Consider the following 113,196-nt stretch of genomic DNA (forward strand, 5'->3'; position numbering starts at 1 on the left):
GCAGGGCTTCGGCCGCCGCGGCACGCTGCAGCCGGTGGACCTGGCGCTGCATCGCGGCGAGGTCGTCGGCGTCGGCGGGCTGCTCGGCTCGGGCCGCACGGAGCTGGCGCGGCTGCTGTTCGGCCTGGACCGCTGCGACAGTGGCGAGTTGCAGGTCGAGGGCCGCAAGGTCAAGTTCGACAAACCCGCCCAGGCGATCCGCCAGGGCCTGGCGATGTGCCCCGAAGAGCGCAAGCACGACGGCATCGTGGCCGAGCTGTCGGTGCGCGAGAACATCGCGCTGGCGCTGCAGGCCCGGCTGGGCATCTGGAACTACCTGTCCCGCGCGAAGCAGAAGGAGATGGCCGACCACTTCGTCAAGGCGCTGGGCATCAAGACGGCGGACATCGACACACCGATCGCGCTGCTGTCGGGCGGCAACCAGCAGAAGGTCGTGCTGGCCCGCTGGCTGGCCACCGAGCCCAAGCTGCTGATCCTCGACGAGCCGACGCGCGGCATCGACGTCGCTGCCAAGCAGGAAATCATGAACGAGATCCTGGCGCTGGCCCGCGGCGGCCTGGCCGTGCTGTTCATCTCCTCGGAAATGGACGAGGTCGTGCGCGTGTCCGATCGCATCGTCGTGCTGCGCGACCGCGCCAAGGTCGGCGAACTGCCGGGCAACAGCTCGGAGCAGGCGGTCTATCACCTCATTGCCTCGGGGCAGAACTGAATGCAGTCCTTGTTCAAACACCGGCTCTTCTGGCCCTTCCTCACCCTCGTGCTGCTGCTGGCGGTGGACGCCACCTTCAACCCCGGCTTCTGGAGCCTGCAGTGGCGCGACGGCCACCTGTACGGCAGCGTCATCGACATCCTCAACCGCGCCGCGCCGCTGGCCCTGGTGGCCCTGGGCATGACCCTGGTGATCGCCACGCGCGGCATCGACATCTCGGTGGGCGCCACGATCGCGATCGCCGCGGCCGTGGCCGCGCTGATGATCGGCGGCGACCTGGTCATCAAGGACGGCGTCGCGCAGCGCGTGGCGCACAACCCGATGTGGCTGGCCATCCTCGCCTCGCTCGGCGCCGCGACCCTGTGCGGCCTGTGGAACGGCCTGCTGGTCGCCCGCGTCGGCATGCAGCCGATCATCGCGACCCTGATCCTGATGGTGGCCGGCCGCGGCATCGCGCAGCTGATGACCGACGGCCAGATCATCACCGTCTACTACGAGCCCTTCTTCTTCATCGGCAACGGCTTCCTGCTGGGCCTGCCCTTCGCCGTCTACATCGCCGCCATCGTGTGGCTGGTGCTGCATCTTTTGATGACGCGCACGGCGCTGGGCCTTTTCATCCAGAGCATCGGCATCAACCCCGCCGCCTCGCGGATGGCCGGCCTGCCGGAGCGCCTGATCACCGTCTGCGTCTATGCCTTCTGCGGCCTGGCCGCGGGCGTGGCGGGACTGGTGATCAGCTCCAACGTCAAGAGCGCAGACGCCAACAACGCCGGCCTCTTGATGGAGCTGGACGCGATCCTCGCCGTCACCCTGGGCGGCACGCTCCTGACCGGCGGCCGCTTCAGCCTCGCTGGCAGCGTGCTGGGCGCGCTGATCATCCAGACGCTGACCTCCACCATCTATTCGATCGGCGTGCCGCCGGAGATCAATATGGTCGTCAAGGCCGCGGTGGTCTTCGTCGTGATGCTGCTGCAGTCGGCCGAGTTCCGCGCGGCGGTGCGCGGCTGGATCGTGCGCCCGTCCGCAGGAGGTGCGCGATGAAAGCCAACAAGCTGCGCCTCGATTCGCGCTTCCTGCCGCTGGTCGGCACGATCGCCGTCTTCCTGCTGACCTTCGGCTACGGCTCCTTTGCCTACCGCGGCTTTTTCTCCGCGCAGGTATTCCTGAACCTGCTGATCGACAACGGCTTCCTGCTGATCCTCGGCGTCGGCATGAGCTTCGTGATCCTGTCCGGCGGCATCGACCTGTCGGTCGGCTCGGTGATCGCGCTGACGACGATGATCTCCGCCGCGCTGATCGAGCATCGGCACTGGAGCGTCTGGCAGACCATCCCGCTGGTGCTGCTCGTCGGCACCGTGTTCGGCGCCTTCATGGGCTGGCTGATCCAGCGCTTCCGGCTGCAGCCCTTCATCGTCACCCTGGCCGGCATGTTCCTGGCGCGCGGCCTGTGCTACCTGATCAGCATCGACTCGATCGCGATCACCGACCCGGCCTACGTGGCGATCTCTGAGGCGCGCTACGCCCTCTGGGACGGCGCGCAGGTCAGCGTGGGCGCGATGCTTGCGGTGGCGATGCTCGTCATCGGCATCTGGCTGGCCCACGCCACCGAGTTCGGCCGCACCGTCTACGCCATCGGCGGCAGCGAGGCCTCGGCCATGCTGATGGGCCTGCCGGTCAAGCGCACCATGGTGCTGGTCTACACGCTCAGCGGCTTCTGCTCGGCGCTGGCCGGCGTGGTGTTCACCTTCTACATGCTGTCCGGCTACGGCCTGCATGCGGTGGGCTCGGAGCTGGACGCGATCGCCGCGGTGGTGATCGGCGGCACCTTGCTGTCGGGCGGCGTCGGCTATGTGTTCGGCACCTTGTTCGGCGTGCTGATCCTGGGCTCGGTGCAGACCTTGATCGCTTTCGATGGCTCCCTGAGTTCCTGGTGGACGCGCATCGTCATCGGCGCGTTGTTGTTCGTGTTCTGCCTGCTGCAACGGGCGTTTGAGCAGCGCAAATGAAAATTACAAAACTCACCACCTGGCGCGTTCCCCCGCGCTGGATGTTCCTGAAGATCGAGACCGACGAGGGCATCGTCGGCTGGGGCGAGCCGGTGATCGAGGGCCGGGCGCGCACGGTCGAGGCGGCTGTGCATGAACTGTCCGGTTACTTGATCGGCCAGGACCCGCGCAACATCAACGACCTCTGGCAGATGATGTACCGCGCCGGCTTCTACCGCGGCGGCCCGATCCTGATGAGCGCCATCGCCGGCATCGACCAGGCGCTGTGGGACATCAAGGGCAAGGCGCTCGGCGTGCCGGTCTACGAGCTGCTCGGCGGTCTCGTGCGCGAGAAGATGAAGACCTACTCCTGGGTCGGCGGCGACCGGCCCGCCGACGTGATCGCCGACATCCGCCGCCTGCGCGAGGCCGGCTTCGACACCTTCAAGCTGAACGGCACCGAGGAGTTGGGCCTGCTGGACTCGGCGGCCAAGGTGGACGACGCCGTCGGCCGCATCGCCGAGATCCGCGCGGCCTTCGGCAACGAGATCGAGTTCGGCATCGATTTCCACGGCCGCGTCTCCGCGCCGATGGCCCGCGTGCTGTTGCGCGCGCTGGAGCCCTATCGCCCGCTGTTCGTCGAGGAGCCGGTGCTGCCCGAGCAGGCCGAGCACTACCCGCTGCTGGCGGCGCAGACGGCGATTCCGCTGGCGGCCGGCGAGCGCATGTACTCGCGCTACGACTTCAAACGGGTGTTCGCGGCCGGCGGCATCGCCATCATCCAGCCGGACCTCTCGCACGCCGGCGGCATCAGCGAGTGCTTCCGCATCGCCGCCATGGCCGAGGCTCACGACGTGGCCCTGGCGCCCCATTGCCCGCTGGGCCCGGTGGCGCTGGCCGCCTGCCTGCAGGTGGACTTTGTCTCGCACAACGCCGTGCTGCAGGAGCAGAGCATGGGCATCCACTACAACAAGGATGCCGAGCTGCTGGACTACGTGAAGAACCGCGACGATTTCCGCATCGAGGACGGCTTCATCCGCCCGCTGCCCAAGCCGGGCCTCGGCGTCGAGGTGGACGAGGAGCGGGTGATCGCGGCCAGCGCCGCCCACGCGCAGGACTGGCGCAATCCGGTGTGGCGCCATGCGGACGGGAGCGTCGCCGAATGGTGATGCAGGACGTGACGCAGGATGAAGGGCGCGACGCCGCCCTGATCGGCCTCGACTGGGGCAGCACCGGCCTGCGCGCCTGGCTGATCGGCGCCGGCGGCAGTGTGCTGAGCGCGCGCCAGGCGCCGCTGGGCGCCTCGGTGCTGTCCGGCGATGCGGCCTATGCGCAGGCGCTGGAGCAGCTCACCGGCGACTGGCAGCGCGCCCGGCCCGAGCTGCCGCTGCTGGCCTGCGGCATGGTCGGCAGCCAGCATGGCTGGCGCGAGGTGCCTTACCTTAACTGCCCGGCCGATGCCGCGATGCTGGCCGCGCAGATGTCCTCACAGATGCCGGCCGGCGCCGGCGGCCTGCGCATCGTGCCCGGCCTGCTGGACGAGCCGCACGACGGAACCCCTGATGTGATGCGCGGCGAAGAAACGCAGATCCTCGGCGCCGTCGCACTGCATCCGGACCTGGCCGACGCCACCTTGATCCTGCCCGGCACCCATTCCAAGTGGGCGCGGCTGCGCCAGGGTCATGTGCTGGGCTTCGCCACGCAGATGACCGGCGAGCTGTTCGCGCTGCTGCGCGAGCATTCGGTGCTGGGCCGGCTGATGGTCGACACGGGTGGCGAGCCGGACTGGAACGCTTTCGACGAGGGCGTGGCCGCCGCGCGGGAGCAGGGCACGGCGGAAGGCCTGCTGCACCAGCTCTTCGGCGTGCGTGCGCTGGGCCTGCGGCAGCGCCTGCCGAACACCGGCGCAGCCGACTACCTGTCCGGCCTGCTGATCGGCCACGAGCTGGTCGTCGGCGTCGCCACCCTGCTGCCGGTGCAGCCGCTGGCGCTGGTCGGCGATGCCGCGCTGTGCCACCGTTATGTCGAGGCGTTGAAACAGTTCGGCGTGCATGATGTGAAGACACTGGAGAACACCGCGCCGGCCGGCCTGTGGCGGCTGGCGCGCGAACTGGCACTCGCATGAATTTCGACACCGCATTCAAGCAACTGCCGCTGGTCGCGATCCTGCGCGGCATCCGGCCCGACGAAGTCGAGGCAGTGGCGCTGGCGCTCTACGCCGAAGGCTTCCGCATCATCGAGGTGCCGCTGAACTCGCCCGACGCGATGCAGTCGATCGCCACCCTGGCGCGCTGCCTGCCGGCGGATGCGGTCTTCGGCGCCGGCACCGTGCTGTCGGTCGAGGCGGTGCACCAAGTGCGCAAGGCCGGTGGCCGGCTGATCGTGATGCCGCATGCGGACGTCGAGGTGATCCGCGCCGCCAAGGCCGAGGACCTGGTCTGCGTGCCGGGCGTGGCCACCGTCACCGAGGCCTTTGCCGCCCTGGCCGTCGGTGCCGATGCGCTGAAGCTGTTCCCGGCCGAGCTGATCACGCCGCCGGTGCTGAAGGCGATGCGCGCGGTGCTGCCGTCTGCGCTGCGCCTGCTGCCGGTCGGTGGCATCACGCCCTATTCGCTGGGCGCCTACCGCGCCGCCGGTGCCGCCGGCTTCGGCCTGGGCGGCGCGCTGTATCAACCCGGCCTCGACGCCGCCGAGGTCGCCGAACGGGCGCGCAGCTTCGTCTCCGCCTGGAGAGCCTTGTCATCATGAACACGCAAGACCTGAGCCTCGCGCTGCAGATGGATTCGACCCTCGGCGAGGGCATCGGTTGGTTCGACGGCCGCTGGTGGTGGACCGACATCCAGCGCAAACGCCTGCACGTGTGGGATGGCGTCGCCGCCGCGCCGCTGACGGCACACCTGCCCGATCGCCTCGGCTCCTTCGTTCACACCCGCTCGGGCCGCATGGTGCTGGGCCTGGCCAAGTCGATCGTGCTGGCGACGCAGCCCGACGCCGAAGGCCGCATCGAGATCCTGCAGACGCTGGCCGAGTTCGAGCCCGAGCTGGACGGCAATCGCAGCAACGACGGCCGCACCGATCGCGCCGGCAACTACGTCTTCGGCACCATCCACGACGTCGAGGACAAGCGCGCGATCGCGAGCCTCTACCAATACTCGAGTCGCCACGGCCTGCGCCGCCTGAACCTGCCGCACGTGGCCATCGCCAACAGCATCTGCTTCAGCCCCGATGGCCGGACCATGTACTTCGCCGACACGCTGGACTGCCGGATCCGCCAGGCGGACTACGACGCCGAGCGCGCGGAACTCTCCAACATCCGCACCTTCGTCGAGGTGACGACCCCGCACGGCTGGCCCGACGGCGCGGTGATCGACCGCCAGGGCTGCCTGTGGAACGCCCAGTGGGGCGCCGGCGCGGTGGTGCAGTACAGCCCCGAGGGTCAGGTCATGCGCACGCTGCACTTGGCCGGGCCCCACTCCAGCTGCCCGGCCTTCGGCGGCGCGAACGGCGACCAGCTGATGGTGACGACCGCGCGCCAGGAACTGAGCGAAGCCGACCTGGCCGCATGGCCCTTGTCGGGCAGCCTGTTCACGCTGCAGATGGACGAGCCTTTGAGCCTGCCGGACGTGCTGTTCGACGACGGCCCGCTCTAGTCCCGTCAGGATCTGGTCAAGATCTCTTGACCCGGCGTTCGTAGCATGAAGCTCACCTTGAACTTCCTGCTACGAACGACATGAAAACTCTGCTCAGCGCTTCCATCGCGGCCACGCTTCTCGTCGGCGCCTTCCATGCGGGCGCGGCTTCGCGCAACGACACCGTCGACTTCTCGTCCGGCACCGGCGGCTGGGTGGGCCTGCCGCAGGTCGATGGCCAGGGCTCTTCGATCGAGGCCAATGGCGGCGTCGGCGGGAGCGCCGGCTTCCGCACGCTGAACGTCGAGACCTGGGGGCTGAACTGGACCAACTCCACCAACCCGGCCTTCATCGGCGATTTCACGCAGGACCACAGCGTCACGTTCTCGCTGGACATCAAGGTGAACAACATCTTCAGCATCGAGGACGGCATCGAGGTGCCGCGCCATCTGATGGTCGAGCTGCGCGACTACGAGCACTATGCCGAGAACGGCATCTGGACCAGCGTCTGGTTCGACCTCGGCAGCATCAGCCAGGCGGATGGATGGCAGCATCTTTCCGCAACGATCGCGGACACCAACTCGTCCGCGCTGCCTGCCGGCTGGAGCTACTACGACGGCACGGACGCGACGACGCTGCCGCAGGGCGTGAGCTTCTCGTCGCTGCTGAAGGGCGTGGACGAGATCGCCTTCTCGACGATCGTGAACGGCAACTTCTACGACTACCGCTACTTCGACGTCACGGTGGACAACATCGGCGTCACCACCGCCGTGCCCGAGCCTGCGACCTACGCCACGCTGGCCGCGGGGCTGCTGGTCGTCGGGCTGATGCGGGCACGTCGTCGCAAGAACGGCTGAGCCTCACTCGCCGAACACCTCCCGCATCAGGCTCGCGCCGACGGGGTGTTCGCGGATCCAGTGCGCATGCGCCGGGTCCCGCAACACCATGGCGAGCATGCCGCAGCGCTGCTCGAAGGCGGCCTGCAGCAGCGCGGCCGCGCGGTCCTTCTCGCCCAGGGCGGCCAGCGGCGATGCGTAGAGGGTGGCCTCGCCGACGCTGGTGGATGAGCAGATCAGCGCGGCGTCGATGACGTCCATCGCCTCCGCGCGGTGGCCCACCTGGGCCAGCACGGACGCGAGGATCGTCCAGGCGAATGTCGGGGCCTCCACGCCTTGGGTCAGCCGCCAGGCCGGGCCGACCAGCGATTCGCTCGGCGCCACCAGGGCCTGCATGGCCAGGTGGAAAGCCGTGGCCACCAGCTCGCCGGGATGCTCCGTGGCTGTCGCCTGCGCCTCGCGAAGGGCGGCCTCGGGCCGGCCGGCCTGGATCAAGGCGCGGGCCAAGGTCATGCCGATCCTTGCGCTGTGAGGCGACAACAGCTTGGCGGCCTGGAGCTGCCGGGCCGCCAGGTCGGCGCGGTCCATGTAGAGCAGATGCCGCGCGTAGGCGAGCAGCGTGTCGGGATGGGCGGGCTCCTCGCCGATGGCTCGCTCGAAGGCGAGGCCGGCTTCTTCGAAGCGCCACGCGAAGTCCAGCAAGGATGCGCGCGCGGCGAACCTGCCGCTGATCTGCACATCGTCCGGAATCGAGTCCAGGGCATTCATGGCTTCGTCGATCGCAGGCATCGTCGGCAGCAGTCCCCAGCCGATGCCCACGGCCATGCCCTCGGCGAGGCCGACGCGGGCGGCCCAGAAATCCGGCACTTCGTCGATCAGCTGCCTCAGCCTGGCGATCGCCATGCGGACCGCGGAGGGTGTGGCCTGCAGCAGCAGGTTGCGGCAGAACGAGTAGGTCTGCACCGCCTGTGCTGAATAGAGTTCGGCCCAGTTCGATGGTGCCGGCGCTGGCCGGGCAGGGCGCTCCGAAGCGTCGGGCACCAGCCGGTAGCCCACGCCGTACACGGCCTCGATCCGATGCCCGGCGGCGAGCAACTGCGTGCGCAGGCGGCTGATGCAGCGTGCCAGGCCCTCGTCGGACATTTCCGCACCGCGCCAGGCTACGTTTGCGAATTCTTCCTTCGGAACGACCGCGGGCTGCCGGCGGAACAGCAGGGCCAGTGCGGCGCGCTCCCTCGGCGAAGCGGCCAGCGGGACGCCGTCGAGAAAGGGGAAACCCGCTTCGTCGATGACCAGTCGAGCCGGCTCGGGTTCCGCGCGCTTGAGGAGGGGGGCACGCAGGTCGGATGTCATGGGAGGCGAAAGCCTATCGGGTGCCGCCCCCGACGTGTGACCAGCTTCTGCCATTGGCAGAAGCTGGCCTCGGGCTCAAACGTCGCTCAGCGCAGGTGATGCACCGGCGCCTGCCCGTACACCGGCGTCTCCAGCCCCTCGTAGCGCGCCTTCAGCTGCAGCGACAGGAATTGCGAGTAGTGCCGGCTCTGGTGCAGGTTGCCCCCGTGAATCCACAGCTGGGGCTGCTGCGTGGGCTTCCACATATTGCGCAGCTCGCCTTCCCAGGGGCCGGGGTCCTTGGTGGTGCCGCTGCCCAGGCCCCAGACCTTGCCGACGCGGGCCGCGACTTCCGGTGAAACCAGGTCGGCCAGGAACTGGTTCATCGAGCCGAAGCCGGTGGCGTAGACGATCAGGTCGGCCGGCAGCTCGGTGCCGTCGGTCAAGGTGACGCTCCTCGGGTTGATGCGCTCGATCGTCGTGCGGCTCTTCAGCTTGATCTGGCCGTTGGCGACCAGCTCGCTGGCGCCCACATCGATGTAGTAGCCCGAGCCGCGGCGCAGGTACTTCATGAACAGGCCCGAGCCGTCGTCGCCGAAGTCGAGCATGAAGCCCGCCTTCTCCAGCCGGCCGTACAAGTCCGCGTCCCGCACCTTCATCGCCTCGTACACGGGGATGTGGAAGCTGTGCATGATCTGGTAAGGGACGCTGGCGAAGATCAGGTCGGCCTTGTGGTGGTCGATGCCGTTCTGCACGGCCTGCTCGCTGTAGAGCCCGCCCAGCGCCAGTTCCATCAGCGAGTCGGACGGCGCGATGTGCGTGCTGCTGCGCTGGACCATGGTCACGTCCACGCCCTGTTCGACCATCGCCGCGCAGATGTCGTGTGCGCTGTTGTTGCTGCCCAGCACGACGACCTTCTTGCCGGCATAGCTCTCGGGCCCCGGATGGCGGCTGCTGTGGTGCTGCTCGCCCTCGAAGCTCTCGGCGCCGGGCAGCTTGGGCACGTTGGCGTAGCCGGACACGCCCAGCGCGAACACGAGCTGCTTGGGCCGCAGGGTCACATCTTGCCCGGCGCGATTGACCAGCACCTCCCATTCGCCGGTGGCCTCGTTGAACGTCGCTTTCTTCGCGACTGTGCTGCCCCAGTAGTTCAGCTCCATCACCTTGGCGTACATCTCCAGCCAGTCGCCCACCTTGTCCTTCGGCGCGAACACGGGCCAGTCGTCGGGGAAGGGCATGTAGGGCAGATGGTCGTACCAGACCGGGTCGTGCAGGCACAGACTCTTGTAGCGCTTGCGCCAGCTGTCGCCGGGCTTCTCGTTCTTCTCGACGACGATCGTCGGCACGCCCAGGCGCCGCAGCCGCGCCGCCAGGATGATGCCGCCCTGGCCGCCGCCGACGATCAGCACATAGGGCTGCTCCTCGTAGCCGAGCCGCTGCTGTTCGTCCTCGCGGCGTTCCAGCCAGCTCTTGCGGCCGGGGTGCACGCCGTGCTCGGCGCCCTTGATCCGCTGCGTGCCCTTCTTTTCCTCGAAGCCCTTCAGCTCGACCATTGTCGTCAGCAAGGTCCAGGCCTTGCCGTCTTTCAGGCGCAGGTGGCCGCGGCCGCGGGCGACCTTCGTCTCGAAGATGAACCAGGCATCGGTGATGCCATCGGCCTCGCTGTCCTCGCCTTCGAGCTGGAAGTTCGACGGCGCGGTGTCGGCCAGCCGCGCCTGCAGCATCTCGCGCATCGCGGCCTTGCCTTCCTGCGTGCGGATGTTCCAGGTGAAGCTGACGAGGTCGCGCCAGTAGCTGTCTTCGCTGAACAGGGCCAGCGTGGCGTCGATGTCGCCGGCTTGCAGGGCCGCGCCGAAATCGGCGAGCCAGCGGCGCGCGGCGGCGCTCGCGGTGGAATCGGTCATCTTGCTTGTCTCCAGGTTATGGCGATCTCGAACAGGGATCGCTCCACCAGGACAACTCAAGACTCGTGCCTGCGCCACCGGGCGGCGCCGGCACGGAAGATCAAGGACTTGCAGCGGCCTTGCGGTGTCTCGCCGCGGCAGCTGTCACATCGGGGCGTGTGACAGGTGTCACTGCTGATGTCACTGCTGATTTGGCGCCACCAGTCCGGCCCGCTTCATCCGCCGGTACACGGTCATCCGCGCGACGCCGAGCCGGCGGGCGGCGAGGCTGACGCTCCAGTGCGCGGCCTTCAGCTCCTGCAGCAGCGCATCGTCCGCGGGATCGGCCGGGTGCTCGGTGGCGGCGCGCGGCGGGCCGGCCAGCTCGGGCAGATCCATCGGCCCGATGGCCCCGCCTTCCGCCATCGCGGCGGCGCAGTCGAGCACGTTGCGCAGCTCGCGCAGGTTGCCGGGCCAGGCGTGGGCGAGCAGCCGCGCGCGGGCTTCCGGCAGCAGGGTGCAGCCCGCGGGTAGCAGCCGGTCGATCAGCGCCGCCAGGTCGCTGCGTTCGCGCAGCGGCGGCAGGGCGAAGTGCGCGCCGTTGATGCGGTAGTAGAGGTCGTCGCGGAAGCGGCCGGCGCGTACCAGGGCCTCCAGCGGCGCATGGGTGGCGGCGATCACGCGCAGGTTGACCGGCAGCGGCCGCGTCGCGCCGACCGGCAGTACCTCGCGCTCGGACAGCACGCGCAGCAGCCGCGCCTGCAGCGCCAGCGGCATGTCGCCGATCTCGTCGAGGAACAGCGTGCCGCCGTCGGCCTCCGTGATCAGCCCGCGCTTGCCGCGCGTGGCCGCGCCGCTGAACGAGCCGGGCAGGTGGCCGAACAGCTCGCTTTCGATCAGGTGCTCCGGGATCGCCGCGCAGTTCACCGCGACGAAGGGCTGCGCGCGGCGCTCGCTGCTGGCGTGCACGGCCTTGGCGAAATACTCCTTGCCTGAGCCGGTCTCGCCGGTCACCAAGAGGCTCACCGGCGAGTTGACCAGGCGCGCGGCCCGCTCGATCTGGCGATCGAGCGCCGCGTCGCCCGCCGACAGCGCTGCCAGCGGCGCAGGCACCGGCGCGCGCTGTTGCGAGCCGTTGTGCTGCGGCATCGGCCGGGGCGGCGCCGCGGACAGGAACAGCAGCTCTCTGCCGCCGCGGCGGCGCACCGCTTGTGGTGCCGCATGGGCCGCGGCCACCAGGCGGCCGATCTGGTCGAAGCGGGCCTCCAGCAGTTCGTCGAAACGCTGGCCCAGCAACGGGCCGCTTCCCGCGCGGGGCAGCGCCTGCTGCGCGCGGCGGTTGTGGCCGATCACGCGGCCTTGGCCGTCCAGGGCCACCAGGAACTCGGGGCTGACATCGAGGAACTGCGGCGCGCCGGAGAGCCGCAGCACCCAGTCGTGCCGGTGCCGCTGCAGGAAGGCGGCGTTCTCGATGTGCTGCGCATACATCGTCACCAGTTGCAATGCCAGCGCCTGGCTCTCCTTGGGCGCGGGCGAGCTCAGCGCGCTGATGTCCAGCACCGCGCACAGCTCGCCGCGGGAATCGTGGATCGGGCTGGTGGTGCAGGTCAGCGGGATGTGGGTGGCGTCGAAGTGGTCGTCGAGGTGGACCGACAGCGCCTCGCCGGTGCTGATGCAGGTGCCCACGCCGCAGGTGCCGGCGTGGCGCTCGCTCCAGTCCGCGCCGAGGTAGAGGCCCGCCTTGCGCAGCAGCGGGTCCATCCGCAGGTCGCCGATGAAGTCGACGGTGATGCCGCGCGCATCGGTCAGCAGCACCACGTAGCCGAGGCCGGCGACCTGCTTGTACAGCGTCTCCAGCCCGTGCCGCGCGATGTGCAGGAAGGACTCCATCGAGTCCTGATGCTCGCGCAGCTGGCTGCGCGGCAGGATCACCGCCTCCTGCATCCGCGTCGGGTCGAGCTGGTGCTGGTGCACGCAGCGGTGCCAGGAGTCGCGGATCACCTGCTCATGCCGGCGCGCCGCCGCGGCCTGCACGCCCAGGTCGGCGACCTGCATCACGGTGGCGATGTGCTCGCGTTGGGCAGCTTGCATCGGCGGACTCCTGCTCGGCAGCGGCGCGCTGCGCCGGAACCGGGACGATGGACGCCGGCCGGGAGGCTGTCAGCAGGGTTTTCCCGAGACCAGCGGCAGTGCCGGCCACCGCGGCCGCCACCAGCATCGCCGCCATGTGCAGCGCCACGGCCGCCAGCACCATCGGCCAGGATCCGCCGGCAACGATCTCGCGCGCCGGCGTGCCGGCCAGGCACAGCGGCAGCAATGCCGGCACCAGCATCATCCCGACGCCATGGAAGGTAGAAACCACGAAGGACCACAGCGCCAGCGCGCCACGGTGCCGGGCCAGCAGCGCCACGACGAACAGCGCGGCGGCGAGGGCCAGCAGCCATTCGCGCTGCACGCCCATCACCATCGCCGCAGCCACCGCCGGCAGCGCGGCGGCGTGCCCGGCGGCGATGTGCGTGAGTCCGCGCAAGACCTGGCCCCGCACAAGCACCGGCCAGCCGCAGGCCGGGTTGAGCCCGTGCAAGGCGCCCAGGCCGGCCAGTGCCAGCCATGGCCACACGCCTGCCATCGCGGTATGCCGTTCAGCGGCCGCAGCACGAGCCGGCCGCGGGCTGCGCCGGGGCGGCCTCGTCGTAACGGTCGTGATGCCGCACCCATTCCATGCCGTACCCCAGCCGGTCTTCGTCGCGGCCCTGGGGCACGAGATCCAGCAGCTGGTAGGTGCCCATCATCACCTCGACCCCGCGGCCGTAGCACGAGTACGTGTGGAAGACCTCGCCGCTGGCCTCGTCCCTGTAGAACACGCTGATGCCGGGCGCCTCCTCGTGCGGGAAGGGCTGCATCCGGTAGTTGTAGGCGACCTCGCCGGTGCTCATCTGCGCGCCGCTGAAGCTGACGCCGAAGTCCGCGTTGAAGTCGCTGCCGTGCGAGGAGGCCCAGTTGAAGCGCCAGCCCATGCGTTGGCGGAAGCGCTCGATCTCGGCCAGCGGTGCGCGCGAGATCGCGGTGAAGGCGACGTCGCGCTGGGCCAGGTGAACGAGCATGGGGTCCGTGTGGTCGGCCATGAAGGAGCAGCTCTTGCAGCCTTGCTCCCAGCCCGGCGCGAACATGAAGTGCTGGACGAGCAACTGGCGCTTGCCCTGGAACAGCTCGGCCAGCGTGCGCGGGCCCTGCGGCGTGTCGAACCGATAGTGCTTGGGCATGCGCAGCCAGGGCAGGGCGCGGCGCTCGCGGGCGACCTCGTCGTGCAGGCGGGTCAGTTCCTTCTCGCGTGCCAGCAGCTGCAGGCGTTGGGCGAGCCATTGCTCTTGGTTGGCGATGCGTGCATTCATGGTGAAAGGCTCCATCAGGTTGAACGAGGACGAGCGCGGCCACGCCGCGTGCGTGCGGACGGGAAATGGATGAGGAGAAAAGTTGGCGGGCGGCGCTCAGGCCGCGGCCTTGGGCCGCCGCACCGCGCGGACCTTGCCGCTGGTGCCGCCGCCGGCGTAGAACAGGTCGGCGCCGTCGGACTCGAGGCCGCTGACGCCGGTGTCGGCCGGCATCTGCAACTGCTCGATCAGCGCGCCGCTGGCCGGGTCGATGCGGCAGATCTCGCTCGCGTCGGCCTCCCAGGTGCCGTGCCAGAGCTGGCCGTCCACCCAGGTGACGCCGGTGACGAAGCGCTTGGTCTCGATCGTGCGGATCAGCGCGCCGCTGTCGGGGTCGATCTGGTGGATCTTGCGTGCGCGGTACTCGCCGACCCAGAGGCTGCCCTCGGCCCAGGCGAGGCCCGAGTCGCCGCCCTTGCCGGGCGCGGGAATGGAGGCCAGCACGGTGCCGCTTGCCGGGTCGATCTTGTCGATGCGGGACTCGGCGATCTGCCACAGGTGCTTGCCATCGAAGGCGGTGCCGGCATGGCTGGCGCAATCGAGGCTGCGCGTGGCCTCGCCGCTGGCGGGATCGAAGGCCACGAGCCGCGGGCCGGTGGCGACCCAGACGCGCTCGCCGTCATGGGTGACGCCGTTGACCTTGTCCACGCCGGGCAGGGCGTACTCGCGAACGATCTCGGCGGGGCGGGTGGCGGGCTGGGTGTTCATCGACGGGGCTCCTGGCGTTGGCATGGAAGCGACTCTAGTCAGACGGCAGCGCAGCGGGGAGTAACAAGATCGTCGTGAATCCGATCAGCGGCGCGCTGAGCCAGCGGTGCGCCCGCGCGCGGCCGATCGCGCGCACGCGACCCTCCGCCTGCAGCTCGGCCAGCGCGCGCTGCACGGTGCGCTGGCTGTCGCCCAGGGCCAGCGCCAGCGCCGAGGTGGACCAGGCGGCGCCGTCCGCCAGCAGCGCCTGCAGCGCGGCCTGCTCGCCATCGATCGGCGGCTCCAGCAGCACGGCTTCCTGCGCCGGGGCCAACGGCTTCAGCGCGAAGCCGCGGGCTGTCGCCTCGATCGTCGCCATGCAGCGGATCAGCGCGCGCAGCCGGCCGATTTCCACGCGCAAGCGCGCGCGATGGGTCTCGTCGGGATGGCGGGTGCGGAACACCTCGGCGATCAGCGCCTCGCGCTCGGCACCGTCGGGGCCCGCTTCAGCCAGCGCGCGGGCCAGCGCGAACAGCAGGGGCCGGCGCGCCAGCGACACCCACTGCGAGCCGTTGCCGATGCCGCGCCGGCAGGCGTCGACGACCAGCGCGCCGGACGAGAGCAGGGCCTCGATCTCGACCAGCCGCAGCGCCTGCCCTCCGCTTCGGGCCGCGGGTCGCTCCAGCATGGCGCGGGCCTCCTCGACCTCGGCCTGCAAGGCGGGCACGCCGGAGCGCAGCGCGGCGGCGTGGGCGCGGGCCAGCGCCGTGAGTGCCCGGCCGGTGTCCAGCGAGCGCAGGGCCAGCTCGGCCTCCGCCAGCGCGCCGACGGCAGCTAGCGCGGGCGGCGCAGCAGCCAGGTCCAGAGAAGCCAGCAGGGCCGCCGCCTCGGCCAGCCGGCCGATCAGCAAGAGCCGCCGCAGCTCGACGAGGCGCGCATGCAGCGCGTTCGCATGGTCGCCGTGCGAGCGCAGTGTTTGCACGGCTGCGGCGAGCGTGCGCGGTGCTGCACCGAGCTCGCGGGTCGCCAGCGCGATCTCGGCCTCGGCGACGATACAGCGCGCGCGAGCCAGCGATTCGTGGCTGTTGCCAAATCCGCGGGCCGCGCGGCGCAACAGCTCGCGTGCGCGGCCGTGCTCGCCCAGCTGCGCCATCGCAATGCCGCGCAGGGCCAGCGCGGGCGGATCCTCACGCAGCGCGACGCGCTTCAGCGCGCCTAGCGGATCGCCGGCAGCGAGGGCAAGGGCGGCGGCGCCGATCAGCGAGTCCATGGGCCGCGAGCATAGGGCCTGTCAACAGCGTATCGGGTGCAGGCGCGCCCTGTGCCCCGCTTGCGACGCCCCGTCGCAGCTGGCTCGCCGCACGGAGGCCGCGAACTTATGCTGCGTCCATCGCATCAACTCTTCACGAGGAAAGAAGACCATGTCCCACGCCGACGAACTCAACAAGCTGGCCGACCTGCACGCCCGCGGCGCGCTGTCCGACGACGAGTACGCCCGTGCGAAAGAGCGGGTGCTGAACGGCCCTTCGACGGCCGGCACTTACAGCGGAAGCAGCAGTGGCGACGGCATGGACGCGGTGAACTCGCTGCGCCGCAGCCGCGACGATCGCTGGATCGGCGGCGTCTGCGGCGGTATCGGTCGCACGACCGGCATGGCGTCCTGGATCTGGCGCCTGCTGTTCACGCTGCTGGTGCTGTGCGCGGGCTCCGGCGTGCTGCTCTACGTCCTGCTCTGGATCTTCGTGCCCGAAGAGTGAAGCGGGCTCAGGAGGGCTGCGCGGCGCTGGCAGTGAGGGTGGTGGTGGCCAGCGCGCCGCCTTCCTCCGGCAGCACGTATACGACGCCACGCTGGCTGCCCAGCGTCGGCGCGATCACGGTGTCGTAGAAGGCGGGCTCGACAACGATGCAGCCCAGTGAGATGCGGCGGTCGTCGGGGTTGGCCGAGACCAGGCGTTCCGGGCGGCGCTGCGAAGCGGGCGCCGGGCGCAAGCGGTGGATGGCCACGGCAGCGCCGTAGTCCACCCAGACGATGGCCTCGCCATGGATGTTGTGGCCGGGCTCGGAATCGAAGCGGCCGGCCGGCGTGGTGCGCTCGGCCAGCGGGATGCCGGTGCTGACCTTCTGAGCCACGCCCGGCGCGGAACCGTCGCCCTTGGCCAGGCCTAGCAGCGAAGCGGCCGAGCCGACCAGGCGACCGGCGCCGTTGAAAACGTAGATGTGAGCGTTCTTCTTGTCGACGACGGCGAAGGGACGCCCCTTCGTATCGCCGGTCGTGAACGCCCATTCCGCCGTTCGGCGTGCGTCCATCGACGAAGGCTGGCCGACGAAGTCGACCTTCAGCATCGTTGCCGCCGGAGGGGCCGCGTATGCCGTGGCCGTCAGGCCAAGCAAGCCCCACACGAGCGCTCCCGCGCCCACAAGTCGCCGTCCCCAAAACATCAGTCCGCCGCTCCAACAACAAACAACCCACGGCCCGGCTCGACACGGCAGACCGACTACTGGGGAATGCTATTGGTGTGGGAATGTAATAGATGAGCGAAAAAACGCACTTAGCCACGGCTTAATCGGCCGTGGCAAGTGTGAGGGATTTGGCGCTTGGATAACGTGTTACGTCATCTGACTGGGGCCGGTCAGGGCGGGGAAGACCTGATCCAGCTTCTTGACCTCCGGAAGAACGTAGACGATGCCGCCCTGGCGGCGGAAGTTGGGCCACAGCACCTGCTCGAAGAACTCGGGCGGCATGTTGATGCAGCCGTAGCTGATGCGGCGGATCTTGGCGTCGGTGGACTTCAGTCGCTCGGCGCGGTGCTCGGCCGGGTTCGTCAGGCGCACGCGGTGCATCGAGACGGCGGCTTCGTAGTCGACCCAGACGACGTCTTCAGGAACCGCGTTGCGGCCCGGCTCGGCGCGGAAACGGCCGGCCGGCGTCGTGCGCTCCCAGGGCTTCACCTGGGCGATGGGCCGCTTGCCGATGCCCGGCACCGTGTCGTCGCCGGCGGCGTAGCCGAGCAGCACGTTGCTGGCGCCGATCAGGTGGCCGCTCGGCGCGAACACGTAGACCTTGGCATTGCGCTTGTCGAGGATGACGAAGTTCAGGGCGCCGTTGTCGCCGTTCGAGACGACCCATTCGGCCAGGCGCTGCGCGTCGGCGGAGGGCGTCTCGCCCGAGAAATCGAGCTTGCGGACCATCGCGGGAGCCGCGTTGCTGCTGGCCAGTCGCGTCGCGTGATGCGTCGCAGCCGGCGGGGTATGAAGCGCTGCCGCCACCGGGCGGTGCGGGTGCAGCAGCTGCTGGATCACGGACGGCTGTCCGGTCCGCAGCGGCAGCACCAGCACCGCGACGGTGGAGGCGACGAGCATGCCTTGCAGGAAGGCATGCGCGCGGTCAGCGTTGCGCTGGTACCAGCCATTGACATGGCCGTACAGGCGCTCATGCAGTTGGGGCAGGATGGGAACGCTCATTTCTGTCTATTGCTCGTGGCGTTGTCCAAGTCGGTCGATCTGCCTTCTCAACGCAGGATCGGTGACGCTTAGTTGCGGTCCGCTTGCGGAGCGCGCTCGGTCATCACGCCGGTGTCGGTCGAGGCCGGGGCAGTCGACGTGCCTGCTGCCGTGTTGTCGGTCGACAGGCTGCTGTTGTCGGTGGCGGTGCTGCTGGCGGCGGACTGGTCAGCCGGCGCGGCAGGAGCTGCGGCCGGATCGGGGGTCGGTTGCTGTTGCTGATCCATCGTCGACGGCTGCGTCGTGTCGGTGGCGGCCTGGTTGGCGGTGTCGGGCGTGCGCCAGTCGTTCGTGGCGGTCGATCCGTCGCTCACGGCCTGCTGGGCATCCTTCTGCTGTTCCTGGGCGGGGGCGTTCGGATCGAGCGACTGCGTGCTGGTGTCATTGGTCTGCGCATAGGCGAAGCCGAGTGCGCTCACCAGGGCGATCGCGGCGGCGGCGGTGGAAATGTGCTTCTTCATCTCTGTGCTCCTTGACGTTGCTTCCCCGGTTGCGGGGCCGCGAGGTTGAAACCGGAAAAGAGGTCACCGGTTGGGAATAACTCTAAAACTCGACGGGATCCAAAGAGGTCGGTGCGCGTCGCAGCGCGCCGTAGGACAAGGGCTGCTACCAAAGGTAACGACGCTGAGACCTCGGCTATGCTGCCGCGCATGCAAGGCACGACGCCGCCCACGCTTGCGATAGAAGAAAACCAATCCGCGACCGGCGTGGCCTGCGTGCGGCCGCTGGGTGAATGGACGGTGCTGCCGCTGGGCGGCCTGTTCGAGATCCTGGCCGCCCGCGCCGCCGAGCTGGCGCACAGCGAGCGGCACTGCTGGGATCTGCGCGGTCTGGAGCGGCTGGACAGCGCCGGCGCGCTGCTGCTGTGGCAGGCCTGGGGCCGCCGCCGGCCGGCGCAGCTGCAGTGGCTGCCGGAGCATGAGTTCCTGTTCGAGCAACTGAGCACGCCGACCCCTGCGGGGCCGGCGCCCGGCGCGTCCCAGATGTTCGGCGGGCGCAGCGCCGCGGCTGCGCGCCGCGGGCCGCTGCGCGAAGGCCTGTCGATCGTGACGGACCACCTGCTCGGCGCGACGCAGTTGCTGGGCCAGCTGATGCTGGACCTGCGCACGATCGGCCGTCGTCCGGGCCTGATCGCCTGGCGTGACATCTCCGCCCAGATCTACCGCGCCGGCGCCCAGGCGCTGGGCATCACGGCGCTGGTGGGCTTCCTGGTGGGCATCACGCTGTCCTACTTGACCTCGCGCCAGCTGCAGGCCTTCGGCGCGGACATCTTCGTCATCAACATCCTCGGCCTGTCGGTCTGGCGGGAGCTGGGGCCGCTGCTGGCGGCGATCCTGGTGGCCGGCCGCAGCGGCTCGGCGATGACGGCGCAGTTCGGTGCGATGCGGGTCACGCAGGAGCTTGACGCGCTGTCGGTGATGGGCATCTCGCACACGATCCGGCTGGTGCTGCCCAAGCTGGTGGCGCTGGCGGTCTCGATGCCGCTGATCGTCGTCTGGACCAGCAGCATGATCCTGCTGGGCGGCGCGGTGGCGGCGCGGGCGACCTTGGGCCTGGCCTACGTGCAGTTCCTGCAGGGGCTGCCAGCGGTGGTGCCGGTGGAGAACCTGTGGCTGGGCCTGTCCAAGTCGGTCGTGTTCGGCCTGCTGATCGCCTTCGTGGCCAGCCACTTCGGCCTGCGGATCAAACCCAATAGCGAGAGCCTGGGCTCCGGCGTGACGCAGGCGGTGGTCAGCTCGATCACGCTGGTGATCGTCGTCGATGCGATCTTCGCGGTGGTGTTCTCGGGCGTGGGGCTGGGATGAACGAGGGTTTGCCGATCATCGACGTGCAGCGTGTGACGACGGTGCTCGGCCGCGTCGTCATTCACCGCCAGCTGAGCCTGCAGGTGAAGGCGGGCGAGGTGATGGCCATCATCGGCGGCTCCGGCAGCGGCAAGACCACCTTGCTGCGCCTGATGCTGGGGCTGGAGCGACCGGTGGCGGGCCGGGTGAAGGTGTTCGGCCACGAGCTGGCCGACGGCGAGCCCGAGGTGCTGGCCCGCGTGCGCAACCGCTGGGGCGTGCTGTTCCAGCAGGGTGCGCTGTTCTCGTCGCTGAACGTGTTCGAGAACGTCGCGCTGCCGTTGCGCGAGCTGAAGAACGTGCCGGCCGCAATGATCGGCGAGCTGGTGATGCACAAGCTGGAGCAGGTGGGCCTGCAGGCGGCCGATGCGCGCAAGCGGCCCGCGGAGTTGTCCGGCGGCATGATCAAGCGGGTGGCGCTGGCGCGCGCGCTGATCCTGGACCCGCCGCTGCTGTTCCTGGACGAGCCGACCGCCGGCCTGGACCCCGCCAGCAGCAAGCAGTTCGTGCGCCTGATCGAAGGTCTGCGCGACGAGATGAAGCTCACCGTCGTGATGGTGACGCACGACGTGGACACCCTGTTCGCGCTGGCCGACCGCGTCGCCGCGCTGGCCGACCGGCGCCTGGTGGCGGTGGGGCCGGTGGCCGAGGTGGCGGTCGTCGAGCATCCGTTCATCCGCGATTTCTTCCTCGGCCACCAGGCACGCTGGGACGAGGAAAGCCTGCGCCTGTTCCGCCAGAGCCTGCGGGACTGTGCCTAGAAAGAGGGAAGTCAAATGGAAAGCCGTTCACATGCACTCGTCACCGGCGCCTTCGTGCTGCTGCTGGGGCTGGCCCTGCTCGTTGTCGTGGCCTGGTTCCGCAACGACGATGGCGATACGGTCGGCTACACGGTGGTCTCGCAGACCGGCGTCTCGGGCCTCAACGTCAAGGCGGCGGTGAAGCTGCGCGGCGTGCCGGTGGGCAAGGTGTCGTCGATCGTGTTCGACCCCAAGCAGCCGCGGCAGATCCTCGTGGGCATCGATGTGGACAAGAACGCGCCGGTCACCGCCCTGATGAGCGCGCGGCTGGGCTACCAGGGCATCACCGGCTTGGCCTTCGTCGACCTGGTGGACGAGACGCCGCCGAACGTGGCTGGATCGCCGCGCGACCCGGAGGCGCGGATCGAGCTGAAGCCCTCGCTGATCGACCAGCTCGCCAACGGCGGGCCGCGCCTCCTGGCCGGCGTGAACGACGTGACGCAGCGGATGTCGCGCCTGCTGGGCGACGACAACCAGCAGGCGCTGTCGCAGACCTTGCGCCAGATGGGCGAGGCCTCGGGCCAGGTGGCGCAACTGGTGCAGGAATTGCGCCCGGCGGCGCAGGCGCTGCAGCCGCTGGCGCTGCAGGCGGGGCGCGAGATGCAGCGGGCCGATGCGCTGCTGCAGGGCGCGCAGCAGACCCTGCAGAAGTTCGATGGCCTGGCTTCCGAATCGACCCTGCTGGCCCAGGACCTGCGCAGCCGCGCCGCCACCCTGGATCGCCTGACGGCCGCCGCCGAGCAGTTGCAGACGACGACGCAGCGGCTGGAGCTGGCCCTGGTCGGCGCGGACCGGCCACGCCCGCTGCCGCTGGTAGACCGGCTGGGCAACGCGGCGCAGGCGATGCAGGGCGCGGCGGCCAACGTCGGTGCGTTGGCCGAACAGCCGCAGAGCCTGCTGCTGGGGCGGCAGCCGGGGCCGCCGGGGCCCGGCGAGGCCGGGTTCGACGCACGCAGCGACATCACCAAGGGCCGCTGAAATGAAGCCATATCTCTCCTTCTGCCTTGCCCTCGTTCTCGTTGCCTGCGCCAGCTCCCAGCCGGCGCCGGTGGTCTTCGACCTCGGCATCGCGCCGGCCGCCGCGCCGGCCCGGCCGGTCAACGTCCAGCTGCTGGACGTGGCCGCGCCGCCGTGGCTGGCGGGGCCAGGTCTTGCCTACCGGCTCGACTACAGCGAGCCGCTGCGCCGCCAGGTTTACCGCGACAGCCGCTGGGCGGCACCCCCGGCCGAACTGCTGGCGGAGCGGCTGCGCCAGCGCGCGGCCGCCTCGGGTGGTGTGGGCAAGCCGGTGCTGCTGCGGCTGGAGCTGGAGGAGTTCGGCCAAGTGTTCGACGCGCCCGGCAAGAGCCGCGTGCTGCTGCGCCTGCGCGCCTGGCGCGAAGGGCAGCCGGCGCCGCGGGTCTTCGCCGCCGATCTGCCGGCGGCCAGCGCGGACGCAGCCGGCGCGGCACAGGCGCTCGCCCGCGCGGCCGACTCCGTCGTCGATCAGCTGCTGGCCTGGGCCGCCACGCCGCCCTGAACCTGAGCCGGCGCGATCACGCCCTGCCGGTGCAGGAAGGCGCGTGTGAGGCTGGACTCGGGCTTCAGACGCTGGCTGATGTAGAGCTCCTTGCGGCGCTCGTCGATCTGGCGACCCAGCTCGGTGGCCTTCAGCTGCAGCGGGTCGAGCCCGCGCGCCTCGGCCTGCGAGACGGACTGCCAGAGCTTGTGCATGGCCTGCGTGGCGAGCGCGGCGCGGGCGTCGTTGACGAGGCGCAGCCGCGCCTGCACCAGCTGCTCGCAGTGCGCCAGCCAGTTGCGCAGCGCCTCGGCATTGCCGCCGGTCACCTGGGCCGCAGGCTCGCCGGCGGCCAGCAGCATCGCCTCGATGCGCCAGCGCTCGCCGGCCGCGTAGGCGGCGTTCAGCTTCATCATCTGCTGCTCGCGTGCGGCGCGCAGCCGCTCATCCGGGCCGGCGCGATCCGGGTGGATGCGCATCGCGGCGCGCCGGTACAGCATCTTCAAGGTCGGCGGCGCCCACTGCGCGATGTCGGCACCGATGGGTACCGGTGGCAGCGGCGCGGGCGGCGGCAGGCCTTCGAAGCGCGCCTGATGGCCGGCGCTCGGCTCGCGGGCCTGCGGCAAGGTCGAGCGCGGCGCTTCGTGGGGCGTCTGCGCGAGCAGCAGGCCGCGCTCGCGCAGCAGCGCGATCAGGTCCTGCGTGGTGCGGTGCAACTGCGCATCCAGCGAGCCGAGTTCCTTGTAGAGCGGGCCGAGGCGGCTCAGGTAGCGCTCGGCAAAGGCCTGGACGTGGCGGCGCCGCTCGTTGAACTCGTGCTCCTGCCCGTCGAGGTAGCGGCGCAGATCGGCGAGCGCCGCATGGCGGCGTTCGAGATCGCGACGGGTGATCGGCGGGGCTTGCATGGGCGCCTATTCTGCGCCGGTCGCGGCGAAGGCAAAGCACCGAACTGAAGGGGAAAGCTCAGTGAATGGGATAGCCGTCCGCCCGGCGTTCCAGCTCGTGCAGGAACTGGCGCGCAAGGTCGGACTCGGGCTGCAGGCGCTGGCCGATGTAGACCTGCTGGCGGCGCTCGGCGATCTGCGAGCGCAGGCGGCTGGCCATCACGTCCAGCGGATCCAGGCCGCGCGCTTCGGCGCGGACGATGGCATGACCCAGCTCGCGCATCGGGTGCAGGTTCAGCAGCGCCAGGTGGGCCTGGACGACCCTGAGCCGGCCCTGCGCGGCGAACTCGCTGCGGATCAGCCAGTGGCGGATCGCGTCGGCATTGCCGCCGCGAACCTTGACAGGGTCTTCGCCGGCGGCCAGCAGCAGGCGCTCCAGCTCGGCGCGGTCGCCATGGGCGTAGGCCTGGTTGGCAGCCATCATCTGCTGCTCGCGTTCGCGGCGCGAGCGCTCGTCGGCGGCGAGGTCGGGGTGCAGGCGCTTGGCAGCGCGGCGGTACAGCGTCTTCAGCGGCGGCGGGCCCAGCTCGATCACGCCGCCGGGCGGCTCCGACGGCTGCGGCGCACCGGCCGGCAGCCGCGGCAGCGGGGCGATGTCGGTGGCCTTGGGCGCGCGCGGGATGCGGGCATCGATGCCACTGCGGCGCAGGCCTTCGGCCAGTTCGGAGGTGGTGCGGTGCAGCTGCGACTGCAGCGCGTCCAACTCCATGTAGAGCGGGGCGAGCTGGCCGACGTAGCGGTCGATGAAGCGCTGGATCTCTTCGCGCAGCGCCGTGAACTCGGCTTCCTGGGCGAGCAGATGGCGCTGCAGCGCGGCGAGGGCGTTGCGACGCTGCTCGAAGTCGTGCCGGGTGATCGCATTGTTCGCGCCGCTGCCGTCCATGGGCCTATTGTGGGGCCGGCGCAAGACGTCCAGAAGTAGGAACAGCCCGCAAGCGGGCTGTCTTTTGTGAGCTCGTGTGTGAGCTGGGGTGTCAGCTCAAATGAACAGTTATTGCGATGCGGCGCTGGCGGCGACATCGGCCGGGGCCGCGACGGGGTCGCTGGCCACCGGCATGGCTTCCGAAGCGGCCGGCGCCACGACCGGGACCGGCTCGGCCGGCTTCATGCTGGCCGCTGGCGCCGACAGCAGCGGCACGATTAGCAGCGCGACGATGTTGATGATCTTGATCAGCGGGTTGACGGCCGGGCCGGCGGTGTCCTTGTACGGGTCTCCCACGGTGTCGCCGGTGACCGCGGCCTTGTGGGCTTCGGAGCCCTTGCCGCCGTGGTGGTCGTCCTCGATGTACTTCTTGGCGTTGTCCCAGGCGCCGCCGCCGGTGCACATCGAGATGGCGACGAACAGGCCGGTCACGATCGTGCCCATCAGCAGGCCGCCGAGGGCCGCCGGGCCGAGGATCAGGCCGACCAGGATCGGCACGATCACTGGCAGCAGCGAGGGAATGATCATTTCCTTGATCGCGGCGGTGGTCAGCATGTCGACCGCGGTGCCGTACTCGGGCTTGGCCGTGCCTTCCATGATGCCCTTGATGGTGGCGAACTGGCGCCGCACCTCGACGACCACCGAGCCGGCGGCGCGGCCCACGGCCTCCATCGCCATCGCGCCGAACAGGTAGGGAATCAGGCCGCCGATGAAGAGGCCGATGATGACCTTCGGGTCGCTGAGGTTGAAGTCGATGTGCAGGCCGCGCGACTCGAGCGAGTGCGTGTAGTCGGCGAACAGCACCAGGGCCGCGAGGCCGGCGGAGCCGATCGCGTAGCCCTTGGTGACGGCCTTGGTCGTGTTGCCCACGGCGTCCAGCGGGTCGGTGACGGCGCGCACGCTGTCGGGCAGCTCGGACATCTCGGCGATGCCGCCGGCGTTGTCGGTGATCGGGCCGTAGGCGTCCAGCGCGACGACGATGCCGGCCATGCTCAGCATCGAGGTGGCGGCCACGGCGATGCCGAACAGGCCGCCCAGCGCGTAGGAACTCCAGATCGCCAGACACACGCAGAGCACCGGCCAGGCAGTGGACTTCATCGAGACGCCGAGGCCCGCGATGATGTTGGTGCCGTGGCCGGTTGTGGAGGCCTGGGCAATGTGCTGCACCGGCTTGTACTGCGTGCCGGTGTAGTACTCGGTGATCCAGACCAGCAGCGCCGTCAGTACCAGGCCGATCGCGCAGTCGCCGAACAGCGCCATCGCCGAGACGGTGCCGCCCGTGTTCAGCACGGCGCCCTCGGGGAACATCTTCATCGTGACGAAGTAGAACGCGATCAGCGAGAGCACGCCGGCGACGGCCAGGCCCTTGTAGAGCGCCGGCATCACGTTGGTCATGCCGGGCGTGGCCTTGACGAAGCTGCAGCCGATGATCGAGCAGAGGATGGACACGCCGCCCAGCACCAGCGGGTAGACGACCGCGTTGACCGTGGCGCCGCCGATCATCAGCGCGGCCAGCGCCATCGTGGCGATCAGCGTCACGGCGTAGGTCTCGAACAGGTCGGCCGCCATGCCGGCACAGTCGCCGACGTTGTCGCCCACGTTGTCGGCGATCACGGCGGGGTTGCGCGGATCATCCTCGGGGATGCCGGCCTCGACCTTGCCGACCAGGTCGGCGCCGACGTCGGCGCCCTTGGTGAAGATGCCGCCGCCCAGCCGCGCGAAGATCGAGATCAGCGAGGAGCCGAAGGCGAAGCCCAGCAGCGGCTTCAGCGAGGCGCTGTCCACATGCTGCCCGCCGCCGGAGAGCTGCCAGAAGAAGATGCCCACGCCCAGCAGGCCCAGGCCGACGACCAGCATGCCGGTGATGGCGCCGCCCTTGAAGGCGACGGCCAGCGCCGGGGCCATGCCTTGCGTGGCGGCCTGCGCGGTGCGGACGTTGGCCTTGACGGACACGTTCATGCCGATGAAGCCACAGGCGCCGGAGAGCACGGCGCCGATGACGAAGCCGACGGCGGTGGTGAGATCCAGCGCGACGGCGATGGCGATCGCGAGCACGACGCCGACGATGCCGATCGTCTTGTACTGCCGGGCCAGATAGGCGGCCGCGCCCTGCTGGATGGCGGAGGCGATCTCCTGCATGCGGGCATTGCCCGCGTTCTGGCTCAGGATCCAGCTTCGCTGGATGAAGCCATACGCGACCGCGGCTAAGCCGCAAGCCAGCGCGAAGTACAGCGCTACGTCCGTCGACAACATGTACGAGTCTCCTGTTGTATCTGCCGTTTGTAAGAGCCCAGGGCCTTCAACCAACATCCACAAGCCCGCAGGCGCCGGGTGATGCTACGGGAAGGCGCCATTCCCCGGTGTTGCGGGCGGTGGGTGTTTACCCGGCCGGTAGAATCCCGGCTTATTTCGCCCCTACTCGAAGCAATCCATGAGCCTGCATCACGTCACGCCCGGCGCCAAGGCGCCCGAAGCCTTCAACGTCGTCATCGAGATCCCGATGAACGCGGATCCGATCAAGTACGAGGTGGACAAGGAAAGCGGCGCGCTGTTCGTCGACCGCTTCATGACCACGGCGATGCACTACCCGTGCAACTACGGCTATGTGCCGCAGACGCTGTCGGACGACGGTGACCCGGTGGACGTGCTGGTGATCACGCCGTTCCCGCTGTCGCCGGGCGTCGTCGTGACCTGCCGCGCGATCGGCATGCTGAAGATGACGGACGAAGCCGGCGGCGACGCCAAGCTGCTGGCCGTGCCGACCACCAAGATCCTGCCGATCTACGACCACTGGCAGAAGCCCGAAGACATCAACCAGATGCGCCTGAAGGCGATCCAGCATTTCTTCGAGCACTACAAGGACCTGGAAGCGGGCAAGTGGGTGAAGGTCGAGGGCTGGGTCGGCCCCGACGAAGCGAAGGCCGAGATCGTCTCAGGCATCGCCGCCTACAAGGCCGCCCAGGCGAGCAAGTAAGCGCTTCTTATCCCGCCTTGAACGGCTGGTGCTCCGCCAGCTCGTTCACGTAGGCGCGCATGCCCTGACCCTCGCGAGCGAGGAAATCGGCCACCGCGTCGCGGAAATCCGGGTGCGCGAGCCAGTGGCTCGAATGCGTGCTCACCGGCAGCAGGCCGCGGGCCATCTTGTGCTCGCCCTGCGCGCCGCCTTCGAAGCGCCGGAAGCCCTGTTCGATGCACCAGGTCAGCGGCTGGTAGTAGCAGGCGTCAAAGTGCAGGCAGGGCACGTGCTCCACGGCGCCCCAGTAGCGGCCATAGGCCTCGCCGCGCTCCATGTCCACCACGATCAGTGAGGCGGCGATGCGCTCGTCGCCCCGCTTGGCGACGAACAGCAGCCAGTTGTCGGGCATCGTCGCGGCGACGCGGCGGAAGAAATCGCGCGTCAGGTAGGGCGTGCTGTGGTGGGCGCGGTAGGTCAGCGTGTAGCAGCGATAGAAGAAGTCCCAGTCGGTTTCGGTGATCTGGCCGCCTTGGCGAGCCTCGAACACGACGCCGGCGTCGCGGACCTTGCGCTGCTCCTGCTGGATCTTCTTGCGCTTCTCGCGCTGCATCGAGGCGAGGAAAGCCTCGAACGAGGACGGCTCGCCCGTGCCCTGCCAATGGAACTGCACGCCGCTGCGGGCCATCCAGCCTTGTCGTGCGGCGGCGGCCTGGTCGGCCTCGTCGCCGAACAACAGGTGGGCGGAGGACAGGTTCTGCTGCTCGGCCAGCGCCTGCAACCCCTGTGCGAGCAGCGCGCGTGAGGCGTCGTCCTTGGCCAGCAGGCGGCTGCCGGGCACCGGCGTGAAGGGCACGGCGACAAGCAGCTTCGGGTAGTAGTCGAGGCCGTGGCGCCGGTAGGCGTCGGCCCAGGCCCAGTCGAACACGTACTCCCCGTAGCTGTGGGTCTTCAGGTAGGCGGGGCAGGCTGCGAGCAGTTGCTGTTGCCGCTCGCCGTCCCACACGCTCAAGAAGAGCGGCTGCCAGCCGGTGTCGGCGACGGCGGACTCGGAGTCGTGTAGGGCCGCGAGGTACTCGTGCCGCATGAAGGGCGTGGGGTGGGCCGAGTTCGCCAGCAGGGCGTTCCACGCTTCGGGCGCCAGGGCGGCGGGGCTGTCGTCAATGCGGAGGATGGGCATGGGTCTTCATTTTGATGGCAGGATGACATCCATGCATTTCGACAACCTTTACACCCACGACTTCGCGCGAATCGCCGTGGGCATGCCGCTGTGCCGGGTCGCCGATCCGGCTTTCAATGGCGAGCAGACGCAGGCCTTGTTCGCCGAGGCCGCGGCGGCCGGGGCGGCGCTGGTGGCCTTCCCGGAACTGGGCCTGTCGGCCTACACCTGCGACGACCTGTTCCATCAGCGCGCGCTGCAGGAGGGCTGCGAGGCAGCGCTGGCCGGATTGCTGAAGGCATCGCAGACGCTGCCGACGATGGCCATTGTCGGCATACCGCTGCTGGTCGAGCATCGGCTGTTCAACTGCGCCGTGGTGCTGCAGCGCGGCCGCATCCTCGGCGTCGTGCCCAAGACCTACCTGCCGAACTACGGCGAGTTCTACGAGGCGCGGCAATTCGGCTCGGGCGAAGAGGCGCTCGGGGTCAGCTCGGTTTCGCTGTTAGGCCAGCAGGTGCCCTTCGGCAGCCGGCAGATCTTCGCGGCGGACGACCTGCCGCTGCTGCGCGTCCATGTGGAGATCTGCGAGGACGTCTGGACGCCGATTCCGCCTTCGTCCTTCGCCGCGCTGGCGGGGGCGACGGTGCTGGTGAACCTGTCGGCGTCCAACGTCGTCGTCGGCAAGGCCGGGTATCGGCGGCAACTGGTGTCGCAGCAGTCGGCGCGTTGTCTGGCGGCCTATGTCTACTCCTCGGCGGGGCCGGGCGAATCGACGACGGACCTGGCCTGGGACGGCCAGGCCCTGGTCTGCGAGAACGGCGAGCTGCTGGCCGAGTCCGCACGCTTCCAGCGCCGCTCGCAGCTGATCACCGCGGATGTGGATCTGGAGCGGCTGGCCCACGAGCGCACGCGGCAGACGAGCTTCGGGCAGTCGGTGCGTCTGCATGCGGCGGCGGTGAAGGAGTTCCGCCAGGTCGGCTTCGAATTGAAGCTGGACCGCAGTGGGCCGCTGGCGCTGCAACGTCGCGTCGAGCGTTTTCCGTACGTGCCGACCGACCGCAGCCGCCGTGACGAACGCTGCGAGGAGGTCTACAACATCCAGGTGCAAGGGCTGGTGCAGCGGCTGGCTTCGAGCGGTATCCAGAAGCTGGTGGTGGGCATCTCCGGCGGGCTCGATTCGACGCACGCGCTGCTGGTGGCTGCCCGGGCGATGGACCAGCTCGGCCTGCCGCGCGCCAACATCCTCGGCTTCACGATGCCCGGCTACGCGACCAGCACGCGCACGCGCGACCAGGCACTGCGGCTGATGCGGGCGGTGGGCTGCACGGCTGCCGAGATCGACATCCGCCCGAGCTGCGAGCAGATGCTGCGCGACCTGGGCCATCCCTTCGTCGACGGCAAGCCGCAGTACGACATCACCTTCGAGAACGTGCAGGCCGGCGAGCGCACGAGCCACCTGTTCCGCCTCGCCAACTTCCATCACGGGCTGGTGCTGGGCACCGGCGACCTCAGCGAGCTGGCGCTGGGCTGGTGCACCTACGGGGTCGGCGACCACATGTCGCACTACAACGTGAATGCCAGCGTGCCCAAGACGCTGATCCAGTACCTCGTGCGCTGGGTGGCCGAGACGCAGCAGCTCGGCGGCGTCGATTCGCAGGTGCTGATCGACGTGCTGGAGACCGAGATCAGCCCTGAGCTTGTGCCGGGCTCGATGCAGAGCACCGAGGCCAGCATCGGGCCCTATGCCCTGCAGGATTTCAACCTGTTCTACACGCTGCGCCACGGCTACGCGCCGCGCAAGATCGCCTTTCTGCAGCGCCACGCTTGGGAAGGGGAGCAGGCATTGACCGAGATCAAGCGCGTTCTGCGCGTCTTCGTGCAACGCTTCTTCAAGGGCAGCCAGTTCAAGCGCTCCTGCGTGCCGAATGCACCCAAGGTGGGCAGCGGCGGCTCGCTGTCGCCACGCGGCGACTGGCGTGCGCCGAGCGACTCGGAAAACGCGGTCTGGCTGGCCGATCTTGATCGCATCCCGGACTGAGTCCGCGGAAAAGATTCGTGCTTAAATCGCCGCCAACCCCATCTCTACGGAGCAGCACCCCATGAAGCAGATCACCGCCATCATCAAGCCCTTCAAGCTGGACGAAGTCCGCGAATCGCTGGCCGAGGTGGGCGCCTCGGGCCTGACGGTCACCGAGGTCAAAGGCTTCGGCCGCCAGAAGGGCCACACCGAGCTGTACCGCGGCGCGGAGTACGTGGTGGACTTCCTGCCGAAGGTGAAGGTGGAGGTGGTGGTGCGCGACGATGAGGTCGACCGCTGCATCGACGCCATCCTGAAGGCCGCCAAGACCGGCAAGATCGGCGACGGCAAGATCTTCGTCACCTCGGTCGACCATGTGGTGCGCATCCGCACCGGTGAGACGGACGAAGCGGCGGTTTGAGCCCGTCGTCGCGTTAACGGAAAAGGCCGCTCACGCGGCCTTTTTCAATGGTCAGAGCCAGAAGCGGTGCACGACCGCAGCAATCCAGATACCCCCCGCCAGCAGCAACGCGAGCATGACGGCGGCGCTGCCCAGGTCCTTGGCGTGCTTGGACAGGTCATGCAGGTCGAAGGAGATGCGATCGATGGCGGCCTCGATCGCGGAGTTCAGCAGTTCGACGATCAGCACGACGAGCAGCGAGCCGATCAGCAGCGCGGTCTCGACCCAGCTTTGCCCGACCCAGAAGGCCAGCGGCGTGCCGATGATCGCGAGCCAGGTTTCCTGGCGGAAGGCGCTTTCGCCACGGTAGGCGGCGCGCAGGCCGGCGGCCGAGAAGCCGGCGGCGGCGCGGATGCGGGCCAGGCCGGTGCGGCTCTTGTGCGGGTTGTTCGTCGTTGTCGTCATCATGCGGGCTTGCCTGCCGTCTTGGGGGCGGGCACGTAAGTGACCAGCATTGTCCTGCACAGCAGGTCATGCAGGAATTGATGGCCGGGCAGGACGAGCGCCAGCATGGCGTAACCGAGCAGGCTCAGGACGCCGACGCACGCGATCGCGCCGAAGCCCAGGCCGTGCTTGAGCATCTGCGAGGCGGCGGTGAGCGGCAGCAGCCACCACGCGTAGCTCAGCACATGGCGGGCGAGCGCCTGCGGCACGCCCAGCTTGGCGCCGTCTGCGCGAACGAGGCGGATGTGCCAGGTCTTCATGGCCAAGGTCTGACCGCTGCGGGTCCAGAAATAGACGAAGTACGCGGCAAAGGCGCAGGCCAGCGCGGCGATCAGCCCGGCTCGGTGTTCCATCGCGTTGCGCTGCTGGACCAGAGGCGAGTAGACGAGGCCGGTGATCACGGCAACGCCGAACAGCAGGATGCCTTCATAGAGGAAGGCGGCCAGGCGTCGGGCCAGGCCGGGCACGGGGACGGTCATTTGCGCGGAAGGGAAAAAGCGACGAAGCCGGGAGTCTAGCCAGAGCGGCTAGCGCTCGCCGCGCCGGCGGGGCAGCAGCGTCTTCGGATCGACCAACTCAGGGTCGGCGAAGACCTTGGTCTGGCCTGCCATCTGGTGGCGGGGCCGGATGCCGGTCTCGGTGATCAGCACGGTGCTGGCGCCGGGCTTGGCCTGCAGCACGGATGGCGCCACCGGCTTGACCGGCAGCGCCTTGGTCACCGGCGGAACCAGATTGGATTTGGCCAGCGACTCCGGGCCCGCGCTGCCCGACTTCGGCGCGCGCTGCTTGCGTCTGGCCTTCTCGGCCAATTCCTCGCGCTGCTCGGGTGTCAGCGCCTGGTAGGCCTCCCACTTGGCGCGGCGCTCGTCGGCGCGGATCTGCTGCGCGACTTGGTAACCGAGCCGGGCCTGCTGGCGCTCGGCCGGGCTCAGTCGCGCCCAGGCACGCATGCGCTCGTGCATCCGGTTCTGTTCCTCGGGCGGCAGGGTCGGGAAGCGCTGGGCGATCTCCAGCCACTTGCTGCGGCGCGCGGGATCAAGGCCGTCCCAGTCGCGCTCCAGCGGCGCCAGCGCCCACTTCTGGTAGAGGGCGAGGTTCTTCCAGGCGGGCGGGTCGGAAGCGATGGAGGGCAGCGGCGTTGGCAGCAGGCCGGTGGCCGGCTGAGGTGCGGCTGCGGGAGGAGCGGACGCTGGCGCCGGCGGCGCAACCGGCGCGGATTCAACGACCGCCGAGGCGGCCGTGTCAGCCTGCGCGCGCGCAGCCAGCGGCACGGCGGTCAGCCCGAGAAACAGCAGGGCGGCAGCGTAGAGGGTGGTTTTGATCGACAAGCAGGAAAGGTCGGGACGGGACCGGGTCATGCGGCTCCCGTCATTCTTGCTCATCGCTGAGGTATTCGGAGAAGCCCGGATCGCTGTAGGCGGCCGGCGGCAGGTTGTCGGACAGCAACGCGGTATCGATCTCGGCGGCGGCGGCCACCTGCTGGTGCCACTGGCCGTACTGGATCGTCAGCAGGCCGCCCACCAGCAGCAGCAGCGGCATCAGCGAGGCGAACTTGAACCAGCGCGAGGATCCGCCGGTGCCGCCCAGCGCCAGGGCCATGCCCGAGCGCATCACCTGCGGCTTGGCCGTGGCGGTCGCGGCCTGAACCTTGCGAGCAGCCTGGGCCTTCAACAGCGCTTGTTCGCGGGCGAAGCGCAGGCGTTCACTCACATCGCCGGACAGCGACTGGCTGTGCTCCGTCAAGCCGGCAGACACACGCAGGCCGAACCGGGTCACCCGGGCGTCCAGTTCCGAACCGAAATGCGTCTTGTGCTGCTGCTTGTTCATAGCGTGATTCCCTTGGCCTTCAGCGACTTCGCCAGTGCGTGAACGGCGCGGGAGCAGTGTGTCTTCACACTGCCCTCCGAGCAACCCATCACCGATGCGGTCTCTGCGACATCCAACTCCTCCCAGTAACGCAGGAGGAAGGCTTCCCGTTGACGGGCCGGCAACTGTTCCACTTCGCTCTCGATCATTTGCAAGATCTGCGCCCGGGAAACCTCGTCCGCGGCGCTCAGCGCGCCCAGGGCGCCGTCCTGCGATTCGAGCATTTCCAGCAGATCGAAGTCGCCGTCCGGATCGCTCGATTCGAAGTCCGACATGTTCTGCATGACGGCATTGCGCGTCTTCCTGCGCCGAAACCAGTCCATCGTCGTGTTGGACAGGATGCGCTGGAACAGCAGCGGGAGCTCTGCGGCGGGGCGGTCGAAGTAGTTCTCGGCCAGCTTGATCATCGAGTCCTGCACGATGTCGAGCGCACCATCCTCGTCCCGCACGAGGTAGGCGGTCCGCTTGAAGGCGCGTTTGTCGACGCTGCGCAGAAAGTCGTTGAGTTCTTTATCGGAGGCCAAGGAACAGGCGGGGCAGCGCCCGCGACGGCAAAAGAGCGTTAATTATCGCATCGCGAAGGCTCCACCGGAATTTGGGGTCAGCCTCCGCGAACGGTACGTGCATAATGTCAGTTCGCACAAAGAGTTCCTGATCTGAAGTTTGCTGCCCGACCGGGGCGGCAGGTCTCGATTGCACGGCTCCGCATCCGCCTCACGAGGGCGCGAAAAGGAGCACCGACGGTTTTTCGTTAGAGAAAATCACTGAGGTTCTGATAAATGGACATGACCACCGCGGACGCCAAGCGCGCCTTGGCCGCTCACCCGCAAAATTCCTCCCCCAATTCCGCGTCTTCGCAGGCTTCCGAGCTGAACGGCTCCGAAATCCTCGTCCGCTGCCTCCAGGCCGAAGGTGTCCAGTACCTTTGGGGCTATCCCGGCGGCGCTGTGTTGTACATCTACGACGCGCTTTACAAACAAGACTCGATCCAGCACGTGCTGGTGCGCCACGAGCAGGCGGCGGTCCATGCGGCCGACGGCTATGCCCGCGCCACCGGTGACGTCGGCGTGGCCCTGGTCACCTCCGGCCCGGGTGTGACCAATGCGATCACCGGCATCGCGACGGCCTACATGGACTCGATCCCGATGGTGATCGTGACCGGCCAGGTTCCGACGCCCGCGATCGGCCTGGATGCCTTCCAAGAATGCGACACCGTCGGCATCACCCGCCCGATCGTCAAGCACAACTTCCTCGTCAAGGACGTGCGCGATCTCGCGATGACGATGAAGAAGGCCTTCCACATTGCCCGCACCGGCCGCCCCGGCCCGGTCGTCGTCGACATCCCGAAGGACATCTCGATGACGAAGCTGCCGGGCACCTTCGAGTATCCGAAGCAGGTCGAGATGCGCAGCTACAACCCGGTGCGCAAGGGCCATTCGGGCCAGATCCGCAAGGCCGTGGCGCTGTTGCTCGCGGCCAAGCGTCCGTACATCTACACCGGCGGCGGTGTGATCCTGGGCGAGGCCTCGGCCGAACTGCGTGAGCTGACGAAGCTGCTCGGCTATCCGGTCACCAACACGCTGATGGGCCTGGGCGCCAGCGCGAGCAGCGACCCGCAGTTCCTCGGCATGCTGGGTATGCACGGCACCTACGAAGCCAATATGACGATGCAGCACTGCGACGTGCTGCTGGCCGTCGGTGCCCGCTTCGACGACCGCGTGATCGGCAACCCGAAGCACTTCGGCTCGGTCGAACGCAAGATCATCCATGTGGACATCGACCCCTCGTCGATCTCCAAGCGGGTGCGCGTGGACATCCCGATCGTCGGCGACGTCAAGGACGTGCTGCAGGAGCTGATCCACCAGATCAAGGAAGCGCAGGCTCGCCCCGACGCGATCGCGCTGAACGCCTGGTGGAGCCAGATCAACGAATGGCGCCGCCGCGAGTGCCTGGCCTTCAAGCCGTCCACCGAGGTCATCAAGCCGCAGATGGTGGTCGACACGCTGTGGCGCCTGACCAAGGACCGCGACACCTACATCACCTCGGACGTCGGCCAGCACCAGATGTGGGCCGCGCAGTACTACCGCTTCGAGGAACCGCGTCGCTGGATCAATTCCGGCGGCCTGGGCACGATGGGCGTGGGCCTGCCGTACGCGATGGGCATCAAGCTCGCCAAGCCGGACTCGGATGTGTTTTGCATCACCGGCGAGGGCTCGATCCAGATGTGCATCCAGGAAATGTCCACCTGCCTGCAGTACCGCACGCCGGTGAAGATCGTCTCGCTGAACAACCGCTACCTGGGCATGGTGCGGCAGTGGCAGGAGTTGGACTACGGCAAGCGCTACTCGCACAGCTATATGGAAGCGCTGCCGGACTTCGTCAAGCTGGCCGAGGCCTACGGCCACGTCGGCCTGCTGGTCGAGAAGCCCGGCGACGTCGAGGGCGCGCTGAAGGAAGCGATCCGCTTGAAGGACCGCACCGTGTTCCTCGACATCCGCACCGATCCTACCGAGAACGTCTGGCCGATGGTCCAGGCCGGCAAGGGCATTTCCGAGATGCTGCTGAGGTCCGAAGACCTTTGAGGTCATGAAGCCGGCCTGGGGCCGTTGCGTTACCGCGCACGACCGACAGGCCGGTGGATGGCAGAGAAGCTTCGGAACCGGTATCTCATTCCTGCAATCGAAGAGCGTGGCCAAGGGCCGTCGGTTACCGCCGCCGGGCTGAAGAGCGCGAAGGACGAGAAGAACCCATGAAACACATCATTGCTTTGCTCATCGAGAACGAGCCGGGGGCGCTGTCACGCGTCGTCGCGCTGTTTTCGGCCCGCGGCTACAACATCGAGAGCCTGACGGTGGCGCCCACCGAAGACGCCTCGCTGTCGCGGATGACGATCGTCACCACCGGCTCCGATGAAGTGATCGAGCAGATCACCAAGCACCTGAACCGCCTGATCGAAGTGGTCAAGGTCGTCGACCTGACCGAAGGCAACTACACCGAGCGCGAACTGATGCTGATCAAGGTGCGCGCCGTCGGCAAGGAGCGCGAAGAGATGAAGCGCACCGCCGACATCTTCCGCGGCCGCATCATCGACGTGACCGAGAAGACCTACACGATCGAGCTGACCGGCGATGCCGGCAAGCTCGACGCCTTCATCGACGCGATCGATCGCGCCTCGATTCTTGAAACGGTGCGCACCGGCACCAGCGGCATCGGCCGCGGCGAGCGCATCTTGCGCGTCTAACTCTGATCTTCCACTGACACCGAATTTTCCCTGGAGCACGACATGAACGTTTATTACGACAAGGACGCCGACCTCTCCCTGATCAAGGGCAAGAACGTCACCATCATCGGCTACGGCTCACAAGGCCACGCCCACGCGCAGAACCTGAACGACAGCGGCGTCAAGGTCACCGTCGGTCTGCGTCGTGGCGGCGCTTCCTGGGCCAAGGCCGAGAACGCCGGCCTGAAGGTCGCCGAGATCGCCGACGCGGTGAAGGCCGCCGATGTCGTCATGATCCTGCTGCCCGACGAGCAGATCGCTGGTGTCTACAAGGCCGAAGTCGAGCCCAACATCAAGCAAGGCGCCTCGCTCGCCTTCGCCCACGGCTTCAACGTGCACTATGGCCAGGTCGTGCCGCGCGCGGACCTTGACGTCTGGATGGTTGCCCCGAAGGCCCCGGGCCACACGGTGCGCGGCACCTACACCCAAGGTGGCGGCGTGCCCCACCTGATCGCCGTCTACGCCGACAAGACCGGCAAGGCCCGTGACCTGGCGCTGAGCTACGCCGTGGCCAACGGCGGTGGCAAGGCCGGCATCATCGAGACTAACTTCCGCGAAGAGACCGAGACCGACCTGTTCGGCGAGCAGGCCGTGCTGTGCGGCGGCGCCGTCGAACTGATCAAGGCGGGCTTCGAGACGCTGACCGAAGCCGGCTACGCGCCCGAAATGGCCTACTTCGAGTGCCTGCACGAGCTGAAGCTGATCGTCGACCTGATCTATGAAGGCGGCATCGCCAACATGAACTACTCGATCTCGAACAACGCCGAGTACGGCGAGTACGTGACCGGCCCGCGCATCGTCACCGATGCCACCAAGGACGCGATGCGCCAGTGCTTGAAGGACATCCAGACCGGCGAGTACGCGAAGAGCTTCATCCTCGAAAACAAGGCCGGCGCCCCGACCTTGCTGAGCCGCCGCCGCCTGACGGCCGAGCACGACATCGAAGTGGTCGGCGAGAAGCTGCGCGCGATGATGCCCTGGATCAAGAAGAACCGCCTGGTCGACCAGTCGAAGAACTAAAGAGTCAGTACCTCTAGCGGGAGGCCGGCTTGCCGAAGGGCAGGCCGGCCTTCTTTTATGATCCGCCCATGACCGATCCCAACACCATCGACGAGCCGCAACGCCCCCGCCGCAAGGGCATATACGCGCTGCCCAACGCGATCACTTTGGCCGCGCTGTTCTCCGGCTTCTACGCGATCGTGATGGCGATGAACGGCCGCTTCGACACCGCGTGCATCGCGATCTTCGCGGCCGCCGTGCTCGACAGCCTTGATGGCCGCGTGGCCCGCATGACGAATACGCAGAGCGCCTTCGGCGAGCAGATGGATTCGCTGTCGGACATGGTCAGCTTCGGCGCTGCCCCGTCGCTGATCGTCTACATCTGGGGCCTGAAGGACCTGGGCAAGGCGGGCTGGATCCCGGCCTTCGTCTACATCGCCGGCGCCGCACTGCGCCTGGCCCGTTTCAACGTCAACATCGGCGTTGTCGACAAGCGCTTCTTCCAGGGGCTGCCTAGCCCCGCCGCCGCAGCCATCGTGATCAGCCTGATCTGGATGGCCGACGACAACGGCTACCGCAATGTCTCGCAGATCGACTGGCTCGCCTGGACGGCCTTCGGCGTGACCTTGTTCGCCGGCCTGTCGATGGTGACGAACGCGCCGTTTTACAGCTTCAAGGTCTTTGGCGGCCGTCGCACCGTGCCCTTCATCGTGCTGGTGGCCATCATGCTGGGCATCGCGCTGATCGCGCTGGACCCGCCGCGCGTGCTGTTCGCGCTGTTCGCGGTCTATGGCCTGTCGGGCTATGCGGTCTATGCCTGGCGCAAGTACAAGGGCGTGCCGGTCAGCGTGATTTCCACATCCACCGACGAGCCCGACGAAAAAGACCTCCATCACTGAAATCGTCTGCTATATTTCGACGCTATGTTGACGACTGTCTCTCTGACCGCGCTGCTACTACTAGGCGACCTTCGGGTTCGCTGATCGATCGCGCACGCACGTCACACCAGACCAAGTCCTCCGATCTCAACGGCCCGTATGCAACCTGCAGCGGGCCGTTTGCTTTTGTCCGCCGCCGGTTGCCCAGATTCACCCCGAACCCCTGGAGCATTCCGATGTTGAAGCAACCGAACACCAAGTACCGCGCCTTCGCACCGATCGGCCTGAAGGATCGCAGCTGGCCTGACGCGCAGATCACCCAGGCTCCGACCTGGCTGAGCACCGACCTGCGTGACGGCAACCAGGCGCTGATCGAGCCGATGGACTCGGAGCGCAAGCTGCGGATGTTCAAGATGCTGCTGAAGATCGGCTTCAAGGAGATCGAGGTCGGTTTCCCCTCGGCCTCGCAGACCGATTTCGATTTCGTCCGGTTGTTGATCGAGCAGGACCTGATCCCTGACGATGTGACGATCCAGGTGCTGACGCAGGCGCGCCAGCCGCTGATCGAGCGCACCTTCGAATCGCTGAAGGGCGCCAAGAAGGCCATCGTCCACCTCTACAACGCCTGCGCGCCGGTGATGCGCAAGGTGGTGCTGGGCATGAACGAGGACCAGATCGTCGACCTGGCCGTCACCCATACCGAGATGATCCGCCGCCTGGCCGCGCAGATGCCCGAGACCGACATCGGCTTCGAGTATTCGCCTGAGATGTTCTCCGGCACCGAACTGGCCTTCAGCAAGCGCGTCGTCGATGCGGTCGTTGAGGCCTGGGGCGCGACGCCGGATCGCAAGATCATCATCAACCTGCCCGCGACGGTCGAGCATTCGACGCCCAATATCTTCGCGGACATGATCGAGTGGATGCACCGCAACGTCGCCAAGCGCGACAGCATCGTGCTGTCTATCCACCCGCACAACGACCGCGGCACCGGCACCGCTGCCGCCGAGTTCGCGCTGATGGCCGGCGGTGACCGCATCGAGGGCTGCCTGTTCGGCAGCGGCGAGCGCACCGGCAATGTGGACGTGGTCAACATCGCGCTGAACCTCTACACCCAGGGCGTCGACCCGCAGCTCGACTTCTCCGACATCGACGAGGTCCGCCGTTGCGCCGAGCACTGCACGCAGCTGCCGGTCCATCCGCGCCATCCTTATGCCGGCGACCTGGTCTACACCTCCTTCTCCGGCTCGCACCAGGACGCGATCAAGAAGGCCTTCGCCGCCCGCAAGGACGGCGATATCTGGAACATGCCCTACCTGCCGGTCGACCCGAAGGACCTGGGCCGCAGCTACGACGCGGTGATCCGCGTCAACAGCCAGTCGGGCAAGGGCGGCATCTCCTATCTTCTCGAGGCCGAGTACGGCGTCGAGCTGCCGCGTCGCCTGCAGATCGAGTTCAGCCAGGTTGTGCAGGCCGTGATGGACGACAGCGGCAAGGAGCAGAGTGCCGCGGACATCTGGGGCATCTTCGAGCGCGAGTACGGCCTGAACGTGGAGCAGGGCATGCACCCGACCAGCAGCGAAGTCAGCGAAGGCGTGACGCGCCTGAGCGTGCTGGCCGACCTGCATGAGCGGAGCCTCAAGGTGGAAGGCGAGGGCACCGGGCCGATCGATGCCTTCATCAACGGGCTGAATGCACAGCTGGATTCGACCGTTCGCGTGCTCGACTATCACGAGCACTCGATCGGCAGCGGCGCCGATGCCAAGGCGGCGGCCTATCTGGAACTGCGCGTCGGCGACGGGCTGACGATCTTCGGCGTCGGGATCGATGCCAACATCGTCTCCGCCTCGCTGAAGGCGATCACCTCCGGCTTGCGCCGCGCTTCGCAACGCGGTCAACTCCGATTCGCCAAAGTAGCCACCGTCTAAGGAAGCGATATGCCCGAGCAGTTGATCATCTTCGACACCACGCTGCGCGACGGCGAGCAATCGCCCGGCGCCTCGATGACCAAGGACGAGAAGCTGCGCATCGCGCGGCAGCTCGAGCGGCTGAAGGTCGATGTGATCGAGGCCGGCTTCCCGGCGTCGAGCTCGGGTGACTTCGAGGCGGTCAAGGCGATCGCCGCGGCGATCAAGGACAGCATCGTCTGTGGCCTGGCCCGTGCCAATGACCGCGACATCGCCCGTGCCGCCGAGGCCCTGAAGGGCGCGGCCCGCTCGCGCATCCATACCTTCATCGCCACCAGCGAACTCCACATGGAGAAGAAGCTGCGGATGACGCGCGACCAGGTGCTGGAGCAGGCCATCCAGGCGGTGCGCTACGCCCGCACGCTGACCGACGACATCGAGTTCTCGCCCGAGGACGGCTACCGCTCCGACCCGGAGTTCCTGGCTCGCGTCGTCGAGGCGGTGATCAAGGAAGGCGCGCGGACGATCAACATCCCCGACACCGTCGGCTACGCGATCCCCGAGCTTTACGGCAACTTCATCAAAACGCTGCGCGAGCGCGTGCCCAACTCCGACCAGGCGGTCTGGAGCGTGCACTGCCACAACGACCTCGGCATGGCGGTGGCGAACTCGCTGGCCGGCGTCAAGATCGGCGGCGCGCGCCAGATCGAATGCACGATCAACGGCCTCGGCGAGCGCGCGGGCAACTGCTCGCTGGAAGAGGTGGTGATGGCGGTGAAGACGCGCCGCGACTACTTCGGGCTGGATGTGGGCGTCGACCCGAGCCAGATCGTGCCGGCATCGCGGATGGTGGCACAGACGACCGGCTTCGTCGTGCAGCCGAACAAGGCGGTCGTCGGTGCCAATGCCTTCGCGCATGCGTCCGGCATCCACCAGGACGGCGTGCTGAAGGCGCGCGACACCTACGAGATCATGCGGGCCGAGGATGTGGGCTGGGCCGCCAACAAGATCGTGCTGGGCAAGCTCAGCGGACGCAATGCGTTCAAGCAGCGCCTGCAGGAGCTCGGCGTCTCGCTGGAGTCCGAAGCCGAGGTCAATGCCGCCTTCGTCCGCTTCAAAGATCTGGCCGACCGCAAGAACGAGATCTTCGACGAGGACATCATCGCGCTGGTGATGGACGAGTCGGTCAGCGCCGAGCAGGAGCACTTCCGCTTCCTCGCGTTGTCGCAGCGATCCGAAACCGGCGAGCGGCCGCATGCCAGCATCGTCTTCGCCGCCGGCGGCACCGAGCACCGGGCCGAGAGCGATGGCAACGGCCCGGTGGACGCGACCTTGCGGGCGATCGAGGCCACGGTCCAAAGTGGCGCCGAAATGCTCCTCTACTCGGTCAATGCGATCACCAGCGGCAGCACAGAATCGCAGGGCGAGGTGACGGTTCGCCTGCAGCACGCCGGCCGGGTCGTGAACGGCGTGGGTGCTGATCCGGACATCGTCGTGGCCTCGGCCAAGGCCTATCTGAGCGCCCTGAACAAGCTGCAGAGCAAGGTCGAGCGGGTCGCCGCTCAAGGGTGAACCCTTCAGGGCCGCCCCGCATAGCGGCCCTTTCTCACGCTCCGTACAGTTAAGGCGTTAGGAAATGGCCCCACGCAGGCCGGATTCGATGCAAAGTCGAGCTTTATAAGGTTCGGCTAAGTTTTTGATCTTGCCGGGTTTTTTGCTGTCGCCTAAACTGCGGCCCACTTGTCCGGGAGCGGGATTGAAAACGTCTGCCTTTACCTCATTGCTATCGAGCGCCGCGCTCGGCCTGGCGCTGGCCGTGACCGGCCTGGCGGCCCATGTCGACGCCTCGGCCGCAACCACCACCGCTCAGAAGAGCAAGCGCACGGTGGCCACCAGCGTGCGCAAGACCAAACCGGTGTCGCGCGTGCGCAAGGCTGTCGTCGTCGTTCCGGCGGTGGCGACCTTCGGACAGCTCTCCGGCCTGCACGCGGTCGATGATCCGCTGGACCTGAAGTCCGGCGTCGCGCTGGTGATGGACCAGGACACGAACGAAGTGCTGCTGTCCAAGAATCCCGAAGCAGTCCTGCCGATCGCCTCGATCACCAAGCTGATGACCGGCCTGGTCGTCCTGGAGGCCCACCAGCCGATGGACGAGAAGATCGAGATCACCGATGACGACAAGGACACGCTGAAGCACACCTACTCGCGGCTGCGGCCCGGCACCGTGCTGACCCGCGAAGAACTGCTCCACCTGGCCTTGATGGCCTCCGAGAACAGCGCGGCCCATGCGCTCGCCCGCAACTATCCGGGCGGCCTGGAGGCGGCAATCGCCGCGATGAACCAGAAGGCGCAGTCGCTGGGCATGACCGACACCCGCTACATCGAGCCCACGGGCCTGTCGAGCAGTAACCAGTCCAGCGCCAAGGACCTGGCCGCCCTGGTGAAGGTCGCCCACGAGCAGCCGATGCTGCGCGAATTCACGACCAGCAAGGAAGCCAGCTTCATGATCGGCCGCCGCGAGATGGCCTTCCACAGCACCAACGGCCTGGTCCGCAGCAGCGACTGGGACATCGGCCTGCAGAAGACCGGCTTCATCAACGAGGCCGGCAAGTGCCTGGTGATGCAGGCACAGATGTACGGCCGCAAGCTGATCATGGTGTTCCTGGACGCCACCGGCAAGACGGCGCGGATCGCCGACGCAGAGCGTGTGCGCAAGTGGCTGGCCAATGCGTCGCCGATGGCGGCGGTGCATCAGCCCAAGCTGAACTGATCGCAGCGGCCTTCGGGCCCCGGAAGAAGAAAACGCAGCCTCGGCTGCGTTTTTTGTTGATGGCTCGCGGCCTATTGCCCGCGGTAGCCCAGGGCCGAGGAGATCTGCGCCGCGGTCTCCTTCAGGCGCCCGACCCAGCCTTCCTCCAGCCGATCCGCCGGTGCCGAGATCGAAAGCCCGGCGATCAGCTTGGCCTGATCGTCGTAGATGCCGGCGGCCATGCAGCGCACGCCGAGCTCCAGCTCCTCGTCGTCGCGCGAGAGTCCGCGCTGGCGGATCAGTGCCAGCTCGCGTTCCAGCGCGCTGACGTCGGTCAGGCTGTTCTTCGTGTGGCCGGCGAGGCCGGTGCGGGCGGCATAACTGCGAACCCGCATGGACTCATCGCTGGCGAGGAACAGCTTGCCGACCGAGGTCAGGTGCAGCGGCGCCCGCCCGCCCACAGCGCGCACGACCTGCATGCCCGAGCGCTCGCTGTAGGTCCGCTCGATGTAGACGATCTCGTCGCCCTGGCGCACCGACAAGTTGACGGGCTGGTGGGTGAACTTGTGCAGCTCGCGCATCGGGCCCAGCGCAGCGTCGCGCACGTCCAGCCGCGCCTTGACCAGGTTGCCCAGTTCCAGCAGCCGCATGCCCAGGCGATAACTGCCTGCCTCGGGCCGATCGACGAAGCGGCCCATCGCCAGGTCATTGAGAATGCGGTGGGCCGTGGAGGGGTGCAGGCCGGTTGTTTCGCTGATCGCCTTCAGCGACACCGGATCCTGATGGCTGGCCAGCACATCCAGCAGCGCGAACGTGCGTTCGAGCACCTGGATGGCGGGCTTGCGATGGTCCTCTTTGCTCATGACTTCATTGTGCTGGAGAATGTCTTGTTTTGCATGGCGAAATTGAAACTCAAGGCGTGGCGATGGCAAAAGCGCCTTGCCGCGGTCGCGCACCACATCGTGCAATGTGGGCTGCTGATGGGCGCGCTGAGCGGGCTGTCCGCGCTGGCTCAGCCAGCGGCTGAGCCCAGCCCCGCCGCCAGCATCGCCAGCGCGCCGACCGGTGCCGGGCCCGCGGCCAGCGCCGCTGCACCGCAGCCACCCGCGATCCGCGTGGGCCGCATTCGTGGCCGCATCACCGCGGAGGACCTGGGCGTCGTCATCAACACGGCCGATCCGTACTCGGTCGCCGTCGGCGAGTACTACGTGCGGCGTCGTGGCATCGCGCCCGAGAACGTCGTGCGGCTGAGCCTGCCCGTGCGGGCACGCCTGACGGCCGCCGAGTTCGAGGCCTTCAACGATGCGCTGCATGCGCAGATGCCGGCCGGCGTGCAGGGCCTGGCGCTGGCCTGGCGCGAGCCCTATGCGGTGGAGTGCAACTCGATCACCTCGGCGATCGCGCTGGGCTTCCAGCCGCGGCTGTGCGAGCAGACCTGCGCGCCCTCGCGCACCTCGCTGTATTTCAACTACCCGGGCGCACGGCCCTACACGGAGCTGGGCCTGTGGCCCTCGATGCTGCTGGCGGCGCGCAACGTGGCCGCGGCCGAGGCGCTGATCGAACGCGGCATCGCCTCGGATGGCAGCCAACCCTCCGAGGCCGGCGCGAACGCCTGGTTCGTCAGCACGCCCGATGGCGCGCGCAGCGTGCGTGCGGCGCTGTTCCCTCCCGCCGGTCGGCTGGGGCAACTGAATCTGGATGTGAAGCGAGCGTCGAGCCAGGACCTGCCACCGCTCAAGCGCACACTGGTCTACGAGACCGGGCTGACGCGCGTCGATGGCCTGACCGCCGTGGACTGGTTGCCCGGCGCGCTGGCCGACCACCTGACCTCCTTCGGCGGCCTGCTCGACGCGCCGGTGACCGGTGGCCAGATGAGCGCGGTCGACTGGCTCGAAGCCGGTGCCACCGCCAGCTACGGCACCGTCACCGAACCTTGCAACCATCTGCAGAAGTTCCCGCACCCGCAGGTGCTGCTGCTCTATTACGCACAGGGCTCGACGGCGCTGGAAGCCTACTGGCGCAGCGTCGCCTGGCCCGGACAGGGCGTGTTCATCGGCGAACCGCTCGCCGCGCCGTTCGCGGCAAGGAAACAGAATGATTGAAGTCCTCGACAACGTTTTCTGGCACGCCCTCAGCGGTGCCCAACAGCACTGCGCGAGCGGCACCGCCGAGGCTCGGCGTTATGCGCCGGGCTTCTCGCCCATCGTCGCGTTCCCGCGCGCCGAAGATCCCGATTTCGACGCGCTGCAGCCCTTCTGCGCGCCGGGCGAGCGCTTCTACGTGGCCGACTGGTCCGGCCCGGCACCGGCGGGCTGGGCGATCGAGCTGGAGGCGAAGATGGTCTGCATGGCCTGGGCCGGCGAAACGCCCGCCGACGATGCCGCGCCCGACGCCCTGCCGCTCGATGCAAGCCACGCGCCGCAGGCGCTCGCGCTGGCCGAACTGACCCGCCCCGGCCCCTTCGGCCTGCGCACGATCGAGCTCGGCGACTACTTCGGCTTGTTCGAAGGCGAGCGCCTCGTCGCGATGGCCGGCGAACGCTCCTGCGCCGGCCGCTTCCGCGAGATCAGCGGCGTCTGCACGCATCCGGACTTCCAGGGCCGTGGCATGGCCAAGCGCCTGATGCAGAAGCTGATCCGCCGCCAGTGCCTGCGCGGAGAGACGCCGTTCCTGCACGTCATGAGTGCCAACGCCGGCGCGCTGGCGCTGTACCGGCGGATGGGCTTCGCCGACTACCGCGAAAAGGTCGTGCGCGTGGTCTCACGTGTGTCGGCCTGAGGGCGGCTGTATCAGCTCTGACAAGAACTCGATGCATCGCTGACAAGCTCGCTGCCTAGAGTCGCCTCCATTCACCAATGGAGGTCGATTCCCATGAAGCGCGGCAGGCAGATCCACAAGACCGGGCCTCTGGCCATCCTGCTCGCCGTGCTGGGCGGCTGCGGCGGCGGAGGCAGCTCGACGAGCAGCGACAGCGGCTCGACCACCACGACGGTCGCGGCGCCGACGATCGGCAGCCAGCCCGCGTCGCTGACGGTCACGGCCGGCGCCTCGGCCACCTTCAGCGTGGTGGCCACCGGCTCCGGCACGCTGAGCTACCAGTGGTTCAAGGGCTCGACGGCGATCTCCGGCGCCACGGCGGCCTCGTACACGATCGCCAGCACCGCGGCCGGCGACGCCGGCAGCTACGACGTCGTGGTCACCGGCAGCGGCGTCTCGACCACCAGCGCCACCGCCACGCTGACGGTTAACGCCGCCAGCGGAACGACGACGACCGCGAGCTGCGACACCACCCACATCACGACGCTGATGAGCGCCGTCTCGGCTTTCGAGTCGGCGCTGGGCAGCAGCCTCACGGCCTCGATGGCGTACGACGCTGCCAGCAACAGCAGCGCGCAGCTGAACGTCTACAAGACCCGCTGGTCCAACCTGCCGCCCGGCGCGCTGGCCTTCACCCGGCCGGGCATCGCGCTGTCGCAGGTCACGACGAGCGCGCAGGTGGCCGCCTTCAACACGCTGGCGCAGGCCGCGCTGAGCAGCAGCGGCTATGCCGACATGCAGGGCGTGCTCGCCGCGGACGATTACCTTGGCTACACGCTCAATGCCAACGGCTACGGCGCCGGCCTCGCGCGGGTCGCGGTGATCGGCACGCCGTCGAGCACGGGCAGCTGGGCGCTGATGTTCGGCGGCCACCACCTCGCGTTCAACCTCAGCTTCAACGGCGGCTGCACCTATCCGACGCCCCACCACATCGGCGTGGAGCCGCGCACCGCCTTCACCGCCAACAGCCAGACCGGCTACAACTTCTATGGCGCCGGCAGCTACCAGGTGCTCAGCAGCAAGGCGGCTGGGATGCTGGCCGTGTTCAACGGGCTGTCCAGCAGCGAGAAGAGCAGCGCCTTCCTGACCAGCCAGACCTTCGGCGACATCCTGCTCGGGCCCGTCGAGGCCAACACGGGCAGCTATGCCAATGTGTCGACCAAGCTGGCCGCGGTGGCCGCCAGCAGCAAGCGTGGCCTGCTCGTCACGAGCCTGTCCACGGCCGAGCAGGCGCTGGTTACCGCGGCGATCCAGCAATGGGTGGGCGACTACGACAATGACACCGCCGCCCGCCTGCTCGCCGACTACCAGGCGGACTACGCCAGCACCTACGTCGCCTGGGCCAACAGCTCGGGCAGCTACAGCAGCGACGGGCCGGATGCGAGCACCAACGGCAGCTACATGCGCATCGACGGCCCGCGTGTCTGGATCGAGATCGCGGTGCAGAACGGCGTCATCGTGCAGAGCCAGACCCACTACCACATGGTCTATCGCGACAAGACGCTGGACTACTTCAACGAGCTGGCGAACTGATATGGGCGGCCTGGCCTGGCGGATGGCCGCCCTGGTGATGGCGCTGCTGCTCCTGCCGTTCGACCTGGTCCATGCGCACGACGTGCCGCCGAGCCTCGTGATGCTGGACATCGGCCGCGATGCGGTTGATGCGGAACTGCAGCTCCCGCTGCCGGACCTCGGCGCGGCCCTGCAGCTGCCGCTGGCCGCGCAGCCCGATCAGGTGCTGGCCCGCTATTCGGCGCCGATCGAGCAGCGGGTGCGCGAGGCCTTCGCGCTGCGCAGCTTCGATGACCGTGCCTACCGGATGGAGCTCGGCCCGCTGGCGCTGCGCCGCACCGACAACCCGAACTGGACGGCCAACCGATGGGTCGTCGTGCACGCGCGGCTGACGGCACCGGCCGGCGCGTCGACCTTGGCCTTCACCGTGGAGGACCGGATCATTTCCGAGCGGGTCGTCTCGCACAACGCGCTGGTCAGCGTCCGCCACGACATTCGCAACGGCGTGCTCGGCGACGCGCCGGTGCAGGTCGGCATGCTGGGCTTTGGCATCCCGGCGCTGCGCATCGACGGATCGGCGGGCGGCTGGATGCAGGGCCTGGTGCACCTACTGCGCCTGGGCATGCGGCACATCGCCGAAGGGCCCGACCACCTGCTGTTCCTGCTGGCGCTGCTGCTGCCGGCGCCGCTGCTGGCACGCGCGGGCCGCTGGTGCGGCGTGCGTCCGGTGCGCGAGGCGCTGCGCGGTGTCGTGCTCGTCGTCAGCGGTTTCACGATCGGCCACTCGGCCAGCCTGGCGCTGGCGACGCTGGGCTGGGTCGAGGCGCCCACGGCGGCCGTCGAACTGCTGATCGCGGTCTCCATCGTGGTGTCCTGCGTCCATGCCTGGCGGCCGGTGTTCGCCGGGCGCGAGCTGTGGGTGGCCGCGGGCTTCGGCCTGGTCCATGGCCTGGCTTTCGCGGAGACGCTGGCGGGACTGGACTTCGATGCGACGACCTTGGGCCTGTCGCTGCTGGGCTTCAACGTGGGCATCGAGCTGATGCAGCTGATCGTGGTGGCGACCCTGCTGCCCACGTTCCTGTGGCTGGCGCGCAGCCGGTGGTCGGCCGTCACGCGACTGGCTGGTGCGGGCTTCGCCGCCGCCTGCGCCTGCGGCTGGGTCATCGAACGCGGGCTGCATCGTCCCAATCCGCTGCAGGCCTTGGCCGACGGGCTCTCGCCGCCGCCGGCATGGCTGGCCGCATTGCTGGTGATGGCCGGCGCTGCCGCGGCCCTCGCCCTGTGGTGCGGCGGCGCTCAGGCCACGGCCGCGAGGCCGGACAGCACGGCGCCTTCCAGCGTCGCGGGGTAGGGGCCTTCGACGTAGTCGCCCGCCACGGCGATGCGGGAGTCGATGCGGGCCGGCGGGCGTTGCAGGCCCGGTGTGCAGGCGAAGGTGGCGCGCTTCTCTGCCAGCACGCGGCGTACGCGGGCGTCGGCGATGCAGAGCTGCGAGCGTGCCTGGGCCAGCACCGCGTCGCCGGTGGCATCCAGCCCGCGCTCGACCCAGGGCGCGGCGGCGCTGATCGAGAAGGCCAGCAGGCCGGGCTGGTGGCCGAACACGAACTGCGCCGGGCCCTCGGTGAGCATCGTCATCGGCGCTGGCAGGCGTGCGCCTGGTGCGTCGACGTAGACGGTGCAGATCGGCTCGAAGCGCAGGCGGCGAGCCGTTTGCGACCAGCCTGCGTCCAGCGGCTCGACCAGCCGTGCCGCCTCGACGCTGCTGGTGGCGACGACGACACGGTCGAAGGCCGCGAGTTCATCCAGCGAAGCGAGGCGGCGGCCGGTCTCGACGCGGGCGCCGTGCTCGCGCAGCCAGATCTCGGCCGGCCGTGCCAGCAGCTCGGCCAGCGGCACGCGTGGCAGCAGCAGGTCCGCGCCGCCGGGGCCGGCGAACAGGGCGTCCTTCAGCACGCGCAGGAACACCGTGGCGCTGGCCTCGGCCATCGGCGTGTTCAGCGCGGCGACGCACAGCGGCTCGACCAGCTGGGTCAGCAGCACGGCGGGCAGGCCCTGGCACAGCACTGCGACGCTGAGCGCGGGGTCACAGCGGAAGCCGGCCGCCATCCAGCGCCCGGCCCGGGCCAGCAGCGCCAGCCGGGTGCCGAGCGGCCAGCCGCGATGCGCCAGCACGCCGCGGACGAAGGCCGGCACTGCCGGCCCCGCCGGCAGCTGCAGGCCGTCGCCACGTGGCCCGCGCAATTGCAACGGCAGCCGCAGCAGCGCCTGCGCAGGATCGACGCCGACGAGGCGCATCAGCGCGAGCGATTTCCGGTAGGCCCCGATCAGGATGTGCTGGCCGCAGTCGAGGCCGTCGTCGAGGCTGCGCGCCCGGCCGCCCAGGCGCGGCGCCATCTCGATCAGCGCGACCTCGTGGCCCGCCTGCACCGCACGGACGGCGGCCGCGATGCCGGCCCATCCGCCACCGATGACGGCAAGCTTCAACGGCCCCGCCAGTTGGTCGTCATCGCGATCCAGAGCTTGCGGATCGGCGTCAGCGAGATGCGCTGCTGCAGCACCTGGAAGTTCTCGGCCTCGATCTCGCGCAGCAGCGCGCGGTAGATGTTGGCCATCATCAGGCCCGGCTTCTGCGCGCGGCGGTCCTCCTCGGGCAGCAGCGCGAAGGCTTCGTCGTACAGCGCGTGGGCGCGTGCGGCCTGGAACTTCATCAGGGCGGTGAAGCGTTCGCTGTAGCCCCAGGGCGCCTCGCGCTTGAGGATCTCGTGAGCCTTGACGTCGAACTGCTGCAGCTCCGACACCGGCAGGTAGATGCGGCCGCGCCGCGCGTCGTCGCCGACGTCGCGGATGATGTTGGTGAGCTGCATCGCCAGGCCCAGCTTGTGGGCGTAGGCGATCGTGCCGGCCGGCTGTGTGCGGCCGAAGATGCCCGAGGCCACTTCGCCGACGACGCCGGCCACGAGGAAGCAGTAGCGCTGCAGGCCGGGGTAGTCGAGGTAGCGGGTCTGCTCCAGGTCCATCTGGCAGCCGTCGATGACCGCGTTCAGGTGCTCCAGCCGGATGTCGAAAGCCTGAGCATGGGGCATCAGCGCGCGCATGGCCGGGTGCGTCGGCTGCCCCGCGAAGGCGGCGGCCGCTTCCTTGCGCCACCAGGCCAGCTTGGTGGCGGCGACGCCGGCGTCGTGCGTTTCGTCGACGACGTCGTCGACCTCGCGGCAGAACGCGTAGAACGCGGTGATCGCCGCGCGGCGCGGCGGGGGCAGGAACAGGAAGGCGTAGTAGAAGCTGGAGCCGCTCTTCGCCGCCTTGTCCTGCACGTATTCTTCTGGGGTCATGGAGTCTTCATCGTGAGGACGCGCCAGAACAGCGGCGGCGCGTCGAGGGCGGTGAGGGCAGGGCGCCGCGAGAGGCTGGCGTACTGCATCAGCCGGATTTTCTCAAGAATGCGCAGGCCGCCTTGTACCACCCCGCGCAGCTCCCAGCCGGCGCGGCCGGGGATCTGGCGGACCAGCGGCGCGCCCTCGTGCATCAGGCGCTCGGCCCAGGCGCAGAGCTCGGCCACCAGCGCGCGGGCGGGAGCGCCGTCGCGGCAGGCGAGCAGGTCGTCCGGGGTCAGGTCGTGCCTGGCGAGGTCTTCCTGCGGCGCGTAGACGCGGCCGTTCGGGCCGTCGCGGGTGAAGTCCTGCCAGAAGTTGATCAGCTGCAGGCTGGTGCAGATCATGTCGGAGCGGCGCAGCGCCAGCGGGTCGTCGATGCCGTACAGGTGCAGCAGCAGCCGGCCGACGGGATTGGCCGAGCGGCGGCAGTAGTCGAGCAGCTCGGCACGGTCGGCGTAGCGGGTCTTGCGCAGGTCCTGCTCGAAGGCGTCGAGCAGGTCTTCCAGCAGCGGCAGTGGCAGGCGGTGGCGGGCCAGCACGGCCGCGAGCGGCTCGAACACGCGGGTCGCCCAGCGCGGGGACGGTGTTTTGCCGGCGGCGATGGCGCGCAGGTCCGCGCGATAGGCCGCCAGGTCGGCCAGGCGTTGCTCGGTCGTGGCGTCGCCCTCGTCGGCTAGGTCGTCGGCCGTGCGGGCGAAGTGGTAGATCGCGGCCACGGCCGGCCGCAGCCGCGGCGGGCACAGCCAGGAGGCGACCGGGAAGTTCTCGTAGTGTTCTATGCTCACGGGCGGGATTGTGTGTGTTTTGTGCTGCGCTGCCTGTTGCAGTGCACAGAAGCTCGCTGACAATCACCGGGGCCGATAGAAAGAATTATTCGAGGTGGACATGCCCCAGACCCCCATCAAAGCCGGGCTCGCATTGACGGCACTGCTCGTGCTCGCCGCCTGCGGCAAGCAGGCCGCCGCGCCGGAGCCGGTGCGGGCGGTGCGCACGATGCTGCTGGCCACGGATTCCGCCGGCATGACGCTGGAGTACCCGGGTGACGTGCGGGCGCGCATCGAGTCGCGGCTGTCCTTCCGCGTGGGCGGCAAGATGCTGGCGCGCAAGGTCAATCTCGGCGACGCGGTGAAGTCCGGCCAGTTGCTGGCGCAGCTCGATCCGCAGGACCTGCTGCTGGCGCAGGAGGGCGCGAAGGCCGGCCTTGCCGCCGCGCGAACGAACCGCGACCAGCTCGGCGCCGACTACAAGCGTTTCATCGAATTGCGCGAGCAGGGCTTCATCAGCGCCGCCGAGCTGGACCGGCGCGACGCCGCGTTCAAGGCGGCCCAGGCCCAGCTCGACCAGGCGCGCGCCCAGTCCGACGCGCAGCACAACCAGGCCGGCTATGCGCAGCTCCAGGCCGATGCGCCGGGCGTCGTGACCGGCGTGTTCGCCGAGCCGGGCATGGTGGTCGGGCCCGGCACGCCGGTGTTCAGCGTCGCCGTCGATGGACCGCGCGATGTGGTCTTCTCGGTGCCAGAGGACCAACTCGCCCGCGTGCGCGAGGCGGCTGCGCTGCCCGGCGCGCTGAAGGTGCGGCTGTGGGGCGAGAACCAGGCCAGCCGCGACATCAAGCTGCGCGAGATCTCGGCGGCCACCGATCCGGTGACGCGCACCTTCCTGTTGAAGGCCGACGCCGGCGCCGGCTTCGACGGCAAGCTGGGCCAGACGGCCATCATCAGCCTCACCTTGCCGCGCACGCAGCAGATCATGAAAGTGCCGCTGACGGCGGTGCTCCAGGCCGAGGGCCAGACCTCCGTGTGGGTGCTGGATCCGAAGACGATGAAAGTGGCACCGCAGGCGGTGCAAGTGGGCGGCGCGGAGGGCAACCAGGTCGTCATCGCCAGCGGCCTGCGGCCCGGGCAGGAGATCGTTACCGCCGGCGTGCATGTGCTGACGCCGGGGCAGACGGTGGTGCGCTACCAGGATCCGGGCGCCGCCAATACGCCGGCGACCCCGGTAGCACCGGCGGCCTCGCGCTGATGAGCGGCCGCGCATGAGCAAGCATCCTTCCGCGACGCCGTCGGCCGGCAGTCGTTTCAATGTGTCCCGCTGGGCGCTGGAGCATCCGGCGCTGACGCGCTACCTGATGGTCGTGCTGATGCTGATGGGCTTCGCGGCCTACTTCCAGCTCGGCCAGGATGAGGATCCGCCGTTCACCTTCCGCCTGATGGTGATCCAGGCCGCCTGGCCCGGCGCCACTGCACAGCAGATGGCCGAGCAGGTCACCGACAAGATCGAGCGCACGCTGCAGGAGGTGCCCTACGCGGACAAGATCCGCTCGTTCACCAAGCCGGGCGTCTCGGTGACGATGTTCCAGCTGGCCGACAACTCGCCGGGCAAGGACGTGCCAGAGACCTGGTATCAAGTGCGCAAGCGCATCGGCGACATGCGCTACACGCTGCCGCAGGGCGTGCAGGGCCCGTCGTTCAACGACGATTTCGGCGACGTCTACGGTTCCATCTACGCGCTTTCGGCCGACGGCTTCAGCAAGGAAGAACTGCGCCAGTGGTCCGAGCGGGTGCGCTCGCAGCTGCTGCGCGTGCCCAACGTGGCCAAGGTGACGCTGTTCGGTGTGCAGGCCGAGAAGATCTTCGTCGAGGTCTCTCAGAAGCGGCTCGCGCAACTGGGGCTGGACTTCAACCAGGTGATCAACCAGCTTGGCGCGCAGAACGCGGTGGAGGGCGCCGGCGTGCTGAATGCCGACAGCGGCAACCTGCAGATCCGGGTTGAGGGTCAGTTCAACTCGGTGGACGAGTTGAAGGTCTTCCCGATCCGCGCGATCAATCCGAAAACCGGCGAGGCAAGCTCGCTGCGGCTCGGCGACATTGCCGACGTCCGGCGCGAGTACATGGACCCGCCGGACGTGATGGTGCGCCACCAGGGCAAGGACGTGATCGCGCTGAGCGTGTCGATGAGCAAGGGCGGCGACATCATCGCGATGGGCAAGGCCCTGCAGGCCACGGCCAAGCAGATCCGCGGCACCTTGCCGGCCGGCATCGAGTTGTCGCAGATCCAGGACCAGCCACAGGCGGTGACGCGCTCGGTCAACGAATTCGTCCACGTGCTGATCGAAGCGGTGGTGATCGTGCTGGCCGTCAGCTTCGTCTCGCTGGGCTTGCACACGCGGCCGCTGCGGGTGGACATCTGGCCCGGCATGGTGGTGGCGATCACGATCCCGCTGGTGCTGGCGATCACCTTCGTGACGATGTTCTATTGGGGCGTGGGCCTGCACAAAATCTCGCTGGGCTCGCTGATCATCGCGCTGGGCCTGCTGGTGGACGACGCGATCATTGCGGTCGAGATGATGGTGCGCAAGCTCGAAGAGGGCTACGACAAGATGACCGCGGCCACCTTCGCCTACGACGTGACAGCTATGCCGATGCTGACCGGGACGCTGATCACCGCGGTGGGCTTCCTTCCGATCGGCCTGGCGAAGTCGACGACCGGCGAATACACCTTCGCGATCTTCGCGGTGACCTCGGCGGCGCTGATCATCTCCTGGCTGGTGTCGATCTACTTCGTGCCCTACCTGGGCGCGCTGCTGCTGAAGAGCCACCCGCTGCCGGAGGGCGAGGCGGCGCACGAGCTGTTTGACACGCCGTTCTACACGCGCTTCCGCAAGATCGTGCTGTGGTGCGTCGTCAACAAATGGATCACGATCCTGGCGACGATCGCCGTTTTCGCCTTGGGCCTGGTCGGCATGGGCAAGGTGCAGCAGCAATTCTTCCCGGATTCGAGCCGGCCGGAGGTGCTCGTCGAGTTGTGGCTGCCCGAGGGCTCGACGATCCAGCAGAGTCGCGAGGTCTCGCTGCGTTTCGAGAAGCGGATGATGGCCGATAAGGGCGTGGCGACCGTCAGCACCTGGATCGGCAGCGGCGTGCCGCGCTTCTACCTGCCGCTGAACCAGGTGCTGCCGCAGGACAACGTCAGCCAGGCCATCGTGCTACCCAAGGACCTGCCGGAGCGCGAGGCGCTGCGCAAGCGCCTGCCAGCGCTGATGGCGGCCGAATTCCCCGAGGTGCGGGCGCGCATCAGCCTGCTGCCGAACGGGCCCCCGGTGGCGTATCCGGTGCAGTTTCGCGTCGTCGGCGAGACGGTGACCGAAGTGCGAAAGTGGGCCGACCAGGCCAAAGAGATCCTGCGCCAGAACCCGAACATGCGCGGCGTGAACGACAACTGGAATGAGGCCGTTAAGGCGCTGCGGTTGGAGGTGGACCAGGACAAGGCGCGCGCGCTGGGCGTTTCCAGTCAAAGCCTGGCGCAGGGTGCGCGCACGATGTTCTCGGGCACGACGATCGGTCAGTACCGCGAGGCGGACCGCCTGATCGACATCGTGCTGCGGCAGCCGGCCAACGAGCGGGACGTGATCACCGACATCGGCAATGCGATGGTGCCGACGGCCACCGGCCGCGCCGTGCCGCTGACACAGATCGCCAAGATCGGCTACGGCTGGGAGCCGGGCGTACTGTGGCGCGAGAGCCGTGCCTACGCCGTGACCGTGCAGGGCGATGTGGCCGAGGGCCTGCAAGGCCCGACCGTGACCGCCGAGCTGTGGCCCGCGCTGCAGAAACTGCAGGCGAAGATGCCGCCGGGTTACCGCATCGAGATTGCCGGTGCGGTGGAAGAAAGCGCCAAGGGCCAGGGTTCGATCTTCGCCGGCGTGCCGGTGATGCTGTTCATCACCTTCACCCTGCTGATGCTGCAGCTGCAGAGCTTCGGCCGCGCCATGCTGGTCTTCCTGACCGGGCCGCTGGGTGTGGCCGGTGTGGCCGGCGCGCTGCTGATCTTCAACCAGCCCTTCGGCTTCGTGGCCCTGCTGGGCGTCGTCGCCCTGATGGGAATGATCATGCGCAACTCGGTGATCCTGATCGACCAGATCGAACAGGATCGTGAGCGCGGCGTGCCGGCCTGGCAGGCGATCGTCGACTCGGCCGTGCGGCGCTTCCGGCCGATCGTGCTGACGGCGGCCGCAGCCGTGCTGGCGATGGTGCCGCTCTCGCGCAGCGGCTTCTGGGGGCCGATGGCGGTGGCGATCATGGGTGGCCTGATCGTCGCCACCTTGCTGACCCTGCTGGTGCTGCCGGCCATGTACGCGGCCTGGTTCCGCGTGAAGCGGCCGCCGGAAGGCTGAGAGACACCCGATTCGGGGTTTACCCGCCGGCCGATTTCGAGCCCTTCCAGCGGCTACAATCGCCGGTTCTCCGAATTGCCGCAGGTTTGAGGCGAGCCAGCCTGGATCCCGATCCAGGCTGGCGCAAGACAGACCTGAACTCCCTCGCGCGGGTGGCGAAATTGGTAGACGCACCAGGTTTAGGTCCTGACGCCTTCACCGGCGTGCCGGTTCGAGTCCGGCCCCGCGCACCAGATCCTCGTTAGCACATCTTTTGTACAGAGTCGAACATGGCTGTCACCGTCGAAACCCTCGAAAAGCTCGAACGCCGCATCACGCTGTCCCTGGCGGCCGCTGACATCAACAACGAAGTCGAGAGCCGCCTGAAGAAGCTAGCTCGCACGGTCAAGGCCGACGGCTTCCGCCCCGGCAAGGTGCCGATGAGCGTCGTGGCCCAGCGCTACGGCTACTCGGTCCAGTACGAAGTGATGAACGACAAGCTGGGCCAGGCCTTCGCCAGCGCCGCCAACGAGGCGCAGCTGCGCGTCGCCGGCGCCCCGAAGATCGCCCAGAAGGATCAATCGCCCGAAGGCCAGATGGACTTCGACGCGACCTTCGAGATCTACCCGGAAGTCAAGATCAACGACCTGGCCAACGCCGATGTCGAGCGCATCGCCAGCGAAGTGACCGAAGAGGCGATCGACAAGACCGTCGAGATCCTGCGCAAGCAGCGCCGCACCTTCGCCCAGCGTGCCGCCGCTGACGGCGCCGCCGTCGGCGACCGCGTCACGATCGACTTCGAAGGCAAGATCGACGGCGAGCCCTTCCAGGGCGGCAAGGCCGAGGCCTTCCAGTTCCTGATCGGCGAAGGTCAGATGCTGGAACAGTTCGACCAGGCCGTGCGCGGCATGAAGGTCGGCGAGAGCAAGACCTTCCCGCTGGCCTTCCCGGCCGACTATCACGGCCAGGACGTGGCCGGCAAGGAAGCCGACTTCCTGGTGACGCTGAAGAAGATCGAGGCGCAGAACCTGCCCGAAGTCAACGAAGCCTTCGCCAAGGGTCTGGGCATCGCCGACGGCACCGTCGAAGCGCTGCGCGCCGACATCAAGAAGAACCTCGAGCGCGAGGTGAAGTTCCGCGTGCTGGCCCGCAACAAGGCCGCCGTGATGGACGCGCTGGTCGCCAGCGCCGAGCTGGAAGTGCCGAACGCGCTGATCGCCCAGGAAACCGAGCGCATGGTCGCCAACGCTCGCGAAGACCTGAAGAAGCGCGGCGTGAAGGATGCCGACAAGGCGCCGATCCCCGAAGAGATCTTCAAGCCGCAAGCCGAGCGCCGTGTGCGCCTGGGCTTGGTCGTGGCCGAGCTGGTCCGCTCGAACAACCTGCAGGCCAAGCCCGAGCAGCTGCGGGCTCACATCGAAGAGCTGTCGCAGAGCTACGAGAAGCCGGCCGAAGTCGTGCGCTGGTACCTGAGCGACCGCGAGCGCATGGCCGAAGTGGAAGCCGTCGTCATCGAAAACAACGTGACCGACTTCGTGCTGGCCAAGGCCAAGGTTGCCGACAAGGCGCTGCCGTTCGACGAGCTGATGGCTGCCTCGAACTGATCTCCCGTTCTACCGCCTGAGGAAGGCGCCGTGCCCTCGTGGCCGGCGCCTTCTTGCTTTTCCTGGGGTCTTGTCTTGTAGCGACATAATCCGTCCCCATAACGGATTGAGGCCTCGTCTTCACAAGGATAGAAATACATCATGAGCGCGCTGGACATCAACAATCTGGGCATGGTGCCCATGGTCATCGAGCAGTCGGGACGCGGCGAGCGGGCGTACGACATCTACAGCCGCCTGCTGCGCGAGCGGATCGTCTTCCTGGTGGGCCCCGTCAACGACGCGGTGGCGAACCTGGTCGTGGCACAGCTGCTGTTCCTGGAGAGCGAGAACCCCGACAAGGAAATCAGCCTCTACATCAACTCGCCGGGCGGCAGCGTCTCGGCCGGCATGTCGATCTACGACACGATGCAGTTCATCAAGCCGGACGTGTCGACGATGTGCCTGGGACTGGCTGCCAGCATGGGTGCCTTCCTGCTGTCCGCCGGCACCAAGGGCAAGCGCTACTCGCTGCCGAACTCCAAGATCATGATCCACCAGCCGCTGGGTGGCGCGCAGGGTCAGGCGACCGACATCGAGATCCACGCCCGCGAGATCCTGAAAACCCGCGAAGCGCTGAATCGCATCCTGGCCGAGCGCACCGGACAGAGCCTGGAAAAGATCCAGGCCGACACCGAGCGGGACTACTTCATGTCCGCCGCTGAAGCTCAGGGTTATGGGCTGGTCGACCAGGTGCTGGAAAAGCGACCTTAAGGTCGCTTTCGCCGAAGGCAAAAGCGCCCGTAACGCGTTTTTGCCGAAGGCAGAAGCGACCTCTGGAGGTCGCTTTCCGAAAACCTCGGAAATCGAGCAACCGAAGCCGATTTCCGGGTAACTAATCGCGGAACGGGGCCTTTTTTACGAAAAGGCCCCGTCCCTCGTTTGAACTATCATCAGTGCAGGCACCCCAGCCTGTACGTTTGACTGAAGCACAGATCCATGGCCGAGAAAAAAGGCACCTCCAGCGAAAAAGTTTTGTACTGCTCCTTCTGCGGCAAGAGCCAGCATGAGGTGAAGAAGCTGATCGCCGGTCCGTCGGTGTTCATCTGCGACGAATGCATCGAGCTGTGCAACGACATCATTCGCGATGAAGTACCGGCCGAGACGCCCGCCGCCCGCGCGAGCAAGTCCGATCTGCCCGTGCCCAGCGAGATCAAGGCGAGCCTCGACCAGTACGTGATCGGCCAGGACGTCGCCAAGCGCGTGCTGTCCGTAGCGGTCTACAACCACTACAAGCGCCTGCGCCACATGGCCGGGAACAAGGAGTCGGTGGAGCTCAGCAAGAGCAACATCCTGCTGATCGGCCCGACCGGCTCCGGCAAGACGCTGCTGGCGCAGACGCTGGCCCGCCTGCTGAACGTGCCCTTCGTGATCGCCGATGCGACGACGCTGACCGAAGCCGGTTACGTCGGCGAGGACGTCGAGAACATCATCCAGAAGCTGCTGCAGAACTGCAATTACGACGTCGAGCGTGCGCAGCGCGGCATCGTCTACATCGACGAGATCGACAAGATCTCGCGCAAGGCCGACAACCCCTCGATCACCCGCGATGTGTCGGGCGAGGGCGTGCAGCAGGCGCTGCTGAAGCTGGTCGAAGGCACGATGGCTTCGGTGCCCCCGCAGGGCGGTCGCAAGCACCCGAACCAGGACTTCCTGCAGATCGACACGACCAACATCCTGTTCATCTGCGGCGGCGCGTTCGACGGCCTCGAGAAGGTGATCCAGAACCGTTCGGAGAAGTCCGGCATCGGCTTCGGCGCCAGCGTCAAGAGCAAGTCCGAGAAGCGTGTCTCCGAGCTGTTCCGCGAGTGCGAACCTGAAGACATTATCAAGTTCGGCCTGATCCCCGAACTGGTCGGCCGCCTTCCGGTCGTGGCGACCTTGGGCGAGCTCTCTGAGGACGCGCTGGTGCAGATCCTCACCGAACCGAAGAACGCCTTGGTCAAGCAGTACCAGCAGCTGTTCTCGATGGACGGCGTCGAACTGGAGATCCGGCCTTCCGCGCTGAACGCCATCGCGAAGAAGGCGCTGGCGCGCAAGACCGGCGCTCGCGGTCTGCGTTCGATCATGGAGCAATCGCTGATCGACACGATGTTCGAACTGCCGGCGCTGGATGGCGTGGCCAAGGTCGTGCTGGACGAGCACAACATCGAAGAGGGCGCGAAGCCCCTGCTGGTGTATCGCGAACAGGCGAAGGCGAGCGCCTGAAGTTGTAGTAACCGGGGCTGACTCAATCGGCCGAATCGAATCGTTCGGCATCTTGTATTTACCCGCTCAGACCGCAGATGCGCCTGAGAAAGAGAGGTTCCAATGTCCGGTCATCCCGTTTTGCAAGCTGTGCCCATCACACTGCCGCTGCTGCCGCTGCGCGACGTGGTGGTGTTCCCGCACATGGTGATCCCGCTGTTCGTGGGACGCCCCAAGTCCATCAAGGCGCTGGAAGCCGCGATGGAAAATGGCCGCCAGATCATGCTCGTCGCGCAGAAGGCTGCCGGCAAGGATGAGCCGCGGCCCGACGACATGTTCGAAGTGGGCTGCGTCTCCAGCATCCTGCAGATGCTGAAACTGCCCGACGGCACCGTGAAGGTGCTGGTCGAAGGCCTGCAGCGCGCCTCGACGATCGCGATCACCGAGAGCGAAGAGCACTTCAGCGCCGAGGTGCTGCCGATCCCGCCCGAGGCCGATACCAAGCCCGAAGTCGAGGCACTGCGCCGTGCGGTCACGCAGCAGTTTGATCAGTACGTCAAGCTGAACAAGAAGATCCCGCCCGAGATCCTCACGTCCATCGGTGGCATCGACGACGCCGGCCGCCTGGCCGACACGATCGCCGCGCATCTGCCGCTGAAGCTCGATGCCAAGCAGTCCGTGCTGGATCTGTCCGAGGTGGCCAAGCGCCTCGAGAAGCTGCTCGACCTGCTCGAGCACGAGGTCGACATCCTGCAGGTGGAGAAGCGCATCCGCGGCCGCGTCAAGCGCCAGATGGAGAAGAGCCAGCGCGAGTACTACCTGAACGAACAGGTCAAGGCCATCCAGAAGGAACTGGGCGACGGCGAAGAGGGCGCGGACCTCGAAGAGTTGGACAAGAAGATCGCGGCCGCGCGCATGCCCAAGGAAGCGCGCAAGAAGGCCGAGGCCGAGCTTAAGAAGCTCAAGCTGATGTCGCCGATGTCGGCCGAAGCGACGGTCGTGCGCAACTACATCGACACGCTGGTCAACCTGCCCTGGAGCAAGAAGACCAAGATCAAGCACGACCTGGCGAATGCCGAGAACGTGCTGAACGAAGACCACTACGGCCTCGAGAAGGTCAAGGACCGCATCCTCGAATATCTCGCGGTGCAGCAACGCGTGGACAAGGTCAAGGCGCCGATCCTGTGCCTGGTCGGCCCTCCGGGCGTCGGTAAGACCTCGCTCGGCCAGTCGGTGGCGCGCGCCACCGGCCGCAAGTTCGTCCGCATGGCGCTGGGCGGCGTGCGTGACGAAGCCGAGATCCGTGGCCATCGGCGTACCTACATCGGCTCGATGCCGGGCAAGGTGCTGCAATCGCTGTCCAAGATTGGCACGCGCAATCCGCTGTTCCTGCTCGACGAGATCGACAAGCTGGGCATGGACTTCCGCGGCGACCCGTCGTCGGCGCTGCTTGAAGTGCTGGACCCGGAGCAGAACCACACCTTCGGCGACCACTACGTCGAGGTCGACTTCGACCTGTCCGACGTGATGTTCGTGGCCACCTCGAACTCGCTGAACATCCCGCCGGCCCTGCTGGACCGGATGGAAGTTATCCGCCTGTCGGGCTACACCGAGGACGAGAAGGTCAACATCGCCCAGCGTTATCTGCTGCCCAAGCAGCGGAAGAATAATGGCGTCAAGGACGAGGAGATGGAAGTCACCGAGTCCGCGATCCGCGGGATCATCCGCTACTACACGCGGGAAGCCGGGGTCCGTTCGCTCGAGCGCGAGATCTCCAAGATCTGCCGCAAGGTGGTGAAGAATCTGGCGCTGAAGGTGGTGGACGGCACGGCGGTCGTGACCGAGGAAAACCTCAACGACTTCCTCGGCGTGCGCAAGTACGACTTCGGCCGTGCCGAGAAGAAGAACCAGGTCGGCCAGGTTGTCGGTCTGGCGTGGACCGAGGTCGGCGGCGATCTGCTGACGATCGAAGCCACCTCGATGCCGGGCAAGGGCAACATCATCCGCACCGGTTCGCTGGGCGACGTGATGAAGGAATCCGTGGAAGCGGCACGCACGGTGGTGCGCTCGCGCGCCCGCCGCCTGGGCATCAAGGACGAACTGTTCGAGAAGCGCGACGTGCACGTCCACGTGCCCGATGGCGCGACGCCTAAGGACGGCCCGAGCGCTGGCGCGGCAATGACGACGGCCTTCGTGTCGGCGCTGACCGGTATTCCGGTGCGTGCCGACGTTGCGATGACCGGCGAGATCACGCTGCGCGGCGAGGTGACGGCGATCGGCGGCTTGAAGGAAAAGCTGCTGGCCGCGCACCGTGGTGGCATCAAGACCGTGATGATTCCGGAAGAGAACGTCAAGGATCTTCAGGACATCCCGGAGAACGTCAAGAACCAGCTCGAGATCGTTCCGGTGCGCTGGATCGACCGGGTGCTGGAAGTGGCGCTCGAAACCTTCCCGGCTCCGCTGCCGGACGAGGAACCCGTCGTGGCCGCCAAGGCCGAAGAGGTCGCCGCGGCACCTGCTGCGACGCACTGAGCGGTGAGAGGGTCAGGCAGGAAATCGACGAATTTCTTGTCTGACCTCTAAAAACCGGTATAGAATCTCAGCTTCAGCGCAAACGGCACTAAGCGAAACGTGAAAGCGTCAAGCGAAGCGAGCAGTGTGTTGAAACCCAAGCGGGTGTAGCTCAGTTGGTAGAGCGCGACCTTGCCAAGGTCGAGGTCACGAGTTCGAGCCTCGTTACCCGCTCCAGGCATATTTGATGGGAAGCCCCGGCTTCCCATTTGTTTCAGAGTTCCACCAAAGCTCTGGAATTAAAAGTTGATTTCAAAGGCGCGATAGCAAATCGGTTATGCCCCGGATTGCAAATCCGGTTAGGCCGGTTCGACTCCGGCTCGCGCCTCCAAGAATCACTGCGGGTGTAGCTCAGTTGGTAGAGCGCGACCTTGCCAAGGTCGAGGTCACGAGTTCGAGCCTCGTTACCCGCTCCAAAGATCCCGGCTCGCGCCGGTGTTCTCGGTCACCAAACCGTGAACAGAAATGCGGGTGTAGCTCAGTTGGTAGAGCGCGACCTTGCCAAGGTCGAGGTCACGAGTTCGAGCCTCGTTACCCGCTCCAGTTGTTCAAAAAGGGAAGCCCAATGGCTTCCCTTTTTTATTGCTCTGCCACGCTGATAATGCGGCCCGTGCCCGGGTGGTGAAATAGGTAGACACAGCAGACTTAAAATCTGCCGACCGCGAGGTCGTACCGGTTCGATTCCGGTCCTGGGCACCACGACCTCCGCATCTCCCCCGACTCTCCCTTCAGCGCCTTCGTTCTCTAGCGAGGCATCGGCAACGCCGTCACGCTCACTGAGTAGCGTACTTCAGCAGTCCCCAGTTCATGGGCCTGTGCTACGGGCTTTGCCCGGCGGTCATGCTCTGATGTGAAATGAGTTGCGCACCTCAAATCATGTGCCTACACTGCGGCGCATGGTGGATTCCTCCGAGGACAGGCGCCGCGCCCAGCTGATCGACGTTGCCGCCGCTGCGGGCGTCAGCCTCGCGACGGTGGATCGCGTGCTGCATGGCCGCGCCGGTGTGCGCTCGCGCACGGCGGAGCAGGTCCACGCGGCGGTGCGTCAGCTCGGCTACAGCGCCGATCCCGCTGCATCGCGGCTCGCCCGTGGGCGGCCGCATTCGGTGGCCGTCGTGCTGCCTTCCGGAAGCAATAGCTTCATCGCGATGCTGGTCGAGCAGATCGCGCAATCGGAGCCCTGGTTGCATGAGTTGCGGCTGAATGCCGCAGTCGATCGCGTGGACGTGTTCTCCCCGCAGGTGCTGGCCGAGCATCTCGCCGGACTGCGCGGCAAGCGCGATGCGGTGATCGTCGTGGGTCTGGACCATCCGCGCGTGCGCGCAGCGATCGATGACCTCTGCGCCGACGGCACGACCGTCATCACCCTCGTCTCCGACGTGCCCGGCTCGCAGCGCGCGCACTACGTCGGCATCGACAACGTCGCTGCCGGCCGCACTGCCGGCACGCTGCTGGGCCGCTTCGTCGGCCGCGATGCGGCGCGGCGCAAGGTGGGCATCGTGCTCGGCAGCCACGGCCTGCGCGATCACGCCGAGCGCCTGTTCGGTTTCCAGCAGGTGCTGGCCGCCGAGCACGCGCAGCTCAAGGCGCTGCAGCCGCTCGAGGGGCACGACGACTCGACCCGCACCGAGCCGCTGGTGGCCGAGCTGCTGCGCAGCGAGCCGGAACTGGCCGCGATCTACAGCATCGGCGCCGGCAACCGAGGCATCCATGCGGCGCTGGCGGCGAGCGGGCGCGCACTGGACATCGTCTGGATCTGCCACGAACTGACGCCGCATGCGCGCACCGCGCTGCTCGACGGCGTCGCCGATGCGGTCATCCACCAGGATGCCGGCCACGAAGTGCGCTCGGCCTTCCGCCTGGCCCTTGCCCGGCTCAACAAGGAGCGGCTGCTGCCCGACCAGGAGCGCATCCGTATCGGTGTGTATTTGAAGGAGAACCTGCCTTGACGATTACCGTCGGTATCGACATCGGAACCTCCAGCGTCAAGGTCGCGCTGGTGGAGGACAAGGATGACGCCGTGCTCGCCACCGCCAGCCGTCCGCTCACCGTCAGCCGGCCGCAGCCGGGCTTCAGCGAGCAGGATCCGCAGGACTGGTGGACTGCCGTCTGCGAATGCATGGACGAGTTGCGCGACCGGCATGGCGAACAGCTGTCGCAGGCCGAGGCACTGGGCCTGTCCGGCCAGATGCACGGCGCCACGCTGCTGGACGAAGAGGGTCAGGTCTTGCGCCCCTGCATCCTTTGGAACGACGGACGCAGTGCCGCGCAGTGCGAGCAGCTGAGTGCCGCCTGGCCAGGCCTGCATGCTGTGACCGGCAATCTCGCGATGCCCGGTTTCACCGCACCGAAGCTGATGTGGGTGCGCGAGCACGAGCCGGCACTGTTCGCCCGCGTCGCCAAGGTGCTGCTGCCCAAGGCCTATGTGCGCTGGCGCCTGAGCGGCGCCTTCATCGAAGACATGTCCGATGCCTCCGGCACGCTGTGGCTGGACGTCGGCAAGCGCGACTGGTCCGACGAGGCCCTGGCCGCCACCGGCATGCGGCGTGAGCAGATGCCGGACCTGGTCGAGGGCAATGCGCCCGCCGGCCGGCTCAGCGATGCGCTCTGCTCGCGCTGGGGCTTCAAGCGCCCGCCGCTGATCGCAGGTGGTGCAGGCGACAACGCGGCCGGCGCGGTGGGCTTGGGCGCGACGCGACCCGGCGATGCCTTCGTCTCGCTCGGCACCTCGGGCGTGCTGTGGGCGACCACCGCTTCGTTCGCCCCGGCGCCGGCCCGCGCGGTCCATGCCTTCTGCCACGCGTTGCCCGGCACCTGGCATCAGATGGGCGTGACCCTGTCGGCCGCGGCCAGTCTCGCCTGGTGGGCAGGCATCACCGGCCGTGACGAGGCCTCGCTGCTGGCCGAGATCGACCCGCAGGCGACCGATTCCGGCCTCTGGTTCGGCCCCTACCTGAACGGCGAACGTACACCCCACAACGATGCCGGCGTGCGCGGCGGCTTCGCCGGCCTGAATGGTGGCACGACGCGCGCCGACATGACCCTGGCCGTGCTCGAGGGCGTGGCCTACACGATGCGCGACGCCATGCAGTCGCTGGCCGCCGCTGGTACGCAGTTGAAGGAGGCCGACATCATCGGCGGCGGTGCCCGCTCGCCGCTGTGGTGCCAGCTGATGGCCGACGTGCTGGGTCTGCCGTTGCACCAGGTGGCCGAGAGCGAGATCGGCTGCGCGCTCGGCGCCGCACGCCTGGCCCGCCTCGCGGCCGGCGCCCCGCTTTCCAGCCTCGCACGGCCCGTGCGCGTGCGCACTTACGAACCACGGCCGGCGCAGGCGCGCCTGCATGCCGAGCGGCATGTGCAGTGGCAGAAGCTTTATCCGGCACTGGCCGAATTCAAGGAGACAACGCAATGAGCAGCCCGTATTTCACCCTGACCGAACCGCATCGCTTCCACTACTACGACCCCAAGCGCGTCGTGTTGGGCAAGACGATGGAGCAGCAACTGCGCTTCGCGGTCTGCTACTGGCACAGCTTCGTCTGGCAGGGCACCGACCCGTTCGGCGGCGACACCTTCCAGCGTCCCTGGCATGCGGCCGGCGGCGATGCCATGGAGCAGGCCCATCACAAGGCCGACGTCGCCTTCGAACTGTTCCGCCTGGTCGGCGCGCCGTACTTCACCTTCCATGATCGCGACGTCGCGCCCGAAGGCGCTTCGCTGCGCGAATCGAACCTGAACGTGCGCCGCATCGGCGAGGTCTTCGCCCGCAAGATGAGCGACAGTGGCGTCAAGCTGCTGTGGGGCACGGCCAACCTGTTCTCTAACCGCCGCTTCATGTCGGGCGCCGCGACGAATCCCGACCCCGAGGTCTTCGCCTACGCCGCCGCGCAGGTCAAGAACGTGCTGGAGCTGACGCACGAACTCAAGGGCGAGAACTACGTCCTATGGGGTGGCCGCGAGGGCTACGAGACCTTGCTGAACACGAACGTCGGCAAGGAGCTGGACCAGATGGGACGCTTCCTGAACCTGGTGGTCGAGCACAAGCACAAGATCGGCTTCAAGGGCGCGCTGCTGATCGAGCCCAAGCCGGCCGAGCCCACCAAGCACCAGTACGACTACGACGTCGCCACCGTCTACGGCTTCCTGAAGCGCTACGGCCTCGAGAAGGAAGTGCAGGTCAACATCGAGCAGAACCATGCGCTGCTGGCCGGCCACACCTTCGAGCACGAGATCGACATGGCGCACGCGCTGGGCATCTTCGGCTCCATCGACATGAACCGCGGCGACGAGATGCTCGGCTGGGACACCGACCAGTTCCCCAACAACCTGCAGCAGATCGCGCTGGCGCTGTATCACATCATCCGTGGCGGCGGCTTCAAGAGCGGTGGCCTGAACTTCGATGCCAAGCTGCGCCGCCAGTCGATCGATCCGGACGACCTGGTCATTGCCCACGCCGAGGCGATGGACCTGTGCGCCCGTGCGCTGCTGATCGCGGAGAAGATGCTGACCGATGACCAGCTCGGTCAACACCTCCAGGTCCGCTATGCCGGCTGGGACGGCGAACTGGGTCGCGACATCCTGGGCGGCAAGCTCTCGCTGGCGCAACTCGCCGAGCACGTCGACGCGAAGGGCCTCGACCCGCAGCCCCGTTCGGGCCAGCAGGAGCGCCTGGAAGCACTGGTCACGCGCTACCTCTGAGCGGGAGTTCAAGCCGGCCGTTTCGGTCATTCGTCACGCGCTCGCGGGGCCTGCGAGCCGCGTGTCTATATGCGTCGAGTTTGAGTGTTAGGCTCGAACGAGCATGAAGTCTGAGTCCGTCATGGAGATGCCGGCCGGCCCGTTCGACGACGAGGGCCTGCGCGCACGCCGCCTGAGCCAGCTCGCCGTGATGGTGATGACGGCGCTGTGCATGGCCGGCCTGGTCGGCCTGGTGCGCCAGGACTGGCGCACGCTGTCCTTCATCGTGATCGCGCTGGTCTTCATCGGATTCAGCATGGGGTTGGCGCGCCGCCGGCGCGTCACCGCCGCGGCATTGCTGCTGCTGTGGACCCTGGCGCTGATCGCCTCGGCCGCGATGTGGACCAACCAGGGCATCTACAGCCCGGCGCTGCTGGTCTATCCGGTCGTGCTGGTGATCGCCAGCATGCTCGTCGAGCGAGTCCACCTGCTCGCGCTGCTGGCGATGATGGGCTGCAACCTCGGCGCGATGACCTGGATGTCGGTCAGCGGCGCGCATGCGTTCGACATCCGTCCGCCCAACTACGGCGTGCTCGCCTACGTGCTGACGATCCTAGGCACCTTCTCGGCTGCGATCCTGCTATTGGCTGGTGACCTGCGCCGTGCGCTGGAGCGGGTGCGCACCGAAGTGCAGCGCGTGCAGCAGAGCAGCGAGCAGCTGCGCTACTTCGCCGAGCATGACCAACTGACCGGCCTGCCGAACCGGCGCCTGGGCAGCGTGCTGTTCGAACAGGCGCTCGGCACCGCGCGGCGCAACGGCAGCTCGCTGGCCGTGATGTTCGTGGACCTGGACAATTTCAAGACGATCAACGACAGCTTCGGCCATTCGGTCGGTGACGATTTCCTGCGTGAGGCGGCCGAACGGCTGCGTGCCGCGGTGCGCAGTTCCGACACCGTGCTCCGCCAGGGCGGCGACGAGTTTCTCGTGCTGCTGCCGGATGCACGCGACGCCACCGCCGTCTCGGCCGCGGCGAGCCACGTGCTGACCAGTTTGTCACGGCCCTATTCGATACGCGAGATCACCGTCACCAGTTCCTGCTCGATCGGTGTGGCGATGTTCCCGGGCGAGAGCCAGGACTTCGAAACCCTGGTCAAGAAGGCCGACCTGGCGATGCACCACGCCAAGGATGCCGGCCGCAATGCCATCCGCTTCTTCGACGAGGCGATGAACGCCAATATGGTCGAGGACTTGATGCTGGGCACGGGCCTGGCGCAGGCGATGGAGCGCGGCGAGCTGAGCCTGCACTTCCAGAGCCAGCTCGACCTGGCCACCGGCCGGCTCGTCGGTGCGGAGGCGCTGCTGCGCTGGCAGCACCCCGAACTCGGCTGGATCTCGCCAGGGCGTTTCATCCCCATCGCCGAACGCTCGGGCCTGATCGTCGAGATCGGCCAGTGGGTCATCGACGAAGCCTGCCGGCAACTGCGCTGCTGGCAGGACACCGGCCTGGGTCATCTGGTGCTGTCGGTCAACGTGTCGACGATCCAGTTCAAGCGCGGCACGATCGATCTCGTCGTCGGCCAGGCCTTGGCCAAGCACGGCATCTCGCCGGCCAGCCTGGAGCTGGAGGTGACCGAGTCCGCACTGATCCATGACGCCGAGACCTTCGTCGCCACCTTGGCGCGGCTGAAGAGCCTGGGCGTGGGCCTGGCCATCGACGACTTCGGCACCGGCTATTCGAACCTGTCCTACCTGCAGCGCTTCGAAGTGGACAAGCTGAAGATCGACCAGAGCTTCGTCCGGCGCCTGAGTGCCAGCGAATCGGACCAGGCCATCGTCCGCGCGATCGTGCAGATGGCCAAGAGCCTGAAGCTCACGACCACCGGCGAGGGCATCGAAGACGAAGTCACCGCCGCGCTGCTGCGCGAACTCGGCTGCGAACTCGGCCAGGGTTATCTGTTCAGCCGGCCGCTGCCGCTGGCGGCGTTCGAGGAACTGGCGCGCCGGCATCCTGCCAATGCTCGGCATGCAGGTTCGGCCAGCCCAATGCCTGCCTGACGAAAGTCTCCAGCCGGCGCGGGTCGCCGCTGCTGGCCAGTTCGATCCGCGCGGGGCCGGTTCTGACCGGCGCAGGGTCGAGCGCCGCCCATAGGCGTGCGGCCTGCTGAGCCACTGCCGTCTCGATGTTCAGCAGGCGCACTTCCGGGCCGAGTTCCGCCTGCAGCAGATGCTGCACCAGCGGGTAGTGCGTGCAGCCCATCAGTACTGTGTCCACGCCGGCCTCGCGTAGCGGCTTGCAGAACTCGGCCGCCAGCGTGCGGAGGGCCGGCGCATCCAGATCGCCGGCCTCGATCAGGTCGACCAGGCCGGGGCAGGGCTGGGCGAAGATCTGCGCATGCTGTGCGTGGCGATCCAGCAGGTCGGCGAAGCGCCGGCTTGCCAGCGTGGCCGGTGTCGCCAGCACGCCCACGCGACCGTTGCGGCTGCTAGCCACCGCAGGCTTGATGCCCGGCTCGGTGCCGACGATCGCCAGCGTCGGCCAGCGCGCGCGCAGCGCGGCGATCGCGTGGGCCGTGGCCGTATTGCAGGCGACGACCAGCAGCCGGGCGCCGCGTTCGATCAGGTGCTCGGCCACACGCTCGCTGCGCTCGGCGATATAGGCTGCGCTGCGCTGGCCATAGGGTGCATGGGCCGTATCGGCAACGTAGCGCAGCGAGACATCGGGCAGCTCGCGCTGGAGTTCGCGCAGCACGGTCAGTCCGCCGACGCCGGAGTCGAACACGCCGATGCAGGGCTCGATGAACTTATCGGTTACTTGGGAAATTTCATCCATCAGGAACGGAAGTTTAGGGGCGGCGCGAAAAGTTTCGTGGTTAGAATCGAACGATCGTGCTTTTTTAGGCCGGTCGCCCGAGATGGACGGGCGCCGAGTTCCTTCGCACCATAGAATCCAATTTACGTTAACGTTAACGTCAATCAGCACTGGAGTGACTTCGATGAAGGTTTTGGTCCCTGTCAAACGAGTGGTCGACTACAACGTCAAGGTGCGCGTCAAGAGCGACGGCACCGGCGTCGACATCGCCAACGTCAAGATGTCGATGAACCCCTTTGACGAGATCGCAGTCGAGGAAGCCGTCCGCCTGAAGGAGAAGGGTGTCGTCACCGAAGTGATCGCCGTGTCCTGCGGCGTCACCCAGTGCCAGGAAACGCTGCGCACGGCCATGGCCATCGGTGCCGACCGCGCGATCCTTGTCGAGACCCCCGCCGACCTCGAACTGCAGCCGCTGGCTGTCGCCAAGATCCTGAAGGCGCTGGTCGACAAGGAGCAGCCGCAGCTGGTCATCCTGGGCAAGCAGGCCATCGACGACGATTGCAACCAGACCGGCCAGATGCTGGCCGCGCTGGCCGGCCTGCCGCAAGGCACCTTCGCCTCAAAGGTGGAAGTGGCCGACGGCAAGGCGAAGGTGACCCGCGAAGTCGATGGCGGCCTCGAGACCGTCAGCCTCAGTCTGCCGGCCGTGATCACCACCGACCTGCGCCTGAACGAGCCGCGCTACGTCACGCTGCCCAACATCATGAAGGCGAAGAAGAAGCCGCTGGAGACGCTGAAGCCCGCCGACCTGGGCGTGGACGTGGCGCCGCGGATCAAGACGCTGAAGGTCGAGGAGCCGCCCAAGCGTGGTGCCGGCGTCAAGGTGCCGGATGTCGCCGCCCTGGTCGACAAGCTGAAGAACACCGCCAAGGTCATCTAAAGAATTCCGGAGACTCAACAAATGACCGCTCTCGTCATTGCCGAACACGACAACGCGTCCATCAAGGGCGCCACGCTGAACACCGTGACCGCTGCCGCAGCCTGCGGCGGTGATGTCCATGTGCTGGTTGCTGGCTCGAACGCCGGTGCAGCCGCTGCTGCCGCCGCGCAGATCGCCGGCGTGGCCAAGGTGCTGCACGCCGACGGCGCCCAACTGGCCGACGGCCTGGCCGAGAACATCGCTGCTCAGGTCCTCGCCATCGCCGGCGACTACAGCCACATCCTGTTCCCCGCCACCGCCTCGGGCAAGAACGTCGCTCCGCGCGTCGCCGCGCTGCTGGACGTGGCCCAGCTGAGCGACGTCACCAAGGTCATCAGCGCCGACACCTTCGAGCGCCCGATCTACGCCGGCAACGCGATCGCCACCGTGCAGTCCTCGGACGCGAAGAAGGTGCTCACCGTCCGCACGACCGGCTTCGACGCTGCGGCTGCCACCGGCGGCTCGGCTGCCGTCGAAACGATCGGCGCTGCTGCTGACTCCGGCAAGTCGAGCTTCGCTGGCCGCGAGGTCACGAAGAGCGACCGGCCCGAACTGACCGCAGCCAAGATCATCGTTTCCGGCGGCCGCGCGCTCGGCTCCAACGAGAAGTTCATGGAAGTGCTGACCCCGCTGGCCGACAAGCTCGGCGCTGCGCTGGGTGCCTCGCGCGCCGCCGTCGATGCGGGCTATGCCCCGAACGACTGGCAGGTCGGCCAGACCGGCAAGATCGTCGCGCCGCAGCTCTACATCGCCGCCGGCATCTCCGGCGCGATCCAGCATCTGGCCGGCATGAAGGACTCCAAGGTGATCGTCGCGATCAACAAGGATCCGGAAGCGCCGATCTTCTCGGTGGCCGATTTCGGCCTGGAAGCCGACCTGTTCACGGCCGTGCCGGAACTGGTCAAGAGCCTCTAACTCCTTCCCTCACCAAGGCAAGCCCCAGGGCGCCCGACTTCGCGGTCGCGGCGCCCTCGTCGTTTCTGGAGACAAGACCATGAGCTATCGCGCCCCCGTCAAGGACATGCTGTTCGACATGCAGGAACTGGCCGGCCTGCAGCAACTGACCGAGCAGATCCCCGCCTTCGCCGACTTTGGGCTCGAGACTGCCGGCGCGGTGCTGGAGGAATGCGCCAAGCTCAACGAGGACGTGATCGCGCCGCTGAACGTCGACGGCGACCGCAATCCTTCCTCGTGGAAGGACGGCATCGTCACCGCCACGCCCGGCTTCAAGGAAGCCTTCCGCCAGTACGCTGAAGGCGGCTGGCAGGGCGTGCAGCACCCGAGCGAGTTCGGCGGCCAGGCCCTGCCCAAGACCATTGCCGCCGCCTGCGGCGAGATGTGCAACAGCGCCAACCTGAGCTTCGCGCTGTGCCCGCTGCTGACAGATGGCGCGATCGAGGCCTTGCTCACAGCTGGCTCCGAGACGCAGAAGTCAACCTTCATCCCGAAGCTGATCGACGGCTCCTGGACCGGCACGATGAACCTCACCGAGCCGCAGGCGGGCTCGGATCTTGCGCTGGTGCGCACGCGCGCCGAGCCGCAGGGCGACGGCACCTACAAGATCTTCGGCACCAAGATCTTCATCACCTGGGGTGAGCACGACATGGCCGAGAACATCGTCCACCTCGTGCTGGCCCGCGTGGCCGGCGCGCCGGAGGGGGTCAAGGGCATCTCGCTGTTCGTCGTGCCCAAGTTTCTGGTCAATGCCGACGGCTCGCTGGGCGCGCGCAACGACGCGCACTGCGTGTCCATCGAGCACAAGATGGGCATCAAGGCGAGCCCGACGGCGGTGCTGCAGTTCGGTGACCATGGCGGCGCGATCGGCACCCTGGTCGGCGAGGAGAACCGCGGCCTCGAGTACATGTTCATCATGATGAACGCGGCCCGCTTCGGCGTCGGCGTGCAGGGCATCGCGGTGGCCGAGGCTTCGTACCAGAAGGCCGTGGCCTACGCGCGCGACCGCGTGCAGAGCCGCCCGGTCGACGGCTCGGTGAAGGGCAGCGCGACGATCATTCACCACCCTGACGTGCGCCGCATGCTGATGACGATGCGTGCCCAGATCGAGGGTTCGCGCGCGATGTCGCTGGTCGCCGCCTCGGCCTACGACGTGGCCCATCACCACCCGGATGCCGAGACCCGCAAGCAGAGCCAGGCCTTCTACGAATTCATGGTGCCCCTGGTCAAGGGCTACAGCACCGAGATGAGCCTGGAGGTCACCGACCTCGGCGTGCAGGTCCACGGCGGCATGGGCTTCATCGAAGAGACCGGCGCGGCCCAGTTCTACCGCGATGCCAAGATCCTGACGATCTACGAGGGCACGACCGCGATCCAGGCCAACGACCTGGTCGGCCGCAAGACCACGCGTGACGGTGGCGCGCTGGCCCGCGCCGTCGCCGCGCAGATCGAGAAGACCGAAGGGCAGCTCGCCCTGCGTGACAGCGCCGCCTCCCAGTCGGCAGCCAAGCGCCTTGGCGCCGCGCGCGGTGCGTATCTGGATGCGGTGGACTTCATCGCCGCCAGCGGCAAGACCGACCCGAACGCCGCCTACGCCGGCTCCGTGCCCTATCTGCTGCTGGCCGGCAACCTGGTCGCCGGCTGGCAGATGGCGCGCGCGCTGATGGTGGCCGAGGACAAGCTGGCCGCCGGCGAAGACGCCGACTTCATGACCGCCAAGATCGCCACCGCCCGCTTCTACGCCGAACACATCCTGCCGCGCACGCAAGCGCTGCGCGACGCCATCGTCGACGGCGCGGAGAGTGTCACCGCGCTGGCCCTGGACCTGTTCTGAGCCTCACAACCGGAAATTCAACGGAGACAACACGTGTCGAAGCTTCCCGCCGCATTGAAGAACGCGCCGCTGCCGATCATCGCTTCGCCGATGTTCATCATCAGCAACCCGAAGCTGGTGATCGAGCAGTGCAAGGCCGGTGTCATCGGCTCGATGCCCGCGCTGAACGCCCGCCCCGCCGAACTGCTGGACGAATGGCTGCGCGAGATCACCGAGACGCTCGCGGACTACAACGCCGCGCACCCGGACAAGCCCGCCGCGCCCTTCGCGATCAACCAGATCGTGCACAAGAGCAATGACCGGCTCGAGCACGACATGGCCGTCTGCGCCAAGTACAAGGTGCCCATCATCATCACGAGCCTCGGTGCCCGCGAGGACATCAACGAGGCGGTGCACGGCTGGGGCGGCATCGTGCTGCACGACATCATCAACAACAAGTTCGCGCGCAAAGCGATCGAGAAGGGCGCCGACGGCCTGATCGCCGTGGCCGCCGGCGCCGGTGGCCACGCCGGCATCAAGAGTCCCTTCGCGCTGGTGCAGGAAATCCGCGAATGGTTCGACGGCCCGATCGCGCTGTCGGGCGCCATCGCCTCGGGTGATGCGGTGCTGGCTTCGCTGGCTCTGGGCGCGGACTTCGCCTACATCGGATCGGCCTTCATCGCCACCGAAGAGGCCCGCGCGGCGGACGGCTACAAGCAGATGATCGTCGACAGCAACAGCGACGACATCGTCTACAGCAACCTGTTCACCGGCGTGCACGGCAATTACCTGAAGGGCTCCATCGTCGCTGCCGGCATGGACCCTGAGAACCTGCCCGAGAGCGACCCGACCAAGATGAACTTCGGCGGCGGCGAGAACGCCGCCAAGAAGGCCTGGAAGGACATCTGGGGCAGCGGCCAGGGCATCGGCGCGATCAAGGAGATCGTGCCGACGCGCGTGTTCGTCGAGAAGCTGGTGCGCGAGTACCAGGCGGCGCGCCAGCGCCTGAGCCTCACTTGATCGTTGTAAAGCGCGCCTCGGGACGATCGTTGGAGCGGTAGAGCGTCTCCACGTTCGTCTTCATCGCCCAGGGCCGCACCTGGTGGTGGATCGGGATGAAGAGGAACTCGTCCCGCTGGCGTAGCAGCGCTTCGCGGATCAGCGCGTTGCGCTTGGGCACGTCGGTCTCGGTCTTCATCGCGTCGATCAGCGCGTCGAGCTTCGCGTCGCTGACCTTCGAGAAGTTGAAGCTGCCGTCCTGCCCACCGCCGGCCACGCGCGTGCGGGCCAGGGCTTGCAGCTGGTACAGCGCGTCGAAGGTCGAGGTGCCCCAGCCCAGCATGTACAGCGGGGCCTCGCCGCGCTGGAAGGTCTGGCTGTGCAAGGTCATCGGTTGCGCGATCAGCTTGGCCTTGACGCCGATCTTTGACCACATCGACACCACCGCAATGCAGATCTGCTCGTCGTTGACGTAGCGGTTGTTCGGGCAGTTCAGCGGGATCTCGAAGCCGCCGGGATAGCCGGCATCGGCGAGCAGCTTCTTCGCGCGCTCGTAGTCCACCTTGGGTGGCTGGTCGATGTCCGGCGTGTTGCCGTTGACGCCGGGTGCCACCATCAGGGCGGCGGGGATCGAGAGCCCGCGCATGATCGTGCGCTTGATCGCCTCGCGGTCGATGCTGATGGACAGCGCCTCGCGCACGCGTTTGTCCTTGAACGGGTTCTTGCCCTTCACGCTGGCGCCGGGCAGTTTGTCGCTGCCTTCGTCCATCGCAAAGAAGATCGTGCGGACCTCGTTGCCGTCCAGCATCTTGATCTTCGTGTCGGCCTTGAGCTTCTGCACGTCCTGCGGCGGCACATCGGTGACCAGGTCCACGTCGCCCGCGAGCAGCGCCGCCGCGCGCGTCGGCTCGGACTTGATCGGCAGGTAGGTCAGCTCGGTGACGTTGCCGGTGTTCTTGTCCCACCAGTCCTTGTTGATCACCATCGTGATCTTCTGGTCCGGCACCCAGGACGTGATCTTGTACGCGCCGGTGCCCATCGCGTTGCGCGAGGCGAAGTTCTCGTCCTTGGCCTTGAAGTCCTGAATGTTGGTGCTCTTGTTCTTCTCCGCCCAGGCCTTGCTCATGATGCGGAAGTCCACCAGATTGCGCAGCAGGATCGGGTTGGGCGCGTCGAGCATCAGGTCGACCGTGTAGTCGTCGACCTTCTTGATCTCCTTGATGCCCGAAACGTAGATCTGCAGCGTGCCTTGCGGCTGGCGGATGCGGTTGAACGAGAAGATGACGTCGTCGGCGGTGAAGGGCGTGCCGTCGTGGAACTTCACGCCGCGGCGCAATTCGAAGCGCATCTGCGTCGGCGAGACCGCGGTCCATTTGGTGGCGAGGCAGGGCTCGATCTGCCACTTGGCGTCGTAGCGGGTCAGGCCCTCGTAGGCGTGCTGCACGATCGCGTGGGTGGTGGCGTGGTCCTGCGAGTGCGGGTCCAGCGTCAGCACGTCGTTGGTGGCGGCCCAGCGTAGTGGCACGGCGTGTGCGGTAGCGCAGGCAGCAAGGCTCAGGGCAAGGATCAAGGACTTCGTTCGCGTCATTCAGATCTCCCGTCGTTGCTGGATCGGTCCATGCTATGCGGCTCCAGGCTGGAGTCGCAACCCTGGCCCGCGGCAATCCAGCGGCCCACGATGCGCCGCAGGAGACCACGGAACATGCCGCCGCGTGCCATCAGGCCGCAGACGTAGCGTGTTTCCGCTTCAGACCAACGCAGGGCCTTGCAAGCGCCGTGCCGCTTTAGGCTGACGACGATGCCCACCGGACAGGGCTCGGCCAGGCAACAGATGCCGCAACCGTTGCAGGGACGGCCTTCGGGCGGCTTCGGCGGCGCCTCAGCGTGGATATGGATGAGCTGCTGCCGCGCCCGCGCCATGATGTTGATGCGCCAGCCAGTGCCGGCCGAGCTGGAACTCCAGCACCGCGGCCAGGCCGATGATGAGGGCGCCGGCCACCAGGCGCTGGTGATCGTCGAGCGCCTGCGTCGCCCACCAGAACAGCGCCAACGTGCCGAGCCGGAACACGGCGAGCGTGCCCTCGCGGGCGACGATGCGGTCGCCGACGGCGCCCTGGATGTCCAGCGCGCGCTGGTTCAGCACGTGCTCGCTGGCAGCCCAGAAGGGACTGACGACCGCCTGCAGCAGCAGGTAGGCGATGAACAGCCGCGGCCAGGCCGCGCTGGCACCCAGCAGTGCCGCAGCGCCGACGATGCCGAAGCAGGCCGCGCGCATCCAGCCGACGCGGTTGCCGCTGTGGCGTCGGCTGCGCATCACGTACAGCGCCACGGCGCCGCACAAGGTGGCCGCGCTCGCCGCCCAGCCGTAGTCGCTGGCCTGCTCCAGCGACTGCATCGCGCCGGTGGCCGTCAGCACCATCGTGATGCCGATCAGCCCGGATTCGAGCAGGAACAGCGGCAGGCTGCCGCGGTAGGCCGGCTGGCGCAGCACGGCCAGCGGCTGCTCCAGGCGCACCGGCGGCGCTTCGGGCAGGCCGCGGCCCGCGAGGAAGGCGCCGGCCACGCTCAGCAGCGCGAACAGGGCGTAGATCGGCGCATGGGCCTCGTGCAGCGCCCAGAGCAGGCCACTCACCGCGAGCGTGCCTGCCAGGGTCACACCCACGGCCAGCGCGATCACATGGGTGGCATAGCCGTCGCGCTCGCCGTTCGCCAGCGCCTGCAGTTCCAGCCAATGGCGTGCGCCCCAGGTGAGCCCCAGGAAGCCGCCGACGGCCAGCGCCAACAGGTCGGGCCGGCCATCGGCCCACCACAGCAGCAGGGCCGGCAGCGCGAAGCCGGCCTGCACCAGCCGCGTGGCGCTGAGCTTGATGCGCATACCGAGGGCGAAGGCCAGCACCAGCGAGAGCCCGGCCGTGCCGTACATCAGCGCGGCATAGCGGGCCACTGCGGCGGCGCCATGGCCGGCGTAGACGAACACCCCGGCGAAGGCGCCCAGCGCGGCCACGGCCGCCTGCAGCGCGACGAAGGGCCGCATCCGGCGTTCGAAGGCGGAGACGACCATGCGCTTCAGGGTCAGGTCTTGACGCCCAGCTCGCGCAGCCGTTCCGTCAGGTACTCGTGGGAGGTGTAGCGCTCGGACAGCACCACGTCCGGCCGGGGATGGAGGAACAAGGGCAGCGAGACGCGGCTCTTCGTCGCCGCCTCGCCGCTCGGGTTGACGACGCGGTGCTGGGTCGACGGGTAGTGGCCGCGCGAGGCCTCCTGCAGCATGTCGCCGATGTTGACGATCAGCATGCCGAAGTCGCCCGGCACGTCAAGCCAGCTGCCGTCTCGAGCCTGCACCTGCAGGCCCGGCTCGTTGGCGGCGGGCAGGATGGTCAGCAGGTTGATGTCGCCATGCGCGGCCGCGCGCAGCGAATCCGGCGGCTCCGTGCCGTTCAGCGGCGGGTAGCGCAGCACGCGCAACAGGGTCAGGCGGCTGTCCTCGATCATGTGGGACAGCGGCTCGCTGTAGTGGCGCGAGATCTCCGCCGGCGTGTGCCGCTCGACCCAGGACAGCAGCTCGCCCGCCAGCGCGTTCGCCTGCTCGTAGTAGGCCATCGCATCGGCCTTCAGGGCGGGCGGGATGCGACCCCAGGGGTAGATGTGGAAGTACTCCTTCAGGTCCTTCTGCGTGTGGCCCTTGGCGGTCTCGGACACTGCGGTGGAGAACCAGCCGTCCTGCGTCTCCTTCGAGAAGGCATAACGCTGCTTTTCATCGCCATCGAAGAAGGCCAGCCAGTCGGCGTAGATCTTCTCGACCAGGCCCTGCTGGATCGGGTGGTTCACCAGCACGCCGAAGCCGGTCTCGTGCAGCGAGCGGGTGAAGCGATCGGCGGCGTCGTCCGCGCGGTAGTCGACGACCTGGACCTGTTCCATTTTCGATTTCTCCTTGTTCAGCGTCGCGCCGCGACGCGGAAGGTCTGCACCATGCCGGCCAGCTGCAGCGCGTGTTCGCGCAGGCTCTCGGCGGCGGCGGCAGACTGTTCGACCAAGGCTGCATTCTGCTGCGTCATCTGGTCGAGCTGGTTGACGGACTGCCCGATCTGGCCGATGTCCGTGCCCTGGCGGGCGGCGGCGCCGCTGATCTCGCCGATGATGTCGCGCACGCGCTGCACGCTGCCGACGATCTCGCCCATCGTGGCGCCGGCCGATTCGACCAGCTGCGCGCCGTTCGCCACGCTTGTGACCGAGGCGCCGATCAGCGTCTTGATCTCGCGGGCAGCCTCGGCACTACGCTGGGCCAGCGCCCGCACCTCGGCGGCGACGACGGCGAAGCCGCGTCCCTGCTCGCCGGCGCGCGCAGCCTCCACGGCCGCATTCAGCGCAAGGATGTTGGTCTGGAAGGCGATGCCGTCGATCGTGCCGATGATGTCGGCGATCTTCTTCGAGCTGGCGCTGATCTCGTCCATCGTGCTCACGACCTGGCCGACCACGGTGCCGCCCCGCGTGGCCACGTCGCAGGCCGAGCTGGCCAGTTCGTTCGCATGGCGGGCGGAATCGGAGCTGTGGCGCACGGCCGTGGTCAGCTGCTCCATCGCACCGGCGGTCTGCTGCAGGCTGCTGGCGGTTTCCTCGGTGCGCTGGCTCAGGTCGGCATTGCCCATCGCGATCTGGCCGCTGGCGGTGGCCACGCTGTCGCTGATCTGCTGGATGTTGTGGACCAGGGCCGCGAGCTTGTCCTGCATGCCGCCGAGGTCGCCGACCAGCGCCTGCACCTCGTCGCGGCCGGAAAGCTGCGGCGGCAGGCCGGTCAGGTCGCCTTCGGCAACGCGGGCGGCCAGCGCCGAGGCGGTCTGCAGCGGCGCCACGATCGAGCGCGAGATCGCCCAGGCGAGCAGGACGCTCAGCAACAGGCCCAGCGCGATGCCGCCGACCAGCAGGCTGCGGCCGGCCGATGCGCTGGCCAGCGCAGCGTCGCGTGCGGTCAGCACCTTGTCGTGCTCGAACTGGGCGTAGTCGTCCACCGCCTTGGCGTAGGCCTCGGCCGCGGGGCGCAGCACGCGCTGGATGTCGGCGTCCGCGATCGCGGTGCCGGCGTCGCGCTGCTTGGTGAGGTCGTTGCGCGCCTGACGGAAGGCTTCGCCGGCCACGTCGATCTTTTCGTACAGCGCATGGCCCTGCTCGGAATCGCTCAGTTCCTCCAGCCGCTTGCGAACGACGGAGGATCGCTCGGACGTGGCCTTGCGGATCTCGTTGATGTGCTTGGCGTAGCCGGCGTTGTCGGTGGCCATCAAGGTCTCGGCGCGCTCGGCGCTGATGACGACGATGGCATGCAGCTCGCGTGCGAGCAGCGCCCGCTCGGCAGCATCGCCGCCCAGTTCGTCGGCGATGGCGCCCAGCTGGGTCAGCCGCCACACACCCAGAAGGGCGGTCAGCGACATCAGGATCAGCACGAAGGCGAAGCCCAGCGCCAGGCGGGGGGCGAGACGGAAACGTTCGAGGAGGGTGGTCATGGGAGGCGAGGGGTTCTTCAGGCGCGCGGAGTGTGGGCGGCGATGATGGCGCGCCGATGAATATTCCGCAGTCCGCGGCGCGGCCCGAAGTCTAAGCTTGTACCCGCTTGTTCCCAGGGGCCTGCGCGGCAGAAACTCGGGCTCGCGTTGAGCTTGCAAGGGGCCGCAGACTAGGCGCGGTGCGCCGCCCGGACTCGCGTCCGGGCAAGCGCCGCAACGACGGATGGGGCCCCTTGCAAGCTCAACCCTTCGGGCAGGGTGCTGCGTGGTGCCATCCGGCGTTGCCGGCTCGTTGTGGGTCCCGACCCACGCCTCGCCAGCGCCTTGCCTGGCACCACGCAGCACCCCTGCGCGAACCCGAGTTTCTGCCGCGCAGGCCCCTAGGGTTAGCGAGAGGTGCTACAGTCGCCCACGTTTTTGATTGGTCCTTCCCGTCCCTTTCAACTGGCAACAGTCAAGGTGGGTCGCAATCCGCCAACCGGTAGAGCCGTGCCGCGGAAGGTTTTCTAACCAGCCAATGCCTTGGAAACCAGGGCGAGAGGTGAGCGAAATGATGCAGCAATACAGGTCCAACTCGTACCTGTTCGGAGGTAATGCGCCCTACGTCGAAGAGATGTACGAGGCCTATCTCGACAACCCGGGCTCCGTGCCCGACAACTGGCGCGCCTACTTCGACGCGCTCCAGCACGTCCCCGCCACGGATGGCAGCGAGGCCCGCGACGTGGCCCACGCCCCGGTGATCGAATCCTTCGCCCAGCGCGCCAAGGCCAATGCCTTCGGCTCCAAGGCCTCCAGCACCGACCTTGCCATCGCGCGCAAGCAGGTCCATGTGCAATCGCTGATCGCCGCTTACCGCAACGTCGGCTCCCGCTGGGCCGACCTCGACCCGCTCAAGCGCACCGAGCGCCCCAAGATTCCCGAACTGGAGCCGGCGTTCTACGACCTGAGCGAGTCCGATATGGACATCTCGTTCAGCGCCACGAACACCTACTTCACCAAGGCCGAGCACATGACCCTGCGCGAGATCGTGCAGGCCCTGCGTGAAACCTACTGCAGCTCGGTTGGCGCCGAGTACATGCACATCACCGACCAGGTCGAGAAGCGCTGGTGGCAGGAAAAGCTCGAAAGCGTCCGTGCCAAGGCCACGCCGACGGTCGAGCAGAAGAAGCACATCCTCGACCGCCTGACGGCCGCCGAGGGCCTGGAGCGTTTCCTGCACACCAAGTACGTCGGCCAGAAGCGTTTCTCGCTGGAAGGCGGCGAGAGCTTCATCGTCTCGATGGACGCGCTGGTGCAGGGCGCCGGTGCGATCGGCGTGCAGGAGATCGTGATCGGCATGGCCCACCGCGGCCGCCTGAACGTGCTCGTCAACACGCTGGGCAAGATGCCGGGCGACCTGTTCGCCGAGTTCGAGCACAAGGCGCCGGAAGACCTGCCCTCCGGTGACGTCAAGTACCACCAGGGCTTCTCCAGCGACGTGTCCACGCCTGGCGGCCCGGTCCACCTGTCGCTGGCCTTCAACCCGTCCCACCTCGAGATCGTCAACCCGGTCGTCGAGGGTTCGGTCAAGGCCCGCATGGACCGCCGCGGCGACCATGAAGGCACGCAGGTGCTGCCGGTGCTGGTGCACGGTGACGCCGCCTTTGCCGGCCAGGGCGTCGTGATGGAAACGCTGGCGCTGGCCCAGACCCGCGGCTACTACACCGGCGGCACGGTCCACATCGTCATCAACAACCAGATCGGCTTCACCACCAGCGATCCGCGCGACACCCGCTCGACGCTGTACTGCTCCGACGTCGTCAAGATGATCGAGGCCCCGGTGCTGCACGTGAACGGCGACGACCCGGAAGCGGTCGTGCTGTGCACGCAGCTCGCGCTGGAGTACCGCCAGCAGTTCAAGAAGGACGTCGTCGTCGACATCGTCTGCTTCCGCAAGCTGGGCCACAACGAGCAGGACACGCCGGCGCTGACGCAGCCGCTGATGTACAAGACCATCGCCAAGCACCCGGGCACGCGCAAGCTGTACGGCGACAAGCTGGTGACCCAGGGCGTGCTGCCGGCCGAGGGCCCGGACCAGTTCGTCAAGGGCTTCCGCGCCGCGATGGACGAAGGCCGCCACACGGTCGACCCGGTGCTGACCAACTTCAAGAGCAAGTACGCCACCGACTGGTCGCCGTACCTTGGCAAGAAGTGGACCGACAGCTGCGACACCGCGCTGCCGGTGGCCGAGTTCAAGCGCATCGCCGAGAAGATCACGACTCTGCCGGCCGACTTCAAGGCCCACACGCTGGTCGAGAAGGTCATCGCCGATCGCGCCGCGATGGGCCGCGGCGAGATCAACGTCGACTGGGGCATGGGCGAGCACATGGCCTTCGCTTCGCTGGTGGCCTCGGGTTATCCGGTGCGCCTGTCGGGCGAGGACAGCGGCCGTGGCACATTCACGCACCGCCACGCCGTGCTGCACGACCAGAACCGCGAGAAGTTCGACGAAGGCACCTACATCCCGCTGCAGAACGTCGGCGAAGGCCAGGCACCGTTCGTCGTCATCGACTCGCTGCTGTCCGAGGAAGCGGTGCTCGGCTTCGAGTACGGCTACGCCTCGGCCGACCCGGTGACGCTGACGATCTGGGAAGCCCAGTTCGGCGACTTCGTCAACGGCGCGCAGGTCGTGATCGACCAGTTCATCGCCTCCGGCGAAGTGAAGTGGGGCCGCTCCAACGGCCTGACGCTGATGCTGCCGCACGGCTACGAAGGCCAGGGCCCCGAGCACAGCTCGGCCCGCCTGGAGCGCTTCATGCAGCTTGCCGCGGACAACAACATGCAGGTGGTGCAGCCAACCTCGGCCTCGCAGATCTTCCACTTGCTGCGCCGCCAGCAGCTGCGCATGTTCCGCAAGCCGCTGATCATCATGACGCCGAAGTCGCTGCTGCGTAACAAGGACGCGACCTCGCCGATCACCGAGTTCACCAAGGGCGAGTTCAAGACCGTCATCAGCGAGCGCGACGATACGATCGACGCCGCCAAGGTCAAGCGCATCGTCGCTTGCTCGGGCAAGGTGTACTACGACCTGGTCAAGGCACGCGGCGACAAGAAGGACGTGGCCATCCTGCGCGTGGAACAGCTCTATCCGTTCCCGCACAAGGCCTTCGGCCACGAGCTCAAGAAGTACCCGAACGCCACCGACATCGTCTGGTGCCAGGACGAGCCGCAGAACCAGGGTGCCTGGTTCTTCGTGCAGCACTACATCCACGAGAACATGGCCGAAGGCCAGAAGCTCGGCTACGCAGGCCGCCCGGCCAGCGCCTCGCCGGCCGTGGGTTACGCGCACCTGCACCAGGAGCAACAGAAGGCCCTGCTGGAGCAGGCCTTCGGCAAGCTCAAGGGTTTCATCCTCACGAAGTAAGGCGTTATCGGAGCGGGCCGTCGAGGTAGCAGAGCTGCGCCTCCGGCCCCCTTGTTGATCTCCCGCGCAAAGCGAAAGAACAAATCATGGCAATCGTTGAAGTCAAAGTTCCCCAGTTCTCCGAATCCGTCACCGAAGGCACGCTGATCAGCTGGAAGAAGAAGCCCGGCGAAGCGGTCAGCGTCGATGAGACGCTGGTCGAGGTCGAGACCGACAAGGTCGTCCTCGAAGTGCCCGCGCCGGCCTCCGGCGTGATGGCGCAGATCCTCGTCGGCGACGGCGCCACCGTCGCCAGCGAACAGCTGCTCGCCCACATCGACACCGAGGGCTCGGCCCAGGTCAGCCCGCTGGAAGTCAAGGCCGCGCCGACGGCTTCTCCCGCGCCTGCCGCTGCCGCCGCGGCGCCCGCCTCCACCAGCAAGAGCGACGTCGCGATGCCGGCCGCCGCCAAGCTGCTGGCCGACAAGGGCATGACCACCGCCGAAGTCACCGGCACCGGCAAGGACGGCCGCGTCACCAAGGGTGATGTGCTGGCCGCGCCGGCCAAGGCTCCGGCTGCCGCACCGGCCGTCGTCGCTGCCGCCAACCCGGCTGTGGCCAAGCCGCTGCCGAGCGTTTCCGTGCCGGTGGCGAGCCTGGGCGACCGCCCCGAGCAGCGCGTGCCGATGTCGCGCCTGCGCGCCCGTATCGCCGAGCGCCTGGTCCAGTCGCAGTCGACCAACGCCATCCTGACCACGTTCAACGAAGTGAACATGGCGCCGGTGATGGAGATGCGCAAGAAGTTCCAGGAGAAGTTCGAGAAGGAACACGGCGTGAAGCTGGGCTTCATGAGCTTCTTCGTCAAGGCGGCCGTCGCGGCGCTGAAGAAGTACCCAGTGATCAACGCCTCGGTCGATGGCAACGACATCGTCTACCACGGCTACTTCGACATCGGCATCGCCGTCGGTTCGCCGCGCGGTCTGGTCGTTCCGATCATCCGCAATGCCGACCAACTGAGCTTCGCCGACATCGAGAAGAAGATCGCCGAGTTCGGCCAGAAGGCCAAGGACGGCAAGCTGGGCATCGACGACCTGACCGGCGGCACCTTCTCGATCTCGAACGGCGGCACCTTCGGCTCCATGCTGTCCACGCCGATCATCAACCCGCCGCAGTCGGCCATCCTGGGCGTGCACGCCACCAAGGACCGCGCCGTGGTGGAGAACGGCCAGATCGTCGTCCGCCCGATGAACTACCTGGCGATGAGCTACGACCACCGCATCATCGACGGCCGCGAAGCTGTGCTGGGCCTCGTGGCGATGAAGGAAGCGCTGGAAGATCCGTCGCGCCTGCTGTTTGACATCTAAGCCGGGAACGACATCCAGATGAGTACCAAGCAATTCGACGTCGTCGTGATCGGCGGCGGCCCTGGCGGCTACATCGCGGCCATCCGCGCTGCGCAGCTGGGCTTCAACACGGCCTGCATCGACGAGTGGAAGAACGAGAAGGGCGGCCCGGCCCCGGGCGGCACCTGCACCAACGTCGGCTGCATTCCCTCGAAGGCGCTGCTGCAGTCGAGCGAGCACTTCGAGCATGCGAAGCTGCACTTCGCCGACCACGGCATCAGCACCGGTGACGTGTCGATGGACGTGGCCAAGATGCTGGGCCGCAAGGACACCGTCGTGAAGCAGAACAACGACGGCATCCTGTACCTGTTCAAGAAGAACAAGGTCACGTTCTTCCACGGCCGCGGCAGCTTCGTCGCTGCCAAGGACGGCAGCTACGAGCTGAAGGCCGGCGATGAAACGATCACGACCAAGCACGTGATCGTCGCCACCGGCTCGAACGCCCGCCAACTGCCCGGCGCGCCGTTTGACGAGGAGACCATCCTCTCGAATGACGGCGCACTGCGCATTCCCGCCACGCCGAAGAAGCTCGGCGTGATCGGCTCCGGTGTGATCGGCCTGGAACTCGGCTCGGTCTGGCGCCGCCTCGGTGCGGACGTGACCGTGCTCGAAGCGATGCCGGCCTTCCTGCCGGCCGTCGACGAATCGGTCGCCAAGGAAGCCGCCAAGCTGTTCAAGAAGCAGGGCCTGAAGATCGAGCTGGGCGTGAAGATCGCCTCGGTGACGAAGGACAAGGCCGGCGTGACGGTGACCTACACCGATGCCAAGGGCGGCGAGCAGACGCTGGCGGTGGACAAGCTGATCGTATCGATCGGCCGCACGGCCAACACGATCGGCCTGAACGGCGAGGCCGTCGGCCTGGCGCTGGACGAACGCGGCGCGGTCACGGTCGATGCCGACTGCAAGACCAACCTGCCCAATGTCTGGGCGATCGGTGACGTGGTGCGCGGCCCGATGCTGGCGCACAAGGCCGAGGAAGAGGGCGTGGCGGTGGCCGAGCGCATCGCCGGCCAGCACGGCCATGTGGACTTCGACATCATCCCGTCGGTGATCTACACGAGCCCCGAGATCGCGCAGGTCGGCAAGACCGAGCAGCAGCTGAAGGCCGAAGGCCGTGCCTACAAGGCGGGCCAGTTCCCGTTCCTGGCCAATGGCCGCGCCCGCGCGCTGGGCGACACCTCGGGCTTCGTCAAGTTCCTGGCCGATGCCACGACCGACGAGATCCTGGGCGTGCACATCATCGGCCCGCAGGCCTCGGAGCTGATCTCGGAAGCTACCGTCGCGATGGCGTTCAAGGCCTCGGCCGAGGACATCGCCCGGATCTGCCATGCGCACCCGTCGCTGAGCGAGTCGACCAAGGAAGCCGCGCTGGCGATCGACAAGCGCACGCTGAACTTCTGAGCGACTCTCGTTGATGACCTCGGTTAGCGAGCTGTACCAGCAGACCCTCGCCGAGCGCGGCTACACCGCCGACCCCGCGCAGCTGCGCGCGGTCGCGGCCTTGCAGCGCTGCCAGGACGAGTGGGCCGCCTACAAGGCCCGGCGTTCCAACGCGGTGACCAAGCTGCTGGTGCGCCCGCCGCTGCCGCGTGGCGTCTACATGTACGGCGGTGTCGGCCGCGGAAAAAGCTTCCTGATGGACTGCTTCTTCCAGGCCGTGCCGCTGACGCGCAAGACGCGCCTGCACTTCCATGAGTTCATGCGCGAGGTGCACCGCGAGCTGCAGGAGCTGAAGGGCATCGCCGACCCGCTGGAGGAGCTTGGCAAGCGCATCGCCAAGCGCTTCCGGCTCATCTGCTTCGACGAGTTCCACGTCGCCGACGTGACCGACGCGATGATCCTGCACCGGCTGCTGGATTCGATGTTCCGCAACCGCGTGTCCATCGTGACAACGTCGAACTTCCGGCCCGATGAGCTGTACCCGAACGGCCTGCACCGCGACCGCATCCTGCCGGCCATCGACCTGCTCAACGAGAAGCTCGAGGTCATCAACGTCGACAACGGCTTCGACTATCGCCGCCGCACGCTGGACCACGTGGACCTGTACCACTGGCCGCTGAACGACGCGGCCGAGGCGGCGCTGACGAGCACCTTCGAATCGCTGGCCGAGGCGCGCGAGGAAGATGCCGTGCTGCACATCGAGCATCGCGAGCTGCGCGCCAGGCGGCGTGCCGGCGGCGTCGTCTGGTTCGACTTCAAGACCCTGTGCGGCGGGCCGCGTTCGCAGAACGACTACCTCGAGTTGGCGAGCCGTTTCCACACGCTGATCCTGTCCGGTGTGCCGGAGATGCCGCCGCGGCTGGCCAGCGAGGCTCGCCGCTTCACCTGGCTGGTCGACGTGCTGTACGACCGCCGCGTCAAGCTGATCATCTCGGCCGCGGTGCCGGCGGAGCAGCTCTACACCGAAGGGCCGCTGGCGCACGAGTTCCCGCGTACCGTCTCCCGCTTGCAGGAGATGCAGTCGTCGGAGTATCTTGCCCTGGACCGGCGCGAGGTCGATACCTCGCTGACCTGAGCCCTGAATCGAGACCCTGTGCGCATCGCCGTTTTCCTCCTTGCCGTTCTGCTCCTGCCGCTGGGCCGTGCCCAGGCGGCCGATGCCGAGCGCCGCGAACTGCAGCAGCAACGCCAGGCGGTCGAGACGCGCTTCAAGGCCGAGAGCCAGGCCTGCCGGCAGGAGTTCTTCGTCAACACCTGCCTGGACCGGATCCGCAACGAGCGCCTGGCGGCGCTGAGGCCGTTGCAGGCGCGTGAGCTGCAGTTGGGTGAGGCGGATCGCAAGGCCCGCAGCGAAGAGCAGACGCGCCGCGTCGCTGAGCGGCAGCGCGAGTTCGCTGCGGAGGAGGGGCGCCGCCGCACGGAGGCGCTCCAGCAGCAATCGCCCGGCTCGCCGGCGGACGCGGGCGGCAAGCAGCACACGAGCCCGGCAGCGGCGCGCTCGCTGCCGGTCGATCCGCAGACCCATGCCCGCGACATCACCCGCCAGTCCGAGGAAGCCGCGCAGGCGGCGGCGCGCACCCGCGAGCAGGCCGGCAAGCGCCAGCGCGTGGTACTGCAGCACCAGGAAGATTTCCAGCGCCGCCAGGAAGAGCGGGCGGCATCGACCCGCAAGCCGGGACAGCCGCTGCCGATCCCCAGCGCCGCCGATATCGCTGCTGCCGCCTCGGCAGCCGGCAAGCGCTGATCGATCAGCTCAGCGCTTCGACGCGGACGATCGCCAGCGACACGTTGTCGCCGCCGCCCTTGGCGCGCTCGCGCGCCTTGCCCAGCAACAGCTCGGCCGCCTCGCGCGGTGGCGTGCTTTCCAGCACCATCCCGAGTTCGCGCGCGGTGAAGTAGTGCCACAGGCCGTCGCTGCAGCACATCAGCGTGTCGCCGGGCTCCAGCGCCGCGATCTCGGCCGTGCTGACCGTGGGTTCCTGCACCGTGCCCAGGCAGCCGGTCAGCAGGTTGGACTGCGGGTGGACCATGGCTTCCGCCTCGGTGATCTGCCCCTCTTCGACGAGGCGCTGGACGTAGGAATGGTCCAGCGTGCGCTGCATCAGGCGAGCGCCGCGGAACAGGTAGATTCGCGAATCGCCGGAATGAATCCAGTGGCAGCGTCGATCCGGCGTGATCAGGCAGGCGGCCAGCGTGCTGTGCGGCTCCTCCTCGGCGGAGATCGCCGTCAGCTTGATCATCAGGTGGGCCTCGGAGACGATCTGCGCGAGCAGATCCTGCGCGGACTCCGTCTCCGGCGAGTAGCGCTCGAACAGCTGCTGCGCTGTCAGCGCCACCTGGTCGGCCGCCTTGCGCCCGCCGCTCTTGCCACCCATGCCGTCCGCCACCACGGCCAACAGGCAGCCGGCGGCAACCGGGTGTGCGAGAACCTCCACCTGATCCTGCTGGTAGGCGCGGTCGCCACGGTGGATGCCGGTGGCGGCGCTGAGACGGAATCCGGGGGTGCTTCGAGCCATCGGCTAACTATAATTTGTTCTTCCCGGCCCACGGCTCGCAGCCCCCATGGACGAAGAACTTCATTCGCTGTCGCGCCGGCTGATCGAGCTTCGCATCGAGCATGCGGATCTGGACGAGATGATCGACCGCCTGACCCAGCAGACTCCGGTCGACGAACTGGCGATGCGCCGGTTGAAGAAGCGCCGCCTCGGGCTGCGCGACCTGATCGCCAAGCTGGAACTGGCCAACCTGCCCGACGAACCTGCCTGATTTCCCTTGAGCGACGACGAAGCGAACGACGCGCCCAGCGAACTGGAGCAATGGGTAGCGGCCGCCTTCGACGAGGGCGGGCCGCTGTCCCGCTCCGATCCCGGCTACCGCCCGCGCGAGCCCCAGATGCAGATGACCATGGCTGTCGCACGCGCGATCGCGCGGCGCGAGAGCCTGGTCGTCGAGGCGGGCACGGGCGTCGGCAAGACCTTCGCCTATCTCGTGCCGGCGCTGCTGTCCGGGCGCCGCGCGTTGATCAGCACGGCGACCAAGAGCCTGCAGGACCAGCTCTTCCTGCGCGACCTGCCGCGGCTGGCCGAGGCGCTGCAGGTGCCGGTCCGCGTGGCGCTGCTGAAGGGGCGCGGCAGCTACCTGTGCCTGCACCGGATGAAACAGGCGCGGCTCACCGCCGAACTGCCGGACCGCCGCGCGGTGATGGCGCTGGCGCGGATCGAGGTCTGGGCGCAGCAGACCGCGAGCGGCGACTTCGCCGAGATCGACGGGTTGGACGAGCGCTCTCCGGTGATCCCGATCGTCAGCTCCTCGCGCGACAACTGCCTCGGCTCCGACTGCCCCGAGTTCCGCGCCTGCCACGTCGTCAAGGCGCGGCGCGAGGCGATGGAGGCCGACATCGTCGTCGTCAACCATCACCTGTTCTTCGCCGACATGACCTTGCGCGACACCGGTGTGGCGGAGCTGCTGCCCAGTGTCGAGGTGGCGGTGTTCGACGAGGCGCATCAATTGGCCGAGGCCGGTGTGCAGTTCCTCGGCACGATGCTCGGCACTGCGCAATTGCTGGACTTCGGCCGCGACGTGCTGGGCCTGGGGCTTGCGCAGGCGCGCGGCCTGCAGGACTGGCAAGGGCTGCAGGCGCGGATCGAGCGCGGCGCGCGCGAACTGCGGCTGGCCTGCGCCGGGCCGATGAAAGAGGTGCGCGGCATCCTGAAGCTGGCCTGGAAGGAGCGCGCCGGCCGGCCCGGCTTCGCCGAGGCGCTGGGCGAGCTGATCGAAACGCTGGACCTCGCCGTCGCCACCTTGGCTACGGTGATGGCAAGCTCCCCCGACTTCGTGCGCCTGCACGAGCGCGCCGTCGAGCTGCGCGCGCTGGCCCAGGTGTTCGCCCGTGAGCCCGAGGCGGCCGACGTCCGCTGGATCGACCTGAGCCCGCACCAGGCGCGCCTGGTCGAATCGCCGCTGGACATCCGCGAGGCGATGCAGGAGCAGCTGGAGGCGACGCCGAAGGCCTGGGTCTTTACCTCGGCCACGCTGGGCGACGACGAGCGCCTGAGCTGGTTCACCGAGCCCGCCGGACTGGATTCGGCCACGGTTCTGCGCGTCGGCAGCCCTTTCGACTACGCCGCGCATGCACGGCTCTATGTCCCGCGCTCGTTCCCGAAGCCGTCGGAAGCGGACCATCCGCTGGAGGTCGCCGCGCTGGCCGGCCGCTGCGCGCGGGCGCTGGGCGGCCGCACCTTCGTGCTGACGACGACCTTGCGTGCGCTGCAGGCCGTTGGCGATCAGCTGCGGGCCGAGTTCGACTACCACGGCGATGCGCTGACGGTGCTGCAGCAGGGCGCCGCGCCGAAGCGCCTGCTGCTGCAGCGTTTCCTCGACGACCCGCGTGCGGTGCTGGTCGGCTCGGCCAGCTTCTGGGAAGGCATCGACGTGCCCGGCGACACGCTGCAGTGCGTGCTGATCGACAAGCTGCCTTTCCCGCCGCCGAACGATCCGCTGGTCGAGGCGCGTGTGCAGCGGCTTGAGGCGGCGGGGCGCAATGCCTTCGCCCATTACTTCATCGCCGAGGCCGCGATCGCGCTGAAGCAGGGCGGCGGGCGGCTGATCCGCACCGAGCGGGACAAGGGCCTGCTGATCGTCTGCGATCCGCGGATGGCGACGATGAACTACGGTCGCCGCCTGCGCGACGCGCTGCCGCCGATGACGCGGCTGGAGACCGAGGACGAAGCGCTGGAGTGGTTGCAGACGCTCAATGCCGAGCGGGAATGAAAAAACGCGCCGGCGGCGCGTTTTGTTCGGGGCGAAGGGCTCAGGCTCTTACCAGAACTTCCACCAGGCCTTCTTCTTCTCCTCGACGCCCACCACGTAGACGCTCTGCGGGAAGTTGAGCTTCAGCACGCGCTGGGCATCGTCGCGCAACTGCGTCAGGCCCAGCTTGTCGTAGCTCTGCACCATCAGGTACAGCGCTTCCTCGCTGGACGGCGCGTGCGGGAAGTCCGCCACGGCACGCTGTGCGCGGTTGACGGCCGCGATGAAGGCGTTGCGGTTGTAGTAGTAGCGCGCCACGTGGACTTCGTAGGTGGCGAGCGTGTTGGTGATGTAGTCGACGCGGATGCGTGCATCGGCGGCGTACTGGGAGTCCGGGAACTGGTCGACCACCTGGCTGAACGCCAGCATCGCGTCGCGCGCGGCCTGCTGGTCGCGCTCGGAGATGTCCTGGCCGGCCAGGCGGCCGAACAGGCCCAGGTCTTCGTTGAAGTTGACGATGCCCTTCATGTAGAGGGCGTAGTCCATCGCGGGGCTGGACGGGTTCAGCTTGATGAAGCGGTCCAGCGCCGTCAGCGCGGCGGCGCGCTCGTTGCTCTTGTAGTTGGCCCAGACCAGATCGAGTTCGGCCTGCTGCGCCATCAAGGTGCCGGCGGCCCGACCTTCGATCTTCTCCAGGCTCTTGATCGCACGGTCGTAGGCGCCGGAGTTCAGGTCTTCCTTAGCCTCTGCGTACAATTTGTCGAGGCTGGCCTGGGAGTTCGGGTCTTCCTTCGGCGGCGACGAGCACGCCGCCAGGGCCAGAAGCGCCGCACCGCAGGCGACTCGCAGCCAGGGGCTCATGCCTTCGCCCATCCGTCCGCTCACTCGCCCGCCCATCCGCTTTTCCATCATTGGTCCCAATCGGGCAGGCTCTGCCCCGCTGAATACGAAGTCGCCGATTATATGGTTCAGGCTCTGCCGCCCCTCGATGAAGACATGCCCGTGGCCGAGGAGGTCGAGGTCCGTGAGGCCGAGGTGCAGGCCGATGGCCACGGCATGCGCCTCGACCGCTGGCTGGTGCAGCTGGCGCCGGAGTTTTCGCGCAATCATTTGCAAAGCCTGGTCGAGCGCGGCTGCGTCAGTGTGGACGGCCAGGCCGTCACCAAGGATTCCCGCAAGCTGAAGGCCGGCGAGCGCGTGCGTGTCGAGCTGCAGCCGACGGAGGAGAGCCGGGCCTTCCGTGCCGAGGTACTCGACCTGGCGGTCATCTACGAAGACGAGCACCTGCTGGTGCTCAACAAGGCGCCCGGGATGGTCGTGCACCCGGCGGCGGGCAACTGGTCGGGCACCGTGATGAACGGCCTGCTGGCCCGTCACCCCGCCGCCGCGACGCTGCCGCGCGCCGGCATCGTGCACCGGCTGGACAAGGACACCAGCGGGCTGATGGTCGTCGGCAAGACGCTGGAGGCGGTGACGGCGCTGGTGCGGATGATCGCCGCGCGCGAGGTGCACCGCGAGTACCTGGCGCTGGCCTGGGGGAGCGTGCCGGAGGAGGCCGTCGTTGATGCCCCGCTGCGGCGCGACCCGGTCTCGCGCGTGAAGATGGCGGTGCTGTCGGGTGGCAAACCTTCGCGCACCGACGTCTACCTGCTGGGCCGGGGCGAGGTCGCCGGGCGCGCGGTCAGCGGCGTGCACTGCGTGCTGCACAGCGGCCGCACCCACCAGATCCGCGTCCATCTGGCGCACGAGGGTCACCCGCTGCTGGCCGACACGCTGTACGGCGGCGCGCCGGCGCTGGGTCTGGAGCGGCAGGCGCTGCACGCAGCGAGGCTGTCTTTCGCCCATCCGATCGGCGGGCAGGCGCTGCAGTTTGATGCGCCGCTGCCACAGGATCTGGCCTCGGCCTGGGAAAACCTGGGCTTCGGTGTTGACGCCTTGCCGCTTCGCTCGACGTAAATTGATTTGTACACGTTACAATGCTCGTCAGTCCGGTGTGATGAGCAGCACGCACCGGCACCGAAGTGCGAAGCCAGAGCCCTGGTCCGGTGTGGACCCCTCGAAAGCCGCACTTCCTTGATGACTCCTTGACCAGCCCGTGCTTTCCGCGCCGCCGAACCCGAGGTTCGTGCCGCCCGGCAGGCTGACGCCCCAGGACCCCAACGGACCGGCGAGAACCGGCAATGACGACGAAAGTCAATGAACACACAGGATGCCAAGCGCGTCCTTGAGACCGCGCTGATATGCGCCCAGCAGCCCCTGACCCTGCGCGAGATGCGCAGCCTGTTCGCCGACGAGATCGGGCCGGACACCTTGCGCAGCGTGCTGGATGAGCTGACCCGCGACTGGGAAGGTCGCGGCGTCGAACTGGTCGCTGTCGCTTCGGGCTGGCGCTTTCAGAGCCGCCCCGAGCTGCGCGAGTACCTGGACCGGCTGAACCCGGAGAAGCCGCGCCGCTATTCGCGCGCGGTGCTGGAGACCCTCGCCATCATTGCCTACCGTCAGCCGGTCACCCGGGGTGACATCGAGGAGATCCGCGGCGTCGTCGTCTCGACCGAGATCGTCAAGCAGCTCGAAGAGCGCGGCTGGATCGACGTGATCGGCCACCGCGAGGCGCCCGGTCGTCCGGCGCTCTACGCGACGACCCGCCAGTTCCTCGACGACCTCGGCCTCGGCAGCCTGGAGCAGTTGCCAGCACTCGACAGCGGCGCCGGCCTTGGCCAGACGCCGGAACTACCGGGCCTCCAGGGCCTGCTGATCCAGGACGCTGAAACCAGCGAAACCACCGAAACCTCCCCAGCGCCTGTCGCATCCAGCGACGCAGGCGTTTCACCTCACCCGGCGCCGCCGGGTGAATCCCAGCCTGATGATGACGCCGCCGTACAGGGGCCAAGCAACGCATGAATTCCTCCTCTTCCGACAATAACGATTCCAACCCGGTGCCCGAGGCCTCGAGCGATGCCGCGGCGGAGGCGCCCAAGCGCAAGCGCGCGCCGGCCAAGCCAAAGGCCGTGACTGCCGTGACGGCCGACGAGGCGCCGGCCGCGGCGGTGGTCGCCGAGGAGGCTGCCCCGGCCAAGGCGCCGCGCAAGACGGTGGCCAGGAAGAAGGCCGCCGAGGACGTGGTCGAGGAAGTGGCTGCGGCGGCCCCCGAGGCACCTGCCGAAGAGCCCGCGACCAAGCGCCGCGCGCCGCGCAAGACGGCGGCGAAGGCCGAGCCGGCCGCCGAGGCCGCTCATGCCGAGCAGCCCGTCGCCGAGCAGGCATCGCTGCCGCTGTTCACGCTGGCGCCAGAGGCGCCGGCAGAGAGCGTGGGCGAGTCGGGCTCCAGCGCTGCGGAGGCGGGTGACGAGGAGAGCGACGACGAGTCGGGCGAACGTGGCGGCCGTGGCCGCAACCGCCGCCGTGGGCGAAACAGGGATCGCGCCGAAGCCGAAGGCGGCGAGCAGCAATCGTCCGCGCCGCGCGAAGCGCCGGCACCGGAACTGCTGGCCGCGGCGGGCGAGCGCTTCGCCCAGGTGCTGGCCGGCGAGTTCGATGCCGAAGATGCGGCCGATGCCGAGCCGCAGGCCGAGGCGTCCGACGACGCTGGCGATGAGGCGGAAGGCGACACCAAGCGCGTGCTCGCGCCGGAACCCGATGCGCCGAAGCTGCAGAAGGTGCTGGCCCAGGCCGGCATCGGCTCGCGTCGCGACATCGAGGACATGATTGCCGAGGGCAAGATCGAGGTGAACGGCGAGGTTGCCCACATCGGCCAGCGCATCTCGTTCGGCGATCGCGTCGCCGTCAACGGCAAGCCGATCCGCGTGCGCATCTCGCCGCCGGCGCCGCGCATCCTGGCCTATCACAAGCCCACCGGCGAGGTCGTCACCTTCAATGATCCGGAAGGCCGTCCGACCGTCTTCCGCCACCTGCCCAAGCTGCAGCAGGGCAAGTGGCAGTCCGTCGGCCGTCTGGACCTGAACACCGAAGGCCTGCTGCTGTTCACGAACTCCGGCGAACTCGCCAACCAGCTGATGCACCCGCGCTTCGGCGTCGAGCGCGAGTACGCGGTGCGCGTGCTCGGCACGCTCAACCCCGAGCAGAAGGCCAAGCTGCTGGAAGGCGTGGACATCGAGGGCCAGAAGGCGGCGTTCAAGGGCATCGAGGATGGCGGCGGCGAAGGCGTCAACCACTGGTACCGCGTCGTCATCGCCGAAGGTCGCAACCGCGAAGTGCGCAAGCTGTTCGACGCGGTCGGCCTGACGGTGAGCCGGCTGATCCGCATCCGCTACGGCAGCGTGGTGCTGCCGCGCGGGCTCAAGCGCGGCGTCTGGATCGAGCTCGACGAGAACGACACCCGCACGATCCGCCACCAGGCCGGCGGCGGCCGCGAGGACCGCGGCCAGCAGCAGCGGCAGCAGCCGGACAACAAGAACAGCCGCCAGGCCAATGGCCGGCACGCCGGTGCAGGCCCGCGTCCGAGCCGGCCCGAGGCGAGGCCCGAGCGCCCGAATCGTCCGGAGCGTCAAGATCGGCCGGACCGCCCGGACCGTCCCGATCGCCCGGAGCGCGATCGCTTCAATGAGGCGCCGCGCGCCGAGCGCAACAACAGCGCGCCGCGCGACGATGACGAAGACGACTTCTTCATGCCGCGCAACATCAACCCGCTGGAGCAGACCTTCGACCGGCGCTTCGCCACCGGCAGCAAGCGGATTCCGCAGGGCTTCGGCGCCGGCGGCAGCCAGCAGCAGGGCCCGAACCAGGGGCGTGGCAACAACAATAACAAGGGCGGTAACAACAAGGGCGGCCCGCGCGAGCCGGATCCGATGCAGACCTCGATGGGCTACATCGGTGCCGACGCCTACACCGGCCGCCGCAACAACCGCGGCGGTGGTGGTGGCAATCGCGGCGGCGGCGGTGGTGGCCGTGGCGGCGGTTTCGGTGGCCGCAACCGCTGAAATGAGCGCCACGACGGGGCCGGGAGCCCGGTCCGAATGACTGCCGTCATCAAGTAACAGTACAATCGCGGGCTTTGCCAAGCCCAGCATTTCAGGAGAAACCCATGGCTATCGAACGTACCCTTTCCATCATCAAGCCCGATGCCGTGGCGAAGAATGTCATCGGCCAGATCTACGCCCGCTTCGAAGGCGCCGGCCTGAAGGTCGTGGCCGCCAAGATGGCCCACCTGTCGCGCGGCGAAGCCGAAGCCTTCTACGCCGTCCACAAGGCTCGCCCGTTCTTCAATGACCTGGTCAGCTTCATGATCTCCGGTCCGGTGATGATCCAGGCGCTGGAAGGTGAAGGCGCGATCCTGAAGAACCGCGACCTGATGGGCGCCACCGATCCGAAGAAGGCCGAGAAGGGCACGATCCGCGCCGACTTCGCCGACAGCATCGACGCCAACGCCGTCCACGGTTCGGACGCCCCGGAAACCGCCGCCCAGGAAGTTGCATTCTTCTTCCCCGGCATGAATGTTTTCAGCCGTTGATTCGGCACTGAGCCTCTGGCGTTCCGGCCCGGAGGCTGGACGTTAGGAGCAAAACGCAATGGACGCGGTCAAGCAGCTTGAGCAAACAAACCTCCTCGGTTTGGATCTGGAAGGCCTTGCCGCGTACTGCGAGCAGCTGGGTGAGAAGCGCTTCCGCGCCACCCAGCTTTTTCGTTGGATCCATCAGAAGGGCGCCTCTGACTTTGCTCAGATGAGCGACCTGGCCAAGTCCCTGCGGGACAAGCTGGCCACCCGTGCCCACGTCGCCGCCTTGCCCGTGATCTCGGAGCATGTGTCGGCCGATGGCACGATTAAATGGCTGTTCGACGTCGGCAATGGCGACGCCGTCGAAGCCGTCTACATCCCCGAGAGCGACCGCGGCACCTTGTGCATCTCCAGCCAGGCCGGCTGCGCCGTCGGCTGCCGCTTCTGCTCCACCGGCCACCAGGGCTTCAGCCGCAACCTGGCTACCTGGGAAATCATCGCCCAGCTCTGGTACGCGGAGCACTCGCTGCGCAAGCGCCAGAACACCGACGAACGGATCATCTCGAACGTCGTGATGATGGGCATGGGCGAGCCGCTGCAGAACTACACGGCGCTGGTGCCGGCGCTGAAGATGATGCTGGACGACCACGGCTACGGTCTGTCGCGCCGCCGCGTCACGGTGTCCACCTCCGGTGTCGTTCCGATGATCGATCGGCTGCGCGAAGACTGCCCGGTGGCCCTGGCCGTTTCGCTGCATGCGCCGGTCGACCCGCTGCGCGACCAGCTGGTGCCGCTCAACAAGAAGTATCCGATCAGTGAATTGCTGGACGCCTGCAATCGCTATCTGGAGAAGGCGCCGCGCGACTTCATCACCTTCGAGTACTGCATGCTCGACGAAGTGAACGACACGCCCGAGCTGGCCCACACGCTGGTGAAGCTGCTGAAGCATCACGTCAGCTGCAAGATCAACCTGATCCCGTTCAACCCGTTCCCGGCCTCGGGCCTGAAGCGCAGCAGCAACGAGCGCGTCAAGGCCTTCGCCCAGATCCTGGTCGATGCCGGCATCGTCACGACGGTGCGCAAGACCCGTGGCGACGACATCGACGCCGCATGCGGTCAGCTGGCCGGTGAAGTACAGGACCGCACGCGTGCTCATATCCGCATGGTGCGTGCGCCGGTGGTGGTAAAAGCTCCGACGACCTCACAAACATAACAAGGGAAATCAACGCCATGACGCGAGCCCAGCCGCTCTCCGAACAGCAGTTCCGCTCCCGGTGGTTCTGGGCCGTGGCGGCAGCGGTGCTGTCGATGATGACGGTGGCGTGCACGACGACCTCGACCGGCGCCGACGGCAGTGCCCGCGAGGTTCCCAAGACCGAGTCCGACACGACCAACGCCGAGCGCCGCGCCAACGTGCGCACCGAGCTTGCCAAGGGCTACTTCACGCAGGGCCAGTACACGACGGCGCTGGACGAGATCAAGCAGGCGCTGGCGGCCAAGCCCGACATGCGCGACGCGATCAACCTGCGCGGCTTGGTCTACGCGGCGATGGGCGAGATCCAGTTGGCCGACGACAGCTTCCGGCGCGCCCAGGACATGTTCCCGCGCGATCCGGACATCATGCACAACTACGGCTGGTACCTCTGCCAGCAGAAGCGTTACCCGGCGGCGTTCGAACAGTTCAGCCGCGCGCTGGCGCAGCCCGACTACCGCGGCGCGGCCCGCACGCTGCTGGCGCGCGGCGTGTGCGAGCTGAGCGCAGGCCAGAGCGCGGAGGCCCAGGCCTCGCTGGCCAAGGCCTTCGAGCTCGACCCGGCCAATCCGGCGATCGCCTACAACCTCGCCAACGTGCTGTACCGGAACAAGGAATACGAGCGCGCCCGCTTCTACATCAACCGGGTGAACGCCCAGGCGGGGCAGAGCAATGCGCAGACCCTGTGGCTGGAACTGCGTGTCGAACGCAAGCTGGGCCATCCGGTGAGCGTCGATGAGCTGGGCCAGCGCTTGCGCAAGGACTACGCGCAGTCGCCCGAGAACCTTTCGCTGGGCGCGGGGCGCTTCGATGACTGACGCGACGACGAGCGGGTTGTCCGAAGCGCCTGCGGGCGCGCCAAGAACCGCCGGTGCCTGGCTGCGCGACGCGCGCCAGCAGCGCGGCCTGCACATCGCCGCGCTGGCCGCGATGCTGAAGGTGCCGCAGGCGAAGCTGGAGGCACTGGAAGCCGACCGCTGGCAGGACCTGACCGACATGACCTTCGTGCGCGCGCTGGCCAAGGCCGTCTGCCGCGCGCTGAAGGTGGAGGCCGAGCCGGTGCTGGCGCTGCTGCCGCGCGGCGGCGAGCGCGAACTGGACGTTTCGCGGGGCATCAACACGCCGTTCCGCGAACGCTCGGCGCGCGACGAGGGCTTGTCGCTGGCCGTCCTGCAGAAGCCGATGATCTGGGGACCGGCGCTGCTGCTGGCCGGCGCGGCGGCCCTCTATCTGCTGCCGAACCGCCTGCTGGAGCCGGCACCGACCGCGGCTCCGAGTGCTGCGGCCTCGGCACCGGTCGAGGAGACTCCCGTGCTGGCCGCCGCGCCCGAGCCGGCCGCCAGCGAAGCCGCGGCGCCGGTGCTTGCCGCGGTGCCGCTCGCGACACCTCCTGCCGTCACGACGGCTTCCGCACCCGTACCGGCCGCGCCGGTCGCGTCCCGCCCGCAGCCGCAGGCCCCGGCGCAAGTCGCCGCGGTCCCGGCCAGCGCGCCGCCCGCCGCCGGCATGCTGCCGGTTAAGGTACACGTGACCGCCGAATCCTGGGTCTCGGTCACCGATGCCCAGGGTCAGGTCTTGCTCTCGAAGCTGGTCCGGCCCGGTGAGGATCCGGAGCTGGCGGGCCAGCCGCCTCTGAAGGTCACGATCGGCAATGTGTCCGGCACCACGCTGAGCGTGCGCGGGACGCCGTTCGACCTGAACACGCGCAACAAGGACAACGTGGCGCGCTTCGAACTGAACTGAAGTACCAAGATGATCGATACCCAATCCACCGTTGAACAGGCCATCGCCGCTGCCAGCCCGGCCGCGCGGCGCTCGCGCCAGGCGCAGGTCCGCTGGGGCTCCCGCGTCGTCACGATCGGCGGCGACGCGCCGGTGCGCGTGCAGTCGATGACCAACACCGACACGGTGGACGCCATCGGCACGGCCATCCAGGTCAAGGAACTGGCGATCGCCGGCTCCGAGCTGGTGCGCATCACCGTCAACACGCCCGAGGCCGCCGAGCAGGTGCCCTACATCCGCGAGCAGCTCGACCGGATGGGCATCGATGTGCCGCTGGTCGGTGACTTCCACTACAACGGCCACCGCCTGTTGACCGAGTACCCGGCGATGGCCCAGGCGCTGTCCAAGTACCGCATCAACCCGGGCAACGTCGGCAAGGGCGACAAGAAGGACCGCCAGTTCGCGATGATGGTCGAGGCGGCCATGAAGTACGACAAGGTCGTGCGCATCGGCGTCAACTGGGGCAGCCTGGACCAGGAACTGCTGGCCGAGCTGATGGACCAGAACGCCGCGCGCGCCCAGCCCTGGGACGCCAAGCCGGTGATGTACCAGGCGCTGATCCAGTCGGCGCTGCAATCGGCCGCCTACGCCGCCGAGCTGGGCCTGAACCCGGACAACATCATCATCAGCTGCAAGGTCAGCGGCGTGCAGGACCTGATCTCGGTCTACCGCGAGCTGGCGAAGCGCTGCGACTACGCGCTGCACCTGGGCCTGACCGAGGCCGGCATGGGTACCAAGGGCACCGTGGCCTCCAGCGTGGCCCTGGGCATCCTGGCGCAGGAAGGCATCGGCGACACGATCCGCGTGTCCCTCACGCCGCAGCCCGGCGAGGCCCGCACGCAGGAAGTGGTCGTGGCCCTGGAGATCCTGCAGGCGCTGGGCCTGCGCAACTTCAACCCGAGCGTCACCGCCTGCCCCGGCTGCGGTCGCACGACCAGCACGACCTTCCAGGAACTCGCCAAGCAGATCGACGACTTCTTGCGCGAGCAGATGCCTGTCTGGCGCAAGAAGTACCCGGGCGTCGAGAACATGAAGGTGGCCGTGATGGGCTGCATCGTCAACGGCCCGGGCGAGAGCAAGCATGCCGACATCGGCATCAGCCTGCCGGGCACCGGCGAGGCGCCGGCCGCGCCGGTGTTCGTCGACGGCCAGAAGTCCGTCACGCTGCGCGGCGACAACATCGCGAGCGAATTCCACGCCCTGGTCGAGAACTACATCGAGAAGCGCTTCGGCGCCACAGCAGTAAGCGCATGAGCGACAACAAGAAGATCCAGCCCTTGCAAGCCGTCAAGGGCATGAACGACATCCTGCCGCCGGAATCGGCGCGCTGGGAATGGCTGGAAGCCAAGATGCGCAGCGTGCTGCAGCGCTACGGCTACCAGAACGTGCGCACGCCGATCGTCGAGCCGACGGCGCTGTTCGTGCGTGGCATCGGCGAGGTGACCGACATCGTCGAGAAGGAGATGTACGCCTTCGAAGACCGCGCCGACAAGCACGGCCAGGCCGAGCACCTGGCGCTGCGCCCGGAGATGACCGCCGGCGTCGTGCGCGCGATGACCGAGCACAACTTCCTGCGCGATTCGGGCCGGCGCCTGTACTACTTCGGCCCGATGTTCCGCCGCGAGAAGCCGCAGAAGGGCCGCTACCGCCAGTTCCACCAGATGGGCGTCGAGGCGCTGGGCTTCGCCGGTCCGGACGTGGACGCCGAGGTGATCCTGATGGGCAGCCGCCTGCTGCGCGAGCTGGGCCTGGTCGAGGGCGATCACTTCCGCCTGGAGCTGAACTGCCTGGGCTCGCCGGACGAGCGTCGTGCGCACCGCGAGGCGCTGGTCGCGCACCTCGAGGCACACAAGGAACTGCTCGACGAAGACAGCCAGCGCCGCATGCACACGAACCCGCTGCGCGTGCTCGACACGAAGAACCCCGCGCTGCAGGACATGGCCAACGCGGCCCCGAAGCTGCTGGACTTCCTCGGCGAGGCCTCGCTCGCGCACTTCAACGGCGTGCGCGCGATCCTCGATGCCGCGGGCATCAAGTACACGATCAACCCGCGCCTGGTGCGCGGCCTGGACTACTACAACCTCACCGTCTTCGAGTGGATCACCGAGAAGCTCGGCTCCCAGGGCACCGTCTGCGGCGGTGGCCGCTATGACGGCCTGATCGAGCAGCTCGGCGGCAAGGCCGCGCCGGCGGTCGGCTTCGGCATGGGCATCGAGCGCATGCTGCTGCTGCTGGAAGAGGTGGGCGTGATGCCGGCGCCGCCGGTGCCGCATGCCTACGCGATCGTGCCCTCGGCCAACGGCCTGCCGCAGGTGATGGTGGCGCTGGAGGCGCTGCGCGGCGCGGGCGTCCAGGTCGTGCTGCACCCGGGCCAGTCGAGCATGAAGTCGCAGTTCAAGAAGGCCGATGCCAGCGGTGCGGCATTTGCTTTGGTCTTCGGCGAGGACGAACTGGCCCAAGGCCTCGTCGCGGTGAAGCCCCTGCGAGGGCAGGGCGGCGAACAGCAGACCCGGCCGCTCGCCACCGCTGCCGACTGGGCCGCCGAGCTGCTCAACGCATAATCGCGGCTTTTGCCGCAGTACGAACCCTCTCACCAAGAATCTCATGGCGTCGCATCTCGATCTCGAAGAACAAGAACAGCTTGAACAGGTCAAGGCCTTCTGGAAGCAATGGGGCAACCTGATCACCTGGCTGATCACTGCGGTGCTGCTGGCCTACGCCGGCTGGCAGGGCTGGAACTACTACCAGCGCCAGGAAGCGGCCAAGGCCGCGGCGATGTACGACGCGCTGGACCAGGCCGTGCAGGCGGCCGATGCCGACAAGGCCGCCTCGGTCTTCAACGACCTGCGTGAGCGCTACGCCGGCACCGTCTATGCAGCGCAAGGCGCGCTGCAGGCCGCCAAGGTCCAGCAGGACAAGGGCCAGGCCGACAAGGCGATGGCCAGCCTCACCTGGGCCGCCGACAACGCCAGCGACGACAGCTACCGCGATATCGCGCGCCTGCGCCTGGCCGGCCTGCAGATCGATGCCAAGCAATACGACGCCGCCGCCAAGTCGCTGGACGCGATCAAGTCCGCCGATTTCGCCGCGCTGGCATCGGACCGCCGCGGCGACCTGCTGCTGCTGCAGAACAAGCCAGCCGAGGCTCGCGCCGAGTTCCAGAAGGCGCTCGCCGCGATGGACAAGACCCTGGACTACCGCCGCCTGATCGAAGCCAAGCTCGCCACCTTGGGCGTGGCCGTGCCGGCTGACGACGCAGCATCGGGAGCCGCCAAGTGAGCGCCGCCGTCCTGATGATGAAGCGCTCGGCGCTGGTGCTGGCCGTGGGCGCTCTGACGGTGCTCGGCGGCTGTTCGCTGTTCAGCTCCTCCAAGGCGCCCAAGCCCGCGCCGCTGGAGCAGATCACGCCGGAGATCAAGCCGCAGCTGCTGTGGAGCCAGCGCATCGACAACACGACGTTCGCCCAGACGATCACGGCGCGCGGCGACAAGTTCTTCATCGCCGCCGGTGACGGCAGCGTGCTGGCCCTGCAGGCCGCCACGGGCCAGACGGTCTGGCGCGCGGACGTCGGCGCCAAGCTGAGCGCCGGTGTCGGCAGCGATGGCCGCTACGCCGCCGTCGTCACGCGCAACAACGAACTGGTCGTCATCGATGCGGGCAAGGTCACCTGGCGCAAGGCGCTGCCGACGCCGGTGATCGCCGCGCCGTTCGTGGCCGGCGAGCGCGTGTTCGTGCTGACCGTCGACCGCCAGGTGCTGACCTATGACGCGCAGGACGGCCGCAAGATCTTCGACATGCGCCGCCCGGGCGAGCCGCTGACCTTGGCCAAGGCCGGCGTGATCGGCTCGTTCATGGACACCCTGGTGGTGGGCCAGGGCTCGCGGCTGGCGGGCGTCGACCCGCTGCGCGGCACCGTGCGCTGGGAAGCCAGCGTGGCGAACCCGCGCGGCACCAATGAAGTGGAGCGCCTGGCCGACCTCGTCGCGCCGCTGGTGCGCAACGGCGAAGTGCTGTGCGCGCGGGCCTTCCAGTCGGCCGTCGGCTGCGTCAGCGCCGAGCGTGGCGCGACGATCTGGAGCCGCAACGTCGGCGGCGTCAACGGCGTCGGTGGCGATACCGAGTACATCTATGGTGCCGACGCCTCGGACCGCCTGAGCGCCTGGCGCATCGCCAGCGGCGACACCGCCTGGACCGCCGAGCAGTTCACCAACCGCAAGCTGGGCGTGCCGCTGGCCGTCGGCAACTCGGTGATGGTGGGCGACTTCGAGGGTTATCTGCACTTCGTCGCGCGCGACAGCGGCAAGACGCTGGCGCGGATGGAGACGGACGGCTCCCCCATCGTCACCGCGCCGGTGCTGCTGGATGGCATCGCGCTGGTCGCGACGTCCAAGGGCGGCCTCTACGCGATCAAGCCGCAGTAACAAGACTGTCGGCATAACAACAAGAAGAAGCCATGAAACCCGTCATTGCCCTCGTCGGCCGCCCCAATGTGGGCAAATCCACGCTGTTCAACCGGATGACGAAGACGCGCGATGCGATCGTGGCCGACTTCGCGGGCCTGACCCGCGACCGCCATTACGGCGACGGACGCCTCGGTGACCGAGACTTCATCGTCATCGACACCGGCGGCTTCGAGCCCGACAGCAGCACGGGCATCGTGCGCGAGATGGCCAAGCAGACCAAGCAGGCCGTGGCCGAGGCGGACGTGGTCATCTTCGTCGTCGACATCCGTCTGGGCCTGTCCGCGCAGGATTCGGACATCGCCCGCTACCTGCGCACCGCCAACAAGCGCATGCTGCTGGCCGTCAACAAGGCCGAGGGCATGAGCGAATCGCCGCTGCTGGGCGAGTTCCACGAACTCGGCCTGGGCGAGCCGCATCCGATCTCCGCCGCGCACGGCCAGGGCATCCGCAGCCTGCTGGAAGCGGCGCTGGAGCCTTTCGAATTCGAGGAAGACGGCGAGACCGACGAACACCCCGACGGCGTGATTCGCCTGGCGGTGGCCGGCCGCCCGAACGTGGGCAAGAGCACGCTGATCAACACCTGGCTCGGCGAAGAGCGGTTGGTCGCTTTCGACATGCCGGGCACGACGCGCGATGCGATCTCGGTGGACTTCGAGCGCAACGGCCAGCAGTTCAAGCTGATCGACACGGCCGGCCTGCGGCGCAAGGGCAAGGTGTTCGAGGCGATCGAGAAGTTCTCGGTCGTGAAGACCCTGCAGGCGATCGCCGACGCCAACGTCGTGCTGCTGCTGATCGACGCGACACAGGGCGTCTCCGACCAGGACGCCCATATCGCCGGCTATGTGCTGGACAGCGGCCGCGCGGTGGTGATCGCCGTCAACAAGTGGGACTCGGTCGACAGCTATCAGCGCGAGCAGCTGAAGCGCTCGATCGAGACGCGCCTGGGCTTCATGAAGTTCGCGCCCATCTTCAACATCTCTGCACTGAAGCGCCAGGGCCTGGGGCCGCTGTGGGGTGGCCTGGCCGATGCGTACAGCTCGGCCTACAAGAAGATGACCACGCCGGTGCTGACGCGCCTGGTGCAGGAAGCCGTGCAGCACCAGACGCCGAAGAAGGTCGGCCACTTCCGCCCCAAGCTGCGCTACGCGCACCAGGGCGGCATGAACCCGCCCATCGTGGTGATCCACGGCAACTCGCTGGAAGGGATCACCGACGTCTACAAGCGCTATCTGGAAGGCCGCATCCGCGAGCACTACAAGCTCGTCGGCACGCCGATGAAGATCGAGTTGCGCTCGTCGAAGAATCCGTTTGACGACAAGGAATGACTCTTGCCTGGGGGAGTGAGCAACCCTGGCAATGAGGGGCGCCCGGCGATCCGGGCTAACCCTGTGTTAAGGTGCAGACCGTCCCTCCAGACTCCATCAACAACTCTCTCAACACGGAGCATATCGTGAGCAATAAAGGCCAACTCTTGCAAGATCCCTTCCTGAATCTGCTGCGCAAGGAGCACGTGCCGGTCTCGATCTACCTGGTCAACGGCATCAAGCTGCAAGGCCATATCGAGTCCTTCGACCAATACGTCGTGCTGCTGCGCAACACGGTCACGCAGATGGTCTACAAGCACGCCATCTCGACGGTGGTGCCGGGTCGCGCGGTGAACTTCCACGCGGCCGAAGGCAGCGGCGGCAACGACGCCGCCAACTGAGCGAAGCGGGCCGGCTCGATCCCCGTTCGTTCCGGCTCGAACGCAGGACTTTCCCAACACCTTGAGTTCCTCGTCCTCCACCATCTCCTCCATTGCGACGCCGCCCTCCGAGGCGGCGCGCGCCATTCTCGTCGGCGTCGATTTCGGCCGCCCGGCCAACAACGCCCACCCGAGCGGCAGCTTCGATCCCACCTTGGATGAACTGGCCCTGCTGGCCGAGTCGGCCGGCGACACGCCGGTGGCTCGCGTCATCGCCAAGCGCCAGGCGCCCGATGCAGCGCTGTTCGTCGGCTCCGGCAAGGCTGACGAGATCAAGCTGCTGGTGCAGACGCACCAGGCCCACACGGTGCTGTTCGACCAGGCGATCTCGCCGGCGCAGCAACGCAATCTCGAGAAGGTGCTGGGCGTGCCCGTGGCCGATCGCACGGCGCTGATCCTGGAGATCTTCGCGCAGCGAGCCAAGAGTCATGAGGGCAAGCTGCAGGTCGAGCTGGCGCGCCTGCAGTATCTGGCCACACGCCTCGTGCGCCGCTGGAGCCACCTGGAGCGGCAGAGCGGCGGCATCGGCATGCGCGGCGGCCCCGGCGAAGCGCAGATCGAGCTGGACCGCCGGATGATCGACGAGCGCATCAAGGCAACCAAGGAACGGCTCAAGAAGGTCCAGAAGCAGCGCAGCACCCAGCAGCGGGCCCGCGCGCGCAACGGCGTGTTCCGCGTCTCGCTCGTCGGCTACACGAACGCGGGCAAGTCCACGCTGTTCAACGCGCTGGTGAAGGCACGCACCTACGCGGCCAACCAGCTGTTCGCCACCTTGGACACGACGACCCGCTCGATGTTCCTCGAGCAGGCCGGCGAGAGCATCTCGCTGTCCGACACCGTCGGCTTCATCCGCGACCTGCCGCACAAGCTGGTGGCCGCCTTCCAGGCGACCCTGCAGGAAGCCGTCGATGCGGATCTGTTGCTGCATGTCGTCGATGCGGCCTCGCCGGTGCTGGAAGAACAGCTGGCCGAGGTCGAGCGCGTGCTCGCCGAGATCGGTGCCGCCGACATCCCGCAGATCCTCGTCTACAACAAGCAGGACATGCTGGCCGAGGACCAGCGCCCGCGCCAGCCGCTCGACTGGATCGAGCGTCACGAGTCCGGTAAGACCGGCATGCGCACCCCGCGTGTGTTCGTCAGTGCGCTGACCGGCGAGGGGCTGGACGTGCTGCGCGAGCAACTGGTCGCCGCAATGCGCGGCGAGATTCCGCAAGGCTTGATTTCCGGCGAAGGCGCGCCACCTGAAGAGGCGGCGTCCGTCGAAACAGAACATCCACCGATACAGGCGTGAGAATGAATCGCATATTTCGCCGCTTGCCGGCCTTCCTGAACAGCAACGGCCGCAATGACGGTCCGCCCGACCTGGACGAGCTGTGGCGCGACTTCAATCGCAAGCTCGCCAACATGTTCGGCGGCAAGTCGAACAACAAGGGTTCCGGCGACAACGACGGCAACGGCGGCGGCAATGGCGGCAACAACAACTTCCAGCCCGACATGAAGAGCGCCGGCATCGGCGCGGGGCTGGTTGCCGGCGTCGTCGTGCTGGGTTGGCTGGCCAGCGGCTTCTTCATCGTGCAGGAAGGCGAGGAGGCCGTCATCACCTCCTTCGGCAAGTACAGCAAGACGGTCGGCGCGGGCATCCAGTACCGGCTGCCGGCTCCGTTCCAAGCCAACGAGGTCGTGGCGGTCTCGCAGCTGCAGCAGGTCGAGGTGGGGCGCAGCTCCATCGGTCAGGCCACCGGCCTGCGCGACTCGTCAATGCTCACCAAGGACGAGAACATCGTCGACATTCGCTTCACCGTGCAGTACACGGTGAAGGACGCGCAGCAGTTCCTGTTCACCAACCAGAACCCGCCCGAGGCGGTGATGCTGGCGGCGGAATCGGCGGTGCGCGAGATCGTCGGCAAGAACGACATGGATTCGGTGCTCTACGAGCAGCGCGACGCGATCGCCAACGAACTGGTCACCTCCATCCAGGCGCAGTTGGACCGCTTGCAGGCCGGCATCCAGATCAAGAACGTCAACGTCCAGCAGGTGCAGGCACCCGAGCAGGTGCAGGCGGCTTTCGACGACGCCTTCCGGGCCAAGTCCGATCGCGAGACGCGCAAGAACGAGGCGCAGGCCTATGCCAACGACGTGATTCCGAAGGCACAGGGCAAGGCCGCGCAACTGCGCGAGCAGGCCGAGGGCTACAAGCAGAGCGTCGTGGCTCAGGCCGAAGGTGATGCGGACCGCTTCAAGAGCGTGCTGACCGAGTACCAGAAGGCACCGGCCGTCACGCGCGACCGCATGTACGTGGACACGATGCAGAGCGTCTATTCCAACGTCACCAAGGTGATGGTCGACACGCAGAAGAACTCCAACCTGCTGTACCTGCCGCTGGACAAGATCGTCCAGCAGGTGAGCGGCAGCGTCAGCGCGAGCGCGCCGACCGCGGCGGCACCGGCGGCGCCGACCGATCTCGCTCCCACGCTGAGCAACAACGACATGCGTTCGCGTGACGGCCTGCGCGGTCGCGATCGCGAGAGCCACTGAGAGCGCAGGGAGTGAACGGAATGAATCGCCTCATCGTCATCGTCATCAGCGCGCTGATCATCTTCATGCTGGCCAGCTCGACCATGTTCATCGTCGACCAGCGCAAGGTCGCCGTCGTCTACTCGTTCGGCGAGATCAAGGAAGTGGTGGACCAGCCGGGCCTGAAGTTCAAGTTGCCGCCGCCCATGCAGAACGTCGTCATGCTGGACAAGCGGATCCAGACCTTGGACAGCCCCGAATCGCGCCCCATCTTCACTGCGGAGAAGAAGAGCCTGGTCATCGACTGGCTGGTCAAGTGGCGCATCCGTGATGCCAAGCAGTTCATCCGCAACAACGGCACCAACGTCAACAATATCGACAACCGCCTGAGCCCGATCGTGCAGGCCGCGTTCAACGAGGAAGTGACCAAGCGTACGGTGCTGGGCATGCTCGCCACCGAACGCGACAAGGTCATGAACGACGTGCGCAAGCGCCTCGAGGACGAGGCACAGCAGTTCGGCATCGAGATCGTCGACGTGCGCATCAAGCGCGTGGACTTCGCCGCCAACGTGACCGAGGCGGTCTACAACCGCATGAAGTCCGAGCGCCTGCGTGTCGCCAACCTTGACCGCGCCACCGGCAGCGCCGACGGCGAGAAGATCCGCGCCGACGCCGACCGCCAGCGCGACGTGATCGTGGCCGAGGCCTATCGCGACGCGCAGAAGATCAAAGGCGAGGGCGATGCCAAGGCTTCGGCGCTGTATGCCGACTCCTTCGGCCGCGATCCGTCTTTCGCGCAGTTCTATCGCTCGCTCGAGGCCTACCGCAGCAGCTTCCGCAGCAAGTCGGATGTGATGGTGATCGACTCCAGCAGCGACTTCTTCAAGGCCATGCGCGGCTCGGGTGCCCCTGCGGGCGCTGCTGCGCCGCGCAAGTAACACGCGCATCCCGTGGACAGGCTGCTGGGCGCGCTGGCGCTGATGCTGGTGATCGAAGGGCTGATGCCCTTCATCAGCCCCGCAGCCTGGCGCCAGGTGTTCAGCCGGGTGTTGGCTATGACCGACGGGCAGATTCGCTTCGTCGGCCTCTCCAGCATGGCCGCCGGCCTGCTGATGCTGTACCTGTTCTGGTCCTGAGCCCGGCAATCGGGTGGGGGGCGGCGCGGCGAGCGCCGGTACAATGCCGTTTTTAACCCCCTCCCGAAAACCCATGTCCTCTGCTTGGCTGCTGCCAGAGCACATTGCCGATGTCCTGCCCGCGCAGGCGCGCGCCATCGAAGAACTCCGCCGCGAACTGCTGGACATGGCGCGCACCTACGGCTGCGAACTGGTCATGCCGCCGATGCTGGAGCATCTGGAGTCGCTGCTTTCCGGCACCGGCCATGCGCTGGACCTGAAGACCTTCAAGCTCGTGGACCAGTTGTCCGGCCGCAGCCTCGGCCTGCGCGCGGACACGACGCCGCAGGTGGCCCGCATCGATGCCCACCTGCTGAACCGCGCCGGCGTCACCCGGCTTTGCTATTGCGGCCCGGTGCTGCACACGCGGCCCGAGGGGCTGAACGCGACGCGCGAGCCGCTGCAGTTCGGCATCGAGATCTACGGCCATGCCGGCCTCGAGGCGGACCTGGAAGTGCAGGAGCTGGCGCTGGATGCTGTGCATCGCGCGGGCCTGACGGACGTTGCGCTGGACCTCGGTGATGCACGCATCGTGCGCGGTGTGCTGGCGGGGCAGGATCTGACCCCGGCGGCGGTCAGCGAACTCGTCGCCGCGCTAGCGACCAAGGACGGCGCCACGCTGGCCCGGCTGACGGCATCGCTGCCGGAGGCGGTGCGCGCCAGCCTGCAAGCGCTGCTGACGCTGTACGGCGGCATCGAGGTGCTGGACCGCGCCCGCAGCTTGCTGCCGAAAAATGCGCTGATCGACGCTGCGCTGGACGACCTGCAATGGCTGGCCAAGCACCTGCAGCAGACCCATCCGGACGCACGCCTGGGCTTCGACCTGGCCGACCTGACCGGCTATGCCTACTACAGCGGCGTGCGCTTCGCGCTCTACGCTGCCGGCAGCAGCGACGCGGTGCTGCGCGGCGGGCGCTACGACGAGGTCGGCGCGGTGTTCGGCCGTCGCCGTCCGGCGGTGGGCTTCAGCGTCGACCTGAAGACGTTGGTGGCCCTGAGCCCGGTGAGCCCGCTGCGGGCGGCCGTGCGCGCGCCCTGGGGCGAGGACGCGACCTTGCGCGGGGCCATCCGGCGTCTGCGCGAGAACGGGGAGACGGTCGTCTGCATGCTCCCCGGGCATGAGCACGAAGGCGACGAATTCGATTGCGACCGCGAACTGGCGCAGGTCGTCGGTCAATGGGTGGTGCGCGCGCTCTGAGCGACCGCGCATCGGCACCGAAGAAATATCTGAAGGAAAGAGCAAGCACTATGCAAAGCGAAATCGCGCGCGGCCGTAACGTGGTCGTGGTCGGCACCCAGTGGGGTGACGAAGGCAAGGGCAAGGTCGTCGACTGGATGACCGACCACGCCGAGGCCGTGGTCCGGTTCCAGGGCGGCCACAACGCTGGCCATACGCTGGTCATCAAGGGCGTGAAGACGGCGCTGCAGCTGATCCCCTCTGGCGTCATGCGCGAGGGCGTGGCCTGCTACGTCGGCAACGGCGTCGTCGTCGACCCGACCCATCTGCTGAGCGAGATCGAGCGCCTGGAGAAAGCCGGCGTCGACGTGCGCTCGCGTCTGTTCATCAGCGAGAACTGCCCGCTGATCCTGCCCTTCCACGTCGCCGTGGACAAGGCGCGCGAGGCGCTGCGTGAGAGTGGCGGCTCCGGCAAGATCGGCACCACCGGCAAGGGCATCGGCCCGGCCTATGAGGACAAGGTCGCCCGCCGTGCGCTGCGCGTGCAGGATCTGAAGCACCCGGAGCGCTTCGCCACGAAGCTGAAGGAGCTGCTGGACCTGCACAACACCGCACTGGCCGGTTACTTGAACTCCGAGGCGCTCGAGTTCCAGCCGATCTACGACCAGGCGATGAAGATGGCCGAGGTGCTGAAGCCGATGATGGCCGACGTCGGCTACCTGCTGCACAAGGCCCACAAGGCCGGCGCCAACATCCTGTTCGAAGGCGCGCAGGGCACGCTGCTGGACATCGACCACGGCACCTACCCCTACGTCACCTCCAGCAACTGCGTGGCCGGCAATGCCGCTGCTGGCGCCGGTGTCGGCCCGCAGATGCTGCACTACATGCTGGGCATCACCAAGGCCTACACGACCCGCGTCGGCTCCGGCCCGTTCCCGACCGAACTCGAGTGGGAGAAGGAAGGTACCGTGGGCTGGCATCTGTCGACCGTCGGCCAGGAGAAGGGCACCGTCACCGGTCGCGCGCGCCGCTGCGGCTGGATGGACGCCGCCGCGCTGAAGCGCTCGATGATCATCAACGGCATCACCGGCCTGTGCATCACCAAGCTGGACGTGCTGGATGGCCTGCCCGAGATCAAGATGTGCGTCGGCTACAAGCTGAACGGCCAGACGATCGACATCCTGCCGCTGGACGGCGACGAGATCGCCGCCTGCGAGCCGATCTACGAAACCTTCGCGGGCTGGACGGAGACGACCTTCGGCGCGACCAGCATGGAGTCGCTGCCCGCCAACGCCCGAGCCTACCTGAAGCGCATCGAGGCCGTCATCGGCGTGCCGATCGACATGGTTTCCACCGGCCCGGACCGCGAGCACACGATCGTGCTGCGCCACCCGTACCAGGCTTGATCCATCGACATAACGCTCCAACCAACGGGGACCTCAACACCATGCTGACCGACGACGGCAAACACCTGTACGTATCCTGGGACGAATACCACCTGCTGACCGAGCGCCTGGCGCTGAAGGTCCACGCTTCCGGCTGGGAGTTCGACCAGATCCTCTGCCTGGCCCGCGGTGGCATGCGTCCCGGTGACGTGCTCTCGCGCGTGTTCGACAAGCCGCTGGGCATCATGTCCACCAGCTCCTACCGCGCCGAGGCCGGCACGATCCAGGGTCGCCTGGACATCGCCAAGTACATCACCATGCCCAAGGGCGAACTGGCCGGCCGCGTGCTGCTGGTCGATGACCTGGCCGACTCCGGCGTCACGCTGAAGGCGGTGGTGGAGCGCCTGCGCGGCATGCCCTCGATCAGCGAGCTGCGCTCGGCGGTGATCTGGACCAAGGCCGTGTCGGCCTACGTGCCGGACTACTACGTCGAGATGCTCGAGACGAGCCCATGGATCCACCAGCCGTTCGAAGAGTACGACGGCATGGGGGCCGAGGCGCTGTCCAAGAAGTTCGCCGTCTGATGACAAAAAAAGGCCCGTGATGCAGCAGATGCAAACGGGCCTTGTTGTATCGCTGCCAGCAAATCCTCGCGGCTTTGCTGGCGTCAATGAAAAAGGCCAGCACAATGTGCTGGCCTTTTGTATTTGGTGCCCAGGAGAGGACTCGAACCTCCACGGAGTTACCCGCTAGTACCTGAAACTAGTGCGTCTACCAATTCCGCCACCTGGGCATTCAGGAAAGAAAGAGATTCTAGCATCAAAAATTTCAAGAACACCATCACGGCTTCCCCCGACGGCACCGCGCTGATGGGCGAAGTGGAGGGCGTGGTCCAGGGCCACCGCGACGGTCACGGTTTCCTGCTGCCCGACGACGGTTCGCAGGACATCTACCTGTCTTCGCAGGAGATGCATGCCGTCATGCACGGCGACCGGTTGCGCGTGCGCGTCGTGCGTCTGGACAAGCGGGGCCGCCCGGAGGGGCGCGTGCTCGAGATCCTCGAGCGCAAGAAGAAGCCCATCATCGGCCGGCTGCTGCTGGAGTCCGGCATCTGGCTGGTCGCGCCCGAAGACAAGCGCATGGGCCAGGACATCCTGATCCCGAAGAACGGCATCGCCAATGCCGCGGCTGGGCAGGTCGTCGCCGTGGAACTGACCGAGCCGCCTTCGCTGTATTCGCAGCCGGTGGGCCGCGTCGTCGAGGTGCTGGGCGAGATCGACGATCCCGGCATGGAGATCGAGATCGCCGTGCGCAAGTACGAGGTGCCGCACCGCTTCAGCCCGGCCACGCTGACCCAGGCCGCCAAGCTGCCGGAGAAACTGCGTGCCGCCGACCTGAAGAACCGCATCGACCTGCGCGACGTGGCGCTGGTGACGATCGACGGCGAGGACGCGCGCGACTTCGACGACGCCGTCTACTGCGAACCCTGCAAGCAGGGGCGTGGCAAGAACGCCTTCACCGGCTGGCGCCTGATCGTCGCCATCGCCGACGTCAGCCACTACGTGAAGCCCGGGGAGGCGCTGGACAAGGA

The 113,196-nt window shown here is 67.7% G+C and carries 98 protein-coding genes, 7 tRNA genes and 1 pseudogene (2 of these 106 running past the window's edge); 75 read left to right on the forward strand and 31 right to left on the reverse strand.

The features are described 5' to 3' along the window. The 8 genes from SNE35_RS20920 to SNE35_RS20955 all read left to right on the forward strand — a co-directional run. Positions 1-709, forward strand: partial view of a sugar ABC transporter ATP-binding protein gene (locus tag SNE35_RS20920; protein ID WP_431312773.1) — the 3' portion only. The gene continues 875 nt to the left of window position 1, outside the view; the window shows 709 of its 1,584 coding nt (coding positions 876-1,584); its start codon lies beyond the left edge, outside the window; the stop codon is at positions 707-709. Continuing rightward, the gene (locus tag SNE35_RS20925) at positions 710-1,750 is read left to right on the forward strand and encodes an ABC transporter permease (protein ID WP_320424960.1); all 1,041 of its coding nucleotides are present in this window, start codon (positions 710-712) and stop codon (positions 1,748-1,750) included. It abuts the gene before it with no gap. Continuing rightward, entirely contained in the window at positions 1,747-2,715 is a 969-nt protein-coding gene (yjfF, locus tag SNE35_RS20930) for a galactofuranose ABC transporter, permease protein YjfF (protein ID WP_320424961.1), read from the forward strand. Before SNE35_RS20925 ends, yjfF begins: the two co-directional genes overlap by 4 nt. After that, positions 2,712-3,863, forward strand: a complete 1,152-nt coding sequence (gene dgoD, locus SNE35_RS20935; RefSeq protein WP_320424962.1) for a galactonate dehydratase — start codon at positions 2,712-2,714, stop codon at positions 3,861-3,863. The genes yjfF and dgoD overlap by 4 nt, the downstream gene beginning before the upstream one ends. Continuing rightward, entirely contained in the window at positions 3,857-4,819 is a 963-nt protein-coding gene (locus SNE35_RS20940; protein WP_320424963.1) for a 2-dehydro-3-deoxygalactonokinase, read from the forward strand. Before dgoD ends, SNE35_RS20940 begins: the two co-directional genes overlap by 7 nt. After that, complete coding sequence (locus SNE35_RS20945; RefSeq protein ID WP_320424964.1) at positions 4,816-5,442, forward strand: 2-dehydro-3-deoxy-6-phosphogalactonate aldolase; 627 nt, start codon at positions 4,816-4,818, stop codon at positions 5,440-5,442. Before SNE35_RS20940 ends, SNE35_RS20945 begins: the two co-directional genes overlap by 4 nt. Beyond that, positions 5,439-6,344, forward strand: a complete 906-nt coding sequence (locus SNE35_RS20950; RefSeq protein ID WP_320424965.1) for an SMP-30/gluconolactonase/LRE family protein — start codon at positions 5,439-5,441, stop codon at positions 6,342-6,344. Before SNE35_RS20945 ends, SNE35_RS20950 begins: the two co-directional genes overlap by 4 nt. 80 nt (positions 6,345-6,424) lie before the next feature. Further along, on the forward strand, positions 6,425-7,180 hold the full coding sequence (locus SNE35_RS20955; RefSeq protein WP_320424966.1) for a PEP-CTERM sorting domain-containing protein: 756 nt from the start codon (positions 6,425-6,427) through the stop codon (positions 7,178-7,180). Between the two features lie 1,032 nt (positions 7,181-8,212). On the opposite strand, the pseudogene SNE35_RS32110 reads toward SNE35_RS20955, so the two are convergent. The 7 genes and pseudogenes from SNE35_RS32110 to SNE35_RS20990 form a co-directional block, all read right to left on the reverse strand. Beyond that, a pseudogene (locus SNE35_RS32110) lies at positions 8,213-8,566 on the reverse strand (winged helix-turn-helix domain-containing protein); the annotation flags it as partial. A 32-nt stretch (positions 8,567-8,598) separates the two neighbouring features. After that, positions 8,599-10,395 carry an NAD(P)/FAD-dependent oxidoreductase gene (locus tag SNE35_RS20965; protein WP_320424968.1) on the reverse strand — a complete coding sequence of 599 codons (1,797 nt, stop codon included), beginning with the start codon at positions 10,393-10,395 and terminating at the stop codon, positions 8,599-8,601. A gap of 180 nt (positions 10,396-10,575) precedes the next feature. Then, positions 10,576-12,465 (reverse strand): sigma-54-dependent Fis family transcriptional regulator, encoded by a 1,890-nt coding sequence (locus SNE35_RS20970; protein WP_320424969.1) that lies wholly within the window; start codon positions 12,463-12,465, stop codon positions 10,576-10,578. Next, on the reverse strand, positions 12,380-13,003 hold the full coding sequence (locus tag SNE35_RS20975) for a hypothetical protein (protein WP_320424970.1): 624 nt from the start codon (positions 13,001-13,003) through the stop codon (positions 12,380-12,382). The genes SNE35_RS20970 and SNE35_RS20975 overlap by 86 nt, the downstream gene beginning before the upstream one ends. A 13-nt stretch (positions 13,004-13,016) precedes the next feature. After that, complete coding sequence (locus SNE35_RS20980) at positions 13,017-13,766, reverse strand: DUF899 domain-containing protein (protein ID WP_320424971.1); 750 nt, start codon at positions 13,764-13,766, stop codon at positions 13,017-13,019. 96 nt (positions 13,767-13,862) lie between these two features. Beyond that, positions 13,863-14,513 carry a Vgb family protein gene (locus tag SNE35_RS20985; RefSeq protein WP_320424972.1) on the reverse strand — a complete coding sequence of 217 codons (651 nt, stop codon included), beginning with the start codon at positions 14,511-14,513 and terminating at the stop codon, positions 13,863-13,865. A 34-nt stretch (positions 14,514-14,547) separates the two neighbouring features. Further along, complete coding sequence (locus tag SNE35_RS20990; RefSeq protein WP_320424973.1) at positions 14,548-15,762, reverse strand: helix-turn-helix domain-containing protein; 1,215 nt, start codon at positions 15,760-15,762, stop codon at positions 14,548-14,550. A gap of 151 nt (positions 15,763-15,913) precedes the next feature. Between SNE35_RS20990 and SNE35_RS20995 the strand changes: the two genes are divergently transcribed. After that, positions 15,914-16,249 carry a PspC domain-containing protein gene (locus SNE35_RS20995; protein ID WP_320424974.1) on the forward strand — a complete coding sequence of 112 codons (336 nt, stop codon included), beginning with the start codon at positions 15,914-15,916 and terminating at the stop codon, positions 16,247-16,249. A 7-nt stretch (positions 16,250-16,256) separates the two neighbouring features. Here the strand turns inward: SNE35_RS20995 and SNE35_RS21000 are convergent, their stop codons facing one another. The 3 genes from SNE35_RS21000 to SNE35_RS21010 form a co-directional block, all read right to left on the reverse strand. Beyond that, positions 16,257-16,835, reverse strand: a complete 579-nt coding sequence (locus SNE35_RS21000; protein ID WP_320424975.1) for a L,D-transpeptidase — start codon at positions 16,833-16,835, stop codon at positions 16,257-16,259. Between the two features lie 264 nt (positions 16,836-17,099). Next, positions 17,100-17,954 (reverse strand): hypothetical protein, encoded by an 855-nt coding sequence (locus SNE35_RS21005; protein WP_320424976.1) that lies wholly within the window; start codon positions 17,952-17,954, stop codon positions 17,100-17,102. 68 nt (positions 17,955-18,022) lie between these two features. Continuing rightward, positions 18,023-18,454, reverse strand: a complete 432-nt coding sequence (locus SNE35_RS21010) for a hypothetical protein (protein ID WP_320424977.1) — start codon at positions 18,452-18,454, stop codon at positions 18,023-18,025. 189 nt (positions 18,455-18,643) lie between these two features. On the opposite strand from SNE35_RS21010, the gene SNE35_RS21015 reads away from it, so the two are divergent. The 4 genes from SNE35_RS21015 to SNE35_RS21030 are packed head-to-tail and all read left to right on the forward strand — an operon-like array spanning position 18,644 to position 22,156. Beyond that, positions 18,644-19,798 carry an ABC transporter permease gene (locus SNE35_RS21015; protein WP_320424978.1) on the forward strand — a complete coding sequence of 385 codons (1,155 nt, stop codon included), beginning with the start codon at positions 18,644-18,646 and terminating at the stop codon, positions 19,796-19,798. After that, positions 19,795-20,598 (forward strand): ABC transporter ATP-binding protein, encoded by an 804-nt coding sequence (locus tag SNE35_RS21020; protein ID WP_320424979.1) that lies wholly within the window; start codon positions 19,795-19,797, stop codon positions 20,596-20,598. The genes SNE35_RS21015 and SNE35_RS21020 overlap by 4 nt, the downstream gene beginning before the upstream one ends. 15 nt (positions 20,599-20,613) lie before the next feature. After that, a complete protein-coding gene (locus SNE35_RS21025; RefSeq protein WP_320424980.1) occupies positions 20,614-21,615 on the forward strand; it encodes an MlaD family protein in 1,002 nt (333 codons plus the stop codon). A 1-nt stretch (position 21,616) separates the two neighbouring features. After that, the gene (locus SNE35_RS21030) at positions 21,617-22,156 is read left to right on the forward strand and encodes an ABC-type transport auxiliary lipoprotein family protein (protein WP_320424981.1); all 540 of its coding nucleotides are present in this window, start codon (positions 21,617-21,619) and stop codon (positions 22,154-22,156) included. Here the strand turns inward: SNE35_RS21030 and SNE35_RS21035 are convergent. The 3 genes from SNE35_RS21035 to SNE35_RS21045 all read right to left on the reverse strand — a co-directional run bounded on the left by SNE35_RS21035 (position 22,123) and on the right by SNE35_RS21045 (position 26,254). Continuing rightward, positions 22,123-23,040, reverse strand: coding sequence for a J domain-containing protein (locus SNE35_RS21035; protein ID WP_320424982.1), 918 nt, complete (start codon positions 23,038-23,040; stop codon positions 22,123-22,125). The genes SNE35_RS21030 and SNE35_RS21035 overlap by 34 nt on opposite strands. Before the next feature lie 58 nt (positions 23,041-23,098). Further along, positions 23,099-23,962: a J domain-containing protein gene (locus SNE35_RS21040; protein ID WP_320424983.1), complete on the reverse strand. Its 864-nt coding sequence runs from the start codon at positions 23,960-23,962 to the stop codon at positions 23,099-23,101. A gap of 108 nt (positions 23,963-24,070) precedes the next feature. Next, complete coding sequence (locus SNE35_RS21045) at positions 24,071-26,254, reverse strand: sodium-translocating pyrophosphatase (protein ID WP_320424984.1); 2,184 nt, start codon at positions 26,252-26,254, stop codon at positions 24,071-24,073. 178 nt (positions 26,255-26,432) lie between these two features. Here SNE35_RS21045 and ppa point away from each other — a divergent pair, with 178 nt between their 5' ends. Next, positions 26,433-26,975, forward strand: coding sequence for an inorganic diphosphatase (gene ppa / locus SNE35_RS21050; protein ID WP_320424985.1), 543 nt, complete (start codon positions 26,433-26,435; stop codon positions 26,973-26,975). Positions 26,976-26,982: 7 nt separating this feature from the next. Here ppa and SNE35_RS21055 read toward each other — a convergent pair whose 3' ends face one another. Then, positions 26,983-28,134, reverse strand: coding sequence for a GNAT family N-acetyltransferase (locus tag SNE35_RS21055; RefSeq protein ID WP_320424987.1), 1,152 nt, complete (start codon positions 28,132-28,134; stop codon positions 26,983-26,985). Between the two features lie 22 nt (positions 28,135-28,156). Here SNE35_RS21055 and SNE35_RS21060 point away from each other — a divergent pair, with 22 nt between their 5' ends. Then, positions 28,157-30,151 carry an NAD(+) synthase gene (locus SNE35_RS21060; protein ID WP_320424988.1) on the forward strand — a complete coding sequence of 665 codons (1,995 nt, stop codon included), beginning with the start codon at positions 28,157-28,159 and terminating at the stop codon, positions 30,149-30,151. Between the two features lie 61 nt (positions 30,152-30,212). After that, on the forward strand, positions 30,213-30,551 hold the full coding sequence (locus SNE35_RS21065) for a P-II family nitrogen regulator (protein WP_320424989.1): 339 nt from the start codon (positions 30,213-30,215) through the stop codon (positions 30,549-30,551). A gap of 51 nt (positions 30,552-30,602) precedes the next feature. Here SNE35_RS21065 and SNE35_RS21070 read toward each other — a convergent pair whose 3' ends face one another. From SNE35_RS21070 to SNE35_RS21090, 5 genes are read right to left on the reverse strand one after another with little or no spacing between them, the layout of a single operon-like run. Then, entirely contained in the window at positions 30,603-30,995 is a 393-nt protein-coding gene (locus SNE35_RS21070) for a diacylglycerol kinase (protein WP_431312774.1), read from the reverse strand. Then, on the reverse strand, positions 30,995-31,513 hold the full coding sequence (locus SNE35_RS21075; protein ID WP_320424991.1) for an RDD family protein: 519 nt from the start codon (positions 31,511-31,513) through the stop codon (positions 30,995-30,997). The genes SNE35_RS21070 and SNE35_RS21075 overlap by 1 nt, the downstream gene beginning before the upstream one ends. Before the next feature lie 48 nt (positions 31,514-31,561). After that, on the reverse strand, positions 31,562-32,362 hold the full coding sequence (locus tag SNE35_RS21080) for a DUF3106 domain-containing protein (protein WP_320424992.1): 801 nt from the start codon (positions 32,360-32,362) through the stop codon (positions 31,562-31,564). A gap of 40 nt (positions 32,363-32,402) precedes the next feature. Beyond that, positions 32,403-32,861, reverse strand: coding sequence for a DUF3619 family protein (locus SNE35_RS21085; RefSeq protein ID WP_320424993.1), 459 nt, complete (start codon positions 32,859-32,861; stop codon positions 32,403-32,405). Continuing rightward, on the reverse strand, positions 32,858-33,424 hold the full coding sequence (locus tag SNE35_RS21090) for an RNA polymerase sigma factor (protein ID WP_320424994.1): 567 nt from the start codon (positions 33,422-33,424) through the stop codon (positions 32,858-32,860). Before SNE35_RS21090 ends, SNE35_RS21085 begins: the two co-directional genes overlap by 4 nt. A 255-nt stretch (positions 33,425-33,679) precedes the next feature. On the opposite strand from SNE35_RS21090, the gene SNE35_RS21095 reads away from it, so the two are divergent. The 7 genes from SNE35_RS21095 (at position 33,680) to pbpG (ending at position 42,731) form a co-directional block, all read left to right on the forward strand. Next, positions 33,680-35,482, forward strand: coding sequence for an acetolactate synthase 3 catalytic subunit (locus tag SNE35_RS21095; RefSeq protein ID WP_320424995.1), 1,803 nt, complete (start codon positions 33,680-33,682; stop codon positions 35,480-35,482). 167 nt (positions 35,483-35,649) lie between these two features. Next, positions 35,650-36,141, forward strand: coding sequence for an acetolactate synthase small subunit (ilvN, locus tag SNE35_RS21100; RefSeq protein ID WP_077032641.1), 492 nt, complete (start codon positions 35,650-35,652; stop codon positions 36,139-36,141). Positions 36,142-36,183: 42 nt separating this feature from the next. Next, a complete protein-coding gene (gene ilvC / locus SNE35_RS21105) occupies positions 36,184-37,200 on the forward strand; it encodes a ketol-acid reductoisomerase (RefSeq protein ID WP_320424996.1) in 1,017 nt (338 codons plus the stop codon). A 68-nt stretch (positions 37,201-37,268) separates the two neighbouring features. Then, positions 37,269-38,078, forward strand: a complete 810-nt coding sequence (pssA, locus tag SNE35_RS21110; protein WP_320424997.1) for a CDP-diacylglycerol--serine O-phosphatidyltransferase — start codon at positions 37,269-37,271, stop codon at positions 38,076-38,078. A 215-nt stretch (positions 38,079-38,293) separates the two neighbouring features. Continuing rightward, positions 38,294-39,982: a 2-isopropylmalate synthase gene (gene leuA, locus SNE35_RS21115; RefSeq protein ID WP_320424998.1), complete on the forward strand. Its 1,689-nt coding sequence runs from the start codon at positions 38,294-38,296 to the stop codon at positions 39,980-39,982. 9 nt (positions 39,983-39,991) lie between these two features. Continuing rightward, positions 39,992-41,533: a 2-isopropylmalate synthase gene (locus tag SNE35_RS21120; RefSeq protein ID WP_320424999.1), complete on the forward strand. Its 1,542-nt coding sequence runs from the start codon at positions 39,992-39,994 to the stop codon at positions 41,531-41,533. A 184-nt stretch (positions 41,534-41,717) separates the two neighbouring features. Beyond that, positions 41,718-42,731 carry a D-alanyl-D-alanine endopeptidase gene (pbpG, locus tag SNE35_RS21125; protein ID WP_320425000.1) on the forward strand — a complete coding sequence of 338 codons (1,014 nt, stop codon included), beginning with the start codon at positions 41,718-41,720 and terminating at the stop codon, positions 42,729-42,731. 71 nt (positions 42,732-42,802) lie between these two features. Here pbpG and SNE35_RS21130 read toward each other — a convergent pair whose 3' ends face one another. Beyond that, complete coding sequence (locus tag SNE35_RS21130; RefSeq protein WP_320425001.1) at positions 42,803-43,573, reverse strand: IclR family transcriptional regulator; 771 nt, start codon at positions 43,571-43,573, stop codon at positions 42,803-42,805. 33 nt (positions 43,574-43,606) lie between these two features. On the opposite strand from SNE35_RS21130, the gene SNE35_RS21135 reads away from it, so the two are divergent. The 4 genes from SNE35_RS21135 to SNE35_RS21150 all read left to right on the forward strand — a co-directional run bounded on the left by SNE35_RS21135 (position 43,607) and on the right by SNE35_RS21150 (position 48,390). Next, positions 43,607-44,812 carry a TIGR03790 family protein gene (locus tag SNE35_RS21135; RefSeq protein ID WP_320425002.1) on the forward strand — a complete coding sequence of 402 codons (1,206 nt, stop codon included), beginning with the start codon at positions 43,607-43,609 and terminating at the stop codon, positions 44,810-44,812. Beyond that, positions 44,805-45,488, forward strand: a complete 684-nt coding sequence (locus SNE35_RS21140; protein ID WP_320425003.1) for a GNAT family N-acetyltransferase — start codon at positions 44,805-44,807, stop codon at positions 45,486-45,488. The genes SNE35_RS21135 and SNE35_RS21140 overlap by 8 nt, the downstream gene beginning before the upstream one ends. Positions 45,489-45,581: 93 nt before the next feature. Beyond that, positions 45,582-47,060, forward strand: coding sequence for a DUF3500 domain-containing protein (locus SNE35_RS21145; RefSeq protein ID WP_320425004.1), 1,479 nt, complete (start codon positions 45,582-45,584; stop codon positions 47,058-47,060). Between the two features lies 1 nt (position 47,061). Next, entirely contained in the window at positions 47,062-48,390 is a 1,329-nt protein-coding gene (locus SNE35_RS21150) for a HupE/UreJ family protein (RefSeq protein ID WP_320425005.1), read from the forward strand. Here SNE35_RS21150 and SNE35_RS21155 read toward each other — a convergent pair. The 3 genes from SNE35_RS21155 to hpnC are packed head-to-tail and all read right to left on the reverse strand — an operon-like array spanning position 48,336 to position 51,198. Then, complete coding sequence (locus SNE35_RS21155) at positions 48,336-49,523, reverse strand: hydroxysqualene dehydroxylase (protein ID WP_320425006.1); 1,188 nt, start codon at positions 49,521-49,523, stop codon at positions 48,336-48,338. The genes SNE35_RS21150 and SNE35_RS21155 overlap by 55 nt on opposite strands. After that, complete coding sequence (gene hpnD, locus SNE35_RS21160) at positions 49,520-50,371, reverse strand: presqualene diphosphate synthase HpnD (protein WP_320425007.1); 852 nt, start codon at positions 50,369-50,371, stop codon at positions 49,520-49,522. Before hpnD ends, SNE35_RS21155 begins: the two co-directional genes overlap by 4 nt. After that, positions 50,368-51,198, reverse strand: a complete 831-nt coding sequence (gene hpnC / locus SNE35_RS21165; RefSeq protein WP_320425008.1) for a squalene synthase HpnC — start codon at positions 51,196-51,198, stop codon at positions 50,368-50,370. Before hpnC ends, hpnD begins: the two co-directional genes overlap by 4 nt. Positions 51,199-51,298: 100 nt before the next feature. Here hpnC and SNE35_RS21170 point away from each other — a divergent pair, with 100 nt between their 5' ends. The 16 genes from SNE35_RS21170 to SNE35_RS21245 all read left to right on the forward strand — a co-directional run bounded on the left by SNE35_RS21170 (position 51,299) and on the right by SNE35_RS21245 (position 68,693). Then, positions 51,299-52,435, forward strand: a complete 1,137-nt coding sequence (locus SNE35_RS21170) for an efflux RND transporter periplasmic adaptor subunit (protein WP_320425009.1) — start codon at positions 51,299-51,301, stop codon at positions 52,433-52,435. A gap of 13 nt (positions 52,436-52,448) precedes the next feature. Next, positions 52,449-55,586, forward strand: a complete 3,138-nt coding sequence (locus SNE35_RS21175) for an efflux RND transporter permease subunit (RefSeq protein WP_320425010.1) — start codon at positions 52,449-52,451, stop codon at positions 55,584-55,586. A gap of 146 nt (positions 55,587-55,732) precedes the next feature. Then, positions 55,733-55,819, forward strand: a tRNA-Leu gene (locus SNE35_RS21180). A 36-nt stretch (positions 55,820-55,855) separates the two neighbouring features. Further along, the gene (gene tig / locus SNE35_RS21185; RefSeq protein ID WP_320425011.1) at positions 55,856-57,169 is read left to right on the forward strand and encodes a trigger factor; all 1,314 of its coding nucleotides are present in this window, start codon (positions 55,856-55,858) and stop codon (positions 57,167-57,169) included. Positions 57,170-57,310: 141 nt separating this feature from the next. After that, positions 57,311-57,919, forward strand: coding sequence for an ATP-dependent Clp endopeptidase proteolytic subunit ClpP (gene clpP / locus SNE35_RS21190; protein ID WP_320425012.1), 609 nt, complete (start codon positions 57,311-57,313; stop codon positions 57,917-57,919). Between the two features lie 225 nt (positions 57,920-58,144). Beyond that, positions 58,145-59,413 carry an ATP-dependent Clp protease ATP-binding subunit ClpX gene (gene clpX / locus SNE35_RS21195; RefSeq protein WP_320425013.1) on the forward strand — a complete coding sequence of 423 codons (1,269 nt, stop codon included), beginning with the start codon at positions 58,145-58,147 and terminating at the stop codon, positions 59,411-59,413. 102 nt (positions 59,414-59,515) lie between these two features. Then, on the forward strand, positions 59,516-61,924 hold the full coding sequence (gene lon / locus SNE35_RS21200) for an endopeptidase La (RefSeq protein WP_320425014.1): 2,409 nt from the start codon (positions 59,516-59,518) through the stop codon (positions 61,922-61,924). Positions 61,925-62,064: 140 nt separating this feature from the next. After that, a tRNA-Gly gene (locus SNE35_RS21205) sits at positions 62,065-62,140 on the forward strand. A gap of 80 nt (positions 62,141-62,220) precedes the next feature. Continuing rightward, positions 62,221-62,294: transfer RNA gene (locus SNE35_RS21210), tRNA-Cys, on the forward strand. Between the two features lie 9 nt (positions 62,295-62,303). Next, a tRNA-Gly gene (locus SNE35_RS21215) sits at positions 62,304-62,379 on the forward strand. A gap of 51 nt (positions 62,380-62,430) precedes the next feature. After that, positions 62,431-62,506: transfer RNA gene (locus tag SNE35_RS21220), tRNA-Gly, on the forward strand. Between the two features lie 69 nt (positions 62,507-62,575). Continuing rightward, a tRNA-Leu gene (locus SNE35_RS21225) sits at positions 62,576-62,662 on the forward strand. Between the two features lie 197 nt (positions 62,663-62,859). Further along, on the forward strand, positions 62,860-63,912 hold the full coding sequence (locus SNE35_RS21230; protein WP_320425015.1) for a LacI family DNA-binding transcriptional regulator: 1,053 nt from the start codon (positions 62,860-62,862) through the stop codon (positions 63,910-63,912). A 2-nt stretch (positions 63,913-63,914) separates the two neighbouring features. After that, positions 63,915-65,375: a xylulokinase gene (gene xylB, locus SNE35_RS21235; RefSeq protein ID WP_320425301.1), complete on the forward strand. Its 1,461-nt coding sequence runs from the start codon at positions 63,915-63,917 to the stop codon at positions 65,373-65,375. Beyond that, on the forward strand, positions 65,372-66,658 hold the full coding sequence (gene xylA / locus SNE35_RS21240) for a xylose isomerase (protein WP_320425016.1): 1,287 nt from the start codon (positions 65,372-65,374) through the stop codon (positions 66,656-66,658). The genes xylB and xylA overlap by 4 nt, the downstream gene beginning before the upstream one ends. A 103-nt stretch (positions 66,659-66,761) precedes the next feature. Then, positions 66,762-68,693: a putative bifunctional diguanylate cyclase/phosphodiesterase gene (locus SNE35_RS21245; RefSeq protein WP_320425017.1), complete on the forward strand. Its 1,932-nt coding sequence runs from the start codon at positions 66,762-66,764 to the stop codon at positions 68,691-68,693. Here SNE35_RS21245 and murI read toward each other — a convergent pair. Next, positions 68,596-69,468, reverse strand: a complete 873-nt coding sequence (gene murI, locus SNE35_RS21250; RefSeq protein WP_320425019.1) for a glutamate racemase — start codon at positions 69,466-69,468, stop codon at positions 68,596-68,598. The two genes, SNE35_RS21245 and murI, sit on opposite strands and share 98 nt — an antisense overlap. A gap of 163 nt (positions 69,469-69,631) precedes the next feature. On the opposite strand from murI, the gene SNE35_RS21255 reads away from it, so the two are divergent. From SNE35_RS21255 to SNE35_RS21270, 4 genes are all read left to right on the forward strand, one after another. Continuing rightward, entirely contained in the window at positions 69,632-70,387 is a 756-nt protein-coding gene (locus SNE35_RS21255) for an electron transfer flavoprotein subunit beta/FixA family protein (protein ID WP_320425020.1), read from the forward strand. Positions 70,388-70,408: 21 nt separating this feature from the next. Further along, positions 70,409-71,341, forward strand: coding sequence for an electron transfer flavoprotein subunit alpha/FixB family protein (locus tag SNE35_RS21260; protein WP_320425021.1), 933 nt, complete (start codon positions 70,409-70,411; stop codon positions 71,339-71,341). Between the two features lie 79 nt (positions 71,342-71,420). After that, positions 71,421-73,214 (forward strand): acyl-CoA dehydrogenase, encoded by a 1,794-nt coding sequence (locus SNE35_RS21265; RefSeq protein ID WP_320425022.1) that lies wholly within the window; start codon positions 71,421-71,423, stop codon positions 73,212-73,214. 33 nt (positions 73,215-73,247) lie between these two features. Next, positions 73,248-74,213: an NAD(P)H-dependent flavin oxidoreductase gene (locus SNE35_RS21270; RefSeq protein ID WP_320425023.1), complete on the forward strand. Its 966-nt coding sequence runs from the start codon at positions 73,248-73,250 to the stop codon at positions 74,211-74,213. On the opposite strand, the gene SNE35_RS21275 is transcribed toward SNE35_RS21270, so the two are convergent. The 4 genes from SNE35_RS21275 to SNE35_RS21290 form a co-directional block, all read right to left on the reverse strand. Next, positions 74,206-75,780: an ABC transporter substrate-binding protein gene (locus SNE35_RS21275; RefSeq protein WP_320425024.1), complete on the reverse strand. Its 1,575-nt coding sequence runs from the start codon at positions 75,778-75,780 to the stop codon at positions 74,206-74,208. The two genes, SNE35_RS21270 and SNE35_RS21275, sit on opposite strands and share 8 nt — an antisense overlap. 291 nt (positions 75,781-76,071) lie before the next feature. Then, complete coding sequence (locus tag SNE35_RS21280) at positions 76,072-77,253, reverse strand: hypothetical protein (protein WP_320425025.1); 1,182 nt, start codon at positions 77,251-77,253, stop codon at positions 76,072-76,074. 11 nt (positions 77,254-77,264) lie between these two features. Next, entirely contained in the window at positions 77,265-78,110 is an 846-nt protein-coding gene (locus tag SNE35_RS21285; RefSeq protein WP_320425026.1) for an isopenicillin N synthase family dioxygenase, read from the reverse strand. Positions 78,111-78,127: 17 nt separating this feature from the next. Then, positions 78,128-79,687, reverse strand: coding sequence for a methyl-accepting chemotaxis protein (locus tag SNE35_RS21290; RefSeq protein ID WP_320425027.1), 1,560 nt, complete (start codon positions 79,685-79,687; stop codon positions 78,128-78,130). A gap of 550 nt (positions 79,688-80,237) precedes the next feature. Here SNE35_RS21290 and SNE35_RS21295 point away from each other — a divergent pair. The 5 genes from SNE35_RS21295 to SNE35_RS21315 all read left to right on the forward strand — a co-directional run bounded on the left by SNE35_RS21295 (position 80,238) and on the right by SNE35_RS21315 (position 87,656). Continuing rightward, positions 80,238-83,090, forward strand: coding sequence for a 2-oxoglutarate dehydrogenase E1 component (locus tag SNE35_RS21295; protein WP_320425028.1), 2,853 nt, complete (start codon positions 80,238-80,240; stop codon positions 83,088-83,090). Positions 83,091-83,176: 86 nt separating this feature from the next. After that, positions 83,177-84,433: a 2-oxoglutarate dehydrogenase complex dihydrolipoyllysine-residue succinyltransferase gene (gene odhB / locus SNE35_RS21300; RefSeq protein ID WP_320425029.1), complete on the forward strand. Its 1,257-nt coding sequence runs from the start codon at positions 83,177-83,179 to the stop codon at positions 84,431-84,433. A gap of 18 nt (positions 84,434-84,451) precedes the next feature. Further along, positions 84,452-85,873 (forward strand): dihydrolipoyl dehydrogenase, encoded by a 1,422-nt coding sequence (gene lpdA / locus SNE35_RS21305; RefSeq protein WP_320425030.1) that lies wholly within the window; start codon positions 84,452-84,454, stop codon positions 85,871-85,873. A 13-nt stretch (positions 85,874-85,886) separates the two neighbouring features. Next, a complete protein-coding gene (gene zapE, locus SNE35_RS21310; protein ID WP_320425302.1) occupies positions 85,887-86,987 on the forward strand; it encodes a cell division protein ZapE in 1,101 nt (366 codons plus the stop codon). Between the two features lie 18 nt (positions 86,988-87,005). Next, the gene (locus SNE35_RS21315) at positions 87,006-87,656 is read left to right on the forward strand and encodes a hypothetical protein (protein ID WP_320425031.1); all 651 of its coding nucleotides are present in this window, start codon (positions 87,006-87,008) and stop codon (positions 87,654-87,656) included. Between the two features lie 4 nt (positions 87,657-87,660). On the opposite strand, the gene SNE35_RS21320 is transcribed toward SNE35_RS21315, so the two are convergent. Further along, on the reverse strand, positions 87,661-88,428 hold the full coding sequence (locus tag SNE35_RS21320) for a PP2C family protein-serine/threonine phosphatase (RefSeq protein ID WP_320425032.1): 768 nt from the start codon (positions 88,426-88,428) through the stop codon (positions 87,661-87,663). Between the two features lie 46 nt (positions 88,429-88,474). Between SNE35_RS21320 and SNE35_RS21325 the strand changes: the two genes are divergently transcribed. Together SNE35_RS21325 and yoaA are read left to right on the forward strand one after the other, a co-directional pair. Further along, positions 88,475-88,678, forward strand: coding sequence for a YdcH family protein (locus SNE35_RS21325; RefSeq protein ID WP_320425033.1), 204 nt, complete (start codon positions 88,475-88,477; stop codon positions 88,676-88,678). A 6-nt stretch (positions 88,679-88,684) separates the two neighbouring features. After that, a complete protein-coding gene (gene yoaA, locus SNE35_RS21330; protein WP_320425034.1) occupies positions 88,685-90,682 on the forward strand; it encodes a DNA repair helicase YoaA in 1,998 nt (665 codons plus the stop codon). A gap of 48 nt (positions 90,683-90,730) precedes the next feature. On the opposite strand, the gene SNE35_RS21335 is transcribed toward yoaA, so the two are convergent. Beyond that, positions 90,731-91,522, reverse strand: coding sequence for an outer membrane protein assembly factor BamD (locus tag SNE35_RS21335; protein WP_320425035.1), 792 nt, complete (start codon positions 91,520-91,522; stop codon positions 90,731-90,733). Between the two features lie 135 nt (positions 91,523-91,657). Between SNE35_RS21335 and SNE35_RS21340 the strand changes: the two genes are divergently transcribed. The 20 genes from SNE35_RS21340 (at position 91,658) to SNE35_RS21435 (ending at position 112,189) form a co-directional block, all read left to right on the forward strand. After that, positions 91,658-92,617: an RluA family pseudouridine synthase gene (locus SNE35_RS21340; protein WP_320425036.1), complete on the forward strand. Its 960-nt coding sequence runs from the start codon at positions 91,658-91,660 to the stop codon at positions 92,615-92,617. A 240-nt stretch (positions 92,618-92,857) separates the two neighbouring features. Further along, the gene (gene scpB, locus SNE35_RS21345; RefSeq protein ID WP_320425037.1) at positions 92,858-93,562 is read left to right on the forward strand and encodes an SMC-Scp complex subunit ScpB; all 705 of its coding nucleotides are present in this window, start codon (positions 92,858-92,860) and stop codon (positions 93,560-93,562) included. Next, complete coding sequence (gene rluB, locus SNE35_RS21350) at positions 93,559-95,598, forward strand: 23S rRNA pseudouridine(2605) synthase RluB (RefSeq protein WP_320425038.1); 2,040 nt, start codon at positions 93,559-93,561, stop codon at positions 95,596-95,598. Before scpB ends, rluB begins: the two co-directional genes overlap by 4 nt. A 104-nt stretch (positions 95,599-95,702) precedes the next feature. Continuing rightward, a complete protein-coding gene (ndk, locus tag SNE35_RS21355; RefSeq protein WP_320425040.1) occupies positions 95,703-96,128 on the forward strand; it encodes a nucleoside-diphosphate kinase in 426 nt (141 codons plus the stop codon). Between the two features lie 58 nt (positions 96,129-96,186). Beyond that, positions 96,187-97,326, forward strand: coding sequence for a dual-specificity RNA methyltransferase RlmN (rlmN, locus tag SNE35_RS21360; RefSeq protein WP_320425041.1), 1,140 nt, complete (start codon positions 96,187-96,189; stop codon positions 97,324-97,326). 17 nt (positions 97,327-97,343) lie between these two features. After that, positions 97,344-98,183: a type IV pilus biogenesis/stability protein PilW gene (gene pilW, locus SNE35_RS21365; RefSeq protein ID WP_320425042.1), complete on the forward strand. Its 840-nt coding sequence runs from the start codon at positions 97,344-97,346 to the stop codon at positions 98,181-98,183. Next, positions 98,176-99,108, forward strand: a complete 933-nt coding sequence (locus SNE35_RS21370; protein WP_320425043.1) for a helix-turn-helix domain-containing protein — start codon at positions 98,176-98,178, stop codon at positions 99,106-99,108. Before pilW ends, SNE35_RS21370 begins: the two co-directional genes overlap by 8 nt. A 9-nt stretch (positions 99,109-99,117) precedes the next feature. Then, the gene (gene ispG / locus SNE35_RS21375; RefSeq protein WP_320425044.1) at positions 99,118-100,401 is read left to right on the forward strand and encodes a flavodoxin-dependent (E)-4-hydroxy-3-methylbut-2-enyl-diphosphate synthase; all 1,284 of its coding nucleotides are present in this window, start codon (positions 99,118-99,120) and stop codon (positions 100,399-100,401) included. After that, positions 100,398-101,708 (forward strand): histidine--tRNA ligase, encoded by a 1,311-nt coding sequence (gene hisS / locus SNE35_RS21380; protein WP_320425045.1) that lies wholly within the window; start codon positions 100,398-100,400, stop codon positions 101,706-101,708. The genes ispG and hisS overlap by 4 nt, the downstream gene beginning before the upstream one ends. Positions 101,709-101,751: 43 nt before the next feature. Next, a complete protein-coding gene (locus tag SNE35_RS21385) occupies positions 101,752-102,426 on the forward strand; it encodes a YfgM family protein (protein WP_320425046.1) in 675 nt (224 codons plus the stop codon). Further along, positions 102,423-103,568, forward strand: a complete 1,146-nt coding sequence (gene bamB / locus SNE35_RS21390; protein WP_320425047.1) for an outer membrane protein assembly factor BamB — start codon at positions 102,423-102,425, stop codon at positions 103,566-103,568. The genes SNE35_RS21385 and bamB overlap by 4 nt, the downstream gene beginning before the upstream one ends. Positions 103,569-103,600: 32 nt before the next feature. Beyond that, positions 103,601-104,935: a ribosome biogenesis GTPase Der gene (gene der, locus SNE35_RS21395; protein WP_320425048.1), complete on the forward strand. Its 1,335-nt coding sequence runs from the start codon at positions 103,601-103,603 to the stop codon at positions 104,933-104,935. Positions 104,936-105,060: 125 nt separating this feature from the next. After that, positions 105,061-105,315 (forward strand): RNA chaperone Hfq, encoded by a 255-nt coding sequence (gene hfq / locus SNE35_RS21400; RefSeq protein ID WP_320425049.1) that lies wholly within the window; start codon positions 105,061-105,063, stop codon positions 105,313-105,315. Positions 105,316-105,397: 82 nt separating this feature from the next. Beyond that, on the forward strand, positions 105,398-106,645 hold the full coding sequence (gene hflX / locus SNE35_RS21405) for a GTPase HflX (RefSeq protein WP_431312777.1): 1,248 nt from the start codon (positions 105,398-105,400) through the stop codon (positions 106,643-106,645). A gap of 2 nt (positions 106,646-106,647) precedes the next feature. Further along, positions 106,648-107,889, forward strand: a complete 1,242-nt coding sequence (gene hflK / locus SNE35_RS21410) for an FtsH protease activity modulator HflK (protein WP_320425050.1) — start codon at positions 106,648-106,650, stop codon at positions 107,887-107,889. 20 nt (positions 107,890-107,909) lie between these two features. Next, positions 107,910-108,806, forward strand: a complete 897-nt coding sequence (gene hflC, locus SNE35_RS21415; protein ID WP_320425051.1) for a protease modulator HflC — start codon at positions 107,910-107,912, stop codon at positions 108,804-108,806. A gap of 12 nt (positions 108,807-108,818) precedes the next feature. Then, positions 108,819-109,004 (forward strand): DUF2065 domain-containing protein, encoded by a 186-nt coding sequence (locus SNE35_RS21420; protein WP_320425052.1) that lies wholly within the window; start codon positions 108,819-108,821, stop codon positions 109,002-109,004. Between the two features lie 73 nt (positions 109,005-109,077). Beyond that, positions 109,078-110,241 (forward strand): ATP phosphoribosyltransferase regulatory subunit, encoded by a 1,164-nt coding sequence (locus SNE35_RS21425; RefSeq protein ID WP_320425053.1) that lies wholly within the window; start codon positions 109,078-109,080, stop codon positions 110,239-110,241. A 50-nt stretch (positions 110,242-110,291) separates the two neighbouring features. Then, the gene (locus SNE35_RS21430) at positions 110,292-111,626 is read left to right on the forward strand and encodes an adenylosuccinate synthase (protein WP_320425054.1); all 1,335 of its coding nucleotides are present in this window, start codon (positions 110,292-110,294) and stop codon (positions 111,624-111,626) included. A gap of 41 nt (positions 111,627-111,667) precedes the next feature. Then, positions 111,668-112,189: a phosphoribosyltransferase gene (locus SNE35_RS21435; protein WP_320425055.1), complete on the forward strand. Its 522-nt coding sequence runs from the start codon at positions 111,668-111,670 to the stop codon at positions 112,187-112,189. A 124-nt stretch (positions 112,190-112,313) separates the two neighbouring features. Here SNE35_RS21435 and SNE35_RS21440 read toward each other — a convergent pair. Then, a tRNA-Leu gene (locus SNE35_RS21440) sits at positions 112,314-112,398 on the reverse strand. 76 nt (positions 112,399-112,474) lie between these two features. On the opposite strand from SNE35_RS21440, the gene rnr reads away from it, so the two are divergent. Beyond that, positions 112,475-113,196: the beginning of a ribonuclease R gene (rnr, locus tag SNE35_RS21445; protein ID WP_320425056.1), read on the forward strand. 1,543 nt of this gene lie beyond the right edge of the window; the window shows 722 of its 2,265 coding nt (coding positions 1-722); its start codon is at positions 112,475-112,477; its stop codon lies beyond the right edge, outside the window.

Origin of the sequence: Roseateles agri (assembly GCF_034043675.1) — a bacterium.
Lineage (GTDB): Bacteria > Pseudomonadota > Gammaproteobacteria > Burkholderiales > Burkholderiaceae_C > KK5.

What these genes read in the sequence shown, in the direction of transcription:
- SNE35_RS20925 (WP_320424960.1), top strand. Translation starts at nt 710, where the DNA reads ATGCAGTCCTTGTTCAAACACCGGCTCTTCTGGCCCTTCCTCACCCTC.
- yjfF (WP_320424961.1), top strand. Translation starts at nt 1,747, where the DNA reads ATGAAAGCCAACAAGCTGCGCCTCGATTCGCGCTTCCTGCCGCTGGTC.
- dgoD (WP_320424962.1), top strand. Translation starts at nt 2,712, where the DNA reads ATGAAAATTACAAAACTCACCACCTGGCGCGTTCCCCCGCGCTGGATG.
- SNE35_RS20940 (WP_320424963.1), top strand. Translation starts at nt 3,857, where the DNA reads ATGGTGATGCAGGACGTGACGCAGGATGAAGGGCGCGACGCCGCCCTG.
- SNE35_RS20945 (WP_320424964.1), top strand. Translation starts at nt 4,816, where the DNA reads ATGAATTTCGACACCGCATTCAAGCAACTGCCGCTGGTCGCGATCCTG.
- SNE35_RS20950 (WP_320424965.1), top strand. Translation starts at nt 5,439, where the DNA reads ATGAACACGCAAGACCTGAGCCTCGCGCTGCAGATGGATTCGACCCTC.
- SNE35_RS20955 (WP_320424966.1), top strand. Translation starts at nt 6,425, where the DNA reads ATGAAAACTCTGCTCAGCGCTTCCATCGCGGCCACGCTTCTCGTCGGC.
- SNE35_RS20965 (WP_320424968.1), bottom strand. Translation starts at nt 10,395, where the DNA reads ATGACCGATTCCACCGCGAGCGCCGCCGCGCGCCGCTGGCTCGCCGAT.
- SNE35_RS20970 (WP_320424969.1), bottom strand. Translation starts at nt 12,465, where the DNA reads ATGCAAGCTGCCCAACGCGAGCACATCGCCACCGTGATGCAGGTCGCC.
- SNE35_RS20975 (WP_320424970.1), bottom strand. Translation starts at nt 13,003, where the DNA reads ATGGCAGGCGTGTGGCCATGGCTGGCACTGGCCGGCCTGGGCGCCTTG.
- SNE35_RS20980 (WP_320424971.1), bottom strand. Translation starts at nt 13,766, where the DNA reads ATGAATGCACGCATCGCCAACCAAGAGCAATGGCTCGCCCAACGCCTG.
- SNE35_RS20985 (WP_320424972.1), bottom strand. Translation starts at nt 14,513, where the DNA reads ATGAACACCCAGCCCGCCACCCGCCCCGCCGAGATCGTTCGCGAGTAC.
- SNE35_RS20990 (WP_320424973.1), bottom strand. Translation starts at nt 15,762, where the DNA reads ATGGACTCGCTGATCGGCGCCGCCGCCCTTGCCCTCGCTGCCGGCGAT.
- SNE35_RS20995 (WP_320424974.1), top strand. Translation starts at nt 15,914, where the DNA reads ATGTCCCACGCCGACGAACTCAACAAGCTGGCCGACCTGCACGCCCGC.
- SNE35_RS21000 (WP_320424975.1), bottom strand. Translation starts at nt 16,835, where the DNA reads ATGCTGAAGGTCGACTTCGTCGGCCAGCCTTCGTCGATGGACGCACGC.
- SNE35_RS21005 (WP_320424976.1), bottom strand. Translation starts at nt 17,954, where the DNA reads ATGAGCGTTCCCATCCTGCCCCAACTGCATGAGCGCCTGTACGGCCAT.
- SNE35_RS21010 (WP_320424977.1), bottom strand. Translation starts at nt 18,454, where the DNA reads ATGAAGAAGCACATTTCCACCGCCGCCGCCGCGATCGCCCTGGTGAGC.
- SNE35_RS21015 (WP_320424978.1), top strand. Translation starts at nt 18,644, where the DNA reads ATGCAAGGCACGACGCCGCCCACGCTTGCGATAGAAGAAAACCAATCC.
- SNE35_RS21020 (WP_320424979.1), top strand. Translation starts at nt 19,795, where the DNA reads ATGAACGAGGGTTTGCCGATCATCGACGTGCAGCGTGTGACGACGGTG.
- SNE35_RS21025 (WP_320424980.1), top strand. Translation starts at nt 20,614, where the DNA reads ATGGAAAGCCGTTCACATGCACTCGTCACCGGCGCCTTCGTGCTGCTG.
- SNE35_RS21030 (WP_320424981.1), top strand. Translation starts at nt 21,617, where the DNA reads ATGAAGCCATATCTCTCCTTCTGCCTTGCCCTCGTTCTCGTTGCCTGC.
- SNE35_RS21035 (WP_320424982.1), bottom strand. Translation starts at nt 23,040, where the DNA reads ATGCAAGCCCCGCCGATCACCCGTCGCGATCTCGAACGCCGCCATGCG.
- SNE35_RS21040 (WP_320424983.1), bottom strand. Translation starts at nt 23,962, where the DNA reads ATGGACGGCAGCGGCGCGAACAATGCGATCACCCGGCACGACTTCGAG.
- SNE35_RS21045 (WP_320424984.1), bottom strand. Translation starts at nt 26,254, where the DNA reads ATGTTGTCGACGGACGTAGCGCTGTACTTCGCGCTGGCTTGCGGCTTA.
- ppa (WP_320424985.1), top strand. Translation starts at nt 26,433, where the DNA reads ATGAGCCTGCATCACGTCACGCCCGGCGCCAAGGCGCCCGAAGCCTTC.
- SNE35_RS21055 (WP_320424987.1), bottom strand. Translation starts at nt 28,134, where the DNA reads ATGCCCATCCTCCGCATTGACGACAGCCCCGCCGCCCTGGCGCCCGAA.
- SNE35_RS21060 (WP_320424988.1), top strand. Translation starts at nt 28,157, where the DNA reads ATGACATCCATGCATTTCGACAACCTTTACACCCACGACTTCGCGCGA.
- SNE35_RS21065 (WP_320424989.1), top strand. Translation starts at nt 30,213, where the DNA reads ATGAAGCAGATCACCGCCATCATCAAGCCCTTCAAGCTGGACGAAGTC.
- SNE35_RS21070 (WP_431312774.1), bottom strand. Translation starts at nt 30,995, where the DNA reads ATGACGACAACGACGAACAACCCGCACAAGAGCCGCACCGGCCTGGCC.
- SNE35_RS21075 (WP_320424991.1), bottom strand. Translation starts at nt 31,513, where the DNA reads ATGACCGTCCCCGTGCCCGGCCTGGCCCGACGCCTGGCCGCCTTCCTC.
- SNE35_RS21085 (WP_320424993.1), bottom strand. Translation starts at nt 32,861, where the DNA reads ATGAACAAGCAGCAGCACAAGACGCATTTCGGTTCGGAACTGGACGCC.
- SNE35_RS21095 (WP_320424995.1), top strand. Translation starts at nt 33,680, where the DNA reads ATGGACATGACCACCGCGGACGCCAAGCGCGCCTTGGCCGCTCACCCG.
- ilvN (WP_077032641.1), top strand. Translation starts at nt 35,650, where the DNA reads ATGAAACACATCATTGCTTTGCTCATCGAGAACGAGCCGGGGGCGCTG.
- ilvC (WP_320424996.1), top strand. Translation starts at nt 36,184, where the DNA reads ATGAACGTTTATTACGACAAGGACGCCGACCTCTCCCTGATCAAGGGC.
- pssA (WP_320424997.1), top strand. Translation starts at nt 37,269, where the DNA reads ATGACCGATCCCAACACCATCGACGAGCCGCAACGCCCCCGCCGCAAG.
- leuA (WP_320424998.1), top strand. Translation starts at nt 38,294, where the DNA reads ATGTTGAAGCAACCGAACACCAAGTACCGCGCCTTCGCACCGATCGGC.
- SNE35_RS21120 (WP_320424999.1), top strand. Translation starts at nt 39,992, where the DNA reads ATGCCCGAGCAGTTGATCATCTTCGACACCACGCTGCGCGACGGCGAG.
- SNE35_RS21130 (WP_320425001.1), bottom strand. Translation starts at nt 43,573, where the DNA reads ATGAGCAAAGAGGACCATCGCAAGCCCGCCATCCAGGTGCTCGAACGC.
- SNE35_RS21135 (WP_320425002.1), top strand. Translation starts at nt 43,607, where the DNA reads ATGGCGAAATTGAAACTCAAGGCGTGGCGATGGCAAAAGCGCCTTGCC.
- SNE35_RS21140 (WP_320425003.1), top strand. Translation starts at nt 44,805, where the DNA reads ATGATTGAAGTCCTCGACAACGTTTTCTGGCACGCCCTCAGCGGTGCC.
- SNE35_RS21145 (WP_320425004.1), top strand. Translation starts at nt 45,582, where the DNA reads ATGAAGCGCGGCAGGCAGATCCACAAGACCGGGCCTCTGGCCATCCTG.
- SNE35_RS21150 (WP_320425005.1), top strand. Translation starts at nt 47,062, where the DNA reads ATGGGCGGCCTGGCCTGGCGGATGGCCGCCCTGGTGATGGCGCTGCTG.
- hpnD (WP_320425007.1), bottom strand. Translation starts at nt 50,371, where the DNA reads ATGACCCCAGAAGAATACGTGCAGGACAAGGCGGCGAAGAGCGGCTCC.
- SNE35_RS21170 (WP_320425009.1), top strand. Translation starts at nt 51,299, where the DNA reads ATGCCCCAGACCCCCATCAAAGCCGGGCTCGCATTGACGGCACTGCTC.
- SNE35_RS21175 (WP_320425010.1), top strand. Translation starts at nt 52,449, where the DNA reads ATGAGCAAGCATCCTTCCGCGACGCCGTCGGCCGGCAGTCGTTTCAAT.
- tig (WP_320425011.1), top strand. Translation starts at nt 55,856, where the DNA reads ATGGCTGTCACCGTCGAAACCCTCGAAAAGCTCGAACGCCGCATCACG.
- clpP (WP_320425012.1), top strand. Translation starts at nt 57,311, where the DNA reads ATGAGCGCGCTGGACATCAACAATCTGGGCATGGTGCCCATGGTCATC.
- clpX (WP_320425013.1), top strand. Translation starts at nt 58,145, where the DNA reads ATGGCCGAGAAAAAAGGCACCTCCAGCGAAAAAGTTTTGTACTGCTCC.
- lon (WP_320425014.1), top strand. Translation starts at nt 59,516, where the DNA reads ATGTCCGGTCATCCCGTTTTGCAAGCTGTGCCCATCACACTGCCGCTG.
- SNE35_RS21230 (WP_320425015.1), top strand. Translation starts at nt 62,860, where the DNA reads ATGGTGGATTCCTCCGAGGACAGGCGCCGCGCCCAGCTGATCGACGTT.
- xylA (WP_320425016.1), top strand. Translation starts at nt 65,372, where the DNA reads ATGAGCAGCCCGTATTTCACCCTGACCGAACCGCATCGCTTCCACTAC.
- SNE35_RS21245 (WP_320425017.1), top strand. Translation starts at nt 66,762, where the DNA reads ATGAAGTCTGAGTCCGTCATGGAGATGCCGGCCGGCCCGTTCGACGAC.
- murI (WP_320425019.1), bottom strand. Translation starts at nt 69,468, where the DNA reads ATGGATGAAATTTCCCAAGTAACCGATAAGTTCATCGAGCCCTGCATC.
- SNE35_RS21255 (WP_320425020.1), top strand. Translation starts at nt 69,632, where the DNA reads ATGAAGGTTTTGGTCCCTGTCAAACGAGTGGTCGACTACAACGTCAAG.
- SNE35_RS21260 (WP_320425021.1), top strand. Translation starts at nt 70,409, where the DNA reads ATGACCGCTCTCGTCATTGCCGAACACGACAACGCGTCCATCAAGGGC.
- SNE35_RS21265 (WP_320425022.1), top strand. Translation starts at nt 71,421, where the DNA reads ATGAGCTATCGCGCCCCCGTCAAGGACATGCTGTTCGACATGCAGGAA.
- SNE35_RS21275 (WP_320425024.1), bottom strand. Translation starts at nt 75,780, where the DNA reads ATGACGCGAACGAAGTCCTTGATCCTTGCCCTGAGCCTTGCTGCCTGC.
- SNE35_RS21280 (WP_320425025.1), bottom strand. Translation starts at nt 77,253, where the DNA reads ATGGTCGTCTCCGCCTTCGAACGCCGGATGCGGCCCTTCGTCGCGCTG.
- SNE35_RS21285 (WP_320425026.1), bottom strand. Translation starts at nt 78,110, where the DNA reads ATGGAACAGGTCCAGGTCGTCGACTACCGCGCGGACGACGCCGCCGAT.
- SNE35_RS21290 (WP_320425027.1), bottom strand. Translation starts at nt 79,687, where the DNA reads ATGACCACCCTCCTCGAACGTTTCCGTCTCGCCCCCCGCCTGGCGCTG.
- SNE35_RS21295 (WP_320425028.1), top strand. Translation starts at nt 80,238, where the DNA reads ATGATGCAGCAATACAGGTCCAACTCGTACCTGTTCGGAGGTAATGCG.
- odhB (WP_320425029.1), top strand. Translation starts at nt 83,177, where the DNA reads ATGGCAATCGTTGAAGTCAAAGTTCCCCAGTTCTCCGAATCCGTCACC.
- lpdA (WP_320425030.1), top strand. Translation starts at nt 84,452, where the DNA reads ATGAGTACCAAGCAATTCGACGTCGTCGTGATCGGCGGCGGCCCTGGC.
- zapE (WP_320425302.1), top strand. Translation starts at nt 85,887, where the DNA reads ATGACCTCGGTTAGCGAGCTGTACCAGCAGACCCTCGCCGAGCGCGGC.
- SNE35_RS21320 (WP_320425032.1), bottom strand. Translation starts at nt 88,428, where the DNA reads ATGGCTCGAAGCACCCCCGGATTCCGTCTCAGCGCCGCCACCGGCATC.
- SNE35_RS21325 (WP_320425033.1), top strand. Translation starts at nt 88,475, where the DNA reads ATGGACGAAGAACTTCATTCGCTGTCGCGCCGGCTGATCGAGCTTCGC.
- SNE35_RS21335 (WP_320425035.1), bottom strand. Translation starts at nt 91,522, where the DNA reads ATGAGCCCCTGGCTGCGAGTCGCCTGCGGTGCGGCGCTTCTGGCCCTG.
- SNE35_RS21340 (WP_320425036.1), top strand. Translation starts at nt 91,658, where the DNA reads ATGCCCGTGGCCGAGGAGGTCGAGGTCCGTGAGGCCGAGGTGCAGGCC.
- scpB (WP_320425037.1), top strand. Translation starts at nt 92,858, where the DNA reads ATGAACACACAGGATGCCAAGCGCGTCCTTGAGACCGCGCTGATATGC.
- rluB (WP_320425038.1), top strand. Translation starts at nt 93,559, where the DNA reads ATGAATTCCTCCTCTTCCGACAATAACGATTCCAACCCGGTGCCCGAG.
- ndk (WP_320425040.1), top strand. Translation starts at nt 95,703, where the DNA reads ATGGCTATCGAACGTACCCTTTCCATCATCAAGCCCGATGCCGTGGCG.
- rlmN (WP_320425041.1), top strand. Translation starts at nt 96,187, where the DNA reads ATGGACGCGGTCAAGCAGCTTGAGCAAACAAACCTCCTCGGTTTGGAT.
- pilW (WP_320425042.1), top strand. Translation starts at nt 97,344, where the DNA reads ATGACGCGAGCCCAGCCGCTCTCCGAACAGCAGTTCCGCTCCCGGTGG.
- SNE35_RS21370 (WP_320425043.1), top strand. Translation starts at nt 98,176, where the DNA reads ATGACTGACGCGACGACGAGCGGGTTGTCCGAAGCGCCTGCGGGCGCG.
- ispG (WP_320425044.1), top strand. Translation starts at nt 99,118, where the DNA reads ATGATCGATACCCAATCCACCGTTGAACAGGCCATCGCCGCTGCCAGC.
- hisS (WP_320425045.1), top strand. Translation starts at nt 100,398, where the DNA reads ATGAGCGACAACAAGAAGATCCAGCCCTTGCAAGCCGTCAAGGGCATG.
- SNE35_RS21385 (WP_320425046.1), top strand. Translation starts at nt 101,752, where the DNA reads ATGGCGTCGCATCTCGATCTCGAAGAACAAGAACAGCTTGAACAGGTC.
- der (WP_320425048.1), top strand. Translation starts at nt 103,601, where the DNA reads ATGAAACCCGTCATTGCCCTCGTCGGCCGCCCCAATGTGGGCAAATCC.
- hflK (WP_320425050.1), top strand. Translation starts at nt 106,648, where the DNA reads ATGAATCGCATATTTCGCCGCTTGCCGGCCTTCCTGAACAGCAACGGC.
- hflC (WP_320425051.1), top strand. Translation starts at nt 107,910, where the DNA reads ATGAATCGCCTCATCGTCATCGTCATCAGCGCGCTGATCATCTTCATG.
- SNE35_RS21425 (WP_320425053.1), top strand. Translation starts at nt 109,078, where the DNA reads ATGTCCTCTGCTTGGCTGCTGCCAGAGCACATTGCCGATGTCCTGCCC.
- SNE35_RS21430 (WP_320425054.1), top strand. Translation starts at nt 110,292, where the DNA reads ATGCAAAGCGAAATCGCGCGCGGCCGTAACGTGGTCGTGGTCGGCACC.
- SNE35_RS21435 (WP_320425055.1), top strand. Translation starts at nt 111,668, where the DNA reads ATGCTGACCGACGACGGCAAACACCTGTACGTATCCTGGGACGAATAC.